The sequence below is a fragment of the Jiangella muralis genome (assembly GCF_001270745.1).
Classification (GTDB): Bacteria; Actinomycetota; Actinomycetes; order Jiangellales; family Jiangellaceae; genus Jiangella; species Jiangella muralis.
In genome coordinates, this window is the sequence record NZ_LFXL01000037.1 from 1 (window position 1) to 98,601 (window position 98,601).

Annotated in this window: 72 protein-coding genes and 2 pseudogenes; 34 read left to right on the plus strand and 40 right to left on the minus strand. The window is 72.6% G+C overall.

The genetic code is table 11. The features are described from left to right. Positions 1-624 precede the first annotated feature (624 nt). The 6 genes from ACW62_RS26550 to ACW62_RS26575 all read left to right on the plus strand — a co-directional run bounded on the left by ACW62_RS26550 (position 625) and on the right by ACW62_RS26575 (position 7,271). Positions 625-2,049: an LCP family glycopolymer transferase gene (locus ACW62_RS26550; RefSeq protein WP_157574998.1), complete on the plus strand. Its 1,425-nt coding sequence runs from the start codon at positions 625-627 to the stop codon at positions 2,047-2,049. Between the two features lie 82 nt (positions 2,050-2,131). Then, complete coding sequence (locus ACW62_RS26555; protein WP_053207201.1) at positions 2,132-3,217, plus strand: glycosyltransferase family 2 protein; 1,086 nt, start codon at positions 2,132-2,134, stop codon at positions 3,215-3,217. Then, the gene (locus tag ACW62_RS26560) at positions 3,214-4,380 is read left to right on the plus strand and encodes a glycosyltransferase (RefSeq protein ID WP_053207140.1); all 1,167 of its coding nucleotides are present in this window, start codon (positions 3,214-3,216) and stop codon (positions 4,378-4,380) included. The genes ACW62_RS26555 and ACW62_RS26560 overlap by 4 nt, the downstream gene beginning before the upstream one ends. Positions 4,381-4,507: 127 nt before the next feature. Beyond that, positions 4,508-5,371, plus strand: coding sequence for an ABC transporter permease (locus tag ACW62_RS26565; protein WP_053207141.1), 864 nt, complete (start codon positions 4,508-4,510; stop codon positions 5,369-5,371). Positions 5,372-5,381: 10 nt separating this feature from the next. Then, positions 5,382-6,167 (plus strand): ABC transporter ATP-binding protein, encoded by a 786-nt coding sequence (locus tag ACW62_RS26570; RefSeq protein ID WP_053207142.1) that lies wholly within the window; start codon positions 5,382-5,384, stop codon positions 6,165-6,167. A 3-nt stretch (positions 6,168-6,170) separates the two neighbouring features. Beyond that, positions 6,171-7,271 carry a glycosyltransferase gene (locus ACW62_RS26575; RefSeq protein WP_053207143.1) on the plus strand — a complete coding sequence of 367 codons (1,101 nt, stop codon included), beginning with the start codon at positions 6,171-6,173 and terminating at the stop codon, positions 7,269-7,271. Between the two features lie 404 nt (positions 7,272-7,675). On the opposite strand, the gene ACW62_RS35420 is transcribed toward ACW62_RS26575, so the two are convergent. After that, positions 7,676-8,176, minus strand: coding sequence for a hypothetical protein (locus ACW62_RS35420; protein ID WP_053207144.1), 501 nt, complete (start codon positions 8,174-8,176; stop codon positions 7,676-7,678). Beyond that, positions 8,173-9,543: a glycosyltransferase gene (locus ACW62_RS26585; protein ID WP_053207145.1), complete on the minus strand. Its 1,371-nt coding sequence runs from the start codon at positions 9,541-9,543 to the stop codon at positions 8,173-8,175. The genes ACW62_RS35420 and ACW62_RS26585 overlap by 4 nt, the downstream gene beginning before the upstream one ends. Positions 9,544-9,576: 33 nt before the next feature. Between ACW62_RS26585 and ACW62_RS26590 the strand changes: the two genes are divergently transcribed. From ACW62_RS26590 to ACW62_RS26615, 6 genes are all read left to right on the plus strand, one after another. Then, entirely contained in the window at positions 9,577-10,764 is a 1,188-nt protein-coding gene (locus ACW62_RS26590) for a glycosyltransferase family protein (protein ID WP_053207146.1), read from the plus strand. A gap of 116 nt (positions 10,765-10,880) precedes the next feature. After that, complete coding sequence (locus ACW62_RS26595; protein WP_157574999.1) at positions 10,881-13,724, plus strand: glycosyltransferase; 2,844 nt, start codon at positions 10,881-10,883, stop codon at positions 13,722-13,724. A gap of 11 nt (positions 13,725-13,735) precedes the next feature. Further along, the gene (locus ACW62_RS26600; RefSeq protein ID WP_053207202.1) at positions 13,736-14,335 is read left to right on the plus strand and encodes an acyltransferase; all 600 of its coding nucleotides are present in this window, start codon (positions 13,736-13,738) and stop codon (positions 14,333-14,335) included. Further along, entirely contained in the window at positions 14,332-15,423 is a 1,092-nt protein-coding gene (locus ACW62_RS26605) for a DegT/DnrJ/EryC1/StrS family aminotransferase (RefSeq protein ID WP_053207148.1), read from the plus strand. Before ACW62_RS26600 ends, ACW62_RS26605 begins: the two co-directional genes overlap by 4 nt. Further along, positions 15,423-16,415 (plus strand): Gfo/Idh/MocA family protein, encoded by a 993-nt coding sequence (locus ACW62_RS26610; RefSeq protein ID WP_053207149.1) that lies wholly within the window; start codon positions 15,423-15,425, stop codon positions 16,413-16,415. The genes ACW62_RS26605 and ACW62_RS26610 overlap by 1 nt, the downstream gene beginning before the upstream one ends. Before the next feature lie 36 nt (positions 16,416-16,451). Then, on the plus strand, positions 16,452-17,594 hold the full coding sequence (locus tag ACW62_RS26615; protein WP_205629627.1) for an acyltransferase family protein: 1,143 nt from the start codon (positions 16,452-16,454) through the stop codon (positions 17,592-17,594). On the opposite strand, the gene ACW62_RS26620 is transcribed toward ACW62_RS26615, so the two are convergent. Together ACW62_RS26620 and wecB are read right to left on the minus strand one after the other, a co-directional pair. Further along, entirely contained in the window at positions 17,518-19,692 is a 2,175-nt protein-coding gene (locus tag ACW62_RS26620) for an acyltransferase family protein (protein WP_053207151.1), read from the minus strand. The genes ACW62_RS26615 and ACW62_RS26620 overlap by 77 nt on opposite strands. After that, positions 19,689-20,759 carry a non-hydrolyzing UDP-N-acetylglucosamine 2-epimerase gene (gene wecB, locus ACW62_RS26625; RefSeq protein ID WP_053207152.1) on the minus strand — a complete coding sequence of 357 codons (1,071 nt, stop codon included), beginning with the start codon at positions 20,757-20,759 and terminating at the stop codon, positions 19,689-19,691. Before wecB ends, ACW62_RS26620 begins: the two co-directional genes overlap by 4 nt. 110 nt (positions 20,760-20,869) lie before the next feature. On the opposite strand from wecB, the gene ACW62_RS26630 reads away from it, so the two are divergent. The 4 genes from ACW62_RS26630 to ACW62_RS26645 all read left to right on the plus strand — a co-directional run bounded on the left by ACW62_RS26630 (position 20,870) and on the right by ACW62_RS26645 (position 29,265). Further along, positions 20,870-22,177: a nucleotide sugar dehydrogenase gene (locus ACW62_RS26630; protein WP_053207153.1), complete on the plus strand. Its 1,308-nt coding sequence runs from the start codon at positions 20,870-20,872 to the stop codon at positions 22,175-22,177. Between the two features lie 181 nt (positions 22,178-22,358). Beyond that, entirely contained in the window at positions 22,359-25,001 is a 2,643-nt protein-coding gene (locus tag ACW62_RS26635; protein ID WP_157575000.1) for a glycosyltransferase family 4 protein, read from the plus strand. Between the two features lie 115 nt (positions 25,002-25,116). Then, the gene (locus ACW62_RS26640) at positions 25,117-27,126 is read left to right on the plus strand and encodes an FG-GAP-like repeat-containing protein (protein ID WP_053207155.1); all 2,010 of its coding nucleotides are present in this window, start codon (positions 25,117-25,119) and stop codon (positions 27,124-27,126) included. A 15-nt stretch (positions 27,127-27,141) separates the two neighbouring features. Next, positions 27,142-29,265, plus strand: a complete 2,124-nt coding sequence (locus tag ACW62_RS26645; protein ID WP_053207156.1) for a SpoIID/LytB domain-containing protein — start codon at positions 27,142-27,144, stop codon at positions 29,263-29,265. Between the two features lie 2 nt (positions 29,266-29,267). Here the strand turns inward: ACW62_RS26645 and ACW62_RS26650 are convergent, their stop codons facing one another. Next, positions 29,268-29,663, minus strand: a complete 396-nt coding sequence (locus tag ACW62_RS26650) for a GtrA family protein (protein WP_053207157.1) — start codon at positions 29,661-29,663, stop codon at positions 29,268-29,270. Continuing rightward, positions 29,660-30,598 (minus strand): glycosyltransferase family 2 protein, encoded by a 939-nt coding sequence (locus ACW62_RS26655; protein ID WP_053207158.1) that lies wholly within the window; start codon positions 30,596-30,598, stop codon positions 29,660-29,662. Before ACW62_RS26655 ends, ACW62_RS26650 begins: the two co-directional genes overlap by 4 nt. Before the next feature lie 151 nt (positions 30,599-30,749). On the opposite strand from ACW62_RS26655, the gene ACW62_RS26660 reads away from it, so the two are divergent. Next, positions 30,750-33,293, plus strand: coding sequence for a YfhO family protein (locus ACW62_RS26660; protein WP_053207159.1), 2,544 nt, complete (start codon positions 30,750-30,752; stop codon positions 33,291-33,293). A 170-nt stretch (positions 33,294-33,463) separates the two neighbouring features. On the opposite strand, the gene ACW62_RS26665 is transcribed toward ACW62_RS26660, so the two are convergent. Together ACW62_RS26665 and ACW62_RS35985 are read right to left on the minus strand one after the other, a co-directional pair. Beyond that, positions 33,464-34,600, minus strand: a complete 1,137-nt coding sequence (locus ACW62_RS26665) for an epoxide hydrolase family protein (protein ID WP_053207160.1) — start codon at positions 34,598-34,600, stop codon at positions 33,464-33,466. 36 nt (positions 34,601-34,636) lie between these two features. Next, positions 34,637-34,897 (minus strand): hypothetical protein, encoded by a 261-nt coding sequence (locus ACW62_RS35985; RefSeq protein WP_240477430.1) that lies wholly within the window; start codon positions 34,895-34,897, stop codon positions 34,637-34,639. Between ACW62_RS35985 and ACW62_RS26670 the strand changes: the two genes are divergently transcribed. After that, positions 34,829-35,719, plus strand: a complete 891-nt coding sequence (locus tag ACW62_RS26670; protein ID WP_420843621.1) for a metallophosphoesterase family protein — start codon at positions 34,829-34,831, stop codon at positions 35,717-35,719. The two genes, ACW62_RS35985 and ACW62_RS26670, sit on opposite strands and share 69 nt — an antisense overlap. Before the next feature lie 6 nt (positions 35,720-35,725). Here the strand turns inward: ACW62_RS26670 and ACW62_RS26675 are convergent, their stop codons facing one another. Together ACW62_RS26675 and ACW62_RS26680 are read right to left on the minus strand one after the other, a co-directional pair. Beyond that, entirely contained in the window at positions 35,726-37,687 is a 1,962-nt protein-coding gene (locus ACW62_RS26675) for an acetoacetate--CoA ligase (RefSeq protein ID WP_053207162.1), read from the minus strand. Between the two features lie 44 nt (positions 37,688-37,731). Further along, positions 37,732-39,015, minus strand: coding sequence for a nucleotide sugar dehydrogenase (locus tag ACW62_RS26680; protein ID WP_276202977.1), 1,284 nt, complete (start codon positions 39,013-39,015; stop codon positions 37,732-37,734). A 246-nt stretch (positions 39,016-39,261) separates the two neighbouring features. Here ACW62_RS26680 and ACW62_RS26685 point away from each other — a divergent pair, with 246 nt between their 5' ends. Further along, positions 39,262-40,296, plus strand: coding sequence for an aminoglycoside phosphotransferase family protein (locus ACW62_RS26685; protein ID WP_053207164.1), 1,035 nt, complete (start codon positions 39,262-39,264; stop codon positions 40,294-40,296). A 341-nt stretch (positions 40,297-40,637) separates the two neighbouring features. Here the strand turns inward: ACW62_RS26685 and ACW62_RS26690 are convergent, their stop codons facing one another. Then, positions 40,638-42,779 (minus strand): FG-GAP-like repeat-containing protein, encoded by a 2,142-nt coding sequence (locus ACW62_RS26690; protein ID WP_157575001.1) that lies wholly within the window; start codon positions 42,777-42,779, stop codon positions 40,638-40,640. Positions 42,780-42,850: 71 nt separating this feature from the next. Then, positions 42,851-43,825, minus strand: a complete 975-nt coding sequence (gene rfbB / locus ACW62_RS26695; protein WP_053207166.1) for a dTDP-glucose 4,6-dehydratase — start codon at positions 43,823-43,825, stop codon at positions 42,851-42,853. A 48-nt stretch (positions 43,826-43,873) separates the two neighbouring features. On the opposite strand from rfbB, the gene rfbA reads away from it, so the two are divergent. From rfbA to ACW62_RS26715, 4 genes are read left to right on the plus strand one after another with little or no spacing between them, the layout of a single operon-like run. Beyond that, the gene (gene rfbA, locus ACW62_RS26700; RefSeq protein WP_053207167.1) at positions 43,874-44,746 is read left to right on the plus strand and encodes a glucose-1-phosphate thymidylyltransferase RfbA; all 873 of its coding nucleotides are present in this window, start codon (positions 43,874-43,876) and stop codon (positions 44,744-44,746) included. Further along, on the plus strand, positions 44,743-45,372 hold the full coding sequence (rfbC, locus tag ACW62_RS26705) for a dTDP-4-dehydrorhamnose 3,5-epimerase (RefSeq protein ID WP_053207168.1): 630 nt from the start codon (positions 44,743-44,745) through the stop codon (positions 45,370-45,372). Before rfbA ends, rfbC begins: the two co-directional genes overlap by 4 nt. A 34-nt stretch (positions 45,373-45,406) precedes the next feature. Next, positions 45,407-47,701 carry a CehA/McbA family metallohydrolase gene (locus ACW62_RS26710; RefSeq protein WP_053207169.1) on the plus strand — a complete coding sequence of 765 codons (2,295 nt, stop codon included), beginning with the start codon at positions 45,407-45,409 and terminating at the stop codon, positions 47,699-47,701. Continuing rightward, a complete protein-coding gene (locus ACW62_RS26715; protein ID WP_053207170.1) occupies positions 47,698-48,075 on the plus strand; it encodes a hypothetical protein in 378 nt (125 codons plus the stop codon). Before ACW62_RS26710 ends, ACW62_RS26715 begins: the two co-directional genes overlap by 4 nt. A gap of 205 nt (positions 48,076-48,280) precedes the next feature. Here ACW62_RS26715 and rfbD read toward each other — a convergent pair whose 3' ends face one another. After that, positions 48,281-49,129, minus strand: a complete 849-nt coding sequence (rfbD, locus tag ACW62_RS26720) for a dTDP-4-dehydrorhamnose reductase (protein ID WP_205629628.1) — start codon at positions 49,127-49,129, stop codon at positions 48,281-48,283. Between the two features lie 120 nt (positions 49,130-49,249). Here rfbD and ACW62_RS26725 point away from each other — a divergent pair, with 120 nt between their 5' ends. After that, a complete protein-coding gene (locus ACW62_RS26725) occupies positions 49,250-52,402 on the plus strand; it encodes a glycosyltransferase (protein WP_157575002.1) in 3,153 nt (1,050 codons plus the stop codon). 533 nt (positions 52,403-52,935) lie between these two features. Here ACW62_RS26725 and ACW62_RS26730 read toward each other — a convergent pair. Next, on the minus strand, positions 52,936-54,105 hold the full coding sequence (locus ACW62_RS26730; protein ID WP_053207172.1) for a hypothetical protein: 1,170 nt from the start codon (positions 54,103-54,105) through the stop codon (positions 52,936-52,938). A gap of 79 nt (positions 54,106-54,184) precedes the next feature. Here ACW62_RS26730 and ACW62_RS26735 point away from each other — a divergent pair, with 79 nt between their 5' ends. Next, positions 54,185-55,600: a glycosyltransferase family 2 protein gene (locus ACW62_RS26735; RefSeq protein WP_053207173.1), complete on the plus strand. Its 1,416-nt coding sequence runs from the start codon at positions 54,185-54,187 to the stop codon at positions 55,598-55,600. On the opposite strand, the gene ACW62_RS36405 is transcribed toward ACW62_RS26735, so the two are convergent. Continuing rightward, entirely contained in the window at positions 55,601-55,795 is a 195-nt protein-coding gene (locus ACW62_RS36405) for a hypothetical protein (protein ID WP_053207174.1), read from the minus strand. It abuts the gene before it with no gap. A 99-nt stretch (positions 55,796-55,894) separates the two neighbouring features. On the opposite strand from ACW62_RS36405, the gene ACW62_RS36410 reads away from it, so the two are divergent. Next, positions 55,895-56,044 carry a hypothetical protein gene (locus ACW62_RS36410; protein ID WP_338033157.1) on the plus strand — a complete coding sequence of 50 codons (150 nt, stop codon included), beginning with the start codon at positions 55,895-55,897 and terminating at the stop codon, positions 56,042-56,044. Here the strand turns inward: ACW62_RS36410 and ACW62_RS26750 are convergent. Further along, on the minus strand, positions 56,028-57,074 hold the full coding sequence (locus ACW62_RS26750) for a class I SAM-dependent methyltransferase (protein ID WP_053207176.1): 1,047 nt from the start codon (positions 57,072-57,074) through the stop codon (positions 56,028-56,030). The genes ACW62_RS36410 and ACW62_RS26750 overlap by 17 nt on opposite strands. 55 nt (positions 57,075-57,129) lie before the next feature. Continuing rightward, entirely contained in the window at positions 57,130-58,215 is a 1,086-nt protein-coding gene (locus ACW62_RS26755) for a glycosyltransferase (RefSeq protein ID WP_053207177.1), read from the minus strand. 267 nt (positions 58,216-58,482) lie between these two features. On the opposite strand from ACW62_RS26755, the gene ACW62_RS26760 reads away from it, so the two are divergent. Continuing rightward, entirely contained in the window at positions 58,483-58,911 is a 429-nt protein-coding gene (locus tag ACW62_RS26760; RefSeq protein WP_053207178.1) for a hypothetical protein, read from the plus strand. A 129-nt stretch (positions 58,912-59,040) separates the two neighbouring features. Here ACW62_RS26760 and ACW62_RS34380 read toward each other — a convergent pair whose 3' ends face one another. The 7 genes and pseudogenes from ACW62_RS34380 to ACW62_RS26780 form a co-directional block, all read right to left on the minus strand. Next, positions 59,041-59,412 (minus strand): hypothetical protein, encoded by a 372-nt coding sequence (locus ACW62_RS34380; protein ID WP_157575003.1) that lies wholly within the window; start codon positions 59,410-59,412, stop codon positions 59,041-59,043. Beyond that, entirely contained in the window at positions 59,409-60,143 is a 735-nt protein-coding gene (locus tag ACW62_RS36750; RefSeq protein ID WP_476733811.1) for a polymorphic toxin-type HINT domain-containing protein, read from the minus strand. The genes ACW62_RS34380 and ACW62_RS36750 overlap by 4 nt, the downstream gene beginning before the upstream one ends. Positions 60,144-60,620: 477 nt before the next feature. Continuing rightward, positions 60,621-61,841: pseudogene (locus tag ACW62_RS36755) on the minus strand (RHS repeat-associated core domain-containing protein); the annotation flags it as partial. Positions 61,842-62,114: 273 nt separating this feature from the next. Further along, positions 62,115-62,570, minus strand: a pseudogene (locus ACW62_RS36760) (RHS repeat domain-containing protein); the annotation flags it as partial. A 240-nt stretch (positions 62,571-62,810) separates the two neighbouring features. Further along, complete coding sequence (locus ACW62_RS26770; RefSeq protein ID WP_169792131.1) at positions 62,811-68,765, minus strand: LamG-like jellyroll fold domain-containing protein; 5,955 nt, start codon at positions 68,763-68,765, stop codon at positions 62,811-62,813. A 326-nt stretch (positions 68,766-69,091) separates the two neighbouring features. Next, the gene (locus ACW62_RS26775) at positions 69,092-69,811 is read right to left on the minus strand and encodes an MIP/aquaporin family protein (RefSeq protein ID WP_083460208.1); all 720 of its coding nucleotides are present in this window, start codon (positions 69,809-69,811) and stop codon (positions 69,092-69,094) included. An 80-nt stretch (positions 69,812-69,891) separates the two neighbouring features. Continuing rightward, a complete protein-coding gene (locus ACW62_RS26780; protein ID WP_169792132.1) occupies positions 69,892-71,973 on the minus strand; it encodes an acyltransferase family protein in 2,082 nt (693 codons plus the stop codon). 55 nt (positions 71,974-72,028) lie between these two features. Here ACW62_RS26780 and ACW62_RS26785 point away from each other — a divergent pair, with 55 nt between their 5' ends. Next, entirely contained in the window at positions 72,029-74,713 is a 2,685-nt protein-coding gene (locus ACW62_RS26785) for an asparagine synthetase B family protein (protein ID WP_157575005.1), read from the plus strand. Here the strand turns inward: ACW62_RS26785 and ACW62_RS26790 are convergent. Beyond that, positions 74,670-76,634 carry a glycosyltransferase family 2 protein gene (locus ACW62_RS26790; protein ID WP_157575006.1) on the minus strand — a complete coding sequence of 655 codons (1,965 nt, stop codon included), beginning with the start codon at positions 76,632-76,634 and terminating at the stop codon, positions 74,670-74,672. The two genes, ACW62_RS26785 and ACW62_RS26790, sit on opposite strands and share 44 nt — an antisense overlap. Before the next feature lie 98 nt (positions 76,635-76,732). Between ACW62_RS26790 and ACW62_RS26795 the strand changes: the two genes are divergently transcribed. After that, positions 76,733-78,151 (plus strand): glycosyltransferase family 2 protein, encoded by a 1,419-nt coding sequence (locus ACW62_RS26795; RefSeq protein WP_053207185.1) that lies wholly within the window; start codon positions 76,733-76,735, stop codon positions 78,149-78,151. On the opposite strand, the gene ACW62_RS26800 is transcribed toward ACW62_RS26795, so the two are convergent. Beyond that, positions 78,136-79,350 carry a class I SAM-dependent methyltransferase gene (locus tag ACW62_RS26800; RefSeq protein ID WP_157575007.1) on the minus strand — a complete coding sequence of 405 codons (1,215 nt, stop codon included), beginning with the start codon at positions 79,348-79,350 and terminating at the stop codon, positions 78,136-78,138. The genes ACW62_RS26795 and ACW62_RS26800 overlap by 16 nt on opposite strands. A 211-nt stretch (positions 79,351-79,561) precedes the next feature. Here ACW62_RS26800 and ACW62_RS26805 point away from each other — a divergent pair, with 211 nt between their 5' ends. Beyond that, complete coding sequence (locus ACW62_RS26805; protein WP_157575008.1) at positions 79,562-80,053, plus strand: hypothetical protein; 492 nt, start codon at positions 79,562-79,564, stop codon at positions 80,051-80,053. A gap of 6 nt (positions 80,054-80,059) precedes the next feature. On the opposite strand, the gene ACW62_RS26810 is transcribed toward ACW62_RS26805, so the two are convergent. Next, entirely contained in the window at positions 80,060-82,147 is a 2,088-nt protein-coding gene (locus tag ACW62_RS26810; RefSeq protein ID WP_053207188.1) for an acyltransferase family protein, read from the minus strand. A gap of 195 nt (positions 82,148-82,342) precedes the next feature. On the opposite strand from ACW62_RS26810, the gene ACW62_RS26815 reads away from it, so the two are divergent. Then, the gene (locus tag ACW62_RS26815) at positions 82,343-83,062 is read left to right on the plus strand and encodes an MIP/aquaporin family protein (protein WP_053207189.1); all 720 of its coding nucleotides are present in this window, start codon (positions 82,343-82,345) and stop codon (positions 83,060-83,062) included. A 13-nt stretch (positions 83,063-83,075) separates the two neighbouring features. Here the strand turns inward: ACW62_RS26815 and ACW62_RS26820 are convergent, their stop codons facing one another. Both ACW62_RS26820 and ACW62_RS35435 read right to left on the minus strand, forming a co-directional pair. Beyond that, positions 83,076-83,627 (minus strand): hypothetical protein, encoded by a 552-nt coding sequence (locus ACW62_RS26820; protein WP_053207190.1) that lies wholly within the window; start codon positions 83,625-83,627, stop codon positions 83,076-83,078. Positions 83,628-83,629: 2 nt separating this feature from the next. Beyond that, the gene (locus ACW62_RS35435) at positions 83,630-85,816 is read right to left on the minus strand and encodes a glycosyltransferase (RefSeq protein WP_205629630.1); all 2,187 of its coding nucleotides are present in this window, start codon (positions 85,814-85,816) and stop codon (positions 83,630-83,632) included. A gap of 142 nt (positions 85,817-85,958) precedes the next feature. Here ACW62_RS35435 and ACW62_RS26830 point away from each other — a divergent pair, with 142 nt between their 5' ends. Next, positions 85,959-86,567: a hypothetical protein gene (locus ACW62_RS26830; protein ID WP_053207191.1), complete on the plus strand. Its 609-nt coding sequence runs from the start codon at positions 85,959-85,961 to the stop codon at positions 86,565-86,567. On the opposite strand, the gene ACW62_RS26835 is transcribed toward ACW62_RS26830, so the two are convergent. The 4 genes from ACW62_RS26835 to ACW62_RS26850 are packed head-to-tail and all read right to left on the minus strand — an operon-like array spanning position 86,556 to position 90,812. After that, entirely contained in the window at positions 86,556-87,707 is a 1,152-nt protein-coding gene (locus ACW62_RS26835) for a serine hydrolase domain-containing protein (protein ID WP_053207192.1), read from the minus strand. The two genes, ACW62_RS26830 and ACW62_RS26835, sit on opposite strands and share 12 nt — an antisense overlap. Further along, on the minus strand, positions 87,704-88,513 hold the full coding sequence (locus ACW62_RS26840; protein ID WP_053207193.1) for a carbohydrate ABC transporter permease: 810 nt from the start codon (positions 88,511-88,513) through the stop codon (positions 87,704-87,706). The genes ACW62_RS26835 and ACW62_RS26840 overlap by 4 nt, the downstream gene beginning before the upstream one ends. Continuing rightward, complete coding sequence (locus tag ACW62_RS26845) at positions 88,510-89,439, minus strand: carbohydrate ABC transporter permease (RefSeq protein ID WP_083460214.1); 930 nt, start codon at positions 89,437-89,439, stop codon at positions 88,510-88,512. The genes ACW62_RS26840 and ACW62_RS26845 overlap by 4 nt, the downstream gene beginning before the upstream one ends. 5 nt (positions 89,440-89,444) lie before the next feature. Further along, positions 89,445-90,812: an ABC transporter substrate-binding protein gene (locus tag ACW62_RS26850; RefSeq protein WP_053207194.1), complete on the minus strand. Its 1,368-nt coding sequence runs from the start codon at positions 90,810-90,812 to the stop codon at positions 89,445-89,447. Between the two features lie 114 nt (positions 90,813-90,926). Between ACW62_RS26850 and ACW62_RS26855 the strand changes: the two genes are divergently transcribed. After that, the gene (locus ACW62_RS26855) at positions 90,927-91,925 is read left to right on the plus strand and encodes a LacI family DNA-binding transcriptional regulator (protein WP_169792133.1); all 999 of its coding nucleotides are present in this window, start codon (positions 90,927-90,929) and stop codon (positions 91,923-91,925) included. A gap of 70 nt (positions 91,926-91,995) precedes the next feature. Here the strand turns inward: ACW62_RS26855 and ACW62_RS26860 are convergent, their stop codons facing one another. The 4 genes from ACW62_RS26860 to ACW62_RS26875 form a co-directional block, all read right to left on the minus strand. Beyond that, complete coding sequence (locus ACW62_RS26860) at positions 91,996-92,397, minus strand: hypothetical protein (RefSeq protein ID WP_053207196.1); 402 nt, start codon at positions 92,395-92,397, stop codon at positions 91,996-91,998. Further along, positions 92,397-92,987, minus strand: coding sequence for a nucleotidyltransferase domain-containing protein (locus ACW62_RS26865; RefSeq protein ID WP_053207197.1), 591 nt, complete (start codon positions 92,985-92,987; stop codon positions 92,397-92,399). The genes ACW62_RS26860 and ACW62_RS26865 overlap by 1 nt, the downstream gene beginning before the upstream one ends. A 119-nt stretch (positions 92,988-93,106) precedes the next feature. Further along, the gene (locus tag ACW62_RS26870) at positions 93,107-93,841 is read right to left on the minus strand and encodes a TIGR03089 family protein (RefSeq protein WP_053207206.1); all 735 of its coding nucleotides are present in this window, start codon (positions 93,839-93,841) and stop codon (positions 93,107-93,109) included. After that, on the minus strand, positions 93,838-94,704 hold the full coding sequence (locus ACW62_RS26875; RefSeq protein WP_053207198.1) for a hypothetical protein: 867 nt from the start codon (positions 94,702-94,704) through the stop codon (positions 93,838-93,840). Before ACW62_RS26875 ends, ACW62_RS26870 begins: the two co-directional genes overlap by 4 nt. Before the next feature lie 71 nt (positions 94,705-94,775). Here ACW62_RS26875 and ACW62_RS26880 point away from each other — a divergent pair, with 71 nt between their 5' ends. Then, the gene (locus ACW62_RS26880; protein ID WP_053207199.1) at positions 94,776-95,678 is read left to right on the plus strand and encodes a DNA-3-methyladenine glycosylase family protein; all 903 of its coding nucleotides are present in this window, start codon (positions 94,776-94,778) and stop codon (positions 95,676-95,678) included. A 6-nt stretch (positions 95,679-95,684) separates the two neighbouring features. Here the strand turns inward: ACW62_RS26880 and ACW62_RS26885 are convergent, their stop codons facing one another. Genes ACW62_RS26885 through cofD form a run of 3 tightly spaced genes read right to left on the minus strand, consistent with a single transcriptional unit; the run spans position 95,685 to position 98,361 of the window. Next, the gene (locus ACW62_RS26885) at positions 95,685-96,173 is read right to left on the minus strand and encodes a GNAT family N-acetyltransferase (protein ID WP_053207207.1); all 489 of its coding nucleotides are present in this window, start codon (positions 96,171-96,173) and stop codon (positions 95,685-95,687) included. Between the two features lie 11 nt (positions 96,174-96,184). Beyond that, positions 96,185-97,405, minus strand: coding sequence for a coenzyme F420-0:L-glutamate ligase (locus ACW62_RS26890; RefSeq protein ID WP_053207200.1), 1,221 nt, complete (start codon positions 97,403-97,405; stop codon positions 96,185-96,187). Further along, positions 97,402-98,361: a 2-phospho-L-lactate transferase gene (gene cofD / locus ACW62_RS26895; RefSeq protein ID WP_053207208.1), complete on the minus strand. Its 960-nt coding sequence runs from the start codon at positions 98,359-98,361 to the stop codon at positions 97,402-97,404. The genes ACW62_RS26890 and cofD overlap by 4 nt, the downstream gene beginning before the upstream one ends. Positions 98,362-98,601 lie beyond the last annotated feature (240 nt).

The window sequence follows — 98,601 nt, forward strand, 5'->3', positions numbered from 1 at the left end:
CCGCCAGGACCTCACACCCCTGACCTGCCAACAATCAGCACCTTGACATAGAAGCGTCATGGTGGAGTGCGCTTTCCGGGCGTGCGTCGTGCCCGGACTCCCCCGTCCCCCTGATAGCTGCCGAGTTCTTGGCCGCGGGCGGGCGGGTCAAGCGGTCATCGACGCGCGAAGCGCCCAACAGTCCGCTTGAGACGCGCGTTCGCGGCAAGAGAATGGGCGGCAGGGGGGACGGCGACGTTGCGAACCGGCGCACGTGAGCATGCCCACGAGGGCGCCGACCGACGGGGATGCCGGCCCACCGGAGCCCAGGTGGGCCGCCTCGGCCGGGGCGTAGGTGGGGGTATTTGCGGCAAGTAGTCCGGTGCGCCCCGGTTGCAGCTACTTGTGTGACTCATGTGACAGAAGAGGCGCTTGGGCTCGGCGTGCCGCCCGTGAATTCGGTCCGGCCTGTGGTGATACTGGCCAAGCGGCGGGCACGGGGACTCGCCGGCACGTCCGGTTCGATGGGGGAAGTGCATGACCACAGCGGCACGTCCGCCGGATCCACGGCGGGTGCGGGCCCGTCGCGAAGCCATGGCCGCGCTCCGCGCCAAGCAGGCCGAGGCGGCACGGTTTCGCCGATCGGTGACATTGGTCGCCCTGTCCGTCGTCGCCCCCGGCAGCGCGCAGCTGATCGCCGGCCACAAGAAGACCGGCAAGATCGCGCTCGGCGTCTACGGCGGGCTGATCGGCATAGCGCTGCTGGTGCTCTGGCTGGTGCCGCTGCAGGACCTCGCCGGGCTGGCCGTCCGGCCGTGGCTGCTGACGGCGTTCAAGCTGCTGGCCTTCGGCATCGCGGCCGCGTGGATCGTGCTGCTGCTGGACGCGTGGCGGCTCGGCCACCCGCCGGGACTGAGCCAGAAGCACCGGCTGATCATGATCGGCGCGACGCTCGCGCTGGCCGCGATGGTGTCGACGCCGTTCTTCGTGGCCGCCCGGTACGCGACGGCCGCGCACGACGCCGTCGTCGAGATGTTCCCGTCCGGCCAGGTGGCGGCCGCGAGCGACGGCCGGCTCAACATCCTGTTGCTGGGCGTCGACGCCGGCGACGGGCGGGTCGGCGTGCGGCCGGACAGCATCAACCTGGTCTCCATCGACGTCCGCACCGGCGAGCCGGCGATGATCAGCCTGCCGCGCAACCTGGAGAACGCCCGGTTCCCCGACGGCTCGCCCGCCGACGCCGAGTTCCCGCGCGGCTTCTCCGGCGACGGCGAAGGCGACGAGTCCGACTACATGCTGAACGCGACCTGGACCTACGGCGAGGAGAACCCGGAGCTGTTCGACGGCCCGTCCGGCCCCGGCCCGACCGCCGTCAAGCAGGCCGTCGAGGGCACCCTCGGTGTGCCGGTGCACTACTACGTGGCCGTCGACCTGCAGGGCTTCCGCGACATCATCGACGCGATCGGCGGCGTCACCATCAGGGTGAACGAGGAGTTGCCGATCGGTGACAAGGGCAGGGTGCTCGAGCCCGGGCTGCAGGAACTGGACGGCTACCACGCGCTCTGGTACGCCCGGTCCCGCGAGGGCTCGTCCGACTACGCGCGCATGGCCCGGCAGCGCTGCGTCATCGGCGCGCTGGTCAACCAGGCCGACCCGCAGACGGTGCTGTCGAACTTCGTCGAGCTGGCCGACGCGTCGAAGTCGGTCATCACCACCGACATCCCGCGCCAGGACCTCGCCAACCTCGTCGACCTCGCGCTGAAGGCGAAGGACGAGGAGATCACCTCGCTGCAGTTCGTGCCGCCGCTGATCGTGCCGGCCGACCCGGACATCGGGCTCATCCACGACGAGGTCGACGCGCTGCTGTCCGGCGACGCGAAACCGGCGCCGTCGGAGACCGCGGCCGAGGAGCCGTCCGATCCGCCGTCCGAGGAGCCGAGTGAGGAGTCCCGTGACGAACCGGCCGACGAGCCGTCCGAGGAATCCGACCAGCCCTCCGACGCTCCCGACGAGGAGCAGGCGGACGAGACGGAGCCGGTCGAGATGTCGTCCGCCTGCTCCTACGAGTAGCCGGAGGTCAGGTCCGTCGGGTGCGCCGCGGAGTCGATCGCTGATCGAACCGGCGCCGGCACGGGGTAGTGTGCTCGCCGACATGAACGCCGCCGATCCCACCCCTTCCGGCCGGCCGGTCGCGCCCGACGAGGGCGTGTGGCCGGCCGTCTCGGTCATCATGCCCGTGCTCGACGAGGAGCGGCACCTGGCCGAGGCCGTCGCCGGCGTGCTCGCCCAGGAGTACCCGGGGGAGCTGGAGCTGCTGCTGGCGCTCGGCCCGTCCCGCGACCGCACCGACAAGATCGCCCGCGAGCTGGCCGCCGCCGACCCGCGGGTCCGGCTGGTCGCCAACCCGGCCGGACACACCCCCGCCGGGCTGAACGCGGCCCTCGGCGCCGCGCGGCACGGCGTCGTCGTGCGGGTCGACGGTCACGGCGTGCTGTCCGACCACTACATTCGCACCGCCGTCGCCGAACTGGAGCGCACCGGCGCGGCCAACGTCGGCGGCATCATGAACGCCGAGGGGCAGACCGACTTCGAGCGGGCCGTCGCCTGGGCGTACACGTCGCCGTTCGGGCTGGGCGGGGCGAAGTTCCACCTCGGCGGGCAGGCCGGCCCGGCTGACACCGTCTACCTGGGGGTGTTCCGGCGCGAGGTGCTCGACCGCCTCGGCGGCTTCGACGAGCACTTCGTCCGGGCCCAGGACTGGGAGTTGAACTACCGCATCCGGGCGGCCGGCGAGACCGTCTGGTTCACGCCCGACCTCGTCGTCAGCTACCGGCCGCGGCCGAACCTGCGCGCGCTGGCCCGGCAGTTCCTCAAGACCGGCCAGTGGCGGCGCGAGGTGGTCCGCCGCTACCCCGACACCGCGAACGTCCGCTACCTCGCCGCCCCCGCCGTCACGGTCGCGGTCACCGCGGGGACGGTGGCCGGGCTGGCCGGCCTCGTGGGGCCGTCGTGGCTGCTGATCGGCTGGCTGGCGCCGGCCGGCTACGCCGTCGGGGTCGCTGGCGCCGCCGCCGTGGCCGGTCGCGGGCTGCCGGCGAAGGCCCGCGCCTGGCTGCCGCCCGTCCTCGCGACGATGCACCTCACCTGGGGCGCCGGGTTCCTCCTGGGGTCCCGCGACGCCGCCCGGTCGCGGCGTGCCGACCGCGATGCCGCGGCCGCGGGAGGACCGGCGACGTGAACGTCCTGATGCTCGTGCAGTCACCGGTGGCCGGCGACTCGCGGGTGCTCCGGGAGGCCGCCACGCTGACGGCCGAGGGGCACGCCGTGCACATCGTCGGCCGCGACGTCCCCGACGGCTTCGACCCCGGCGACGGCGTCACCGTCGAGTCGGTGACCCGGTCGCGCGGCATGCGCCCACCCGGCACCCCGCGCGGCGCCGCCCTGGCGTCGTCGACCGGGCCCAAGGCCGTGGTGCGGCGGGCCGGACGGTGGCTGCTGCTGCCGGAGCACCGCGAGCGCACCGAGCGGCGCTGGCGCGACGACGCCGCCCGGCTGCTGGCCGGCCGGCCGGCCCACGACGTCGTGCACGCCCACGACTACAACACGCTGGCGCTCGGCGCCGACCTCGCCCGGCAGTGGTCCGCCCGGCTGGTCTACGACAGCCACGAGCTGTGGTTCGACCGCGGGCTGCCCGGCCGGCCCACGCCGCTGGCGCGGTGGCGCGGACGGCGCGCGGAGACCGGGCTGGCCCGGCAGGCGCGGGTGGTGCTGACCGTCAGCGAGGGCATCGCCACCCGGCTGCGCGGCCGCGGCCTGCCCGACGTCCGCGTCGTCCGCAACACCTTCCCGCTGGCCGACCACGAGCCGCCGGAGCTGCCGGACACCCCCGCCGGGTTCGCGTACGCCGGGCGCATCGGCCCCGGCCGTGACCTCGAGGCCGTCGTCGGCGCCGCCGCCCGGCTGCCGTCGCTGCGCACCGTCGTCGCCGGGCCGGCCGACCCCGGCTACCGCCTCGACACCACCGGCGTCGAGGTGCTGCCGCCGATGTCACTGCCCGCGGTCGACACCCTGTACCAGGAGGTGGGTGTGGCGGTGGTCACTCTCACCGACACCTGCCTGAACCACCGGCTGGCGCTGCCGAACAAGCTGTTCCACGCCGTCCGGGCCGGAGTTCCGGTGGTGGCGGCGAACCTGCCGGAACTCCATTCCTTCGTGCTCCGTTACGGTCTGGGCCGCCTCTACACCCCCGGCGACGCGTCGTCGCTGGCCACGGCCGTGGAGGCAGTCGCGTCGGACTACACTGGCTACGTCGAGGCGGTGCGCAAGGCACGGCAGGAACTGGCCTGGGAGCACGACTCCCGCGTCCTCGTCGACGCGTATGCAACCCTGGGGACGGCGTGAGATGGCCTACATCGTCACGTGTGGCCCACGGGTGCGATATTTCGTCTGTGTGTCGTCTACCCTTGACCCGATCCGGTGCGGATCCACTCGGTCCAGCGCCTGGCCGCGGTAGAAAGGCAAGCCTTCGATGAACGCCACTCGTACCGATGAGGATTTCACCTCGTCGGTGCACGTGTACGAACCGCACCGGGCGGGGTTGCCCCGGCTCGGGCCGTACATCCGTACCCTGTGGCACCGCAGGCAGTTCGCCGCGGAGATGTCGCGGTCGAACATCCGGGCCGCGAACACCAACACGTTCTTCGGCCAGATCTGGCTGGTGCTCAACCCGCTGCTGCTGGCCTGCGTGTACTACGTGCTGATCACCATCCTGCGCAGCGGTGACACCACCGACGCGGCGGAGCGGTTCGTGCACCTGTGTGCCGGACTGTTCGCGTTCTACTACTTCTCCGGCTGCCTGATGACCGGCGCGTCCAGCGTGGTGGGTGGCGGCAAATTGCTGCTGAACATGTCGTTCCCACGGCTGCTGCTGCCGCTGTCGGCGGTGCGCACGGCGTTCTTCCGGTTCCTCCCCACGCTCATCGTCTACTTCCCGATCCACATCGCGTTCGGGCAGCCGCTGACCTGGCAGATGCTGCTGGCGCCGGTGTTCCTGGTGCTGCTGACCATCTTCGGCGCGGGTGCGGCGATGATGTTCGCGACGCTGCAGGTGTACTTCCGCGACACCGCCAGCTTCTTGCCGTACTTCGTCCGCATGTGGCTGTACCTGTCGCCGGTGCTGTGGTTCGCTGAGGACGCCCCCGAGCGGTTCGAGTCGTTCATGATCTTCAACCCGCTGTACTCGCTGCTGGGTGGCTGGACCGACCTGCTCGTCCGCGGGCAGATCCCGGACCTGTCGTTGTGGATCTTCGGCGTCGCCTGGGCGGCTGCCGCGGCCATTGTGGGGAGCCTGTTCTTCATGTCGAGGGAGCGCGAGTTTGTCGTCCGTCTCTGAGGTTGGCGCCGTGACCACCACATCGGCCACGCCTGATGCCGTCGTCGTCGAGAACGTCTCGCTGACGTACCGCACCACGTTCGAACGCGTCCCGACGTTCAAGACGGCGATCGTCCGGTTCGGCCGCGGTGAGCGCGCCGTCAAGGAGGTCAACGCGGTCCAGGACGTGTCGTTCGCGGTGCCGCACGGCAACGCCATCGGCATCATCGGCGCCAACGGCGCCGGCAAGTCCACGCTGATGCGCATGGTCGCCGGCATCCTGCCGCCCACCAAGGGCCGCATCCAGGTCAACGGCCGGGTCAGCACGCTGCTGTCGCTCGGCGTCGGCTTCAACGCCGCGCTCACCGGCCGCGAGAACGTCGTCCTGGGCGGGCTGGCCGCGGGCCTGAGCCGCAAGGAGATCCAGGAGCGCTACGAAGAGATCGCCGACTTCGCCGAACTGGGCGAGTTCATCGACATGCCGATGCGCACCTACTCCTCCGGCATGTTCCAGCGGCTCGCGTTCTCCGTCGCCGTGCACATGGACCCCGACATCCTGCTCATCGACGAGGCGCTGTCTGCCGGCGACGCCAAGTTCAAGCAGAAGGCCGCGGCCAAGATGAAGGACCTGGTGACCAACGCGCGCACCATGTTCCTCGTCAGCCACGCCCTCAGCAGCGTCCGCGACCTCTGCAACGACGCCCTGTGGTTGCACAAGGGCAAGCTGATGATGCGCGGCACCCCCAACGAGGTCATCGAGGCCTACAACACCTTCCTCAAGGTCGGCGAGGACGCCTTCAGCCTCGAGGACCTCTGAGTCGTGGCCGCACCACGCGTCGACGTCGCCATCGTGTCCGCGGGGCACGACGTCGCCGACGCGCGGCTGCACAAGATCACCGCGGCGCTGCGGCGGGCCGGCCTGAGCGTCGAGCTGGCCGGGCTCGGTGACGCCGACGGCGGGCCGGCCGGCGTCCGCGTCCGCACCGAGCAGCGCGGCGGCATGGCCCGGCGCGCGGTGCGGGCGGCGATGCTGCCGTGGCGCACCCGCGCCCACGTGCTGATGACCGTCGACCCCGACGTCGTCCCGATGGCCCGCGCCGCCGCGTCGGTGCGCCGCTGCAAGGTCGTCGTCGACATCCACGAGGACTACGCCCGGCTGCTGTCCGACCGGTCCTGGGCGCGCGGCCTCATCGGCATCGGCGCGCGCATGATCGTGCACGCCAGCACCCGCCTGGCCGCCGGCGCCGACGTCACCGTCGTGGCCGACGACCACATCCCCCCGCACCAGGCCCGGCGCCGCCTCGTCGTCGAGAACCTGCCGGACCTCCAGCTGCTTTCGCCCGGCCCGCCGGACGACCGGCCGCGCGCGGTCTACATCGGCGACCTACGCGCCAGCCGCGGCCTGTTCGACATGGTCGACGCCGTCGCGGGTGCGCCCGCCTGGACGCTCGACCTCATCGGCCCGGTGGCCGCCGCCGACCGCGACCAGCTGGCCGCCCGCCTGGCCCGCTCCGACGTCGCCGGGCGGGTCACCCTGCACGGCCGGCAGCCACCGGAGCTGGCCTGGCAGATCGCCCGCGGCGCCTGGGCCGGCCTGGTGTTCCTGCGCGAGACGCCGGCGTTCCGCCAGGCGATGCCGACCAAGCTGTACGAGTACCTCGCCAGCGGCCTGCCCGTGCTGTCGACGCCGCTGCCGCGGCAGACCTCGGTCATCCGCGAGTCCGGCGGCGGCGTCCTGATCGCCGGCCCCGCCGAGGCCGCCGACGTCCTGCGCCGCTGGAGCGACCACCCCGAGGAACTGGACGACTACCGCGCGGCCGCGCAGGAGTGGACCGAGCGGAAGCTCAGCGAGCGCACGCCGTATGACCTGCTGGCCGAGACCGTCGCCGAGCTGCTCGGTCACCGTTCCGCCGTCGCCTGACGCTCGCCGTTCGCCGTTGCGCGGCAGTGGGGGGAGTGTGGCGACGGTCCGCCGGGGCGGGTCCTGGTCTGGGGTGACGTCGTGGTCTGTGGTCGCGCTTTATGGCGGGTTCGGGGCTGGTGGCGTGACTGGGGACCATGACGTGACGGCAGACCAGGAGGCCAACGCTGCAGTGTCCGGCGAACGGTGCATATCGGGCGCGGGCTGTGCCCGGTTCTTCCCCGTCCCCCTGATAGGTGCCCGTTCTTGGCCGCGGGACCGCGGGTCAAGCGGTCACCCGCGGCGCGAAGCGCCCCATGGGTCCGCTTGAGGCGCGGTCACGCGGCTGAGAAAATGGGCAGCAGGGGGACAGCCAACGTGGCGTACCCGGCGTACGGCCGGCCAGCGAACGAGAACGGCCGGGGTCAGCGGGCGGTGAGCTCGCGGCCGGCCGCGGCGGCGCCGTTGAGGACCCGTGGCGCGGACGGACGGCGGGCCAGTTGCCAGCCGGCCCGGATGGCCCGGCTGTCGAGCACCACGACGAGGTCGGCGGCGGTGGCGGCGGCCAGCGCCTCGGGCCGGGACCGCAGCCGGGACCAGTATCGGGCCGCCAGCCGGCCGGCCTTGTACTGGCGCACCAGTTTGCGCAGCCGCGAGACCGGCCGGGCCGGAGCGGGAGCGGGCGCCGCCACCGGAGCCGGAGCGGGAGAAGCAGGCGGGGCGGCGGCCGGCACCGGGACGGCGGGTGTGGCCGGGGCGGCCCGCCCGTTGAGCACGATGACGTGCGGCACGATGTCGGCGACGGGGTCGAGGGGTGGCTGCCAGGAGATCAGCGTCAGCTCGAGGTCGTCGCGGCCGAGGTCCTTGGCGACGGTGGCCAGTTGGGCGTGGCCGAGCTTCCCGGTGCCGAGCAGGGTGACCTTCACGACGCGGCCTCCACGGCGACGGGGGCTCCGCGCAGCGCCTCGATGCGCGGGTCGAGCTGGAGGTCGCGCCGGTAGCCGGCGCCGAACGCACGGGCCTGGGCCCGCTGCTCGGGAGTCGCCGAACGGGCGGCGTCGGCGGCCGCGGCCAGGGCGGCGGCGACGGTCTCGGGCCGCAGGTCGGCGACCGGGAACCAGAGCGGGTGGCCACGCAGCACCTCGGTGGCGGCGTTGCCGGGCTCGTGGACGGAGACGACGGGCAGGCCGGTGGCGAGGTACTCGAACACCTTGCCGCTGGTGACGTAGCGGCCGGCGCCGAGGATCAGCAGCAGCACGTCGAACTGCGCGTAGGTGGCGGCGATGTCGGCCTTCCCGACCGGACCGCGGTAGCTGACGCCGTCAGCGGCCGCGGAGTCGATGACGGCCAGCAGGTCGGGCCGCGGCTGGCCGTAGAAGCCGAGGTAGCCGTGGATGCGCGCCTCGGCCCCCGCCAGCGACGGCGACCCGGCGCGGCCGTGCTGCCAGCCGCGGACGAACTCGGCCAGCGGGACCTTCGGGGTGACGGTGCCGACGTAGCCGAACACGACGGGGCGGTCGCCGACCGGCGGACGCTCGCCCGTGGGCGCCGGTGCCAGCTCGGCGTCGAAGCCGTTGGCCACCGTGTGCATGCGATCGGCCTGCGCGGGGTAGAGCCGCCGGTGCCAGTCGCGGATCGGGTCGTTGACGAACCACACCTCGCGGGCGCCGGCCACCAGCCGCCGCTCCCAGCGGGCCGCCCGGCTGCGGGTGGAGTGCAGCCGCCCGCCGCTGAACACGTCCAGCAGCCAGGCGTCGCGGTAGTCCATGACGTACGGGACGCCGTGCCGCCGGTGCAGCCGCCAGGCGGCGGTGAACGCGACGTGCGGGTTGGCGGTGGCGAGGACGAGGTCGACGGGGTCGGCGGCGTGGATGCGCTCGGCTGCGGCTTCGATGACCCGGCGCCACGGGCCGTACCCGACCTCGGGGAACGGGACGGTGTCGCGGCGGGCCCGCCACCTGGCCCAGGCGCGCGGGAACCGGGCCCGGAACCGCGACCAGCGGCGCAGGTCGGGCTCGTGGACGGGCCACGCGAACGGCACCCGGACCACCTCGACGGCGGGGTCGATGCGCGCCTCGAGGGTGGGGTCGGTGCCGGTGAACCGGACGAAGGTGTCGCGCTCGACCGTCAGCACCGTGACGCGCCAGCCCAGCCGGGCGAACCGGTTGGCGGTGGCGAGGCCGCGGTAGACGCCGCCGCCCCGGCAGGGGGGAAAGCCCCAGGCCACGTAGAGCAGGTGCGGCCGGCGGTCGTGGGACGCGCCGGAGCGCCCCGAGCTGGCGTGCGTCATCATGTCACGGACAGGCTACGACACCCGGAGGGCTCCATGGCACTGCGCACGGCGGCGAAACGCTGGCTGCCCGGCGCCGTCGTCGACGCGCTCGCGGGGGCTCGGCGGCGGGTCTCCTGGCTGCGCCGCCCGCTGCCGCCGCAAGAGCCGTTCCCGCAGGTCCGCCCGGCCGCCGCGCGGCTGCTGGTGGGCCCGACGAACTCCGCCGGCCAGGGCTGGGCGTGGGCCCGCGCCGCCGAGGCGGCCGGCGACGACGTCGCGGCGGCCTGCTTCGCCATCCGGCGCAACAGCTACGGGTTCGCCGACGACTACGGCGTCCCGGTGCCGGTCTATGCGCACCCGGCGTGGCAGCGGGCGCACGAGCAGTACGTCCTCGGCACCTTCACGCACGCCGTCATCGAGTCCATGCGCCCGCTGTTCGGGGCCCGGCACGCCCGCGACGCCAGCGGCGACGTCGCCGTGCTGACGCGGGCCGGCCTGCGGGTCGCGCTGGCCTTCCACGGGTCCGACGTCCGGCTGCCCAGCCGGCACGCCGAGCGCGAGCCGAGGTCGCCGTTCCGCATCCGCGACGACCTCACCGCGCGGCTGGAGGAGCAGGCCCGCCGGCTGGCGGCCTTCGCGACGGAGTTCGCGGCCGGCGGCGGGCCGGTGTACGTGTCCACCCCGGACCTCCTCGACGACCTGCCGGACGCCGCCTGGCTGCCGGTCGTCGTCGACCCCGATCGCTGGCAGGCGCCGCCGTCGCCGGGCCGCCGCCGTCCCGTGGTGGTGCACGCGCCGTCCAACTCGCGGCTCAAGGGCACCGAGATCATCGAGGCGGCGATGGACGCGCTCAGCGCGACCGGCGCCGTGGAGTACCGCCGGCTCGAGGGCGTCCCGAACGACCGCATGCCGGCGGCGCTGGCCGAGGCCGACATCGTCGTCGACCAGCTGACCATGGGCCTGTACGGGGTCGGCGCGTGCGAGGCGATGGCGGCCGGGCGCACCGTCGTCTCGTACGTCGGGACGGCGGTCCGCGAGCGGGTCCGCGAGCGCACCGGCCTCGACGTCCCGATCGTCGAAGCAACCCCTGACGACCTCGCGGACGTCGTCGCCGCGCTGGCCGCCGACCCGAGTGCCACGGGGGAGCACGCGGCCCGCGGTCCCGGCTTCGTCCGCGCGGTGCACGACGGCACGGTGTCCGGAACCGTCCTCGACGATTGGCTTCGGCAGACGACCCGATGATCTGATAGGAACCGGCGAAGCGTCTCTGCGAGACTGGGTATATTCGCCGATCGGCCGGCAACAGCCCCGGGAGCTCTCGGGGCCAATATCTCGTGAAGGGCGTGGAGGGCAACACGGTGGCTCGGGGAACAGACAAGCGCCGAGACGACCGGCCGGAGCTCGAGGACGACGCACCCGCCACCCGCGACGGGCTCCCGCCGCGGCTCGACGCGCCCGTCCGGCTGCTCGTAGGGCCGGCCAACTTCGCGGGTCAGGGCACCCGCTGGGCGCGGGCGCTGGAAGAACGCGTGCCCACCATGAAGGCGACGTCGTACGCCTTCCTCAAGGGCGTCCTCGACTATCCGGTCGACTACGGCATCCCGGCGGGCACCTACCGGCGCAGCCGCCGCTGGCAGCAGAAGTTCCTCACCCACGTGCTGCAGAACTACACCCACGTGCTGGTCGAGGCGTCGCGGCCGATCTTCGGCACCTGGCACGGGCAGGACGCCTCCTTCGACATCCCGCCGATGCTGGCGAAGGGGCTGAAGGTCGGGCTCATCGCGCACGGCTCCGACGTCCGCATCCCCAGCCGGCACGTCGAGACCGAGCCGTGGTCGCCGTTCCCCGACCTCGAGGACGAGACGGTCGAGCTGCTGGAGCGCAACTCCACCCGCGCGGTCGAGCTGTTCACGTCGTACCCCGGCGCGGTCTACGTCTCCACCCCCGACCTCCTCGACTACGTCCCCAACGCGGTCTGGTGCCCGGTGGTCGTCGACGTCGCCACCTGGCGCAGCGACGCGCCCGTGCTCGAGCACGAGAAGCCGGTCGTGGCGCACGCGCCGAGCAAGTCGGCCATGAAGGGCTCGGAGCTGATCGACCCGATCATGGAGAGCCTGGCCGAGCGCGGCCTCATCACCTACCGCCGGGTCGAGGGCGTCGACCCCGCCGACATGCCGGCGGTCTACCGCGACGCCGACATCGTCCTCGACCAGTTCCGGGTCGGCAGCTACGGCGTCGCCGCGTGCGAGGCGATGGCCGCCGGCCGGGTGGTCGTCGGTCACATCGCCCAGCACGTCCGCGACCGCGTCCTCGCCGACACCGGCCTCGAGCTGCCGATCGTCGAGGCCACGCCCGACACCATCGAGCAGGTCGTCCTCGACCTCATCTCGCACCCGGACCGCGCCCGCGAGGTGGCCGGCAACGGCCCGGCCTTCGTCGAAGAGGTGCACGACGGCCGCCGCTCGGCCGAGTCGCTGGCGTCGTTCGTCGAGCGGCCCGGCACGGTGCCGGGCGAGTGGAAGCCGTCCTGGATCCGGCCCAAGGTCGTCATGATGGCCGGCAACGACATCATCCCCGACGCGCGCGTGCTCAAGTACGCGCAGACGGTGGCCAACTGGGACCTCGACGTCACCTGCATCGGCATCCCGGGACGACGGCTCAAGGGCGCCCGCGAGCTGGGCCGGGTGCACGTCCTGTGCCCGCCCATCCAGTCGAAGGTGCTGGTCACGGGGTGGCGCAAGCGGCTGGCGAACCTCCGGCCGTGGTTCACCACCGAGGCCGAGTACACCCTGGCCTACGGCCGCTGGCAGTACGCCAGCCGGGAGCTGCGCGGCGACCGCGGCCGCGACCGCCGCGACTCCGAGCGGGCCGACGGCGTCGAGGCGGCGCCCGCGGGCCGGCGCTCCACCCGCGACCGCCTGCTGCGCGCGGCCCGCTGGCGCTCGCTGCGGCTGCACCGGGCCGTCCTCGACGCTCGCGCCTACCCCGTCCGGCGGGCCAAGCGGAAGAGCCGGCCCACCGACCTCGGCATCGGCAAGCGGCGCGAGCGGCTGCTGCGGCTCTACCGGTACCTGCCGTCGGGACGCTGGCGCCGGGTGATGCCCGAGGTGGTCGACCAGGAGCTGACCCTCGGCCCGCTGCTGGACCGCATCCAGCCCGAGGTCATCCACGTGCACGACGTGTTCATGCTCGGCATCGCCGCCCGCGCGGCGCACCGGGCGGCGCTCGACGACCGCACCATCAAGATCATCTACGACGCGCACGAGTACATCCCCGGCGTGCCGGTGGTGGCGCCGCGCCGGGTCGCGGCCTACAGCGACCTCGAGCGCGAGTTCATCCACGACGCCGACCGCGTCATCACGGTGTCCGAGCCGCTGGCCGGCTGGCTGCAGCGCGACCACAAGATGGCCCGCCGGCCCGACGTCGTCCTCAACGCGCCGGTCGAGCCGCCCGAGGATGCGCAGGTCAAGGGGCTGCGCCAGCACCTGAAGCTGCCCGACGACGTCCCGCTGCTGGTGTACGGCGGCGGCGTCAACCGCGCTCGCGGCGTCGGCACGGCGGTCGAGGCGCTGCCGCAGCTGCCCGGCGTCCACCTCGCCGTCGTGGCCCGCGCCAACCCCGTCACCGCCGAGCTGCAGGCGCGCGCCGTCGAGCTGGGCGTGGGCGACCGCGTGCACCTGGCGCCGTTCGTCGACGCCGAGGTGGTGCCGCTGTACCTGCGCTCGGCCACCATCGGGCTGAGCCCGCTGCTGCACGCGCCCAACCACGACATCGCCGTCACGAACAAGTTCTGCGAGTACATCGCCGCGGGGCTGCCGATCATCACCAGCGACACCCCCGCGCAGGCCGACCTCGTCCGCGAGCTCGACCTCGGCGCGGTGCACACCGCCGGCGACGTCGACGACTTCGTGCGGGCGGTGCGGACGGTGCTCGCCGACCGCGACCGCATCGCCAAGCGCATCGCCGACGACCCCCAGCTGCGGCACCGCTTCTCGTGGGCCGCACAGGCCGAGGTCATCCGGGCGGTGTACGCCGAGGTCATGGAGAAGCTGCCCGACGCCGCGTGGGAGCCGGGCGCGACCGTCGTCAACCGGCTGATCCCCGACCCGCCGGAGCCGCCCGAGACCAAGTGGCGCGCCTTCAAGGAGGCGGCCCGCGTCGCCGAGCGGGACCACCAGGAGCAGGAGAAGAAGCAGCGGTGAACGTGCGCATCATGCCCTCGGCCGACGTCGACGACAACGCCGAGATCGGCGCCGGGTCGTCGGTCTGGCACCTGGCCCAGGTCCGGGAGAAGGCCGTGCTCGGCCGCGACTGCGTCATCGGCCGCGGCGCCTACATCGGCACCGGCGTCCGCGCCGGCGACAACTGCAAGGTGCAGAACTACGCCCTGGTCTACGAGCCGGCCGTGCTCGAGGACGGCGTGTTCGTCGGCCCCGCGGCGGTGCTCACCAACGACACCTTCCCGCGCGCCGTCAACCCCGACGGCAGCGCCAAGAGCGCGGCCGACTGGGACGCCGTCGGCGTCACGCTGCGCAAGGGGTGTTCCGTGGGGGCCCGGGCGGTATGCGTGGCTCCGGTCACCGTGGGACGATGGGCTACCGTAGCCGCCGGAGCCGTCGTCACCCGCGACGTCCCTGATTTCGCGCTGGTGGTGGGCGTGCCGGCGCGGCGGGTCGCGTGGGTGGGGCGTGCCGGCGTCCCGCTCGAGGACACCGGCGAGGGCACCTGGCGGTGTCCGCGCACCGGCGAGCTGTACATCGAAGAGCACGGGTACCTGCGGGAAGCCGGTCAGAGCACGGAGGACAACGCATGAGCACGAGCCCGATCCCCGCCGCGAAGCCGATCATCGGCGACGAGGAGCGGGAGGCGGTCGACCGCGTGCTGCGCAGCGGCATGATGGCGCAGGGGCCGGAGGTCGCGGCCTTCGAGCAGGAGTTCTCGGCCGAACTGGTCGCCGGGCGCGCCTGTGTGGCGGTCAACTCCGGCACCTCCGGCCTGCACCTCGGCCTGCTGGCCGCGGGCGTCGGACCCGGCGACGAAGTCATCGTCCCGTCCTTCACGTTCGCCGCCACCGCCAACTCCGTCGCGCTCACCGGCGCCACCCCGGTGTTCGCCGACATCGAGCCGCGGTACTTCTGCCTCGACCCCGCCGCCGTCGAGGCCGCCGTCACCGAGCGCACCGTCGGCATCATGCCGGTGCACCTGTACGGCCACCCCGCCGACCTCACGGCGCTGGGCGACATCGCCGAGCGGCACGGCCTGAAGATCTTCGAGGACGCCGCCCAGGCGCATGCCGCCACCTGGAAGGGCGCGCCGGTCGGCTCGTTCGGCACCTTCGCCATGTTCAGCCTGTACCCGACCAAGAACATGACGTCGGGCGAGGGCGGCATGGTCAGCACCGGCGACGCCGACCTCGAGCGCCGGCTGCGGCTGCTGCGCAACCAGGGCATGCTCAAGCAGTACGAGAACGAGCTGGTCGGCCTCAACAACCGCATGACCGACGTCCACGCCGCCATCGGCCGGGTCCAGCTGACGAAGCTGGCCGGCTGGACGAAGCAGCGGCAGGAGAACGCCGCCTTCCTCGACGCCCACCTCGACGGCGTCGTGGTGCCGCCGGTGTCCGAGCACGCCACGCACGTCTACCACCAGTACACGATCCGGGTGTCCGGCGACCGCGACGGCTTCGCGGCGGCGCTGCGCTCCGAGTACGGCGTCGGCTGCGGCGTGTACTACCCGATCCCGAACCATCGCCTGCCGTCGTTCGGCCGCGACGCCGACCTCCCCGAGACCGAGCGCGCGGCGGCCGAGGTCATCTCGCTGCCGGTGCATCCGTCGCTGAGCTCCGAGGACCTCGACCGCATCGTGACGGCTGTGAACACGCTGGCGAAGGCGGGTGCCTGATGACCAACCTGCGAGCCGGGCTGATCGGCCTGGGCATGATGGGCCGGCACCACGCGCGGGTGCTGCGTTCCCTCGACGGCGTCGACCTCGTCGGCGTGGCCGACCCGGCCGGCGACCCGCACAAGGTGGCCGGCACACTGACCGTCCAGCCTGACATCGAGGCGCTGATCGAGACCGGCCTCGACTACTGCGTGGTCGCCACGCCGACCGCGTACCACGAGGAGATCGGCCTGGCGCTGGCGTCGGCCGGCGTGCACGCGCTGATCGAGAAGCCGCTGTCCAAGGACAGCGAGGGGTCGGCCAAGCTGGCCGCCGCGTTCCAGGCGGCCGGGCTGGTCGGCGCCGTCGGGCACATCGAGCGGTACAACCCGGCGCTGCAGAGCCTGCGGTCACGGCTGCTCGACGGCGATCTCGGCGACATCTACCAGATCATCACCCGCCGGCAGGGCCCGTTCCCGGCCCGCATCGCCGACGTCGGCGTCGTCAAGGACCTCGCCACCCACGACATCGACCTCACCGCCTGGGTGGTGGGCTCGCCGTTCGTGTCCGTCGCGGCCCGCACGGTGCACAAGAGCGGCCGCGACCACGAGGACCTCGTCGCCGTCACCGGCCAGCTCGCCGACGGCACCGTCACCAGCCACCTGGTCAACTGGCTGTCGCCGATGAAGGAACGGGTCACCATCGTCACCGGCGACCGCGGCGCCTACATCGCCGACACCCTGCACGCCGACCTCACCTTCCACGCCAACGGCTCCATCCCGACGGCCTGGGATGATCTCGCCCAGTTCCGCGGCGTGTCCGAGGGTGACGTGGTACGTTACGCCATCGCCAAGCCCGAGCCGCTGCGCACTGAGCACGAGGCGTTCCGCGACGCCATCCTGGGCAAGGAGACCGACATCGTCACCATGCAGCAGGGCCTGGCGACCGTCGAGGTGGCCGAGGCCGTTCTCGACTCCGCCCGCGACGGCACCACGGTGCGGTTGCCACAGTAAGGCTGGCCCAGGGGGGTCCCGGTGGTGCACGGCACGGTGCATGCCAGCTCGGAGGGACGCCCGGCGACGGGCGCCGACCGCTTGGCCTGGGTCGACATCGCCAAGTCCGCCGCCATCGTGCTGGTGGTCTTCTACCACGTGGGCCGGGTCGGCCTGGGTGTCGCGCCCGGCACCGTCGGCCCGGCCACCCGTCCGTGGCTCGACCTCAACATGGTGCTGGTGCCGGTGCGGATGCCGGTGTTCTTCCTGGTGTCCGGGCTGCTGGCGGCGTCGGCGCTGTCCCGCCCATGGCCGCGGGTGCTGCGCGGCAAGGTGCTGGACCTGCTCTGGCCGTACGTGTTGTGGACGGTCGTGTTCGGGTTCGTGTGGGTGCACGCCTCGTTCCCCGACGACCCCGGCACGTGGTTCTGGTACAACCTGCGCATGCTGCCCTTCGGCGGCCTGGCCTACTGGTACCTGAGCCTGCTGATCGTGTTCCTCCTGGTGGCCAAGGCGCTGCGGCGGTACCCGGTGCCGGTCCTGGTGGGCACACTGGTGCTGCTGGCCGCGGCGCCGGCCATCGGCACGGTGGTCGACGCCAACGGCGACCAGTCGGGGACGGTCAACGTCATGCGGCTGGCGACGTTCGCCGTCTGGTTCTTCGCCGGCGCCTACCTGCCGGCGCTGGTGCGCGGCATCGCGACGGCCGGCGGACCGGCCGGCCTGGTGGCGGCCGTGGCCGGCTACGCGCTGCTGGCCTACCTGTTCTACTACGACCACGCGCCGGGCGGCGTCGAGTTCTTCCTGGCCCCGGTGGGCGTGCTGGCGTCGGTCTGGGCCGCCGTGGCGCTGGCGCGGTTCGGCCGGATCCGCCGGCTGGCCGGCTACCTGTCGCGGCGGACGCTGGCCATCTACGTGCTGCACCCGATCCTGATCCACGCGACGGTGTGGGCGGCACGCGGCGCGGGCGCCGACCCGCTGGGCGACCTCGACAACGTCGTGGTCGACTTCCTGTTCGTGCCCGCGTTCGCGGTGCTGGTGACGGCGGTGGCGGTCGGCTTCTACGATCTCGCCGGACGCGCCGGGCTGGGCTGGCTGTTCCGCTGGCCGGGGCGCCGGGCCGTCAGTCCTCCGGCGTCATCGCCTGGTTCAGCCGTTCCCCCAGCACCGGAGCCAGCGCCGCGGCGTACTCCCGCGTGAGGTGGCTGTAGTCGCGGTAGACGATGATGTCGCCGACCACCGGGTAGCAGTACTCGTCGTCGCAGAAGCGGTCGGTGAGGTCGACGACGTGGACCTTGGGGTCGTCGAGGCGCTGGGCCTCGACGACGGCGGCGTCGTCGGGGAGGCCGGCGGCGGACGTGGCGCAGTCGATGACGTCGCCCGGGTGCGCCGACAGGCAGGTCGGGACGTACTCGCCCTGCGTCGGCGGCACGTCACGGAGCACGACGACGTCCTTGCCGGAGTCGGTCCACTCCTGCCAGATCGGCGCGAAGCCGTCGTGGGCGGGGTCGTCGAACTCGGTGCCGCGGGCGTCGGTGAAGTCGTAGGCGGTGGTGTACGACGACGTCAGCACCATGGAGATGGTGTCGTCGGCGGCGATGTCGTCGCGGACCTCGCGCACCCACCGGTCGCAGCTGTCGGCGGCCTCGCCGGTCTGCTCGGAGTCGAGCTCGCGACGCGCGGCCGTCACCGGGCAGGAGCTCTTCAGGTACGTGACGATGGTCCAGTCGCTGGACTCGCCGATCAGCTCGATGGCCGGTAGCCAGTGGGTGGCGTGGGAGTCGCCGACCACCGCGATGACGCGCTTGGGGTCGGGCCCGGTGTAGCCCTTCTCGCAGCGGATGACGTCGGGCTCGGTGATGGCCTGCTGGCACTCCTGATAGTCCGAGCGCCGGTTCTGCTCGACGGCTATCTCGGGCGGCGGGATGAGCGGGCCGGACCCGATCGGGTCGCAGTCGCTCCCGGGTGCGAGCGCGGCCGGTCCGACGCACGGCTCGGCGACGGCGTCGGCGGACAGGACGGCCTCCGCGCGCTCCTCCGCCTCGGCCTCGCGGCGGTCGAGGTCGTTGGTGACGGCGACGGTGCCGGCCACGACCACGGCCATGCCGGCGACGGCGAACGCGAACGAGCGCCACGGCGCCGCGGCGAGGAACGTCCGCGTGCGCAGCGGGTCCTCGACGTACACCTTGCTGAGCCAGGCCAGCACCAGCGTGGCGGCGAAGATGCCCAGCTTGTCGCCCCAGCGCAGCTCGGTGCCGGTGACGTGCGGCAGCACCACGATCAGCGGCCAGTGCCACAGGTACACCGAGTAGGAGATGTCGCCGACGAACGTGACCGGGCGGCGGGTCAGCCACCAGTGCGGCGCGAACCGCCGCTTCGTCGGGCCGGCGGCCATGACGGCGACCGTGCCGAGCACCGGCAGCAGCGCCACCCAGCCGGGGAACAGCGTGGCGCCGTCGTACGCCACGCCCGCGACGACGATGGCGGCCAGCCCGGCGGCGGCGATCAGCGCGCGGACGATGCCGCGGCGGGCCGGGCGCACGGCGAGCAGCGCCAGCAGTGCGCCCGCGGCGAACTCCCAGATGCGGGTGGGCGTGACGAAGTACGCGGCGGCAGGGTCGGCGTTGGTGGCGATGATCGACCAGGTCAGCGACGCCGCGCCGAGCACCGCGATGCCGCCGGCCAGCAGCCGCCGGGTCGACCACCGGATCCAGGCGCGCCGCCCCAGCACGACGATGGCCAGCACCAGCACCGGCCACAGGACGTAGAACTGCTCCTCGACCGACAGCGACCAGTAGTGCTGCGCCAGCGTGGGCGCGTTGTCCTGGGCCATGTAGTCGACGGCATCGTCGGCCAGCGCCCAGTTCTCGACGTAGAGCGCGCTGGCGGCCAGCTGGCGCGCTGTGTTGGCCCACTCGGTGGCCGGCAGCAGCGTCACCGTCGCGACCGCGCTCAACGCCAGGACCAGCAGCGACGCCGGCAGCAGGCGGCGGATGCGGCGGGCCCAGAACCGGCGCAGCGACAGCGTGCCGGTGCGCTGGGTCTCGCGGTGGATGTGGTCGGTGATCAGGTAGCCGGAGATCACGAAGAACACGTCGACCCCGACGAACCCGCCGCTGAGCTCCGTCGGCCAGAGGTGGAAGAACACCACCAGCAGCACGGCGACCGCGCGCAGCCCCTGGATCTCCGGCCGGTGCCGGGCCGCCGGGGCGCCCGTCGCCGTGGCCGCCCGCGGCTGCTTGCCCGGCGCGGCGGGCTCGGGCGCCTGTTCCGGGCGGACCTGGGCGTCGGTGCTCATGCCGCGCCGCCGCGCAGCAGTGCCTCGACCACCTGCCCGGCGGCGTGGCCGTCGCCGTACGGGGTGCCCTGCGGCGCCGATGGGACCGTCCGGGTGACGGCGTCGGCGAGGTCGGCCGGCTCGGGCACCAGCACGTTCCAGCCGTCCTGCAGGGTCTCGAGCCATTCGGTCTCGGTGCGCAGCGTGCTGCACGGGCGGCCCAGCAGGTAGGCCTCCTTCTGCAGGCCGCCGGAGTCGGTGACGACGCCCGCGGAGTGCAGCACGGCGGCGACCATGCCGGGGTACGGCAGCGGCGGCGCGGTGTGCAGGGCGCTGCCCGGCCGGTCCAGCTCGATGCCGAACTCGCGGCAGCGGGCCACCAGCCGCGGGTGCGCCAGCAGCAGCACCGGCACCGGCAGCCCGGCCAGCGCCTCGACCACGGCCGTCAGCCGCTTGGGGTCGTCGGTGTTCTCGGCGCGGTGGACGGTGGCCGCGACGTAGCCGCCCGGCTCGAGGCCGGACGGCAGCTCCGGCGGGGTGTCGCGGACGGCGTCGCGGACCCGGAAGCAGACGTCCGTCATGACGTCACCGACCCGGACGGTGCGCTCGGCGAGCCCCTCGCGGGCGAGATTCGCCACCGCGACGTCGGTGGGCGCGAGCAGGAGGTCGGCCGCATGGTCGGTCAGTACCCGATTGTGCTCTTCCGGCATCGCCCGGTTGAACGAGCGGAGACCGGCCTCGAGATGCGCGACCGGCAGGTGGAGCTTGACCGCGGCCAGCGTTGCGGCCAAGGTGGAGTTCGTGTCGCCGTAGACGAGCACCCAGTCCGGGCGGCGGTCGGCGAGCACGCCGTCCAACGCCGCCAGCATGGCGCCGGTCTGCGTGCCGTGGCTGCCCGAGCCGATGCCCAGGTGCACGTCGGGGGCCGGGATGCGCAGGTCGGCGAAGAACACGTCGGACATGTTCGCGTCGTAGTGCTGCCCAGTGTGCACGATGACGTGCTCGTGTCCGCCCGCCGTCAAGGCCTCGGCCACGGGAGCGAGCTTGACGAATTGCGGGCGGGCTCCGACGATGCTGAGCACCTGCATGGAAGTCCGTCCTCGAAACCTGTGCACGACCCAGACACGGGGCAAGGCCGCGCGCCAACCCCGGTAGCCTATACGCCGGACCGCATCCGCCATCACGACCGAGGTCATACGTGAGAATCACCGTCGTCGCCCTGGGCAAGATAGGGCTGCCGTTAGCCGTCCAGTTCGCCGCCAAGGGTCACGAGGTCATCGGCGTCGACGTCAACAGGACCGTCGTCGACCTCGTCAACAAGGGTGAAGAGCCGTTCCCCGGCGAGGATCAGCTGGCCGAGAAGCTGGCCGAGGTGGTGAGCGCCGGCCGGCTGAGGGCCACCACCGACTACGCCGACGCCGTCCCCGGCAGCGACGCCGTCGTCCTCGTGGTGCCGTTGTTCGTCGACGACACCACCGGCGAGCCCGACTTCGGGTGGATGGACTCCGCCACCCAGTCGCTGGCCGAGAACCTGACGCCGGACACGCTCGTCTCCTACGAGACCACGCTGCCGGTCGGGACCACCCGCAACCGGTGGCGGCCACTGATCGAGAAGGTGTCCGGGCTCACCGAGGGCACCGACTTCCACCTGGTGTTCTCGCCCGAGCGGGTGCTCACCGGGCGGGTCTTCGCCGACCTCCGCAAGTACCCGAAGCTGATCGGTGGGCTGACCCCGGCCGGCGCCGAGCAGGCGCGCGCGTTCTACGAGGCCGTCCTCGACTTCGACGACCGCCCCGATCTTCCGCGCGGCAACGGCGTCTGGGACCTCGGCAGCGCCGAGGCGGCCGAGATGGCGAAGCTCGCCGAGACCACCTACCGCGACGTCAACATCGGCCTGGCCAACCAGTTCGGCCGGTTCGCCGCTGCCAACGGCATCGACGTCTTCCAGGTCATCGAGGCGTCCAACTCGCAGCCGTACAGTCACATCCACCGGCCCGGCATCGCGGTCGGCGGCCACTGCATTCCCGTCTACCCGCGGCTGTACCTGTGGACCGACCCCGACGCCACCGTCGTCCGCGCCGCGCGTGAGGCCAACGTCGGCATGCCCGAGTACACCGTCGGCCTGGTCGAGGCCGCTGCCGGTGGCTCGCTGGACGGCCTGCGGGTCGTCGTGCTGGGCGCGGCGTACCGCGGCCGGGTGAAGGAGACGGCGTTCTCCGGCGTCTTCCCGACGGTGGCGGCGCTGCGCTCGCGGGGGGCCGAGGTGCTCGTGCACGACCCCATGTACACCGACGACGAACTGCGCGGGCTCGGCTTCGCGCCGTACCACCTGGGCGAGCCGGCCGACGCCGTCGTCGTCCAGGCCGACCACCCCGAGTACGCCGAGGTCGGCGCCGCTGACGTCCCGGGCGCCAAGATCCTGGTCGACGGCCGCGACGTCACCGACGCCGCCCGCTGGGACGGCGTCACCCGCATCGTCGTGGGCCGGGCGTCGTCACCGGCATGATCATCGTCCCGGCGCCGGCTGGACGGGCCCGTGTGCGGCCGTCCGGCCGGCGCTCGGCGGGGCGGGGCCCGTTCGGCGGGGTTTCGGTCTGTTCGCCTGCGTGGGGTCCGGGTCCGTTTCGTCGGCGCGCGCTCTGTCAGTGCCCGCCCGTAGGGTGGGTCCCACCCGGTAGGGGCGGGTCATGACTACCCCAGAATCGAGCACGTCGGCACCGCGCACGTCGGGGTCCGTCGGCGGCGACGGGCAGCCGGCCCGGGCGCACGTCGTCATGCTGGTGGCCAACGACGTCGTCACCGACAGCCGGGTCAAGAAGGAGGCGCAGGCCGTCGCCGACGCCGGGTACCGGGTCACGGTGCTGGGCGTTGCGGCCGACGGCCGGCGGTCGCTGGAGCTGCTCGGCGACGTGCTGGTGGTCCGGGTGCCGGTGGCGTTCCAGTTGCGCGATGAGCGCGACCGCAAGCGCCGCTCGCACCGCGACTGGCGCCCGCCGTACATCGGCTACCCGGCGAAGTCGGCCCAGTCGGCGCGCAAGCAGGTGCTCAAGGCGCGGCGCGTCGAGCTGACCGGCCGGTCCGGCGGCGGGCGCGGCGGGCGCGGTGGCGTCGGCGCGCGGCTGGCCGCGCTCCGGCTGACCGCCGCCGAGCGGGCCGCCTGGCTGCGCGCCGGCGTCGGCAACCGGGCCGACAAGCTGTTCCGGTTCGGCTGGCGGGCGTGGGACGGCGTCGCCGCGCGCACGCCGTGGCCGGCCCGCTGGCGGCTGGTGCACCCGCAGGCCTACGACTACGAACTGGCCTTCGGGCCGCTGCTCGACCAGCTCGCGCCCGACGCCGTCCACGCCCACGACATGCACGTCATCGGGGTCGGGGTGCGCGCGGCGGAGCGGGCCCGCGCCGCCGGCCGCCGGGTCGCCGTCGTCTACGACGCGCACGAGTACGTCCCCGGGCTGTCCCGTTACGGCCCCCGCACGCCGCGGTTCATCGCCGCCTGGGCGCACCACGAGCGCGAGTACATCGGCCGCGCCGACCGCGTCGTCACCGTCAGCCCGGCCATCGCCCGCACGCTGCGGCAGCGGTACCGCCTGGACCGCGAGCCCACCGTCGTCATCAACTCGCCGAGCATGACCGAGCTGACCGGCGACGACGTCCCCGGCCTGCGCGCCCGCATCGGTCTCGCGGCGGACGTGCCGCTGCTGGTCTACAGCGGCGGCGTCACCAAGGCGCGCGGCGTCGAGACCGCCGTCGAGGCGCTGCCGTCGCTGCCCGGCGTCCACCTGGCGGTCGTGTCCGTCCCGCACATCGAGATCGCGCCGGTGCATCAGCTGCGCGCGCTGGCCGGACGCCTCGGCGTCGCCGACCGCGTCCACTTCCTCGACCCCGTGCGGCCGCACGAGGTGGTCGCGTTCCTGTCGTCGGCCGACGTCGGGCTGATCCCGATCCTGCGCTACCCCAGCCACGAGATGGCGCTGCCGAACAAGGTGTTCGAGTACGCGTTCGCCGGGCTGCCGGTGGTCACCAGCGACATGCCGAGCCTGACGGAGTTCATGCGGCAGTCCGGTATCGGCGAGGTGTACCGCGTCGGCGACGCCGCCGACCTCGCGGCCAAGGTGCACGCCGTCCTCGCCGACCCGGCGCCGTACCGCGCCCGGCTGGAGCGGCCGGAGTTCCGCCAGGAGGTGTCCTGGGAGGGGCAGGCGCAGCACCTGCGCGAGCTGTACACCGACCTGATCGGAACGGCGCCGACGGCGTCCGCGCCGGCCACCGCGTCGGCGCCGGTCGCGGGGGACCGCGTGCCGCACCTGCTGATCGGGCCGTCCAACAGCGCCGGCCAGGGCTGGCGCTGGGCGCGCGCCGTCGAGCGGTACGCGCCGCCGGCGACGGCCGAGAACCTCATGACCGAGTCCGGCTCGTTCGCGTTCCGCGCCGACCACGTCGTGGCGGCCGAGCGGTTCCAGCACGACGCCGCCTGGGTGGTCGAGTTCGCCGACCACGTCCTGCGCACCGCCACCCACGTGCTGTTCGAGGCGGCCCGCCCGGTGCTCGGCCAGGCCCGTGGCCAGCTCTTCGTCGAGGACCTGCCGACGCTGCGCGCGGCCGGCATCGCGGCCGGGGTGATCCTGCACGGGTCCGAGATCCGCGATCCGCGCCGGCACCGCGAGCTGTTCCGCCACTCGCCGTTCGCCGACCCCGACGACCCGTTGACGCAACGGCTGCAGCAGGCCACCCGGGTCGTGCTCGGGCACCTGCGCGACTTCGACGGCCCGCGCTTCGTCACCACGCCCGACCTCGTCGACTTCCTCGACGGCGCCCAGTGGCTGCCGGTCGTGGTCGACGTCGACGACCTCGCCACCGATCGCCCGGTGCTGGAGCGGCCGGTACCGGTGGTGCTGCACGCACCGTCGCGCGGCGCGCTCAAGGGCTCGGCCGCCGCCGACCCCGTCCTGCGCGACCTGCACGACCGCGGCCTGATCGAGTACCGGCGCATCGAGGGCGTCGCGCACGCCGAGCTGATGGCCCAGCTGCGCACCGCCGACGTCGTCGTCGACCAGCTGGCGCTCGGGTCGTACGGCGTGCTGGCCTGCGAGGCGATGGCGGCCGGACGGGTCACCGTCGGGCACGTCGCCGAGCACGTCCGGGCCGCGATCCCGGCCGAGCTGCCCATCGTCGAGGCCACGCCGGACGACCTCGGCGCCGTCGTCGAGCGGCTGGTCGCCGAGCGCGAGGCCGCGGGCAAGACGGCCACGGCCGGGCCCGACTACGTCCGCCGGTTCCATGACGGACGGGCATCGGCGCGGGTCCTGGCGCCGTTCCTGGGCGTGGCGGACTGATCGGAATCGTCCGAACGATTCACCCCAATCGGTTGCGTGACACGTGTGACTGGTGCGACTGTTGATGCGTCAGTAGTCATCTGAAGCATCACAGCTGGTCTGCGGGGGACGAGTCGTGAAGGTCATCAACGCGGGTCTGGCGGGCGCGCTCGTCGCGTTCGCGATGGCGCCGGCCGTGCCCTCGTGGGGCGCGACGCCGGTGCCGCCGACGTCGTCGCCGGGCGTTGCGACGCCGGATGCCGCGCTGGATGCCGCGCCGGAGAGCGCCGGGACGCCATCCGCGTCCGGCACCCCGGCGGCGCCGACGGCCGCGGGCGCGCCGGTGGCCGACGACCTGCAGACGATCGGCCTCCCGGTCGCCGCCGGCGGGTTCGGGCGGCTGCCCAGCCTGCCGCCGGCGCCCGGCGGCACGCCGCGCGAGTTCAGCGACCTCACCGCGCGGATTCCGCTCGTCTACTCCGAGGAGTACACCGTCCGGCCGTTCCGGCTGGCCGCCGTCACCTGGACCGGCGCCGCGCCGGTGCGGGCGTGGGCGCGGGTGCGCTCCGACGGCGAGTGGTCGCAGTGGTACGAGCTGCCCGGCGGCGACGACCACCAGCCCGACCCCGGCACCGCCGAGGCGGCGTCCGCCCGCAACGGGACCGACCCGCTGCTGGTGCCGGCGTCCGACGGCATCCAGGTGCGCGTCGACGGCGCGCAGTCCGGCGCCCGGCGCCCGTCCGACCTGCGGCTGGACCTCGTCGAACCGGGGACCGCGCCGGCCGCGCGGGTCGAGGCGCCGGAGCTGGCCGTCAACGGCGGCCCGACGATCTACAGCCGGGCGCAGTGGGGCGCAGACGAGTCGATGCGGGCCGATCCGCCCAGCTACGGCGAGGCGCGCGGCGCGTTCGTGCACCACACCGTCAGCGCCAACTCCTACAGCTCGGCCGATGTGCCGGCGCTGATCAGGTCGATCTACGTCTACCACGTGCGGTCCCGCGGCTGGAACGACATCGGCTACAACTTCGTCATCGACCGCTTCGGCCGCATCTGGGAGGGCCGCTACGGCGGCGTCGACCGCGCGGTCATCGGCGCGCACACCCAGGGCTACAACGACGACGCGTTCGCCGCGTCCGCGCTGGGCAGCTACGAGAACACCGCGCCGTCCAGCGTCATGCTCGGCGCGTACGCGCGGCTGTTCGGGTGGAAGTTCCGCATCCACGGCATCCGCCCGCTGCGCCAGGTCAACTACGACGGCGAGGCGTGGCCGGCCATCGCCGGGCACCGCGACGCCGCCGCCACGGCCTGCCCCGGCGACGCCCTGTACGCGCGGCTGAGCACCATCCGGTCCGGCACGCTGCGGCAGATGGGCATCGGCGGCGACTCCACCAGCGGCCGGGACGTCAACGGCGGCGGCCGGTCCGACATCATGGCCCGGCAGCGCTCGAACGGCTCGTTCTGGCTCTGGCCGGGCGGCACCATCGCCGGGTTCGGCAACCGCCTCTCGTTCGGCACGGGCTGGTCGTCGATGATCTCCGTCGCTCTGCCCGGCGACTGGGACGGCGACGGCCACGACGACGTCATCGCCCGCAGCGCGTCCGGCGGGCTGTGGCTCTACTCCGGCCGGTCCGGCCAGGGGTTCTCGGCGCAGCGGCGCATCGGCACCGGCTGGGCCGGCTTCACCTACGTCGTCGCGCCGGGCGACTGGGACGGCGACGGCCGGGTCGACCTCATCGCGCGCCGCCGCGACGGCGTGCTGATGCTGTACCCGGGCAACGGCCGCGGCGGCTTCAGCACGGCGCGGGCCATCGGCACCGGCTGGGGCTCGTTCACGGCCATCGTCGGGGCCGGCGACTGGAACAGCGACGGCGCCGTCGACCTCATCGCCCGGCTGCCCAACGGCGCCCTGCTGCTCTACCCGGGCACCGGCAAGGGCGGCTTCGGCAAGGCCCGCACCATCGGCACCGGCTGGGCCGGGTTCACCGGCATCGCCGCGGCGGGCGACGTCAACGACGACTACGTGCTCGACCTCGTCGTGTGGACGGCCGGCGGCTCCATGCTCCTCTACCCCGGCAGCGGTACGGGTGGCTTCCTGCCGAGCCGGAGCATCGGCTCCGGCTGGAACGCCTTCGACCTGCGCAGCTGAGCGACGGGCACACGGGTGGGTGGCGTCGCGCTGGCGCTGACGGCGCTGCTGATCGCTTCGGGGACGACCCCGGCGGACCCGGCGCCGGCCCCGTCGACCCGGGTGCCGGCCGACCTGCTGGCGGAGTGGGCGGCCGAGGCCGCCCCCGAACCGCCCGCCGCGGTGCCGGACGACCTGCCGGACGGCCTCACCGGCGAGCTGGACCTCCCCGTCGACCCCGCCGTCGAGACCGTGCGCTGGCCGTCGTCGGGCGAGCTGGTGCTGGAGGGCCGCGGCTACGGGCACGGCCGCGGGATGTCGCAGTGGGGCGCGTACGGGGCGGCGGCGAGCGGCCTCGGCTACGGGCGGATCCTCGCGCACTACTACCGCGGCACCTCGCTGGAACTGCGCGACGACATCCGGCTGCGGGTCCGCATCACGGCCGACGACGACGGCGAGACCCGGGTGGCCCCGGCCCGCGGGTTGACGGCGACCGCCGGTGACGCGGCGCTGACGCTGCCGTCGTCGCTGGCCGGGAGCCGCGTGACGGCCTGGCGGGTGGTCCGCGACGGCGGCCGGCTGGTGCTGCAGGGGTACGCGGGCAGCTGGCGGACGACGGCGATCGGCGGGGCCACCGCGCACGCCGCGCCGATCGCGTTCACCACGCCGGCCGGCGCCGTCCGCCTCGTCCTCGGCTCCACCCACCGCGAGTACCGCGGCGCCGTCGAGGCGGTCGCCACCGGCTCCGGCGTCGGCACCCGCGTGGCCACGTCGCTGGAGTCGTACCTGCGCAGCGTCGTGCCGGCGGAGATGCCGGCCAGCTGGCCCGCCGCGGCGCTGCAGGCGCAGGCCGTCGCGGCCCGCACGTACGCCCGCTGGCAGCGGGCCGAGGAACCCGGCTCCTGGTACGACACCTGCGACAGCACCCGCTGCCAGGTGTTCAACGGCGCCGCCGACTACACCGCGGGCGGCGACCTCATCCGCCGCTACGACCACCCGGCCAGCGACGCCGCCGTCGGCGCGACCGCCGAGCGGATCCTGCTGTACGACGGCGAGCCCGCGTTCACCCAGTTCACGTCCGCGAACGGCGGGTGGACGATGCGCGGGTCGCGGCCGTACCTGCGCGCGTTCGCCGACGAGTACGACGGGGTGGTGTCCGGCTCGCCGCACCGCTGGCGCACGACCCTGACCGCGCGCGCCGTCGCGGCCGCCTTCCCGCGCGTCGGCCGCCCGGTCACCCTGCGGGTCGACGCCCGGAACGGCCACGGCGCGTGGGGCGGGCGGACCACGTCGGTGGTCGTGACGGGCACGGAGGGGTCGGTCGAGGTGGGCGGCGAGGCGTTCCGGTCGGCGCTCGGGCTGCGCAGCGACTGGTGGCGGGTCAGCGGCGTCGCGGGGGCGGGGCACGACCTCACCGGCGACCGCCGCGCCGACCTCGTCGCGCGGCGTTCGTCCGACGGGTCGCTGTGGCTGTATCCGGGCAACGGCGCGGGCGGTTTCGGCCCGACCCGGTCGCTAGGCGCCGGCTGGCACGGCATGTCGTCGATCCTGGTCACGCCCGACTGGGACGGCGACGGGCGGGCCGATCTGGTGGCGCGGTCGCGGTCCGGCGACCTGTGGCTGTACTCGGGCGACGGTGCGGGCGGGGCCTCCGGACGGCCGATCGGGCAGGGGTGGGCGGGCATGAACGGGCTCGCGACGCCCGGCGACTGGGACGGCGACGCGCGGACGGACCTGCTGGCGCGGCGGTCACGGTCCGGCGACCTGTGGCTGTACGCGGGAGCGGGCCGGGCCGGCTTCGGGGTGGCGCGGCCGATCGGCACCGGGTGGAGCGCCTGGAACCTGATCACCGGCAGCCCGGACTTCGACGGCGACGGCCACGCCGACCTCGTGGCGCGGCGTCGCGGCGACGGCACCCTCTGGCTCTTCCCCGGCGACGGGCGCGGCGGGTTCGGCACCGCGAGCCGGGTGGGGCACGGCTGGGCCGGCATGAACGCCCTCGTCGCCCCCGGCGACTGGGACGGCGACGGGCGGGCCGACCTCATCGCCCGCAGCGCCGCCGACGGCGCCCTCTGGTTCTACGCCGGCAACGGCCGCGGCGACATCGCCGCCGTCCGGCGCATCGGCACCGGCTGGACCGTGGTCGACGCGCTCGGCTGAGCCTAGGGTGAGTCTCCCAAGCCGATCACCGTGGCCTTCCGGCCGACCAGCAGCCGCCGCGCCACGACGAAGGTGACGGGTATCGCGATGGCCGCCGCGACGAGCGGAGCCGCCCGTTCGTCCATTCCGGCGTACTCGATCAGCACGACGACGCCGGTCGTCGTCACGACGAAATTGGCCACGGTGGACAGCGGGAAGAGGAGGAACCGCCGCAGCGTCGGCCTGACTCTGTAGGTGTAGAGCGTATTGAGGAAGAACGATCCGATGGTGGACAGCACGAAGGCGACGACGTGCCCTGGCAGATACCCGATCCACTCACGCAGCAGGAGATAGCACGCGTAATAGGTCGCCGTATTGATACCGCCGACGACGACGAATCTCAGCGCCTGACCGATCATCGCGGTAGACGCGGTGGGTCGATGTTCGATTCCTTGACGATGAAGTGGGGCCGGCGCTTGGTCTCCAGGAAGATCCGGCCGACGTATTCCCCGACGACGCCGAGCAGGATCATCTGGGCTCCGCCCAGGCCGATGATCGCCGCGATCGACGTCACGTACCCCGGGGTGTCCACCCCGACGGTGAGCGCGTTGACGATCTGCCAGACGAGGTAGCCGACCGATGCGATCACCAGCAGGAGGCCGGCATGGATCGCTGAGCGCAGGGGCTTGCTGTTGAACGAGAGGATGCCGTCGAGGCCGTAGTTCACCAGGCTCACGAGCGACCACGACGACCTGCCGTGTTCGCGTAGTCCGCTCTGGAACGGTACGACGGCCGCCGGGAACCCGATCCAGGCGAACAGACCCTTCGAGAACCGGTTGTGCTCGGTCATGCTGAGCAGGGCGTCGAGTGCGCGCCGGCTGAGCAGCCTGAAGTCGCCTTCGCCGTCGACCAGGCGGACGTCGACGACGGAGTTGACCGCCCGGAAGTAGAGGCGGCTGAGACTGCGCCGAAGCGGCGAGTCGTTGGTACGGTCCCGCCGCGCCACCACCTGGTCGGCGCCGGCCAGGTGCTCGTCGAGCAGCCTGGGGACCAGTTCGGGCGGGTGCTGCAGGTCGGCGTCCATGATCACGACGGCGTCGCCACCAGCCGCTCGCAGGCCGGCCAGCATGGCCGCCTCCTTGCCGAAGTTCCGGCTCAACGCGATGTACTTCACGCGGGTGTCGGATTCCGCGAGCTTGCGGAGGACCGTGGGTGTGTCGTCGGTGCTGCCGTCGTCGACGAAGACGAATTCCATGTCGGTCTGAACGGTCTCCGACATGGCGACCAGCCGCGCGTAGAGAATCGGCAGCCCGTCGGCCTCGCCGTAACACGGCACGACGATCGAGGTGATCACCCGAATTCCCCTTACCGTGGATTGTATAGCACCACAGCATTGTCAACATGTATTGAATGCCGTGATACGGTTTGCGCTATTCTGAGTTCGGAGCCGATGGATTGGTGCAAGCACTGTGTATACGCACGAAGCGCCTGCGAGGTTGCATCGCGTGCTGCTGTCCGCCGTCGCGGCCGCGGTGCTGGCCGCTGCCGCCTTCGTGGCGAGCGGGGCGATCCGCGGGACGTTCCCGTTCGGCGACGTGTCGCGCAACACCAACGACCTCGGCCAGCAGCTGATCCCCGTCCACGGGCGGCTGCGCGACGTGCTGACCGGCGACGCGGCCGGCGACCTCGTCTTCAACTGGTCCAGCGGGTTCGGCGTCCCGTTCCTCGGCGACTACCTGTCCTACCTCGGCAGCACGCTGTCCTGGCTGGTGCTGCTGTTCCCGCGCGACGGCATGGACCTCGCGCTGTTCGTCATCGCGGTCGTCGCGCTGGCGCTGGCGGCGGCCGCCATGACGGCCTACCTGCGGTTGCTGCGCCCGCGCGGGCCGGCCTGGCTCTCCGTCGTCGCAGGGGCCTCCTACGCGCTGTGCGGGTGGGCGATCGACGACGGCGCGTACCTGACCGTCTGGCTGTACGGGCTGGTGGCGTTCCCGGTGCTGTGCCTGCTGTGCGAGTGGATCCTGCGGCGGCGATCGTCGTGGCTGCCGGTCTGCGTGACGCCGTTCGTGGTGGCGCTGCTGTGGACGTCGCAGTTCTACACCGTCTACATGGCCACCATCGGCGCGGCGATCGTCGTGCTGGTGCGGGTGCTGTCGTGGGAGTCGTCCGTGTCGTGGCGGACGCGGCTGGCGGGGCTGCTGCGCTGCGCGGTTGCCGTCGTCGCGGGCATGGGCCTCGCGGCGCCGCTGCTGGTGCCGATGTTCTGGGCGGCGCGGTACGCACGGCCCAGCCCGGAGACCGAGTTCCACGCCATGGACTGGCGCGACTTCCTGTCGCGACTGCTGGCCGGCACCGAGGGGGTCGGATCCAGTCCCGGCCTCGCGGTCGGGACGGTGCTGCTGCTGCTGGCCGTGAGCCTGCCGTTCAACCGCGCGGTGCCGTGGCGCGAGCGGCTCGTGTGGACGGGAGCGGTGGGGCTGACGGTGCTGAGCATGCAGGTCGCGCTGACGCACGCCGTGTGGCATGGATTCGACACCCCCAACGGCAGCCCGTTCCGGCAGGCGTTCGTGGTGGCGGGGCTGTTGGTGATCGCCGGCTGGATCTCCGGTTCGGCCGGGCTGCGCGGCGTCGCGCCGGTGCTGGCGCCGCTGGTGCTGGTCGGCGGGCTCTACCTCGCCGTGCGGTCCGGCCCGTTCGTCACGCCGACCACTCGGGTCGTCGTCCCGGTGGTCGCGGCCGTCGCGCTGGTCGCCTGGCTGGCCTGGCGGTTCACGGAGCGCGGGCGGCCCTGGGTCGCCGCGGTGGCCGCGGGAGTCGTCGGCGCCGCCGTCATCGTCGAGGCGACGGCGGGGGCGGTGGCGATCGACGAGGCGCGGACGCGGATCCTGAGCACACACCCGGTCTGGGGCGACGAGAACGACCAGGTCAGGGCGTTGGTCCAGGGTGCCGACCGGTGGCCGGAGGCGCGCGTGTCGCCGGGCGCGTACGTCACGCAGAACGACCCCATGCTGCTGGGCGGGCAGGGGTCGCAGTACTACTCGAGCACCATTCCCGACGACGTCTCCGTGGCGCTGGCCGGGCTGGGCTTCGGGTACAGCGCGTACGTGCGGGCCAACGTCGACCCCGCGAACCCGGTCGTCGACGCCGTGTTCGCCGTCGGCGCCCGGGTGGTCACTGACGACGCCGGGACGCTCCGGCTAGCGGAGAACCCCGACGTGGCGCCGCTGGTCACCGTCCGCCCGGCCGAGCCCTGGACGTCGCCCGACCCGGCGCCGTTCGGGCACCAGGAGACCGCGCTCGGCGCCGACGTCTACACCGTCCCGCGGGTCGAGCTGGTCCCGGACCCGGCGCTGACGGTGATCGGGCGGCGCCGCGACTCGCTGCTGTCCCCCGCGGTTGTGGGGGAGCCGGCCGAGCTGCGGGTGACGGCGTCGTGCCCGGCAGGCACCGAGGTGTACATGGCGGCGCCGGCCTTCGTGGGCGACGTGCTCGCCGCCGACACCGGCTGGCGTGCGGTGCTGGGGCAGGGCACCCGCGCCCCGGGCGTGTACAACGGCGCGCCACTGCTGCGGGTCGGCACGGCGGGGGCCGACGGCGCCGTCGAAGTGAAGCTCCGGGTCTACGGCCCGGCGCGGCTGCCGGCCAGCCCGCTCGGCTGCCTCGACCGTACGGCGCTGTCTGACGCGGTGGCCGGGTTGCGAGCCGGCGCGCCCACGTCCATCGACGTGACCGGCCACGGCGTCGCGGCCACGCTGCCCCCGTCCTCGACGCCGTCGACCGTTGTCCTCGGCGTGATCCGGTCGCCCGGCTGGCGCTGCTCGGCCGGCGACGGACCGGCGACGACCCCGACCACGGCCGGTGGGCTGATCGCCCTGCCGGTCCCGGCCGGGGTGACCGACGTGTCCTGCGAGTACCGGCCGCGCGGCCTGCGCATGGGCCTCGCCGTCGGCGCTGCCGCACTGGCGGTCGTCGCGGCGCTGGGCGTGGTCGGTCTCGTGCAGCGCCGCCGACGGGACGCGTGGGTGGTAGAGCAGGAGAAGTCCTCGTGAGGTGCGCGATCGTTGGCGGCGTCGCCGTCCAGACGGCCGAGCGTCTCCCGGGTGCTGCAGGCACCGTGTGGCAACACTGTCGCCACCACCGTTGGCTCCATGATCATCCAAGGTCCGGGGTGTTATGACGCCACCAATGCTGGATGAAACGCGAGAAGCAGCCGCGGCCGTCAGCGGACCAGCCGGAAGAACGTCCTGATCTCGTCGACGACGATGTCCGGCTGTTCGAGGGCGGCGAAGTGGCCGCCGCGGGCGGGCTCGCTCCAGTGCTTGATGTTGGTGAACCAGCGCTCCGCCCATCGCCGCGACGGTCGCTGCCGCTCCTTCGGGAACACCGTGCACCCGGTCGGGACGTCGACGGAGACGCCGGTGCTGCCGGAGATCCACTCGTCGACCTGGCGGATGCTCTCCCAGTACAGCCGCGCGGCGGACGCACCGGTGGCGGGCAGCCAGTAGAGCATGACGGCGTCGAGCAGTTCGTCGCGGCTGACGACGGTGTCGAGCGAGCCGTCGTGGTCGGCCCAGAACCAGTACTTCTCCGCGATCCACGCGCACAGCGCCGCCGGCGAGTCGACCAGCCCGTAGCCGACGGTCTGCGGCCGGGTCGACTGCTGGCGGGAGTAGCCGGAGCCCCACTCGTCCGCCTCGCGCAGGTCGTCCAGCGCCGACCGCTCGGCGGCGGTGAGGTCGTCGAACGTGGCGGGGTCGGGCGGCGCGAGCGGCGGCATCAGGTGGATGCCGGCGACGCGGTCCGGGTGCGCGACGCCGAGCAGCGTCGACACCGTCGTGCCCCAGTCGCTGCCCTGGGCGCCATAGCGGTCGTAGCCGAGGCGGTCCATCAGCGTGGCCCAAGCGGCGGCGATGCGCTCGATGCCCCAGCCGGTGCGGGCCGGCCGGTCGCTGAACCCGTAGCCGGGCAGCGACGGGACGACGACGTGGAAGGCGTCGGCTGGGTCGGGTGGATCGGTGAGCGGGCCGATCAGCTTGCCGAACTCGAGGATCGAGCCGGGCCAGCCGTGCGTCAGCACCAGCGGGAACGCGTCGTCATGCGGTGAGCGGACGTGCAGGAAGTGGATGCCGAGCCCGTCGACCACCGTCCGGAACTGTGGCAGGGCGTTCAGCCGGCCCTCCGCCCGCCGCCAGTCGTACCCCGTCGCCCAGTAGTCGCAGAGGTCGCGCAGCCAGTCCAGCGGAACACCCTGCGACCAGTCGTCGACGGTGGCCGGCTCCGGCCAGCGGGTGGCGCGCAGCCGGGCCCGGAGGTCGTCCAGCTGGGATTCGGGGACGTCGATGCGGAACCTTTCCACGCCGGCCAGCCTATTCGGGTGGGCTTCATCCGCTCCTCACCGCCGCGATGGCTGCTCGTGCCCGGCGGCCGTTAGCGTCCCCGGCACCGCCGCACTCGCGCTCGGCGGCGCCGTGCGCTCGCCGGTGCGACCACCGCGGGCGCGGCGGACGAGGACCGGCCGCTGCGGTTCACAGGCGACGGCGCGTTCAAGATCGTCCAGTTCAACGACACCCAGGACGACGAGCGGATCGAGCGGCGCACCATCGAGTTGATGGAGAAGGTCCTCGACAGCGAGCAGCCCGACCTCGTCGTCCACAACGGCGACAACATCACCGGCGGCTGCGCGAACGCCACCGAGATGAGGCAGGCGATGAACAACGTCGTCCAGCCGATGGAGCAGCGGCAGATCCCGTGGGTGGTCACCTACGGCAACCACGACGAGGACTCCACGCCGGACACCGGGATGGACGAGGAGGACATGCTCGCCTTCTACCGGTCCTACGGCCACAACCTGAATCAGCCCAGCCCGCGCGGCGTCACCGGCTCCGGCACCATGAACCTGCTGATCCGCGGCGCCCGCGGCCAGCGTCCCGTCTTCAACCTGTTCCTGCTCGACAGCGGCCGCTACGCCCCGTCGACGATCGCGGGGCAGGACTTCGCCGGCTACCCGACGTGGGATTGGCTGCGGATGAACCAGGTGCACTGGTACACCGAGACGTCCGAGCTGGTCGAGAAGCGGGCCGGGCAGAAGGTGCCGGCGCTGATGTTCATCCACATCCCGCTGTGGGAGTACCGCTTCATGTGGTTCGCCAGCGTCGACAGCCGCACCGCCGCCGACCACGAGCGCGCCGTCGCCAAGCACGGCATCATCGGCGAGCGCAACGAGGACGAGTGCCCCGGCCCGTTCAACTGCGGCATGTTCTCCGCCATCCTCGATCGCGGCGACGTGCGCGGCGTCTTCTGCGGCCACGACCACGTCAACACCTACGTCGGCGACTACTACGGCGTCCTGCTCGGCGCCGGCGACGTCGACATCGAGACCCACTTGGTGTTCGCCGGCGACCTCGGCATCGACCTGACCGCGAACGACCAGAGCATCGACCCGCTGCCACTGCCCGACGGCCGGCGCCGCAAGTAGACGGTGTCAGCGGGTCGCGGCCAGCGCGACGAACGGGTCGAGGGCCGCAGGGTTGCGCAGCGCCTCGCGGCTCACGGCCGCCTCCGCCGCCACCCCGGCGAGGATCCGCTTCACCGGCACCTCGCACTTCTTGCCGGTCAGCGTCCGCGGCACGTCGTCGACGACGACGAAGCGGTCGGGGACGTGCCGGGGCGACAGCTCCGCACGCAGCGACGACCGCAGCTCCGGCTCGACCTCGCCGAGCGTGACCCCGGGCGCCAGCACCAGGAAGCAGATCAGCTCACCGTCCGGCGACGCGGCACCGGACGTGTCGATGACCAGCGAGTCGACGACGGCCGGATGGCCCTCGACGACCCGGTAGAACTCCGCCGTCCCCATGCGGACGCCGCCGCGGTTGAGGGTGGAGTCGCTGCGGCCGTGGATGATGGCGGACCCGTGTGGCGTGATCGTCACCCAGTCGCCGTGCCGCCACACCCCCGGGTAGTCCTCGAAGTAGGCCGCCCGCAGCCGCGAGCCGTCGTCGTCGCCCCAGAAGGAGACCGGCATGGACGGCAGCGGCGCCGTCAGCACCAGCTCGCCGACCTCGCCGATGACGGGGTGCCCGGCTTCGTTGAACGCGGCCAGCGCGGCACCGAGCGCGGGCCGGGACAGCTCGCCCAGCCACACCGGCACGTCCGGGGCCGGACCGACGAACGCCGTGCAGGCGTCGGTGCCGCCGGAGAGGCTGGCGATCTGCACGGACGGGCCCAGGTTGCGGCTGAGCCAGCGGAAACCGTCGGTCGACAGTGGCGCACCGGTGCTGCCGACCGCCCGCAACGCCGGGAACGCCGACGGGTCCAGCGTCAGGCCGTCCTTCAGGCAGGCCTGCACGAACGGCGCCGACGTCCCGAGGACGGCGACCCGCTCCTCGGTGGCGAGATCCCACAGCGATCGCAGCGACGGATACCCGGGACTGCCGTCGTACAGCACCACCGTCGACCCGACCAGCAGCCCGCCGATGAGGAAGTTCCACATCATCCAGCCGGTCGTGGTGAACCAGAAGAACCGTTCGCCGGGCTTCAGATCCAGTTGCAGGCCGGCCGCCTTGACGTGCTCGAGCACGATGCCGCCGTGGCCCTGGACGATCCCCTTCGGCAGGCCGGTCGTGCCGGACGAGTACAGCACCCAGAGCGGGTGGTCGAACGGCACCGGCGTGAACTCGAGCGCCGCGCCGTCGTGCTCGGCCAGCAGGTCGTCCCAGCTCAGCGCATCGGGCACGGACGTCCCCACGAACGGAAACGCGACCACGGCGCGTAGGCCGGGCAGCTGCGCCCGCAGCGCCGCCACCGTCGGCCGGACGTCGACCGTCTTCCCGTTGTAGACGTAGCCGTCGCAGGTCACGAGCACCGTCGGCGAGATCTGCGCGAACCGGTCGGCCGCCGCCCGCACGCCGAAGTCGGGGGAGCAGGACGACCAGACGGCGCCCAGGCTGGCCGTCGCCAGGAACGCGACCAGTGTCTGCGGCGCGTTGGGGACCAGCGCGGCCACGCGGTCGCCGCGGCCGACGCCGAGGGCGGCCAGCGCCGCACGCATGGCCGCGACCTGCCGGCGCAGCTCGCCATGGGTCAGCTCGGCGCGCAGCCCGTCCTCGCGCCGGAACACGACCGCGCCGTCGTCGTCGCCCTTGCCCTCGCCGGGGCGCAGCGCCTGCTCGGCGTAGTTGAGCGTCGCGCCGGGAAACCAGCGGGTCCCCGGCATCGCGACGTCGGGCAGCACGTCCTCGGGCGGCGTGCGGAACTCGACCTCGAAGAAGCGGGCGACGGCGCCCCAGAACTCGCCCGGCTCACCGACCGACCAGCGCCACAGCTCGTCGTAATCGGCGGCGTCGACCAGACCTTCGTCGCGCAGCCGGCGGCGGAACGCGGCGATGCGGCTGTGGGCCACGGCCTCGGGATCGGGCCGCCACACGACTTCGGCGTCGTCGGTCATGCGGCACAACCTAACGCGGGCCGGGCCGGCCCGCGTTAGCCGGGTCACATGTGTTCGACGGCGTCGCCGAGCGGGGTGATGCCGCGGGTGTCGAAGACTCGCTTCGCCGTCTTGGCGATGAGTGTGCCGTCGTAGTCGCTGTGCGGCTGGAGGACGACGGTGAGGTCGGACGAGGCCAGCGCGGCGTCGAGGTCGGTGACCGACTCGAGGACGGCGCCGTCGACCTTCCAGGTGGGGACCTTGGGGTCGTGGAAGATCACGTTGGCGCCGAGCGACGCCAGCCGCTTGGCCAGCGGGACGGCGGGCGACTCGCGCTGGTCGGCGATGTCGGGCTTGTACGTGACGCCGAGCAGCAGGATCGTCGACCCGTTGACGGCCTTGCCGTCGGTGTTGAGGATGTTCTGAATGCGCTGGACGACGTACGCCGGCATGGTGGCGTTGATCTCCTGCGCCAGCTCGACGAACCGGAACGGGTAGCCGAGGCGCTGGCGCACGTTGTGGCTCAGGTAGTTCGGGTCGATCGGGATGCAGTGCCCGCCGACGCCGGGACCCGGGTAGAACGCCTGGAAGCCGAACGGCTTGGTCTTCGCCAGCCGGATGACGTCCCAGAGGTCGATGCCGAGTTCGTGGCAGAACCGCGCCATCTCGTTGACCAGCGCGATGTTGACGTGCCGGTAGGTGTTCTCGAGCAGCTTCGCGGTCTCGGCCTCGCGGGTGCCCTTGGCCTCGACGACGGTGTCGACGAAGCGGCGGTAGAACGTGGCCGCCCGCTCGGTGCAGGCGGCGGTCTGGCCGCCGACGACCTTGGGGGTGTTGCGCATGCCGTACTTCGGGTTGCCCGGGTCGATGCGCTCGGGCGAGAACGCGAGGTGGAAGTCGCGGCCGGCGACGAGGCCGGAGGCCTCCTCCAGCATCGGCCGGACCACCTCGTCGGTGGTGCCCGGGTAGGTGGTCGATTCGAGCACCACCAGCATGCCGGCGGTCAGGTGCCGCCCGACGGTGCCGACCGCGGCCTTGACGGCGCCGAGGTCGGGCCCGCCGTCGTCGGACAGCGGCGTCGGCACGCAGATGACGATGGTGTCGGCCGCATCGAGGTCGGCCTCGTTCGCCGACGCCTGGAAGCCGGCCGCCTTCATCTCGGCGATGTCGGCGTCGGACAGGTCGTCGACGTGCGACCGACCTTCGTTCAGACCTTCGACGACGTGGGTGCTGACGTCGAAACCCATGACTCGCAGGCCCGAGCGGCTGGCTTCCTGCGCCAGCGGCAAACCCACGTATCCCAGTCCAACCACTGCGACATCTGTCGACACTGCTTCGTTCCCGTCCATGTGGCGCTCGTGACCGTGCGACTTTACAGCAGGTCTGAGCATGCGATGTTTCCTGCGGCCCGCGAGAGCCGTCCAGAAGATGAGAACACTCTCATCGAGTTCCCATCGAAACCGGTCTGAACTGCGCTGTTGCGCTGGTAGACATAGTCGGTGCCTGCCGCCTCCGATGCCGTCCGTTCGCTCGAATGGGCCGCTGTCATCGAGCGTACGACGGGCAGCCTGCCGTCCGCACGTGGCGTTGCCCGGTTGCGTCGGCGGCATTTCTTCCACGACAACCGCATCGCCTTCTCCGAGCGGCTGGACGCGGCGGCGGAGTTCCCGTCCAGCGGCGTCTTCGTCGACCAGCGGACGGGGGCATCGGTGCTGGTCGCGGACGGCCGGCCGCGGGTGCGCTCGGCGGCCGCCGCGGACGTCGTGGTCGCCGGGGCGATGCGCACGGCGGAGCAGCTGCGGTTCCGCGCGTTCTACCTCACCGAGGCGGCCCGCACCCTCGTCGTGCAGCAGCGGCTCACGTCCGGGACGCCGACGCCGCTGGTGGCGGGCAGCGCGCACCAGCGGGTGCTGGCCGGCCGGACGCCGTTCGCCGTCCCGCAGGTGCTGGAGAGCGGGTTGTCCGGACGCGGGCCGGCCGGCGGCGCCGTCGCGGACTGGCTGGTCGAGGAGGCGGTCGACGGCGCGGCGGTGCGGCCCGAGGACGCCGCCGACACCGTCGTGGAACTGCTCGCGCTGCTGGCCGAGACGTGGCGGCGGCTGGGCGTGATGCACGAGCCGCTCGGCGACGAGCAACGGTCCCGCGCCCTGGCCGCGTTCACCGGCCTGGCCGAGGACCCGCCCCCGGGCAGCTGGCCCGATGCCCTCGACCGCCCGACGACGCTCAAACGGGCCCGCGCCCTCCTCGACGACGCGCGGCCGCTCACCGTGGGGCTCAGCCACGGCGACCCGGGCCTGGGCAACGTGCTGCGGATGACCGACGGCCGGCTCGCGCTGGTCGACTGGGAGGACGCCGGGCACCGGCCGCTCGCGCACGACGTCCTCAAGGTGCTGATGTCCGCGCCCGAGCCGCGTGCCCTGGCAGCGACGCTGGACGCGCCCACCTCGCTGCGGCCCGCCCTGACCACCGCCGGCGCCGTCCCGTGGCGGCTGCAGGTGGCGCTGGCCCTGCTGCTGTTCCTGAGCGGCTGGCGCAACCGCTACTTCCGCGCCGTCAAGCGGGGCAGCGTCAAGGCCGCCGACCGGCGTATGCACACGATGCTGCGGCTGCTGGACGATCTACTGCCCTGAGCGGCCGCCGGTCGCCGCTGTGCTCGCCGCGTTGGCCGCTTGGCGGCAGTGGGCCGTCCCCCTGCTGCCCATTTTCTCAGCCGCGGCACCGCGCCTCAAGCGGAGCCCAGTGGCGCTTCGCGCGGCGAAGCACCGCTTGACCCGCGGCACCGCGGCCAAGAACGGGCAGCTATCAGGGGGACGGGGGAAGTGCGGGCAGAGCCCGCCCGGTGCGCCGTGCGCCGTTTGCCTGACTGCCGTCCCCACCGACCCTGGCCGTGCGCGGCCACCGATGGTTGGCGGATTACTGGCCCCCTGGGCCCACCAAACTGCCAACCACGAGCGGCCAGTGAGCGGCCGTCTCAGCGGGCCGGGGGCAGTTTGGCCCGCGGCGCGCAGGCGGCGGTGAAGGCCGAGCCGGTGCTGAGGTGGTAACGCCACTGCGACTCGCCGTTGCCGCAGCGGCCGCGGTAGCCGAGGTCGGCGTCGCCGTCGCCGTCGATGTCGCCGACGGAGATGCCGAAGTGGGCGGTGCTGCCGTCGGGCTCGGCCCAGAAGGCGTCGCCCCAGCTGCGCACCTTGAAGCCGTTGTCGCCGCTGACGTGCATGCGCCAGCACGGTTCCGGGCGGGAGCCGCAGGCGCCGCGGTAGAGGACGTCGTCGCGGCCGTCGCCGGAGAAGTCGGCGACCAGGAGGCCGTACACGTCGGACTCGGTGGTCCAGGCGGCGGCGTCGCCCCAGGAGGAGACCTGGAACGACTCGCCGTCGCTGCCGAGCATCCGCCAGCACGGCTCGCCATCGGGGCCGCAGCCGCCGCGGTAGAGCAGGTCGTCGCGGGCGTCGCCGTCGAAGTCGCCGACCTGGATACCGAACTGGGTGGTCTCGGCGGTGACGGAGCCGAGCCGGGCCCACGGCCGGGGCGGCGCGAACCCGTCGTCGCCGGCCAGGGCGACGCGCCAGCAACTGCCCTGGTCGCGGCAGGTGCCGGCCCAGGCGAGGTCGTCGCGGCCGTCGCCGTCGAAGTCGCCGACCTGGACGCCGAGCCGGGCGGCCAGCTGGGCGCCGCCGACGTGCGCGGGCCACTCCTGGATCTCGACGCCGTTGCCGGCGCTCAGGTGCGCCCGCCAGTACGGGTCCGCGTCGTCGTCGCGGACCAGCTGGACGAAATCTTCCCGGTCGTCGCCGTCGAAGTCGCCGCGCAGCACCCCGGCGAACGGTTCCTCCCACTCCGGCGCCGCACCGCAGTCGCTGGTCCGGACGTCGCCCAGGTGCGAGATCAGCGCGGCCTGGCTGTTCCCCTGGACGCAGAACTCGGCGGCGCGGTCGGTGGAGACGGAGATCAGCCCGCCGTCGACGAACGCGTTGCCGCCGATGAACACGTCGCTCTCCGGTGCGCCCTGCTGGCCGAGGATCTCCGCGTCGCGCCAGTACGTGACGCCGCAGTAGTGCCGGCAGCCGGTCGCGCCGCGCATGTCGATGGTGTTGTCGCGCAGCGACACCCGGCGGAACACCTCGGGCATGTTCGAGCTGGCGTAGACGTAGCTGAGGATGCCCGACGAACGCAGCCGGTTGCCGACGACGAAGGTGTCGGTCTGGTTGCGCAGCTTCATCGAGCCGCCGGCGGGCGACGCGTCCCAGCCGTCGGCGCGGTTGCCGACGATCGACAGCCGCCGGCTGCCCCACGCGTACAGGCCGTGATCCTGGCAGAACTGGCAGCCGGCCGGCGCGCCGATGCCGGGCGTGCGCCGCCACACGTTGCCGTCGACGATGACCTCGTCGTTGCCCTGGGCGATGGCGAGGTCGTGGCCCCAGAAGTTGATCGCGGTGCGGAACCAGCCGTCCGGCACGGACGGGTCGAGGTCGGCGGTGGTGCCGAACCAGGAGTCCTTGACGACGGTCAGCCGAGTGCTGTCGGAGACCACGCCGCGGCCGGGGTGCGCGCTGTCGCGGAGGAACTCGCAGCCCTCGACCGTGACGCCGACGGTGTGCCGCAGCAGCACGTACGCGACGCCCCACTCGCTGCCCACCGGCCCGTTGCGGAACGTGCAGTCGCGCAGCGTGACGTCGGTGACGGAGGTGTGGTCGTCGGAGCCCTTCAGCTCGATGCGGACGTTGTCGAACTCCAGCCCGCTGATGGTGACGTCGCTCAGCTCGTCGTGGGCGAGCGTGACGCCGTCCTCGCCGGAGCCGCGCAGCACCACGCGGGCGCCGTCGGCGGCGGTGTAGTCGCGCCCGGACCGGAACCGGACGGGCCGCTCCAGCTGGTAGACCCCGGCGGGGAAGACGACGGTCTGGCCCGGGTCGGCGGCGTCGATGGCGGCCTGGACGGCGTCCGCGGCGCCCCGGGCGGAGGCGAAGAACACGCCGACGTCGACGGTCTTCGACGGGGGCTGGCGGACGTCGCGTGGCGCGGACGGGTCACCGCCGAGCCAGCCGGGCGCCCAGCCGGTGAGGAGGGTCGCCGCCAGCACCGTCGCCACAAGGATGCCGACCGCACGCCGCAAGCCTCGCTACCTCCCGATCGACCGCAGGTCGTCTTCGAGTATGCCCCGGACGGCCGCGGACGAATCCCCGATCAGCGGTTCTTCAGCGGTTCCCACCACGACCGCTGGTCGCGGTACCAGCCGACCGTCCCGGCCAGCCCGGCGGCGAAGTCCTGCCGCGGCACGTAGCCCAGCTCGGCGCGGATCTTGCCGTGGTCGACGGAGTAGCGCCGGTCGTGGGCGAGGCGGTCCTCGACGTGGTCGACGCGGTCCCAGCCGACCCCGCAGGCCTCCAGCAGCAGGCCGGTGAGCTCCTTGTTCGTCAGCTCGCGGCCGCCGCCGATGTTGTAGATCTCGCCGGACCGGCCGCCCGAGCGGACCAGCTCGATGGCCTGGCAGTGGTCGTCGACGTGCAGCCAGTCGCGCACGTTGAGGCCGTCGCCGTACAGCGGCACGTTCAGCCCGTCGAGCAGGTTGGTCACGAACAGCGGGATGACCTTCTCGGGGTACTGGTACGGACCGTAGTTGTTCGAGCAGCGGGTCACCGACACTGGAACGCCGTGGGTGCGGTGGTAGGCGAGCGCGACGAGGTCGCTGCTGGCCTTGCTGGCGCTGTACGGCGAGTTCGGCGCGAGCAGGTGGTCCTCGGTCCACGAGCCGGACTCGATGGACCCGTACACCTCGTCGGTGGACACGTGCACGAACCGGTCGACGCCGTGCCGCCGGGCCGCGTCGAGCAGCGTCTGGGTGCCGACGACGTTGGTCTGGACGAACGCGGCGGCGCCCTGGATGGAGCGGTCGACGTGGCTCTCGGCGGCGAAGTGGACGACCTGGTCGGCCGCGGCGACGAGCTCGTCGACCAGCCCGGTGTCGAGGATGTCGCCCTTGACGAAGGAGAACCGCGGGTGGTCGGCGACAGGCTCGAGGTTGGCCGGGTTGCCGGCGTAGGTGAGCTTGTCGAGCACGACGACGTCGGCGCCGTCGAGGCCGGGATAAGCGCCGGACAGTGCCTGGCGGACGTAGTGCGAGCCGATGAAGCCGGCCCCGCCCGTGATCAACAGCCGCATCTCGTCCCCTCCTGGAGCGGTCCCTGTCGCGGGCTATCGTAGGCGCTCATGCGAGGAATCATCCTGGCGGGCGGCTCGGGAACCCGGCTGCATCCGCTCACCATGGCGGTCAGCAAGCAGATGCTCCCGGTCTTCGACAAACCGATGATCTACTACCCGCTGACCACCCTCATGCTGGCCGGCATCCGCGACATCCTCGTCATCACCACGCCACACGACGCGCGGCAGTTCCAGTCGCTGCTCGGCGACGGCTCCGACCTGGGCATCTCCATCACCTACGCCCAGCAGCCGAGCCCCGACGGGCTGGCCCAGGCGTTCGTCATCGGGGCCGATTTCGTCGGCTCGGAGCACGTGGCGCTGGTCCTCGGCGACAACATCTTCTACGGTGCCGGCCTCGGCACCCAACTGCGCAAGTACACCGAGATCGACGGAGGGCTCGTTTTCGCCCACCACGTCGCCGACCCCACCGCGTACGGCGTCGTCGAGTTCGACGGCGACGGCCGGGCCATCAGCCTGGAGGAGAAGCCGGCGCGGCCGCGCAGCAACTTCGCCGTCCCCGGCCTGTACTTCTACGACAGCGACGTCGTCGAGATCGCCCGCGGCCTGGCCCCGTCGGCGCGTGGCGAGCTGGAGATCACCGACGTCAACCGCAGCTATCTCGACCGCGGCGCCCTGCACGTCGAGGTGCTGCCGCGCGGCACCGCCTGGCTCGACACCGGCACGTTCGACAACCTCATGGCCGCCGGCGAGTACGTCCGCGTCATCGAGGCGCGGCAGGGCCACAAGATCGGCTGCCCCGAGGAGGTGGCCTGGCGCCTGGGCTTCATCGACGACGACCAGCTGCGGGTCCGCGGCGAGGCGCTGGCGAAGTCCGGCTACGGCGACTACCTCGTCGGGCTGCTCGACGGAGCGCCGGTGTGAGCGGGCCGAAGATCGAGCCGCTGTCCGTGCCCGGCTCGTGGGTCGTCACGCCGCCGCAGTTCGGCGACGACCGCGGCGTGTTCCTCGAGTCGTTCCGTGGCGACCTGCTGGCGCCGCACGTCGGCCACCGCCCCGACATCGTCCAGACCAACCTGTCCGTCTCGGCCGCCGGGGTGCTGCGCGGCCTGCACTTCGCCGACGTCCCGCCCAGCCAGGCCAAGTACGTCACGTGCGTCAGCGGCGCCGTCCTCGACGTCGTGGTCGACCTCCGGGCCGGGTCGCCGACGTTCGGGGCCTGGGACTCCGTGCTGCTCGACGACGCCGACCGGCGGGCCGTGTACGTGGCGGAGGGGCTGGGGCACGCGTTCCTGTCGCTGGCCGACGGCTCGGCCGTCATGTACCTGTGCTCGACGCCGTACGCGCCCGGCCGCGAGCACGGCGTCGACCCGCTCGACCCCGAGCTGGGCATCGACTGGCCGACGACGGACCGCGCGGGCCGGCCGATCACCCCGATCCTGTCCGAGAAGGACCGCGCCGCGCCGTCGCTGGCCGCGGCACTGGAGTCCGGGCTGCTGCCGGACTACGCGGCAACAAAGGAGTTCTACGCGGCGCTCGCGGCACAGTAACGTCGGCCGGACACCCCGCCGACGTTGGAGGACCGTGTCCGAGCCCGCTGCCCAGCCCCTGCTCGCCTCCGCGACCCGCGCCGTGCACCAGCTGCGCGACCTCGGCGACCCGCTGCCCGCTGACGTGACCGCCCGGCTGGCCGAGCTGACGGCCGGCCCCGCCGCCGAGATCGAGGCGCTGCTCCGTCCGTACGTGCTGGTCGAGGTGGGCGTCGACGAGCACGCCGGCACGGTCACCCGGCCCGGCGCCGCGCCGCCGCGGCTGGTCCAGCACGGCTGGACCAGCTTCCTGGTGCGGGTCGCGAACCCGCACCGCATCGAGGGCCGGCTGAACGGCACGACGTCCGGTGTGTACGGCGTCATCGACCACCGCAGCCACTCCGCCCGCATCGCGCTGCCCGACACCGTCGACAGCGTGCCGCGCATCAAGGACGCCTGGCTGCAGACGCGGCTGGCGACGTCCGGCGAGTTGTCCGGGCTGGAGGCCGAGTACCACGTCATCAGCGCGTACAGCCGCGACGGCGGCCGCCGCTCCGCCGAGCTGGCGTTCACGCTGGCGGTCGAGGACCGGCCGCCGAGCCTGACCCGCCCGCCGGGGAACCGGGCCGCGATCGAGATGATGATGACCGCGACGGAGTACGGCGCGACCATCGAGTTCGAGAGCCGGCCGGCGCGGGAGATCCGCCTCGACGTCCGCGAGCCCGACGGCGCCAGCAGCATGGCCGCCGTCACCGTGCGCGACGCCCACGGCCGGTCGTACCCGTCGACGGCGATGCGGCTGGCGCCGGACATGTTCTTCCACGAGCACGTGTACCGCGCCACCGGCGAGGTCGTCGTCCTGCCGGACGGCGAGTACGAGATCTCGGTGCGGCGCGGGCCGGAGTACCGCCCGGTCACCCGGGACGTCCGCGTCGAGCCCGGCACGGACGCCGTCGAGCTGCGGCTGGACCGCTGGGTCGACCCCGCCGCGCACGGCTACTACTCCGGCGACCCGCACATCCACGCCGGCGGCTGCTCGCACTACAACGTGCCCAGCGAGGGCGTCACGCCGGAGACGATGATCCGGCACGTCCGCGGCGAGGGCCTGTGGCTGGGCAGCGTCCTGACCTGGGGGCCTTGCTACTACCACCAGAAGCAGTTCTTCAGCGGCGAGTCGATCAGCCCGCCGGCGCTGCTGGAGAACGAGGCGATGCAGCAGGCGCAGGGCATGACGTGGTCGCCGCGGCCCACCGACCGCGACGACGAGAGCGCGCTGCGCTACGACGTCGAGGTGTCGGGCTTCCCGTCCAGCCATTCCGGGCACGTCATCCTGCTCGGCCTCACCGACCAGGACTATCCGGGCACGCAGCTGATCGAGGACTGGCCGTCGTGGAACCTGCCGATCATGCGGTGGGGGCGGGCACAGGGCGCGCTGACGGGGTACGCGCACTGCGGGCTCGGGCTGGCCGCCGGCACCGACGAGCTGCCGAACCACGTCGTTCCCGGATTCCAGTCGATCGGGTCCAACGAGATCGTCGTCGACGTCCCGCTCGGCGCCGCCGACTTCCAGGCCGGCGCCGAGCTGGCGCCCGCGGCCGAGCTGAACATCTGGTACCACCTGCTCAACGTCGGCTACAGCACGCTCATGCTGGGCGAGACCGACTATCCGTGCATCTACGACGACGGCCCGGGCGTCGGGCGCACCTACGTCCGGCTGCCGTCGCCGCCGCGAGGGCCGCGGGCGCTGGAGGCGTGGCTGGACGGTCTTCGGGACGGCGCCTCGTACTTCGGCGACGGCCGCAGCCACGTCTTCGACTTCGCCGTCGACGGCGACACCGCGCGGGATCAGCGGGTGGCCGAGCCGGGCCCGGTCCGTGTGACGGCGACCGTCGCGGCCTGGCTGCCGGAGACCCCGCCACTGCCGCCGGAGCCGGGACGCCCCGCGTACAGCGCGCCGGTCGGCTGGCACCTGGAGCGGGCCCGCATCGGCGGCGGCCGCGAGGTGCTGCTCGAGCTGGTGGTGAACGGTTACGCGGTGGCGTCGCAGCGGGTGCTCGCCGACGGGGCCGAGCGGGAGGTCGCGTTCGACGTGACGCTGGAGCGCTCGTCGTGGGTGGCGCTGCGCATCCTGCCCAGCGTGCACACCCAGCCGATCTTCGTCGAGGCCGGCGGCCGCCCGATCCGCGCCTCGAAGCGCAGCGCCCAGTGGCTGCACGACTCCGTCGACGCCCTGTGGACGGCCAAGTCCGGGTTCATCCGCGCGGGCGAACGGGACGGGGCGCGGGCGGCGTACGACCAGGCGCAGGCCATCTACCAGGGCCGTCGCGACGAATCCGAGGTGGACGGATGAACGGCTGCTGCGGCCCGGTCGACACCACGGCGCCGATCGCCGTCACCATCAACCCGGAGGCGCGGGTGAACGTCGCCCGCACCGCGACGCGCCTCGGCGTGCTGGCGCCGGGCGACTGGCACCCCGTCGACGTCACCATCGTCAACGACGGCTACGTCACCGGCCCGCTGACCATCGAGAGCGCCCCGGTGCCCGGCGTCGAGCTGGACCTCCCGGTGCACGTGCTCACCGGCGAGCCGCGTCAGGACGGCGGCTTCCGGGTCCGCTTCGACGCGCCCGCCACCGTCGACGTCACGCTGACGTTCCGCGCGCTGGCGGCGCTCGGCGGCCTGGCGCAGCACAGCACGATCAGCCTGCTGCTGCGCTCGTCCTAGCTGGCGCCCCCGTTCCATGATCATCAACCTCTCGCGTCGTGATAGCAGCTCAAAAGGTTGATGATCATGGGCGGGTCCTTGCGATCCGTGCTCCCTTCGGCCGATCACCCCTGCGTCACCCGATCGTCGCTGTCGTCAGATCGGACTTTGCCCCGCTCTAGCGAGGAAAACGCCCACCCGACAACGCCAAAGGGACCGCGCCGGGCTAGCCGAGGGGGAGGACGGCGGGGGCGGCGTCCGCCAGCGCCTCGTCCCACGGGCGCAGCGGCGGCAGCCCGGCCCGGGCCCAGCCGTCGTGGCCGAGGACGGAGTAGGCGGGCCGCGGCGCTGGGCGCGGGAACCGGTCCGTTGTGGTCGGGCGCACGCGCCCGGGGTCGAGGCCCAACTGCGCGAAGACCGCCCTGGCCAGCCCGAACCACGTCGTCTCGCCGCCGTTCGTCGCGTGGTAGACGCCGGCCGGCGCGCCGGCGCGGGCCAGCTCGACCAGCCGCGTCGCCACGTCCATCGACCACGTCGGCTGGCCACGCTGGTCGTCGACGACGTCGAGGGTGTCGCGATCGGCGGCGAGCCGGGCCATCGTCTTGACGAAGTTGCCGCCGTGCTCGCCGTACAGCCACGCCGTGCGCACGACGTACCCGGCGCCGGGCAGCGCCGACAGCACCGCCCGCTCACCGGCCAGCTTGCTCCGTCCGTACGCCGACCGGGGCGCGGTGGGCGCGTCCTCGGGGTACGGCGACGTGGCGGCGCCGTCGAACACGTAGTCGGTGGAGACGTGCACCAGCCGGGCGCCGTGCCGGGCGCAGGCCGCGGCCAGGTGCGCCGGACCTGCGCCGTTGACCGCCGTGGCCGCCGCCTCGGCCGTCTCGGCGCCGTCGACGTCGGTCCAGGCCGCGGTGTTGACCACGACGTCGTGACCGCGGACGGCGTCGTCGGCCGCGCCGGCGTCGGTGATGTCGAGCTGCGCCCGGCCCAGCGCCGTGACCTCGGCGCCGTCCAGCACCGTCGCGACGTCGCGGCCCAGCATGCCCGCCGCGCCCGTGACCAACCACCGCACTTGGGCACCTCCCAGCCTCGTCGAACGTCTAAGATACCGAGCGTCCGAACGCGTCCGATGCACTTGGGTCCGAATGGCCTGGGGCACCAGGGTCATGATCGTTCCCAAGGAGTTCTGCGCATGAAACTGCCGGTCGGCAGGGTCCGTCGATTGGTCAAGAAGGTACTGCCGCAGGCGTACCTCGACGACGTCGCGCGGCGCCGCCGCATCGCCTCCGCTATCCGCGCCAGTGGGCTGTTCGACGCCGACTGGTACCGCGAGCAGCTCACCGAGGCCATTCCGTCCGGGGTCGACCCGATCGACCACTACGTCACGGCCGGCTCGGCCACCGACATCTCGCCGAACCCGTGTTTCGTCAGCGAGTGGTACCGCGACCACCCCAAGAGCCCGAAGAAGCTCGACGTCGCGCCGTTCGTCCACTACATCAACCGCGGCATCGCCCGCGGGCTGTCGCCGCACCCGCTGTTCGATCCCGAGTTCTACACCGAACGGCACCCCGACGCCGCCGCCCACCGCGGCGGCCCGCTCGGCCACTACCTCGAGACCGGGTGGAAGACCGGTGCCCAGCCCAGCGCCGCCTTCGACGTCGAGGTCTACACCTCGAACTTCGGCGACGTGCAGGGCCCGCCGCTGGCCGACTTCGCCCGCCGCACCCGCCGGCTCATGCGCGACACCCACGGCTGGGAGCACCTGCCGCGCACCGCCGACAGCTTCGACCACGAGGCCTCCGAGGCGTTCAAGCGCCGCGTGGTCACCGAGTACGCCGGGCGTGCCGAGGAGCCGCCGCTCGTCACCGTCGTCATCCCGACGAAGGACCGGCGCGCGGGCGTGCTCACCGCCATCGAGTCCGTCGCCGCGCAGACCTACCGCCACTGGCAGCTGATCGTCGTCGACGACGGCAGCACCGACGGCACCGCCGAGGCGATCGAGCCGCTGCTGGCCGACGAGCGCATCGAGCTGGTCCGGCGCGACCGCGCCGGCGGCGTCTCCGTGGCCCGCAACGCCGGCCTGGCGCAGGCCCGCGGCGAGTACGTCGCGTACCTCGACAGCGACAACGTGTGGACGCCCGACTTCCTCGAGGTCATGGTCGCGTTCGTGCGCACCCGGTCGCTGCGGTTCGGCTACGCCGTCTCCGAGCTGGTCGAGGAGAAGAAGAACGGCCGCGTCGGCTACCGGTCGCTGCCGTACAACCGCGCCGCGCTGGTCGAGCGCAACTTCATCGACTGCATCGTCGTCCTGCACGAGCGGTCGCTGCTCGACGAGGTCGGCGCGTTCGACGAGAACCTGCGCCGCAACGTCGACTGGGACCTGTTCATCCGGATGTCCGCGGTCACCGACTTCGAGCTCGCGCCGTTCGTCGCCACCCGCTACGACGCATGGGAGCAGCGCAGCGACCGCATCACCATCAACGAGCTGTTCGGCTACCGCTTCGTCATCCGGGCCAAACACCTGGTCGACTGGGACGCCGTCGACGCCGGGCTGGCCGCGCGCCGTCCGGGGTCGGTGTCCGTCGTCATCCACGCCGGCGACGACGCGCAGGCCGTCACCGCCACCGTCGAGCGGCTGCTCGACGGCGCCGGCGACGACCTCGAGGTGGTCGTCGTCGACGCGAAGTCGTCCGATGCCGAAGCCATGCGGCTGCAGTTCCTGCCGATCCGGTTCCCGAACGTGCGGGTGCTGCGGCAGACCCAGCGGCTGTCGACGGAGCTGTCGCGGACCATCGGCGCTGCCGAGTCCACCGGCGAGACCGTCGTCTTCCTCACCCCGTCGACCTGGGCCGAGGCGGGCTGGCTGGAGCCGCTGACCGCCGCGCTCGCCGACGGCGCCGCGGCCGCCCAGCCGCTGGTGCTGCTGCGCGACGGCACGGTGTGGTCGGCCGGCGTCGCGTTCGCCCGCGGCGCGCACCCGCACAACCTCTACCGGCGCTTCCCCGGCGACGCGCCCGAGGTGGTCACGCCGTCGACGCCGGCCGGGCTGACGCCGGTCGCGCTCGCCGTCCGGGCCGCCGACTTCGCCGCCGTCCGCGGCTTCGACCCGCTGTTCGTCAACGACATCGACAACCCCGACCTCAGCCTGCGGCTGGCCCGCGAGACCGGCCGTCCGCTGCGCCACGTCCCGTCCAGCATGGTCGCACTGGCCGAAACGCCGGAGCGGCGCACCACGGCGTCGGCGACGACCACCGCGACCGACAACCAGGAGCTGTTCACCGGCCGCTGGAAGGAGACCGTCGCACAGGACGACGTCGCCGTCTGGGGTGACAGTGGCTACGCCATCGTCGGGTACGACGGCGAGGCGCCCACCCACTGGGGGTTCGACCCGATCGTCGTGCACGACCGCCCGGAGCGGCCGCTACGCTGGGCGATCAAGATCGGCGCACCCGACGTCACCCGGCGCACCAACTGGGGCGACTGGCACTACGCCATCGGCCTCAAGGAGGCGCTGGAGCGGCTCGGCCACGAGGCCGTCATCGACGCCAAGCGGGCCTGGTACCGGCCGACCGGCCGCTTCGACGACGTCGCGCTGGTGCTGCGCGGGGTCAGCGTCTACACGGTGAACCCGCAGCAGACCAACCTGTCGTGGGTGATCAGCCACCCGGAGCGGGTCACCCGGCGCGAGCTGGCCTCCTACGACGCCGTCTTCGCCGCGTCCACCGGCCTCGCCCGGCGGATGTCCACCGACCTCGGCGCGCCCGTGCGGCCGCTGCTGCAGGCCACCGACCAGTACCGCTTCCACCCCGTCCCCACCGACCCCCGCCGCCGCCACGACGTCCTGTTCGTCGGCAACGCGCGCGGCATGCGAGCCTCGGTGGGCACCGCGCTGGAAGCCGGCATCGTCCCGTCCGTCTACGGCGTGCGCTGGCGCGGCCTGCTGCCCGAGGGCGCCTGGCTGGGCGAGTACATCCCCAACGAAGACCTCCCCGCCGTCTACGCCGGCGCCGGCGCCGTGCTCAACGACCACTGGGACGACATGAAGGCCGAGGGCCTGATCTCCAACCGGCTGTTCGACCTCGCCGCCTGCGGGGCGCGGGTGGTGACCGACGACGTTCCCGGTCTGCACGACGTCTTCGGCGACGTCGTCCTCACCTACTCGACGCCGCAGGAACTGGCCGCCGCGGTGAACCTGCACCTCGCGGAGACACCTGAGCGGGCGGCCGCGCGGGAGAAGCTGTCCGAGCTGGTGCGGCGGGAGCACTCCTTCGACGCCCGCGCCGAGGAACTGGTCGAGACGGTGCGCAAGCTGCAGGCCGAGCGGGAGTTGGCCGGGCCGGCCTGACAGTTCACCGGGGTCCGCACGTGGGCCGTCCCCCTGGCGCCCGTTCTTGGCAGCTATCAGGGGGACGGGGGGAAGTGCGGGCAGAGCCCACGCTGTTCGCCGTTCGCCTGGCTGCCGTCCCCACCGACCCCTGACCGTGCGCGGCCACCGATGGTTGGCGGATTACTGGCGCCCTGGGCCCACCAAACTGCCAACCACGAGCGGCCGGCGGCATTTCTCCCTGGCCAGCTCTGTATGGCGGCACGAGGATTCACGTACTCGGACCCCATCGTCGTTCCTGTCGGTGCGCCGTTGGGTGTCCTCGACTCCCGGGGCCGTCTTCGATGGCGAGAGTCGTGTTCCGGGTGCCGTTTGGACGATTCTGGCCATCGAAGACGGCCCAGATCGTCGACGTCACACGTCTCGTGCACCCGGCGCGGGTGAAGTGAGGCGTGCCCAGACCGCCCCCTTCCCCCTGATAGGTGCCCGTTCTTGGCTGAGAGAATGGGCGCCAGGTGGACGGCCAACGTGCGCCGCCGGCGAACCTGGCGAACTCAGGCGGTCCGGGCGAAGTACGACGCGTAGCCGGCGTCGACCCTGCCGGTGCCGCCGACCTGCCGCCCGCCCGCCCGCAGCGCCGCGTCCGTCCCGGCGGCGTCACGAACCGCCCGCCGTACGCCGAGGTCGTGGACGGCGTACCCGTCGTCGCCCACCTCGACCGTCGCCAGCGGGTCGTCCAGCTCCGCCAGGCCCAGCGCCAGCGCATCGGCCGGCGAGCCGAGCACCGTCGCCGCCGTCAGCACGGACGCCGGCCGCTCGGACGGCGAGCCGGGCGCGCGCACCGTGGTGTCGAGCACCGGCAGGAACGTGCGCCGCACCCGGACCCCGCTGACCGGCCGCTGGCCGTAGCCGCGCCCCAGCACGAGGTCCTCGACGTGCTCAGGGGCGTAGCTCAGCCCGGGCGCCGGCAGCGTGACGAGGTCGGTCTCGCAGCCTTCCACCGCCCGCCGCCGCGCCTCGGCACCGTCCGCGATCACCACCGTCAGCGCCGGCCACGTCTGGCGGCGCAGGTCGCGCAGCAGCGCCGGTGCGCCGGGCGGCACGACGGCCGTCACCGACGGCCGCGACGAGGCGACGCCCGCGGCGGCCGTCGCGGCGCGCAGGGCGGCTCGCCGGGCCGCGACCGACCAGCTCTCGCGGTGGCCCGCGTCGGCCAGTGTCGACGGCGTCAGCGTGGCCACCAGGTCGCCCAGCACCGGGCCGAGCAGCCGGCGGACCACCACGGGGAGGTCGGGCGCGTACACAGGGACGCCGCCGACCAGCAGCTGACGCAGGAATCCGGCCAGCTCGACCGGTCCGGTCGCCGCGCCGAACGGCACCTGGACGCCCGCGTACGGGCGCAGCAGTTCGAGCGCGGCGGCGCCGAGGACCGCGGGCCGGCCGAGGTCGGCCAGCCGGGTGCGCCCGGCGTACAGCCGCAGCCCGCCGGACGACGTGGTGCGCAGCGTCGCCAGCGGCCGGGGCGGCGCGCCCGGGCCGTCGTCGTCGAACGGGTCGAATCCGGTGGGGGAGACCAGCATGGTGTTGACGGCCGGCAGCGGCGCCGCGACGACGGCGTCGGCCGCCGCCCGGAGCGCGGCCGGGTCGAGTGTGGCCAGGACGGTCCAGTTCGGGGCAAACGGCTCGACGATCGGTGCTGGTGGGAGGTCGGTTTTGGTCGGCATCACACGGCCCGGTAGGTTCTCAGCGTGGCGCCGCCCGGAGGGCGGCGCACCCACACTACCCGGCTCCAGCGGAGGAACGATGTCGCCCACGGCCCGGACACCGGTCGCCGTCCCCCGGCAGGAATGGACCACCGTCCAGGCACCCGATCTCGGCACCTGGACGCCGTCCCTGACGGTGACGGTGGTGCTGCCGGCGAAGGACTGCCAGGACGAGCTCGACCTCACCCTCGCCGCCCTCTCGGCCCAGACCTACCCGGCCGGGCTGATGGACGTCGTCGTCGTCGACGACGCCTCGGCGGAGCCGTTGCGGCTGCCCGCCGTCCATCCCGAGCGGGCCTGCGTGCTGCGGCTGCCGCCCGGCGACGGGCACGGGTCCGGGCGGGCGCGGCACGCCGGCGCCGAGGCGGCCACCGGCGACATCGTGCTGTTCCTCGACGCCGACATCGTCGCCACCCGCACCCACGTCGAGGCGCACGCCCGCTGGCACCACGTCCTCGCCGACGCCGTTGTGCTCGGGCACAAGATGTTCGTCGAGTTCGACGACATCACCGCCGCCGACGTCCTCGCCGCCACCCGCGACGACACGTTCGACCAGTTGCTCGATGGCCGCAAGCAGAAGAAGCACACCTGGCACGAGGACTTCATCCGCGAGGCCGCCCGGCTCACCGCGTACGCCGACGACACCTTCATCGCCGTCGTCGGCGCCAGCGTGTCGGCGCCGCGTGCGCTGTACGCCGAGAGCGGCGGCTTCTCGACCTTCGGGCTGCGGGGCATCGTCGACACCGAGTTCGGCTACCGCATCTTCACCGCCGGCGCCGTGCTCGTCCCGGAGCCCAGCGCCCGCAGCTACCACCAGGGCGCCCGCAACTTCGCCACCCGTGGCGACGAGATCAAGCGCGAGCGGTCCGGCCTCGCGGCCAACCACCTGCCCATCCCGCTGTTCCGCCCCTCCGACGTCGGGCGCATGTGGCAGGTGCCGGTTGTGCACGCCGTCGTCGACGCCACCAGCGGGACGCCCGAACAGGTCCAGGTCACCGTCGACTCCATCCTGGCCTCGGCCTACACCGACCTCGTCGTCACGGTGTCGCCGAACAAGGAGCTGCCGCGCTGGGTCGAGGACTACTTCGCCGCCGACGCCCGGGTCCGGTTCGCGCCGGAGCCCGTCCGCACCGGCTTCCCGGCGCCGTTCTCGCTGGTCGTGCCCGCTGGGGTGGCCATCGGCCGGTCGGCGGTGGGTTCGCTGCTGGCGCTGTCGTCGTCCGAGCAGGCCGGGATGGTCCGCGCCACCGTGTCCGACGAGCCCGGCCCGCCGGTCGAGCTGTGGGCCACCCGGGCGCTGCACCGCGCGCGCCGGCACGCCGGCGCCGACGGCCTCGACGAGACCGCGCGGCAGCTGTTCGGGGTGCACTGGGTCAGCGGCGCCGAGATCGGCGTCCGCCCCGCCGTCGTCGGCGTGACGAAGCAGGGCATGCTGCACGAGGGCTCGGCCGGCTGATCACGCCCGCCGCAGCGCGCCGGTGAGCAGGTAGCGCCCGGCGATCAGGAACGTCGGCACACCGCTGACGCCGACACGGCGGCCCAGCTCCGCGTCCAGCCCTGCCTCGGCGCCGAGCCGGACCACCCCGGCCCGGTCGGAGATGATCACGCCCTCGCCGGCGTCCGGCTGCAGCCCGAAGGCGCGCAGTCGCACCTGGACGTCGGCGGCGCGCTCGAAGCCGGCCAGCGCGAGGTCGAACGGCTGCGTGAGCTCACCCGCGACGGCTTGGTGGTGCGCACGGTCGAGCCGGCGGTGCCACGGGTCAGCTACGAGCTCAGTTCGCTCGGGCGCGAGTTGACCGGCCCGCTGCAGGCGCTGCTGGACTGGATCGGGTTGCGCGCTCACGACGTCGTCGCGGCCCAGGAGACCTACGACGCCGCGGTTGTCAGCGCGACGCGGTGAAGAACCGGGTGCGGCCGACGGTGTCGTCGTCGGCGAGGTGGACGCCGTCGACGGGCTCGGCCAGCCAGTCGGCGGCGACGTCGGCCTCGTCCGGGCGCTGCGCGTCGTCGAGGGCCACCACGGCGCCGTCGTCAAGCGCCGTCGCCAGCAGCGGGAACGCCGGGTAGCGCGACCGCGGCCCGACGCTTCCGGGCGGGCCGTCGACGAACAGCAGGTCGATGCCGCGCAGGTCGTTCCACTGCGGCGCCGCGTACCAGTCGTGCTTCTCACCGCCGACGGTGACCGGCTCGAGCGGCGCCTCCCGCACCTCCGCCACGTCGTTCAGACCGTGCCGGGTCAGCGCCTCGCGGGTGAGCGCGGCGTAGCGCTCGTGGTGCTCCAGCGCGACGACGCGGCCCTTCCCGGCCCGCCGGCAGGCCAGCGCCAGCCAGACCGTCGAGCTGCCGCTGCCGCACTCGACGATCAGCGCGTCGGACGGCAGCCGGCGCACCAGCGACGCCAGCCGGAGCACCGTGCGCGGCGCCGCCGCGAAGCCGCCGAACGCCGGGACCTCGTCGTCGGCGCCGAGCATGGCGTACAGGTTGGCCAGCGCGGACAGCTCGGCCAGCTGCCGCTCGGTCAGGGTGGCGTGGACGTCGGTCCGCAGCTCGTCGTACAGCGCGACCAGCTCGTCGTGGCGCACCGCGGCGTCGAGGCGCTGCGCCCCGATGATGGCGGCCAGCGGCCCGCCGCTGGGGTCGGCCTGCCGCTCCTCGACCGCCTGGACGGACGCCGCGACGGTCTCGACCGCGCTGGTGAGCGCCTTGAGCTGCCGCTCCGTCTTACGGGCGCGCTGTTCCGCCTCGCGGGCGCTGGCCCCGACCGCGACCAGCCCGACCAACGTCAGGCCCACCAGCAGGGTGAGCGCCGCCACGGCGAGGCTGCCGCCCGTCGCGGCCACGATGATCGCCACCACGACGGCGGCGAGGGCACCGGCCATGCCCAGCAGGGGCCAGCGGGAGCCGAGTAGAGCGCGTACCGCCCGTTGCATCGAATCTCCGTCGTAGGTCTGGTCGGGAAGGGGAAAACTGTACCGGCGCCGAGGATCAGTGTGCGGTGGCGTGTGCCAGCTTCTCCAAGGAGTGAACGAACAGATCGGCGTCGGCGTCCCAGCTGTAGTGCGCGATGACGGCGGCGCGCCCGGCCTCGGCCATGCGGGCCCGCTCCGCCGGGTCGGCCCGCAGCGCCCGGACCGCCGCCTCCGCCGCGTCGACGTCGCCGAACGGGACGATCGTGCCGCACCGATGCCGCATGATCAGCTCCGCCGACGCCGGGTTCGGCGTGCTGATGACCGGCAGGCCGTGCGCCATGTACTCGACGATCTTCGTGGGCCGGGAGTGCGCGTAGTTGGGCTGCTCGTGCAGCAGGCTGAGCCCCGCGAGCGCGCCCGGCAAGATCGTCAGCGCCTCGTCGTTGGGGACGAAGCCGTGCCAGGTGACCGCGCCCTCGGCCTGCGCGGCCTCGATGGCGGCCTGACAGTCGGCGTCGGCCGGGCCGACCAGGTGCACCTGCAACTCCGGTGCCAGCCGCCGGCCCAGCTCCACCAGGTCGAGGCCGCCGCGCGCCGCCGTCAGCCGGCCCAGGTAGATCACCCGGTCGTCGACCGGCGCGCTGACGTCGTCGGGGATCGCCACGCTGTTCCGGACGACGGTGTGCTGCTTGCGGAAGCGGCCGGCGTAGGACTCCTCGGCCAGCAGCAGCGGCATGCGGCGCTCGGCGTGCCGCTCGATGGCCCGGATCAGCGCCGCCCCCGCCGGGCGGCCGGCCCTCGGCAGCCACGCCTTCATCCGCAGCGCCGCGGCGGTGTCCTCGTGCACGTCCCACACCAGGCCGGGGATGTTCAGGCCGATGCTGGCCAGCACCAGCTCGGGGTCGTGCATCAGGACGATGTCGAACTCGCGGCCGCGCCGCTTCAGCAGCCGCCGCGCCGTCCGCATCGCCGTCAGCCGATGCCGTCCGTGCGACCGCGGGATGTCGATGACGCTCAGGTCACTCGGGATCGGCCGGCCGGTGTCGCTGAACGGAGCCGCCAACGTCACTTCATGCCCGGCCTCCCGCAACGCGACGATCTGCCGATGCCTGATGCGTGCGTCTTCCGGGTCGTGGACGACGGTCAGGACGAGGACGCGCATGGCGCTAGCTAGCCCGCCCGCTGACCGTGAGTCGTACTCGCACCTTGGTCCCCGACTTCCCATCGACACAGCCACACCCTGGAGACGCCCATGCCCACCCGCGCGGTTGCACGGTGAACGTCCCGGATCTCTGCGCCCCCACCTGGCCGTCCGGCCGCACTGAGGCGGCGCATCACCCGGTGGATCCTACAGCAGGACCGGAGTCCGTCCCAGGCCGGTTGTATTGTGCTGATTCATTCGTGGCGTCGAGTGCTTGGAGGGCGGGCCATGAGGGTCCTCGCGGTCCTGGTCAGCGCGGTTCTGGCGGCGTTCACAGCCGTGGCGCCGCCCGCAGCGGCCGATGCGGCACCGTTCACGCTCTACGTCGCGCCGAACGGCTCTGGCAGCAACGACGGCTTGACGCCGTCCACCCCAGTCGCGACCCTCGAGCAGGCGGAGTACCGCCTCACCCAGCACGCCCCGGCCACTGACGTCGAGATCCGCATCGCTCCTGGCACCTACATTGCCGGGCGCACGACGTGGCGCACCTACATTCCCGGGCACACCATCTCGTTCCTGCCGATCGACTACACGTACGACAACAGCCTGCCGCCGGGGCAGGCGCTCCAGAGCGACGGGACCGGTGGCTACCGGTTCTGGACGGAGTTGCCCGCCGGTCACCCGGACGGCGCCATGACATTGCACTTGCGCGTTTGAAGTTGCCCTGTGTCGACGTGGGTCGGACCTCGTCACAGCCATTTCGCGCGATAGTTGGTGGGCCACGACCAATTGATTCTAGGTATGTCGCTGCTCAACTGGACAACAGCTTATGGTCAACAGTTGGTGTCATTGGGCTTCGGTCCAGTCCACATCAAGAAACACGTCGCTGATTATTGCCTTGCCGACCACTGTCGGGCCCTCCATGACGAGCATCACAGCCCCTGGCTGCAAATATTGTTTGACTAGGTTCCGGGCAAGGAAGTCGAGCTTGCACTCCCATTCTCCGGCAGGCGACTCTGCGATGCGCTGGAGGAGCAGGCTGAACTTCTCCGCTGTCGCGGGCCAGCCGGGATCTAACTCGGTCTCGCCCCCAATTGGAAAGGCGCAGTTTGCTGCATATACAGGAGCCGACGGAGGGCCGGATTTGCGCCCTCCTTCATGAGGGGAGCGCCAGGTGACCCTTGCAGTGGCCGCTGGTGTCTCGATCTTCTCGATCATCGCCAGAGCCGGATTCCATCCATGTGTTGATTGATCAGATTCAGTTGGTCGCCGTTGGCGTACCAGCCCGGCCCGATGCCATCCAGCTTCCGACCTTCGTAGTGAAGCGTATCTGCTACCGAGCTAGGTATGCGCGTCTCAACGGTGACGCCTCGTCCCTGGTTCAGGCTAGCTCCCCACTGGTCAGCGTGCTCGCCACGGGTTGCGAACCATTTGCCCTCCATCATGCCTGGCCCCGGACTGAACTGGCCCGTGCCAGCAATTGAGTCGAATTCTGCCTCGTCGACGTTGCGGAACATCCGAACGGAATCATCGCAGGTGTTGTGGACGAGGACGTCGTCCTCACCGACATGGTACGTATGGATGTCGGTGATGGTGAGGTTGTAGGCGAGCCCGTCATAGGCGGACGCCCCGTCGATGCCGCCAACGGTCAAGAGGCGGCCGTCGGCTGTGAGGACAGAGTCATCGGTGTCGATCGCGGCGGCGTCCTGGAACTCCTGCTCGCTGGCGTTCCAGAACGGGTGGTCCTCGGTCGTCGTGATGGTCGTGCCGTCGACCTCGAGGTTGACGAGAGTGTCCTCGTGGACCCAGACGTGGGTGACGGACTTGGCGGCCTGTTCGCCGGTCTCGGGATCGGTGGCGACGACCTCGTCGCCTACTTCGACGTCTTGGATTGCTTTTCGGGTGCCATCACCCATAAGTACCAAGGTGGTGCCCGCAAACGACTTCATGCCACATGCCCTAGCGGCTGTCGCAAGTTCGTCCGCGACATTATCCGCGGCGCGGACGCCGTCAATTACATGGTTCGTCGTCCGGATCGCGGTGCGTGCGACAGCAGCGCCTGGAATGAAGTTGGAACCCGCCCACAGGCATGCAACCGCATCGCCCTGAAAGCAATTGACGAAGTCGTCGGCGCCGATCAACCACCCGATCGGCCCCAGTGAGTCGAGGAAGCCTCCGGTCGGCCTGTGTCTGGCCTGCGCGATTGCTTGTTCAAGCGGCACGAACGAGGTGGCAGGAGTGCTCGGTCCGCTATAGGTGTGCGTGACCGGCGCGATTCCGTAGCCGCTGGCGGCCGGACCATAGTTCGTGTGTCCGCTTTGCAGGCCCTGTCCAGATGGTTGTTTGCCGACGGGGTTCGCGGTAGATGGCGGCTGTTTGGCGACTACGCCGCCGTAGGTGGCCGCGCGCGTGCCCGGCTGGTTGGACGGGAAGAGGCCGGTCGGATCGCTGCCGGTGACCGGGCTGTTGTTCGCGTACGCGTACCCGTTCATCTGCTGTGGGTTCTGATGATCGATGATCGGGTCCACGGACAGGAACCGGCCGATCGTCGGGTCGTAGGCGCGGGCGCCCATCTGGATCAGCCCGGTGGCATCGTCCTCGATGCCGGTGTGGAAGCCGCGGTCCGTCGGGAAGGTGCCAACAGAACCCGTGGAGCCGCGGTAGTTGCCGAACGGATCGCGGTCCATGTTCTTGACCGAGCTGCTGTCGGCGTCGATGGCGGTGTCTGCGCTGCCGTTGTGGTCGGCGTACAGGTCTTGCAGGCCACCGGAAGGACTCCGGACGGAGATGGTCTGGCCGCCGAAGGAGTAGTACCGCCGCGCCGACACCGCGTTGGTGGCGCGGTCCAGTTCGAGGTCGTGCCCGGGCAGGTAGATCGTCACCTTGTCGGGGTTACGGCGAACGAGTCGGTCGCCGTCGGCCGTGTAGACGAAGGAGGAGGCGCCGGCGGAGGTGGTGGCGGTCTTGACGCGGCCTTCGACGTCCCAGGTGTAGGACTTGCCGCCGGCCGTCAGCGTGTTGCCGGTGGCGTCGTAGGTGTAGGAGGTCGTGGTGGAGCCGGCTGTGGACGACGTGAGCGTGTGCGGCTGCGGCGAGCCCGCGGCCGGGTAGGCGTACGTCGTCGTGGCCAGGTTCTCGGTGCCGGCCGACGACAGGCGGGTGCGGACGAGCGAGGTCCGATTGCCGGTCAGGTCGTAGGTGTAGTCATGGTGATAGTTGTCCGTCCCTCCGCTGGTCGGCGGCAGGTCCGGCGTGTCGCAACCGGTGTCGGTTGCCGTGAATGCCTTGGTCAGCCGGCGCAGGTAGTCGTACCGGAAGCACTGGACGTCGGCCGTGCCACCCGAGGGGAGGTCCGCGATCCGGGTGACGTTGCCGGCCGGGTCGTAGGCGTAGCGCAGGTCGGAGTAGACGGACTGGTCCTCGCGGTCGATCCGGGACCGCAGGAGTCGCCGGGTGCCGGCCTCGTACTGGTTCGTCTGCCACGACGCTGTCCCGTACTGGCCCTGGCCGCGGCGCAGCATCTCACCGTAGGGCGACCAGATCGTGTCGACGGCGTACGTGTTGTAGCCGTACATCCAGTCCTCGACGCCGGTCGCCTCGTACCGGTGCTGCAATGTCTCCGCCGGTAGGCCGCCGATGGCCGGCATCGTCGTGGTCGCGACGGAGCCGTCCGGGTTGTAGCTGTTGGAGAAGGAGTACTGTCCGGCCAGCGCGCCCTCCGTCGCCGAGATGCTCACGCGGCTGCCCAGCGGCCGGTAGGCGTCGTCGTAGCCGGTGATCGCCGTCGTGTAGGTCGACGTGCCCTCCCGCCGGAACGACAGCGTCGGCTGGCCCAGTTCCAGCGTGTCGTACCGCCACTCGGCGATCGCGGTACTGGTGACCGAACCTTGGTGGGTGGACGTTTTCCGCCCCAGCGCGTCGTAGGTGTAGGCGAGCGTGCGATTCTCGGCGTCCGTGGTCGATGTCAGCTGGCCCGCGACGTCGTAGGTCAGCTGCGCCGTCCCGGTGTCGGGGTCGGTCTTCTCGACCTGCCGGCCGCGCAGGTCGTACTCGTACGACCAGACGTTGCCGGCGGCATCGGTGACGGTCGCCAGCTGGCCGGCCGGTGTGTACGTGTACCGCGTCTGGTCGTTGGCGCCCGCGGGTGAGCTGCCGTGATACTGCAGCAGGCGCTGTGCGCGGCCGCGCGCGTCGTGGAAGACGGCGGTCGGCGTGTCGCCGGTCGGCGGATCGACCCGGGTGTGGTCGCCACGGTAGTCAGTCGTCGTCCGCCACTTCTCCGTGTTGCTCTCGTAGAAGGCCGAGACGATCTCGCGCCCGGCGCCGTCGTAGGTCATCCGGGTACTCGCGGGCACGACGCCGGTCGGCAGGAACATCCTCGCCGAAGCCGCCTGCGAGTTGTAGTACGGACCGTTGACCTCGACGGCGAGCCCGCGCGAGTCGTACGCGGTGTCGACGACCAGGCGGCCGGGCTCGGCCTCGCTCGCCGACGGGGTCTGCGTCTGCAGGATGCGCCCGAAGCCGTCGAACAGCTCGTAGCCGATCGCCTGGGCACCCGTCGGCAGCAGGGTCTTGGTCGCAACGGTGCTGGCGGCGTCGTTGTCGACGGTGTAGACCTACTCGGTCGTCGGGGTCTGGCTGGTCGTGCGGTCGGTGCCCCACACCTTGAGTAGCCGGCCGAGTGCGTCGTAACGCAGCGTGGTCGTGCGGTTGTTGGGGTCGACCACGGTGACCGGGTTGCCGTGGTGGGTGGTCATCGTCGTCGACGACACGTGTCCGGCCGGGTTGGTGGTGGTGATCTTCTGCGTCAGCCCGGTGGAGACGTTGGTGTAGGCCATCGTCGTCGTGCGGTTCAGTGCGTCGACCGACGAGGTCGGCCGCCCGTAGCCGTCGTAGGTGGACGCGCCCGCCGCGACATACACCGGCCCGGACGCCCACGAGTCCAGCTCCTCGGTCAGCGTCACGTTGCCCCGGCTGGGCGCCGCGCCCACCGCGCCGCCGTCATAGCCGAACCGCTGGTCGGTCACCACCTGGCTCGGCCGGGTCGGCGTGACGTCGCACTCGACGGACACCGTCTCGACCCGCGACGGCCGGTCGACGATGTGCGCGGTGGTGTTGCGCGCGTACGTCGTACGGGCACACAGGTCGTCCGTGGTGGTCGACGTGTCGCCGCGGTCGTCGGTCTGGGTGCGCATTCCGTAGGAGTCGTAGGTGTGGACGACGTCGGTCGTGCGCCAGCCCGCGTTGGGCAGCTTGGCGGTGAACGTCCGTGTCCGCCGCAGGTCGACGATGTGGGCGGTGTCGGTGCCGTCGGACGCGGTGGCGGCCGAGATCCACGGGTCGTTGATGGCCTTCGAGACGATCTGGTCACCGTCATAGGTGATCGTCTCGCGGACGAACCCGGCCAACCGCTCGTGGTCCGCGATGGCGGCGCCCTCGGAGTCGACGACGTCGACGTTGCGGGTGCCGCTGGGCAGGTGGTCGCCGTCCATGCCGCGCATGTAGAGCGTCGACGTCCTGATCGGCTCACGGTTCAGTTCGCCGGCGCCGACGGTGGTGACGACGGTCCCGTAGCCGCGCCAGTCGCCCCAGGTGCGCTGGTCCTCCGGGACCAGTTCGCTGTCCTGGTACGCCCACGCCGGCTCGCCCTCGTAGGTGTAGTGCGTCTCCTGGGCGAGACCGCTCCGGAACAGATCGTCGGCCACGACGGAGCTGACCAGGTACTTGTGGAACCAGTGCCGTTCCGGGTCGGCCGCGCCCTCGGGCGTGTAGAAGACCGGGAAACAGTTCATCGTGTTCGACTGGGGTGCGCTCGGCACGGTCGACGGTGTGCACTCCGTGTCGGTGTAGTTGACCGCGATCCGGCCGCCCGTCTCGTTCCGGATCGTGCGCACCCGCCACTTGTTCAGGGGCGGTGCGTTGTCGATGCCGTCGACGCGGTTGGGCAGGCTCTCGCCGTGGAACACCACGCCGGGCAGCTCGACGCTGCCGTCGGCCAGCCCGGTGTGCGTGATCCGGCCGAGCCAGAGAGCGCGGGCCGACCCGTCGCCGGTGCTGGGGTACTGGTGCCCCAGTGTCCACTGGTCTGCCTCGGCGTAGCTGCCGCCAGACAGCACCTGAGTGGTGATGGTGGTCAGCCGCTTGCGGCTGAAGAAGGTCGGCGAGACCCGGGTGGTGCAGGTCGAGGTGGACGTGCAGATCTGGTCGAACGGCACGTCCGGCCAAGCGTGCGCCGTCGACGCCGTCGGATTCCCGGTGCAGTCGATCGACGACGACGGGTTGCAGCGTTCGGTGACGCCGAAGACCACCTTCGCCGGCGCCGTCGTCGTGTGCGAGGTGCCCACCCGCTCGCCGTACTCGATCATCGAGAGGTAGCCGCCGCGGGTGTAGGCCACCGAGACGTCGTCCAGGTTCTGGCCGTACCGGTTGCTCTCCTTGACGTAGGAGTAGGTGATGGTGTTGCCGTCGGTGTCCACGACGTAGTCGAGGTTCCAGCGCCAGGCCTGCTGGCAGAACGAGTCCGCGAACGCGGTCGCCCGGCACGGCTCGCCGGCGTGGTTGCCGGCGACCGGCACGGTGAACGCCGAGTTGGTCGGCGCCGTGTCGGCGGCATCCCGTTTGTGAAGGCCGAAGTAATACTGCGTGCCGTCGGTCGTGGTGACCCGCCAGTGCTCGCCGTCGTTGTCGCCGTTCGCCGCGCCGGTCAGGTGCTCGATGCGCGATCCGTCGTCGTTGAGCGGGCGCCAGGTCTGCCCGTCCGCGTCGAGGATCATCTCGGTCGCCGTACCGTTGAGCGACAGGAACACCGAACTGCTCTTCCAGCACAGGTCACCGGTCTTGCGGGTGTTGTTGGCGCCCGAGCCCATGTCGTCGGCGCATGCGGCGAAGCGCCGCTCGATGTACCCGGGGTCCAGGGTGTGCCCCTCACCGATCCACGAGGTCTGGTTGTTCGTGGAGCTCACCCGGCCGTCGACCGAGGCCGAGGAGTAGTCGATGGACAACGTCGGGTTCAGTCCACCGGCCGTCGGCGGGACCCGCAGTGGGTAGGCCCAGGTGAAGGCGCCCGACGAGCCGCCACCGGACCAGCTCGACGACGGTGCCAGCGACGTCGCCTTGTAGTCGCCCTGTGGGCCGGACGGCGCGGCCGCGACGGCGAACCAGCCACCGCCGTCGGTGGCGACGTCGGCGGCGACGGTCTTCGCCGTGACGTCATTGTCCGACGCCAGCGGCGTCAGCTCACAGATCGTGATCGGGTCGGCCGCGGGGTCGCACGGCGTGATCTGGTAGAGCACCAGCCGCGATCCGTAGGCGGCACCGTAGGTCGTGAACTGGGAGTAGTTCACCGCGATCTGGACGTCGCCGGTGAGCGTGGTGCCGGCGGCCGCGGGGGCGACCTGGAGCATCATGCCAGGCAGCTCCGCCGCCTCGACCACGGTCTGGTCCACCTTGCGCACCTGCAGGTCGGTGCCCGGTGCCACGGCGCCGGGAGCCTGCGAGGCCGCAACGGTCACGGGCAGCCCGGTCGCTGCGGTCGGCTCGGTCGCCAGCCGGACGGTGGCCTGCGTGGCGGCCGGCCACGTGGCGGCGGCCGGGGCCGCGAACACCGGCTCGCTCGGTGGGTTGACGACGACCGGCGGGCCGGTGCCGGCGATGGAGGCGGTCCGCTGGAAGTCCGGTGCCGCGACGTCCTCCGGGAGATCGGGGACGGACTGTGAGTCGTTCATGACCCGCTGGACGCTCTGCGCGTCGAGTGGCGCGGGGTAGATGCGGACGTCGTCGATGCTGCCCCGCCAACCCTCGACGCCGGAGCCGCCGACCTGGCCTCCACCGATCCGCATCGGACCGGAGAACGGGTGCGTTTGGGCGACGTTCGTGGCCTGAGCGGCCTGATCGCCGTTGACGAACAGCGTGAACGTCTTGGCGGTCGCGTCGTAGACGGCCGCGAGATGGGTCCAGGTGTTCGTGGCGACGGCCGGAGAGCTCGCCGACACGATGGTGAGCGGTGGCGACGACGCCGCGTCGGAGCGAGCGGCGATCGCGGCCCACCTACCGCCGGAGTAGCCGAGCCGGAATCCCGAGACGTACTGTCCGTCCTGGCTCACCGCGGTTCGGTTCGAAGCGGTGTCCGTGAGCCGGACCCATGCGGTCGCGGTGTAGCCGACGAGATCGTCCTGGAGCACCGGGGCGTCTGTGACGCCGACGCCCGCGGTCGCGGTGAAGTCGAGCGAGCTGCTGGCCGGGTTGGCAGCGCCACGCCAGTCCGCGCCCCAGTCCGGTGTCGCCCGAGTCAGCGTGTGGCCGCTGCCGGTCTGGTCGGCCACGGTCGCGCCGCTGCCCTCGTTCATCAGCCAGACGGCGATCGGGTCGCTGCCGCCGACCATGAACACATAGGTGGCGTGGCCGCTGACGTTGCCGGCGCGGTCGACGCTCTGGACGTAGAGGGTGTTGACGCCGAACTGCGTTGGTGCGAGGTTGACGCTCGCGGGGCCGCCCAGGGTGGCGTTGTCCACCGCCTTGTTCAGCGCATCGCTGTTGAGCGAGTAGTTGTAGCGGTCGACGTCGGACACCCCGTTGGCGCCGAACGTGAACGTCCCGGACTGGCCGACGCCGCCGGCCCACTGCTCTTCCGGATACTGCGACGAGGTGATGGTCGGCGGCTGGCTCGGCGGGACGGTGTCGACCGTCAGCTCGCAGCTCTGGCTCCAGCCGCTCCAGGCGCTGTCGTCGGTCGCCTTCACTCGCCACTGATAGGTCCCGTCACTCAGCGCGGGGAGCTGGATGCTCATCCGGCCCTGCGCCCGTAGCGACGTGGAGAGCGCCCACCACGCGCTCGTCGTGGGCGCGGTGCGGCGGTACTCCAGCCACATGCGGACGTTCTGCGGATCGGGATCGGTCACGGTCGCCCAGGCGATCGGGGTGTTGTCGGGGACGAAGGGCCGCGCGGAGCCTGCGACGCAGTCGGTCTCGGGCGAGCTGGTCTCCAGGCTGGTGGGCACCCGGGGGTAGGTATTGAACTCCACGGTGAGGACGGGGTACATGGTGCGCGCGGGGTCCGTGACGTTCTCGAACCGGCGCCAGCCGTCCCGATCGCCCTCGTCGGCCGAGCGCAACCCCAGGGTGAACGCGGCCCAGCCCTCAGCAGCGGCCGTCGTGGCGATGGAGGTCGCGTTCCACTCGGTACGGACCGGGTTGCTGCAGACGTCCTCGTGGCCGTGCGCGCGAGTCGCCGTCGCGACGTGCGTCCGCATCGGCGGGCCCGGCCAGCCGGTCTCCGGCCGGATGCCGTCGGTGAACCACAGTTGAACGCCCGGACCGTACGACGCGAGGTCGCAGTCCCAGTTCGGCGAGTGGACCTGCCGATGGGCGAAGGTCGCGGAGATGATCTGCTTGCCGGCCAGGCCGCGATAGTCGACGGCGTAGAAGACCCGCGACACCTTGTTCTGCGAAGTCCAGCCGTCGTAGCCGACGCGGGCTTCCTCGGTCGCGCTGTTGTAGAACGTGTAGCCGTTGGACCACACCATGTGCCAGTACTGGTGGTAGCGGGATGCCGACGGGTCGATGACCACCGGGAACACCGTCTCGGGGTCGGTGAGCAGGTTCTGGTCCGGCGTGATCGTCAGCGTGTCGCCCTGGACCTCGATCGGCATGACGGCGGAGGCCTCGCCCTCGCCGCGGCCCACCACGTCGGCCGACGGCGGCTCGGGGGCCGGCACCGCTTCGACGGAACCGTCCGTCGTCCGCGTCAGCCGCCCCGTCATCGACGCCGGCTCCGGGGCGGACTCCCACATCCGCGGCACGGGCACCGTGAAGGCCGGTTTGCCGTCAGCACGGTTGATCATCAGCCCGCCGGTGTCGTCCGGCGTGGGCTGCAGGCCAGCGCTGGTCTGCAGCGGGAAGCCGATCTCGGCCAGCGCCGGGTTGGCCGCCGCCTCCGGCGTCTTCACGACGAGGTACTGGCTGAAACCGCTCACGCCGGCATCGACCACCAGGTCCACACCAGGGAGCACCTCGGAATAGGTGGCCGTGGCGCCGCCGAGCACCGGCTCGGGCAGCGCCCCCGGCCAGCCCAGCGACATCCACTCACCGCCCTCGGCGATCCGGACCAGCGGGGCGTCCGCGCCGCCGCCGGAGAGCACGACATCGGTCGGCGTCGCGGTGGTGGCGACGGTGCCGTCGGGCCGCGCGACCAGTGTCGGGTCGACGCCCTGCCAGTCGCCGGCGCTGTCGCGGACCCGGACCGGGACCGGCGACAACTCGGCCGTCTGCGTCCCGTCCGGGTTGACGAAGTAGGTGTTCCGGTCGGTGCGGGCCTCTTCGACCTCGACCCGCTCACCGGACTCGGCGGCCTCCGCCAGGGCGACCTCCGTCGCAGCGCCGATCCGCAGCCCGAGGTTCGGCCTGGCCTTCGGCCCCGGATCGGCCGGTTCGGCCTCTGGTCCGAGCACCGGTTCCGGCGGCGCGGTGGCTTCCACCGCGGCGGCCGGGTCCGGCCCCGGAAAGCCGCCGACGACCAGTGCGCTCAGCGCCGCGACAACGGCTGCATTGACACCAAGGACCCGAGCAGACAGCAAAGAACGCCCCACCCTGCACACCCCGCCCCATACATAACGACGATCCGCCCAAAACGCCGGTAATGGACGCAAATCCTGGCGGTCAGGAGCGCTCAGCGTCAAGACCTGTACGTAGGCAACAGGCAAATTTTGGGAACTTATGACTCAGTGCGGGGCCAAGGCGGCAACCGATGACGCTCGCCGTCGGCGGTGGAGGTGAGCGACGACTGGCCGCTCGTGTTCGTGCCGCCGGCACAACGTCCCGCGGGGGTTTCGCGTCGAAGCTGGCGCGCCGGGTCTTCTGGCTCGGCCTTCGTTGCCAGCCGATCGCGTCAGCGCCGAAGGCCTCAGGGGAGCAGTGACGAGCCGGGAGGAGGCGGCAGATGTCCGGATTCGGCACCTCGCCGCCCAGCGACGGCGTCGCCAGGTGCGATGACGAACTGATAGAGCGCCCACGCCAGGACCGCGCCGGCCAGCGGACCGCCCAGCCAGGTCGCCACCGCGTCCCATTCGCCGCCGATGACAGCCGGCCCGAAACCGCGAGCGGGGTTCAGCGCGCCGCCGGTCAACGGCGCGATGGCGAAGAACCCGGCCGCGACCGTCAGCCCGATCGCCATGGGATAGACAGAGGCTGGAGCCCGCCGGTCGACCACCGAACCGAGGTAGGCCAGGACGAGGATGAACGTGGCGACGGCCTCGGCCGTGATCGCGCCGCCGACACCGATGTTGTCGGCGACGGCGGGGGTGCCCGCCTGGACCACCTCGCGGTCGGAGACCAGCATCACGAGCAGCGCTCCTGCCGCAGCGCCCAGGAACTGGGCGATCCAGTAGGCCACTGCCGCGAGTATGTCGATCTTCTTCCCGAGCAGCAGCGCCAGGGTGACGGCCGGGTTGAAGTGCCCGCCGGAGACGTGTCCGAGGGACGAGACCAGTGCCGCCGTTCCCAGGCCGTAGGCGAGCGCCGCCGGTATGAGACCGGGGCCGATCATGATGACGGTGACGGTCAGTACGACCAGCACGAAGGTGCCGAACGCCTCAGCGACCACATTGCGTGTCAGGCTGTCCATACCTCGACCCCTCCCTCGTGGTACGGCGACGGGCCGAAGGCCGGGTCGCAGCGTCTCGCATCGTACCTAGGCCGCCGGCCTCATCGCATGGCCGCCAGCAAGGCATCGTCCAATCTGGGTGTGAGCGAGGCGACATAGGTGGCGGTCAGATGCGAGCCGCGCCGATAGAGCAGCACGTTTCCGATCACGGCGGGGCAGGTGTCGCCAGGGCAGATGTAGTCGTTCACGTCGACCGAGCTCACACCGTCGGCGTTCTCCAGCGCGGCCAGCTGAGCGGGCGCCCCGCCGCGCGCCGCACCCTCGTCGCGAGGGAACGCGCAGTCGCTCAGCTCGTCGCCGTGCTCGGCCACGCACTCCATGACGTCCGCCTCCGGGTTCGGATTGTCCACCAGGACGATGACCTGCCGGCCTGCCTCCTCCAGGCCTGCCCAGACCCGGCCGAGGTCCTCGACCATCGCATCGGTCTGCGCACCCCGCGACCCGTCGGGGCCGAGATAGGCCTGGGACGCCACCTGGGACGTGACGACGTAGTCGATCGACTCGCGGTCGCGCAGGCGCTCGTAGCGGGCCTCGTTGTACTCGGAGCAGTCCCGGTTCGCCTCGCCCTCGAACTCGATGTCGACGGTGGCGAGAGGGCAGGCGCTCTTGAGATAAGTGATGATGCGCCAGCCGTGCTCGTCGGCGATGCGCTGGAACGCCGTCAGCCACTGGTGCATCTTGGAGTCGCCCACCAGGGCCACCGTGACCTCGGCGTCGCCAGGCCCGTAACTGCAACCCTCGAGGTCGGTGCCCTCGATGTCGCTGATGCACAGCTCCCCGTCCAGGGCGGCGACGTCGTCGGGCGCGTCGAGAACGTCGGGGGACAGGAACTCGACGGAGTCCACCGGCCTGCCGTCAGGGTCATCGGCGGGGTCCTCGTCGAGCACCGCGGCGCCGGGTGCGTCGCCCGCGGTATGGACCGGCGCCTTGGGGACGGCCGTCGCGACGACCAGCGCGGCGGCTACGCCGATGGCCGTGCACCCGACGCCGAGAACCGCCGCCCAGCCGGGCAGGCGGACGAAGACCTTCGCCTCATGGATGGGCGCTTCCACGATGCGGTGGGTCAGCCAGGCAGGCACGACGGAGAAGCCGACCACGGTGACGGCGATGGCCACGGGCAGGTCGCCGCCGTCGTCGCCCCACATGACCGCCGCGCCGATCAACAGCGGCCAGTGCCAGAGGTAGAGCGAGTAGGAGAGCGTGCCGATGTCACGCATGACCGAGGTGTCGAGCACCAGGTCGCTGACCGTCCGCCGGCCGATCGTGCCGGCAGCGATGACCGCCGCCGTGCCCAGGGTCGGCAGCAGTGCGGCGACACCGGGGAACGGCGTTGCCTCGTCGAACGTGACGACAGCGAGGACGATGGCCGCCAACCCGGCGACGCCGAGTACGTGCGCCCACCCGGACGGAATCCGGGGGATGCGGTGGGCCAGGATCGCCAGAGCGCCGCCGATGGCCAGTTCCCACAGCCGCGTCGTCGAGACGAAGTAGGCCGGGCCGGGGCTGGTCTGGGTGAGAACGATCGACCAGATCAGTGAGGGGACGCCGATGGCCGCGATACCGGTCAGCATGGCCTTGGTGAGCGGCAGCCGGTATCGGCGCTGCAGCCACAGCACCAGCAGGATGATCAGTGGCCAGACGATGTAGAACTGCTCCTCGACCGCGAGCGACCAGAAGTGCTGGACGGGGCTCGGCGCGTCGTCGGTCGCCAGGTAGTTCACGGACTGGTCCGCGAGCCGCCAGTTCACGACGTAGAGGGCGCTGGTCGCGATGTCCCAGGCCACCGACGACCACCGGGTCACCGGCAGCACGAGCAGCGTCATGACCCCGACGGCTGCCAGCACGACGGCCGTGGCCGGGAGCAACCGCCGGATCCGCCGCGCCCAGAACCGGCCGAGCTGGAGTCGGCCGGTCCGTCCGATCTCGCGGTCGATCAGCCCGGTGATGAGGAAGCCGGAGATCACGAAGAACACGTCGACGCCGACGAACCCGCCGGACATGAACGGCAGACCCGCGTGGAAGCCGAGGACGGACAGCACCGCGACCGCGCGCAGCCCTTGGATGTCGCCCCGGAAGCGCTGTCCTCCACCGGTGGGGCCGGACGCCGGACGTCGCGCGGGCACGCGGACCGTGGGCGGAGGCGGCACCGGGGGCACAGCGGTGGCGGACGGCTGTCGCATGTGTCTGATCGGGATCCCGGGTCGGCTGCGGCTACGTCTGCGGTCGCGCAGACCGCGTCAGTGTAAACGAGGCGGTCGCGCCGACCGGCGAGGTCAGCGAGTCATTGCTACCATTCTGGGCGCTCTGGCCAGGATTTCTGGAGAGCTGGGAATGCCGGTTTTGCGGCGGGTTTCGCCGTCGCCCAGCCGGCATTCGTCCCGCGTCGTCACCGTGGACGGCGCGACCGGGGGGAGCACGATGCCGACCGCTGTTGTTCGGTACCACAGACCGATCGACCCGCTCGCGATGCTTGATCAGGGCGACGCGTCGCCGTTGCTGTACGCTCGCGGCTTCCTGATCACCCGGACGAGCGTTCCCGTTCCAGTTCCGCACTGGAGACAGCTGCGGCTGGGAACCTGGTCGCTTTCCTATGATCCGCGCAACGTCCTGGTCACGGCTGCGGCCGGGGAGATCTGGGTGGCCGTCCTCGGCCGTGCGCTGGATCTCACCGACCTGGGCGCCGACCCGGAGGCGACTGCGCGGTCGCTGCTGGCGGCGCGCCTGGCCGGCCGGCCGCGGCTGCAGGATGCCGTCGACGATCTCGTCGGCCGCTTCGTCGTGATCGACGGCGACGGCGCCGAGACCTACCTGCAGACCGACGCCGCCGGCATGCGCAGCACGTTCGTCGCGGAGTCGCCGCTGCCCCTGGTCGTTGCCGGTCATGCCGCTCTCGCGGCCGAGGTCACCGGCGCCGAGCGTGGTCCGTTCGGCTCGGGCGGCTGGCTCGCCGACCACCGGGCTTACTGCTTGCCCGGCCGGGCGACGCCCTATGCCGGTGTCGTACATCTGACGCCGAACACCGAACTCCACCTCGAGAAGCGGACCGTGCGGCGGGTGTTTCCCCGGGGCGAGCCGGTCCCGGTCACGGTGGACGACGCGGTCGGCGAGCTGCGCGAGTTGCTCCAGCACCAGCTGACGGAGTTGGCGCACCGTGGCCCGTTGATGACGTCGTTGACGGCGGGACTGGACAGCCGCACGACGCTGGCGCTGACCCGGCCGGTCCATGAGTCGGTGCGCTACTTCACCTACAGCCTGCGATACGGCGAGCACCTCGACAACACGGGCCACGCTCTGGACCTGACGACCGCGCGCGACCTCGCCGCGGGGCTGGGCCTCGACCACCAGGTCGTCACGGTGGGACAGGCGATCGGCGACGGCGATCTGAAGCGGGTGCTCGAGCGCAACTCGACGAGAGCGCACAACCGGTCTCTGGCCGCCGCCTACGTGACCGAGCTCCCCGCGGACCGGCTGCACGTCCGGTCCAACCTGTTCGAGATCGGCCGTGCGTTCTATCGGGCGCAGAAGCCCGACCGTCCGGACCTCACCCCCGAGGTGATGGCGGCGATCCTCTGCCGCCGGCAGCCCGACGACCCAGCCGTCGTGGCGGAGTTCGCCGCCTTCCGCGACGTCACCGGATTGACCGAGTTCGCCGGCTACGACCCCTACGATCTCTTCTACTGGGAGCATCGGTCCGGTGTGTGGCTCTCCGCGGTCTATCTCGAGAGCGACATCGCCCACGACACCTTCACGATCCTCAACTCCCGGCGGATCTACCGAACCCTGCTCGGCGTCCCCGCGGCCGCCCGCGTCCGTGGCGACGTCTACCACGGTCTCATCCGCGCCGCGTGGCCAGAGGTCCTCGAGTGGCCCCTCAACGGGCGCACGCGGCGTCCCGGCCAGTCGGCCGTGCCGGCCGTTCCTGCCCGGCCGGACGTGGCGGTGGCCCCGGCTGGTCCGGCCGTCGAGGCCGGCCCGTTCGACCGGCGTCACCGGCTGCCGATCCACGAGCACGCCGATCTCGCGGAGCTCGCCGTTCCGGCCGGAACGAGCCGGCATCGCTTCGCGCTCGCAGCCAACGACGAACGTGGCGACCGGCCCGACGGCACCGCGGCGCCCCTCGAGCTGGACGCCATGCTGGACGCGCGCGACAGCGAGAACCTCGTGGTCGTGTTCCACGGCGCCACCGACCGGAGCAAGTACGAGTACCCGCGGTTCGAATGGCAGTCGACGCTCGCCGAGCTCGACGCGTCCGTCCTCTACCTCGCCGACCCCATCCTGACCCTCGACGCGGAGATCACCCTCGGCTGGTATGCCGGTACCGCAGCGGTCGACGTCAGCCGCTACTGCGCCGAGCTGACGCGGCAGGTCGCGACGCGGTTGGCGGCCCGGCGCGTGATCATGACCGGGACGTCGGGCGGCGGCTTCGCAGCGCTCGCCGCCTCCCTGCGCGTTCCCGGGTCCGTCGCGGTTCCGTTCGCGCCGCAGACCAGCGTCACGCGCTACTACCAGAAGCACGTGGCGAAGTACCTGGCCCTGGCCTTCCCCGGCCACGACCCCCGCACGGTGGCGGCGACGTTCGCCGACCGGCTCGACCTGACCGAGCACTACGCCAAAGCGACGGACAACTACGTGTACTACGTGCAGAACCTGCGCGACCCGTTCCACATCCGCGATCACCTGATCCCGTGGGCCGCGGCGGCCGGTGTCACGGAGGCGGGCGGGCGGTCGGCGGACGGGTCTCGGGTCGTCGTGCTCGAGGACCTGCGCGAGGGGCACGGTCCGCCTCCGCGCCCCCAGTTCCTCGAGCACGTGCGGAAGGCTACGGAGTTCCTGACACAGCAGCTGGTCGGTCGAACCAGCTGACCGGCAGCGTCGCCGGGGTCGTCGGCGCGGAGCCGATGACCCCGGGTGGTGGTGCGAACCCGGGCCACTGCTGGACGTCGCCGCGTAGGAAGTACTCCACGCCGGGGTCCCAGGTGTGGCCCTGCGCCGCGCGGAAGACCACGATCCCGAGGCCGTGCGTGCGGTAGATGGACCCGCCCGACTGGGTGACCGCGTGCGCCAGCGCGGTGTCGACAGCACGGTGCAGCGGCCGCCATCCGCCGACGCCGCGCAGCGTGTGCACGGGCATCAGCAGGGTCGCGCCCGGCACGCGGTTCGTGTACCGGTGACCGCTGGTCCGATGCCGCCGAACCGTGAGGTCGAGTGCCTCGAGGTAGAGGAACTCGGCACCGGAACCGACGAGGTCGGCGCGGGAATACTCGGCGGCATGGACGAGATCGGTGAGGTGGTGCTCGCTGTACCAGTCGTCGTCGTCCATCTTGGCGATCAGCTCGCCGGAGGCGAGGTCGCAGAGATCGTTCAGCATGTCGCCGAAGGTGCGGCTGGCGGGCACCTCGGTGATCACCAGTGGCCGGTCGTAGGCCGTCTCCAGATCGCGGACGCTCGGGTGCGAGCGCTCGAGGCCGTGCAGGCCGAGTACGAGTTCGACCTCTGGCCAGGTCTGCCGACGCACCTGTTCTGCGATGCGCGCCAGCAGCTCCGGACGCCTCGTCGGCAGGATCACCGACACCGTGGCGGTCGGACGGGACCAGCGCCCGAGCTGCCGCGCGACCGCGCCCCAGCGCTGCCGCGTCCCGTGCCGGGCGAACGCCAGCCGGCGGATCGACATGGCGTAGGCCTCACGGCGCACCGGATCGGCGAGCACCCGTGGGGTCACTGCCGCGATCTCGTCCGCGAGCGGCTCGCCGAGCAGCCGGCGGACGGTGTCACCCAGGCCCGTGGTCACGACGGGCAGGGCGGCCGCGGCCGCCTGGGCCAGGAAGGCGGCGTGCTGGACGGGCCCCTGGTGCGCATGAGGATCGTCGTGCACGGCCCGGTAGGTCCGGAGCTGGTCGACGACCCGCTCGCTCAGGCCGGACCAGTCGTCGAACTGCGCGCTGCTCCACTCGCCTGGACCGCCGAAGGCGAGGTGGTTCACCTCACAGCCGCCCAGCCGCCGCAAACGGACCTCGTCGGTCCCCGCGTCTGGTCGGAACCCGACCGGACGCAGGGTGTCGGTGTCGACCGGCGGCAACAGACCGGGCTGCTGGGCATGCGCGACGAACGCCTCCAGGGTGTCCCGCGGGGCGTCGACCAGGTCACGCCAGGACGGCCGCCGCGCCGGTTCGCCGACGGCGAGCACGGCAGGTGTGCCGGCGGCGGCCGCGTCGCCACCGGTGGCGAGGACGACGTCCACGGAGAACGCGCCGTCGGGCAGGGCCGGCGATCCGGCGGCGAACCGCACGGCCGACGGATCGCCGCAGACCCACGGCAGCGCCGCGGCGGCGTCGTGCTCGATGCCGACCCGAAGACCGGTGGCCGGACGCTGGAAGGCCGATGATCCGCCTTCGAGCATCGCGGCCAGGGGGTCGGCGAGTGGCAGCACGCCGCGGAATCGGACGGCGAAGCGGGTGTGGGGAACCGGCTCCTCGACGATGTCCTGCTGGGCCGTGACGACGGCGCGAATGCCGACCGATCCGTGCGGGAGCCGGACCAGCCCACGCTTGGGCAGCCCGCCGACGACGAGTTCGAACACCTTGCTCTCGTAGGGCAGCACGACGAGTTGCGGCAGCATGGCGCGCAGGACGGACACGGAGTCGGCCACGAGCAGGATTCGGCTCCATGGCGCGTCACAGCGCTTGATCTCTCCGGCAAACAACTCGGAGAAGCCGATCACGGTGTCGCAATCGCGTCCGGAGGCGTGATTTATGAGCGCGTCATCGCTCGTGATGAGCAGTCCCAATGTAGCCAAGCTCGTGTCCGCCCTTTCGGAGTCGTGGCGACGATACCCGAGGCTTGTCGCTAGAGTCTGGCATCGTTCTCGAGTCCAAGGAGTCTCACATGGTCATGACCGCTCGTCGCGCCGCCGCGGTGCGCAACGACTGGCGCAGCCTGACGCCGCGGCCCGTCGGCGAGCCAGCCGTCGACGGTGTGTCGGTCACAGTGGTCATTCCGGCGCATGACTGCCAGCCCGAGCTGGAGCTCGCGCTCGCGGCGCTCGATGAGCAGAGCCATCCGAACGACCTCCTGGACATCGTGGTGGTGGACGACCGCTCCCAGCCGCCGCTGGTCCTGCCCGGCGACCTGCGTGTGCCCGCGCGCGTCATCCGGGTCGAAGGCGGTGGTCACGGCTCCGGGAACGCCCGTGACGTGGGCGCACGTGTTGCGACCGGCGACGTGCTGCTCTTCCTCGACGCCGACATCATCGCCGATCGCCACCATGTCGAGGCGCACGCACGCTGGCACGAGCTGATCGACGACGCCGTCGTCCTCGGGTTCCGCGACTTCGTCGACGTCGAAGGCGTCACGCCCGCTCAGGTCCGGGAAGCCGTAGCCGGCGACGGGGTGACGCGCGCCGTGGCGGGCCGGGCCATGGAGCCGCATTCCTGGATCGAGCAGCTGCTGGCCAAGACCGACGACCTCGTCCAGGACCGCGAGGACCTCTGGCGGGCCGTCGTCGGCGCCAGCGTTTCGACCCGGCGGTCGTTCTACGACGAGATGGGCGGCTTCCCGCACTTCCCGCGCCGTGGCATCGTCGACACCGAGTTCGGTTATCGCTGCTTCACCGCTGGGGGTGTGGTCATACCCGAGCGCGCGGCTTACAGCCTGCACCAGGGGCAGCGGTCGTTCGCCAGCCGAGGCGACGAGATCGCCCGGCTGCGTGCGCCGCTGATCGCCAACCACATCGCGCATCCGCGGTATCGCCCGTCGGTTCGGGGCAGGCAATGGGCTGTTCCCTATCTCCATGTGATCGTTCCCGCGGGGTCGGCGGACTTCGTGACCGCCCAACGGACCGTTGATGATCTTCTGGCCAATGACTACGACGACTTGACCATCAGTGTCGTGGGTGTGGCCGACCACCCGGAATGGGACCTGCTGGTCGACTACTGGGAGCGCGACGGCCGGGTGAAGCTGATGCACGAGGCGCCGCGGACCGGGTTTCCGAGCCCTGCGACGATGCTGGTCCCGGTCGGCGCCAGGTTCGCCTCGGACGCCGTCGGCCGCATGGTCACCAAGCTGCGTGCCTGGACCCACGGACTGCTCAGCGTGAGCGTCACCGGCATGGACACGCCCGTCGAGCTCTGGGCCACCCGCGCACTGAGCCGGAGCCTGCGCGCGGCCGATGCGGGCTCGCTCCGCGACACCGCGCGAAGCCTGTTCGGTGAGGCGTGGTCGGCCGGATCAGATCACGGGGTGGGTGTCGACGCCGGAGCCTCGGACGTGGAGCGGAACGGAAGGCGTCGTCAGCCGGGCCGGTAGGTCAGCAGCGCCGACCGGTCGGTCTCGGAGCCCTCACGGACCAGCCCGGGCGTCTCGGCCAGCCAGGCGTCAGCGGCCTCCTGTTCCTCGGGCCGGTCGACGTCGTCGAGCACGATGCGCGCGCCCGGCGCGAGCCGGGTGCCGAGCAGCGGCAGCGCTGGGTAGCGTGCCCGCGGCCCGCTGGCGCGCGGCGGGCCGTCGACCAGCAGCAGCTCGATGTCCTTCAGATCCTGGACTGCGGTGGGGTCGTACCAGGTGAACGTCTCGCCGTTCACCTCGACCTCGCTCAGCGGCGCGTGCCGGACCTCCGCCACGCCGCTGAGCCCGTGCTCCTCCAGCGTCCGCCGGGTCTGCTCGGCGTAACGTTCGTCGTGCTCGAGTGACACGAGTCGCCCGCCGCCCAGCGACTCCAGCGCGTAGGCCAGCCAGACCGTCGACGCCCCGCTACCGCACTCCACCACCATGGCGGGACGAGTCTGGTCGACCAGCCGCACCAGACGGAACAGCGTCGTGGGCTCCATGGCCCAGCCGCCCGTCGGAGGCAGTGGCGCCCGGGCATCGATGCGCTTGTCCAGCTGCATCAGTGCCTGGATCTGGCGGACCGGCTCGTAGCCCAGCTTGTCGACGCGCTCGCGCAGGCTGATGAGCCGGCGCTTCTCGCCCTGGGCCAGCTCCTCCTGCCCAGCCAGCAGATCACGGCGGGCGCCGTCGACCCGCTTCTTGGTGCTGGCCACATCCTCCCGGATGCCGCTCACGCCGTCGCCGAGCGAGGTGAGCGTGCTCCCGATGCCCCCGACGTGACCGACGAGCTCGACGTGGCGTTCTGCGGCGGCCAGGCGCTCCTGGGCGATGCCCGTGAGGACGCGGTCGCCCGCGGTCTGGAGCCGGCCCACCGTCGACCGGACCTCGCCCGTGACGGCGTCGAGGGTGCGGCGGCCGGATGCCTCGACGTCCGCGGGGAGACCACGCAGACGGTCGATCTTGCGCGCCGTGGCCAGGTCACGCTGGGCCATCTGCTTCAGTCGCTTCGCCATCTCGCCCTGGCGGCGGCGGATGTCGAGGAGAACGACGACCAGGACAGCCAGGAGCAGGCCGAGCGCGGCAATGGCGAGATCCGCCTGCCCGACGACGCCGAGGACGGCGGTCGCGAGGCCGAGGGCAGCGGCGACAAGACCCGCCACGAGCTGCCGAGTAGTCATACCCAACACGACTTCGTCCAACCTTCCTTCGTCAGCGTGGGCGTGAGACTACCCTTTCCGGCAGCAGCACAGGCAACGACTCCGCGTGGGCACAACGGCAGGATGGTTCGTCGGTCTGCCAGGTAGTCGTCACGGGGAGACTGAAATGCGTGCGTTCGTGTTGTGTACGGGGCGTTGTGGCTCCGTGACCTTCGTCCGGTCGTGCCGGTACATGGACAACCACACGGCCGGCCACGAGTCGCTGGCCCACGCCGTGGGCGACGAGCGGTTCGCCTATCCCGAGCACCATGTCGAGGCGGACAACCGGCTGTCCTGGTTCCTCGGCGAGCTGAGGTCGCGGTTCTCCGACGACGCCCTCTTCGTTCACCTCCGCCGCGACCCCGGCGAGGTCGCCGAGAGCTTCGTGCGGCGCTGGGACAACGGGCACCGCGCGAACATCGTCAAGGCGTTCTCCGAGGCGGTGGTCCCGCATCGCACCGAGCTGCCCGTGGAGAACCGGCCGGCCCTGGCCCGCTTCTACGTCGATACCGTCCGGGCCAATATCGAGGCATTCCTGACGACGGTCCCGTACACGATGACGATCGACCTCGAGAGCGTCAAGGACCAGCTTCCGGAGTTCTGGTATCGCCTCGATGCCGAGGGCGACCTCGACGCCGCGGTGGCCGAGTTCGATCAGCGGCACAACGCCAGCGTCCCGGCCTGACCCGGCTCAGGGCAGATAGGGCCCGATCGCCTCGGCCACTCGCGGTGCCAGCGTCCGCGCATAGGTCGCCGACAGGTGGTGGGGGTCGCGCCAGACGATCACGTTGCCGATCACGGCGGGGCACGGGTCGCTGGGGCAGATCGCCGCGTTGAGGTCGACGAGGTCCAGCTCCAGGTGCCGTGCCGCGTCCTCCTGCTCGTCGCCGGAGCGCTCGAGCGCGTCCGGCTGTGGCGCCGCGCAGGCGCTGAGGTGGTCGGGGTTGGCGGACACGCAGTCGGGCACGTCGCGATCGAGCCACGGGGTGTTCCGGATGACTGCCAGCGGCACGTCGGCGTCGATGACGCTCTGCCAGCTGGTGGACAGCGCTGCCGCGAAGGCGGCATCGTTCTCGGCATCGCTCAGCTCGGCCCCGTCCTGGAGCACTCGATAGGAGTTGCTGCCCGTCGTGACGACGATGTCCGGCCGATCCGGTCCGGTGAGGTGCTCGACCAGCGCCTCGTTCCACTCCGTGCAGGAGGTGTACGGCAGGTCGTCGGCCGTCGCGACGTCCGCGGTGAAGAACCCGCAGGACGACTTGGTATAGGTCTCGACGCGCCAGCCCTGCTGGTCGCCGGCGGCGTCCAGCGCGGGCTGCCATTGCGCAGCGTGGGAGTCTCCGACCAGCGCGACCACGCGGTCGGAGTCGACGTCACCGTACGCACAGGACAGCAGGTCGGCGTTCTCCTGATCCTGATGGCAGCCGTCCTCGTAGACGTCGGCGTTGTCGTCCCGGACCTCCAGCGGCCCGGGAGTCAGCGCCTCGACCTCGTCGGCGGCACGGCCGTCCGGGTCGTTCGCCGGGTCGTCGCCGAGCACGGCCGCGCCGGGCGCGTCGGCGGCGACGTCGTACTCGGGGACGGCTCGCGCGGTGAGGAACGCGGCGGCCAGCGCCACCGCGGTGGCCACGGCGCCGACGGCGAAGGCCCGGCCGGGGTGGACCGCGAGGGACCGCGCGTGGTGGATCGGCCGCTCGACCAGCCGGTGGGTGAGCCAGGCCGGGATCACCGAGCCGGCGACCACGAGCGTTCCGACGGCCGGCGACGGCTCGCCCCAGGCCGCCGCCGCGGCGACCAGCAACGGCCAGTGCCACAGGTAGAGCGAGTACGAGAGTCCGCCGACGAACCGCATCGGCGCGGCGCCGAGCAGCCGGCCGCCCGTCGTGGCCGTCGAGGCGATGCCCGCAGCGATGACCGCGGCGGCGCCGAGGGTCGGCAGCAGCGCCGCCGAACCCGGGAACGGTGTGGACGAGTCGAACGTCAGGGCGGCGACGGCGATGGCTGCGAGGCCGGCCCAGCACAGGACCGCGGCGATGCGGCGCGGCAGCACGGCCAGCCGAGTCGCCGCCAGCGCCAGCAGCGCGCCGATGGCCAGCTCCCAGATGCGTGTCGTGGAGACGAGGTACGCCACGCCCGGGCTGGTGCCGGTGAGGTGGATGGACCAGACCAAGGAGGGCACTGCGATCAGAGCCAGCCCGCAGGCCAGGACGCGGCGCACCGACCCCTGCAGGCCTCGGGACCGGGCCCACCACACCAGCGCGATGATCAGCAGTGGCCAGACGACGTAGAACTGCTCCTCGACCGCCAAGGACCAGAAGTGCTGCACCGGGCTCGGAGAGGCCTCGGCGGTGAGGTAGTCGACGGACTGCTCGGCCAGTCGCCAGTTGATCAGGTAGGCGGCGCTCGCCACGATGTCGCCGGCCACAGACGACCAGCGCACCGGCGGAAGGAACAGGATCGTCAGGATCGCGGTCGCCGCGAGCACGACCGCTGTCGCGGGGAGCAGCCGGCGGATCCGGCGGGCGTAGAAGCGGCCCAGCCGCAGCCGCCCGGTCGATTCGACCTCGCTCAGGATCAGCCCGGTGATGAGGAACCCGGAGATGACGAAGAACACGTCCACGCCGACGAACCCGCCGCTGACCAGCGGGAGGCCCGCGTGGTAGGCGAGCACGAGCAGCACCGCGACGGCGCGCAGACCCTCGATGTCCGGGCGGAACCCGCCGCGGACGTCGCCGCTGGCCGAGGACGTTCGGGCCGGGGCCGACACGGCGGTTGCCATCTCGTCAGGTCTCCTTGTGGTGCGCGTGTCTGTCGCAGGTGCGGCCATCGATCATGCCATCTGGATCGGAGCGGGGCATGGTGCTCGCGGATCCCGGGCGCGGGGCCGTGGACGTCAGCGATCCGCGATAGGGTCCCGATGGTGGCGGGCCCTTTGGTCAGGGTGGGAGCAAGGACGATTCGGAGGGGCACGTAGATGGCAGAGAGCTGGCTTCGGAACGCGATCGCCGAGGCGGTGGGCACCCTGTCCGTGGTCTTCGTGACCGTGGCGACGCTGGGTATCGCCGGTCAGGCGACGCCGACGGTGCTGGCTTATGGCTTCGTCGTCATGGGCATGGTGGCGGCGCTCGGCCACGTCTCGGGCGGCCACTTCAACCCCGCCATCACGCTGGCCATGCTGCTGGCGAAGAAGATCGACGCGCTGGGAGCGGGCATCTACTGGGCGGCGCAGCTCGTGGGCGCCGCGCTGGGTGCGCTGCTCGTCGCGGCGGTCTCCGACACCGACACGGTGGCGGTCGCGACACCGGCGGTGAACGAGGAACTCGTCACCATGGGCGGTGCCATCGCCCTCGAGGCCATCGCGACGATGTTCCTGGTCCTGGTCGTGTTCGGCACCGTTGTCGACGAGCGTTCGCCGCTGTCGATCTACCCGTTCGCGATCGGCGGCGCGGTCATCGCCGGCAGCGCCGCGCTGCTCGCCGTCACCGGCGGAGCGTTGAACCCCGCCCGCGGTTTCGGCCCGGCCGTGGTCAGCGGCGAATGGGACGACATCGCCTCGTGGCTGGTCGGCCCGCTGTTGGGGGCCGTGCTGGCCTGGGCGCTGTACCACTTCGTCATCGCCGAGCCGCAGCGCACCACCAGGCGCGCCCGTTACCCCGATCCGGTGCCGCCGCCAGGGCCGTCGCTGCTGCCCTGAGCCCGTAGCCGGGTCAGCGCCGCGGGGCGAGCGAGGCCAGCAGCAGGCGCTCGGTCCGGCCCAGTCCGTCCGGGCCGACGACGACCGAGGCGGTGCTGCGGTAGGTCGCGAAGACGGTGCCGAGCGTCGTGCGGACGTAGTCGTCCCAGGACTGGCCCTCGTACGGCCAGCCGGCGGCCGGCAGCAGCAGCTCCGCCGGGTAGCCGTAGGCGCGGGCCGCGGCCAGCTCGGGCACGTCCATGACGATCACCGGGCGGAAGCCGGCGCTCAGCACCTGCAGTTCGGCGAGTTCGTCGACGACCTCGCGGACGCGCTCCGGCGGCAGGCCGAGCAGCAGCACCACGACCACCGGCAGCCGCTCCGTGCCGACGCCGGCCAGCAGCCGTCCGGCGGTGACGTCGAGCGGCGTGTGCTGTTTGGCGTCGACGGCGAACAGCCGGTGCACGACGGCGCGGGCGGTGGCGGAGTCGCGCAGGCGGGGGACGACGGTGCGGCGGGCGTAGCGGTAGCCGGGGATGCGGCGCATGTGGCGCATGACGCGGCGCGGCTTGCGGCGGTCGGCCATGGTCAGTCCTGCCCTTCGACGACGAGGCCGGTGAGGATGCGGGCGGCCTCGGCGGCGCCGTTGCCGGCGTCGGCGTCGGCGACGTGCTTCACCATCGGCTCGCCCCGCTCCAGCAGGTCGGACAGCAGCGGCGTCGCCTGGTCGACGGTGACGACCTCCAGCGTGTGCGCCCAGCCCTGCGCGGCGGCGTAGCGCGACCGTGCCTCCTGGTCGTCCAGCGCGGTGGACCGGTTCGGCACGAACAGCGTGGGGACGCCGAAGCGCAGCAGCTCGTGGAAGCTGTTGTAGCCGGTGGCGCTGACGGCGAGGTCGAACGCGCGGTACCGGCGCGACAGCGGGAAGTCGCGCACCACGTGGACGTCGTCGAGGCGGCCCTGGCCGGACGCGATCTCCGGCTGCGTCACGCACACCTCGACGCCGAGGTCGCGCAGCGCGGCCACGACGGCGCCGAGGTCGCCGCTGGTGTCGTTGATGTTGCCGGCGCCGAGCGAGACCAGCGCGAGCGGCGCCGACGGGTCCAGCCCGAGGAACGCGCGGGCCTCGGCACGGGTGTCGAGGTCGTCGCGGTCGAGCAGCGTGACGGGGCCGACGCGGGCCGCCTGGGCCTGCGCCGTGACGCCCTGGTCGGCCGGGCCGGCGAACTCGCCCGGCTCGATGACGAGGTCGAACCAGCTCGACTTCGCCAGCTGGTCGCGGTTCATGCCGGCCCGCCACATGCCGCGTCGCGACCACACCCAGCGGATGCCCGGGTAGGCGCGGCGAACCAGGCCGAGACCCTCGTACGGCCAGGTGCCGTCGAAGACGACGACGGACGGGTGGATGCGCTCGATGGTGGCCGACAGCCGCGCGGCGAAGTACGCGTGCCACCGGGCCGGCTCGAGGCCGGTCGCGGACGCCGACGGCACGTATTCATACGGGTGCCCGAACCGCCCCACGACCGGCGCGGCCTGCGACAGCGAGAAGAAGTGCGGCTCCAGCGCAGGGGCGCACCGTTCGGCGTACGCGAGCAGCCGGGTCAGGTGGCCCATGCCGGCGCCGTTGCTGCTGACGAACAGCGCCCGCGGCACGGTGCCCGCCGCCTCGGTGGCGACCGGCGGCGGTGGGGACGGCGCCGGCGTCGTGCTGGGCGGCCCGATCAGCGCCTCCAGCCGGGCGACGTGTGCCTCGTGGCCGTACCGCTCCCGCGCCGTCCGCTGGGCCAGCTCGACCTGCGCGTCGTAGGCGGCGCGGTCGGCGTGCAGGGACTCGACGACGCGGCGGACGTCGTGCGGCTCGGCGTAGACGGCGGCGGCGCCGAAGACCGGCTCGAAGTGCGGCGGCAGGACGGCCGGGACGCCGGTGGCCAGCGCCTCGAGGATGGTCCGGCCGAACGCCTCGACCCAGCGCGGGTTGTGGAAGTAGACGAAGAAGTCGAGGGAGGCGAGGAAGTCGCGCGGCGGCATGGCGCCGAACTCGAACACCTCCCAGCTCTCCGGGAGGTCGCCGAGCAGGTGCTCGACCGGCCCGGCGCCGCCGAGCACGCGCACCGTCCAGGACCCGTCGACGGGGTAGACGGCGCGCAGGGTGGCGGCGTCGGCCGGCCACTTCTGCGGCGACGACCGGCTGTGCCGCCCGACGACGGGGCGCGCGCCGGCCGCGTGGCCGGACCGCTGGACGGCCCAGGCGTCGACGTCGATGATGTTGACCCAGTCGGCCTCGGCCAGCGTGTGCGCCGGGACCCGCCCGGCGATGGCCTGGCGCACCAGCGGGCCGATCGGCGCCCAGAGCGGCTCGCGGCCGAACCGGTGCTTCGCGATCTCGTGCACGGCCTCGGGCCGGTAGTGCTCGTGGCCGTCGATGTCGTACGGGGCGGCGTTGGCGACGATGACGACGTGGTCGGCCTCGACCGGCGGCAACTGCTCCGCGGCGTGCTGCAGGACCGCCGGGTGGCGCACCACGACGATCTTCGCCCGCACCGGCGCCCGGCCGACCAGCAGCCGTGCCCGGCCGGCCTCCACCGCCCGCCGGATCAGCGGGTTCACCGGCGACACCTTGGCCACCAGCGGCCCGTTCAGGCTGATCAGCCCGGTGGAGTAGCCGGCCCTGGCCTGCGCCGTGATCTCCTCGGCGATGCTGTGCGAGGTGCCGCCGGGGAAGCGGAGGTCAGAGACGTCGAGGACGTCGACAGTGCGGGTGCCGGGAGCGGGCATGGTTCCAGATCGTGCCACACCGGCGGGCCGTCGCCGATTCCGGCCGAAGATCACGGGCAACCGGCCGGACGCGCCGGGCGTCTACGGGTCAGACACGGCCGTGTTGTCCCGATTCATCCAGCCCGACTCTTCTGGAGATCCCATGATGGAACCCGAGAACCCGGCCACGGCCGACGAGACGTCCAGCCGCCGGCGCCTGCTGCGCGGGGCCGGCGTGCTGGCCGGCGGCGCCGTCGCGGCCGTGGCCGGAGTCGCCGCCGCCTCGTCCGCGCAGGCCGCCCCCGGCGACCCCGTCCGTCTCGGCCGGCTGAACGGCTCCGGCACGGCCGCCACGACGGTCCGCGGCAGCGGCGCGGGTGTTCTGGCGGTGCAGAACCGCGGCGCCGGCGATGGCGTCGTGGCCACCGCGGACGACTCGATGAAGGCCGCCGTCCGGGCCACGAACCGCAACACCGGCAACTCCATGGGCATCGGCGGCGCCGTCGTGGCCACCGGCGAGGAGTGCGCCGCGGTCGTCGCCATCGCGCACGCGGGGCACGACTACGCGATCTACGCGTACGGCTACGCCGACCAGACGGAACAGGAGCGCGGCAACGCCATCCACGCCGTCGGCACGGTGTACCTGACCGGGCCGGTGTACATCGAGGGCGACCTCATCGTGAACGGCACCATCTACTGCGACAACGTCAAGCCGCTGAGCGACCGGCAGCGGGCCGAACTGCACGCGCGGACGCGGCCGTCAGCGGACTGACGTCATGTCGCCGACGACCGTGCGGAGGGCACCGACGAGGCGTTCCGCACGGTCGTCGGCGTGGTTGCGCAGGCGGTTGGTGAGGTAGGCGAACCCGACCCGGGCGACGGGGTCGGCGAAGGCCAGCTGCCCGCCGGCGCCGTCGTGGCCGAAGGAGGACTCGGCCAGCATCGGCGCGATCGGGGAGCGCAGCATGAACCCGGTGGCCCAGCGGGCGTGCGGCGGCGGGAGGTCCAGCACCCCCGGCCCCTCGGCCAGCGCCCGGGTCGCGTCGCGGACGGTTTCCGGGCGCAGCAGCGCGGGCTCGCCGTCGGTCTCGGTGACGGTGCGCGACCACGTGCGGGCCAGCGCCCGGGCGGTCGCGACGACGCCGACGGCGGGCAGCCCGGCGGCCAGGACGGCCGGATCGTTGAGCCCGGCGCCGTCGCCGACCAGCTCGGGGTCGAACGCGTGGCCCAGCGTGATCGCGCGGGTGACGGTGCGCTGCCGCCACGGCGTCTCCGGCGCGTCCGGCGGGAACGTCAGCCGCGACCGGTTCCGGTCCCAGCCGGCCGCCGCGACCCGTCCCGCGTCGGCGGCCGGCACGCCGAACAGCAGGTCCGGGCCGCCGGCCAGCCGGTCGAGATGGACGGCCAGCGGCTCGCCGGTGGCGCGGCGCAGCACCTCCGCGACCAGCCAGCCGTACGTCATGGCGTGGTAGGCGTGCCCGGCGCCGGGCGGCCACAGCGGCCGCTGCCGCTCCAGCGCGGCGACGACGGGCGTCCCGGCCAGCGCGTCGGCGAGCGTGAGGTCGGCGTCCAGCGCGGGCAGCCCGGCCGTGTGCGACAGCACCATGCGCGTCGTCACCGCCTCCTTGCCGTGCGCGGCGAAGGCCGGCCAGTACGCCGCGACCGGCGCGTCGAGGTCCAGCGCGCCGTCCTGGGCGGCCCGGACGGCGCACGCGGCCAGCAGGCCCTTCGTGCATGAGAACGTGACGGCGAGAGTGTCCGCCGTCCACCCGGCGCCGCCCCACACGTCGACCACCGGCCGCCCGTCGACGTAGACGGCGACGGCGGCACCGGCGGCCGGGTCCTCGGCCAGCAGGTCCGCCAGCACCTCGGCCACCGGCGCGTATGCCGGTTCCCACACGCCGTCGATCATCGACCCGCTCCCTGGAGGATGGCGGCGACGAAGCCGCGCTGGAACACGAGGAACACCGCGATCGTCGGGACCACGATGAGCAGCGACCCGGCGCACAGCAGCACGATGTCGGTGCCGTACTGGCCCTGGTAGGCGCCGAGCGCGCCGGCCATCGTCCGCCGCGTCGGGTCGTCGACCAGCGTGACCGCGAGCAGGAACTGGTTCCACGTCCACAGGAACAGCAGGATCGCCAGTGCCGACCACGCCGGCGCCGCCAGCGGCAGCATGACGTGCCGGAACGCCTGCCGCGAGCTGGCGCCGTCCACCTTCGCGGAGTCCAGCAGTTCGGCCGGCAGCCCCAGGAAGTGCGCGCGCATCCAGAAGATGCTGAACGGCATGAACAGCGCGGTCAGCGGCAGGATGATCGCCCATCGGCTGTTCAGCAGGCCGAGGTCGCCGATCTGCAGGTACAGCGGCGCGATCAGCGCCTCGTACGGCAGCGCCAGCCCGGCCAGGAACGCCGCGAACACGAGCCGGGAGCCGCGGAACGGCACCAGCGCCAGCCCGTACCCGGCCAGCGTCGCCAGCAGCAGTGCCGCCGGCACGACCACCAGCACGATCAGCGAGCTGGACTTGAGCAGCTCGCCCATCAGCGCGGCGTTCCACGCGTCGGCGAAGTTGCCCCACTGCGGGTCGGCCGGCAGGCTCAGCCCGGCCGGGCGCGAGCCGCGTGGCTGCAACGCCGTCAGGGCCATGCTGACCAGCGGCAGGACGGTGCCGACGGCGGCCAGCGCGAGCAGCAGGCCGGCCGGGCTGCGTCGCCTCACCGCTCCCGTCCCAGCCGCTGCAGCGGCGCGATGACCGCCAGCACCAGCAGCACCAGCACCACCGCGAGCGCCGACGCCAGCCCGACCGCCTGCTCGGTGAAGACCAGCCGGAAGATCAGCACGCCGGGCACCATCGTCGAGTAGCCCGGCCCGCCGGCGGTGGCGACGTAGACGATGTCGAAGCTGGCCAGCGCCGCGATGGTGAGGATGGTCGCGGCGACGACGATCTCGCGGCGCAGCGACGGCAGCGTGATGGCGGTGAACCGGCGGATCCGCCCGGCGCCGTCCAGCGCCGCCGCCTCGTGCAGCGCCGGGTCGATCCGCAGCAGCCCGGCGGTGAACAGCAGCGTGCACAGGCCCGTCGCCACCCAGGCGCCGATCAGCCCCACCGCCGGCAGCGCCGTGTGGAAGTCGGCCAGCCAGGGCCGGGCCAGCGCGTCCAGCCCGATCAGGCGTAGCAGCTGGTTCACCACGCCGTCGGAGGAGTACATCCACGACCACGCGATGGCGGCGCCGGCCAGCGGCACCACCTGCGGCAGGAACAGCAGCGCGCGGGCGGCGGCGCGGCCCGCGCCGGAGCGCAGGTCGGCGACGACGGCGGCCAGCGCCAGGCCGAGCGCGATCGGCAGCAGCGTGAAGAACGCGATCAGCACCAGCGCGTGGCCGAGCGAGTCCAGCAGCCGCTCGTCTGTCACCACCGACCGGTAGTTGTCCAGGCCGACCCAGGTGGCCGGCCCGAACCCGTCCCAGTCGTAGAACGAGTAGCGCACCGTCTGGCTCAGCGGATATAGGACGAACCCGCCGTACAGCAGCAGCGCGGGCAGCACCCACCACCAGCCGGACGCGGCCCGGGGCGCCCGCACCGCCCGCCGCGGCCGGGCCGGCGTCCTCGCGGCCGCATCGGCGGGTCCGCGCTCCCGCACCATGGTGTTCACCCGCCGACCTGGCTCTCGTAGTCGGCCTGCAGCGTAGCGGCGAAGTCCTCGGGCGTGACGCGGCCCGCGAGCAGCAGCTGCAGCTGCGGCGTCAGCGTCGCGGAGAAGAACGACGCGGTCGCGTTGCCCATGAACGGGACGATCCCGTCGTCCGCGCCGAGCTCGGTGAACGCCGTCGCCGCGTCGGCGACGACCGCGACGTCGGACTCCGGCGCGGGCGCGTCGGAGGGCCCGCCCGGCGCCAGCCCCTTGTTCGTGACGATCAGCTGGCGGCCCTCGTCGGTGAAGGTGAAGTCGAGGAACGCGGCCGCGGCGTCGGCGTCGGAGGCCGCGGCCGGGATGACGAAGTTCGCGGGGTCGGACATCGCCGCGCGCGGGTGGTCGTCGGCGGCCGGGAACAGGAAGAACCCGACGTCGTCGCCGAGCTGCTGGCCCAGCGTCGCGGCCTGCCAGTTGCCGCTGACGAAGTAGACGCCCTCGCCCGCGGCGAACTGCGCGGCCGCCGTGCTGGCGTCGACCGCCGACACGTCCGCCGCGAGGTAGCCGGCCGCCGCCCAGTCCTGCAGCGTCCGCGCCGCCTCGACCGCCTCCGGGGTGTCGATGCTGGCCCCCGGCGCGTTGAACACCCACTCCGTGACCGGTTTCGCGGTGCCCTGCGCGAGCAGCAGCGACTGGTACGGGAAGAACACCAGGCCGTCCTTGCCGGACGTGACCAGCGGCGTCGCGCCGGTCGTCGCCGCGGCGGCGAGGTCCTGCTCGAACTCCGCGAGCGTGGCCGGCGGGCCGTCGATGCCGGCCTGCTCGGCCAGCGTCTTGTTGTAGTAGACGCCGGTCAGCGTGAACCCGATGCCCATCCCGTACAGCGAGCCGGTGCCGCGGGTGCCGTCGTCGTCGACCCGCCACTGGTTCAGCTGCGACGCCGGGAAGTCGGTCCAGCCGTAGGCCTCGGCGTAGTCGTCGAGGTTGCGGACCAGCCCGTCCTCGACGGTGTTGCCCGGCGTCGGCAGGCTGATCAGGTCGGGCGGGTCGTCGCCGGTCATCAGCCGCGCGGCGTTCTGCTGCAGCGCGTCGAACTGCTCGCCGGTGATCTCGAACGTGACGTTCGGGTGCAGCGCGGTGAACGCGTCGGTGATCGGGCGCAGGCTGTCGACCTGCGTGGTGTCGATGGTGATGTCGACGACGACCGGGTCGTCGCCGAGATCGGTGCCGGCGCCCTCCGTGCTCGCGTCCGCGGGGGTGTCGGTGCCCGGCGAGCCGCAGGCGGCCGCCGTCAGGGCGATCGTGAGGGCGGCCGCGGCGGTGGCGGCCGCGGTGCGCGCTGGTCCGCGACGGTGCGCGGTGCGTGGGGTGTGGCGTGTCGTCATGGCGCTCTCCTCGACATCGGTGCCGGTGGTCGACGACCCGGGCCCTACCGTCGTCCGGTTCGAGAAGTTTGTCAAGCACTTCGATAAAGCACTTCGATGGCTTAGGCTGTGGGCGTGAAGGACGTGACCATCTATGACGTCGCCGAGCGGGCGCAGGTCAGCATCTCGACGGTGTCCCTCGCGCTGAACCACCCGGCCCGGCTGAAACGGTCGACGCTGGACCGCGTCCTCCAGGTCGCCGACGACCTCGGCTTCGTCCCCAAGGAGCGGGCCGTCGTCCGGGCCCGGAAGGGCGTGCACCGCATCGCGGCGGTGGCGCCGTTCACGTCCTACGCGAGCTTCTCCCGGCGGCTGGCCGGCGTCTTCGACGAGCTCGGCGACCGCGGCGAGCAGCTGATCGTCAGCGACTGCGCGGACATCGCGGTGTCGGCGTCGCCGGTGCTGGCCAGCATTCCCGTCCGCGGCCACGTCGACGGGCTGCTCAACCTCGGGGTGCCGCTGGACGAGAAGATCGGCGAACGGCTGCGGCAGCGGCTGCCCACGGTGCTGCTCGACACCCGGTACCCGGGGCTGCCCGACATCTCCGTCGACGACCACCTCGGGGGACGGCTGGTCGGCGAGTACCTGGCCGGGCTCGGGCACCGGAAGGTCGCCTTCCTCAACGAGGTCGAGACGTACCCGTTCGAGTCGCCGCCGGTGCTGCGGCTGGCCGGGCTGCGGTCGGTACTCGGCTCGGACGCGGTCGTCGAGATCACCGTGCCGAGGGGGACGTCGGCCGGCGCCGAGGCGGTGGCACAGCTGCTCGCGGACGGTGCGTCGCCCGTCACCGCGGTCGTGGGGTGCCGCGACCTGGTGGCGCTCGGCGCGCTGGCCGAGCTGCGGGCGCGCGGCCTGTCCGTGCCCGGCGACGTCTCGGTGGTGGGCTTCGACGACGACCCGGTCGCGGAGGCGCTCGGACTGACCACGGTGCGGCACCCGTTCGAGGAGTCCGGCCGGCTGGCGCTACGTACGCTGCGGCGCATGCTGGCCGCTCCCGGCGAGCCGATCGCCAGCCGGCGCCTCCCGCTCACCCTCGTCCCCCGCGCGACGACCGGTCCCGCCCTTGTCGCTTGATGGAACGACGAGGTTCGGCAGGCGCTGGAGATCGATCGCCAGCTCGTCGCGCACCTTCCGGGCCGATTCGTCAGCCGCCCAGGCGCACGATCGCGGTCGCGAGCTCGACCAGTGTCCGTGCTCGGCGAACGAGCGGTTCGGCCTTGGTTGCTGTCACCACGTTCGTCCCATACTCGACGTCGCCCTTCGACGCGATCAACTCGCGTAGCGCCCGCTCGGCCGCGGCTGCGTCCGGTCGCTTCGCCAGCGCCTGCCGCAACTCCTTGGCAGCCGCCGCGTGATCCTTGCTCTTGCCTGTCGCTCCGGTCAGCACCGTGACGATGGCGTCCTTCGCGCTGATGCCGGCGTGGATCGCGTCGCCGGCTGCCGGCGTGTAGCGCTCGGCGACGAGGTTGGCCTCGGCGGACTCGAGGTACTCGACCGACTTCCTGAGGAAGCTCTTGGCGTGGTTGCGCTGTTCGGCCGTTGCCATCAGGCACCCCTGTGGTTGATCCGCGGCATCGCGCCGATCAGGGCGAAGCCGTCACGGAGGATGTCGCTGACCACCGGCTCGCCGGCGGCGGCAAGCCGGTCGAACTCTGCCCTGGTGAACACGAGCACGTCGCAGTCGTTGCCGAGCCGCATGCGAACGCCGTCCTCGAGCTCGACCCGCTTGTCCCAACCTGGTGGAGCGATCACCGCCAGATCGACGTCACTGTCGGCTGTCGCCTCACCGCGTCCGATCGACCCGAACAGGATCACCACTGACACCTCTGAACCCGTGACGGCTGCGACGGCCTCCCGCAGAGCCGCGATCGGGTCGAGGAGCCCACGCAACGGAGCCACCGCTACGTGCTCCTCGTTGACCGTGTGCACGCCGGCGCGACCGATCGTCTGGGTCTCGACCACACCGAGCTCGGCCAGCACTTTCAGGGCCTCCTGGACGGTCCAGAGGCTGTAGTCGTCGCTGACGAGGCGGTGGATCTGCCGCCCGGTCAGAGGTGAGCCAGTACGCAGCAGCGTCGCCAACACCGCACCGCGAGCGCCGGGGATGATCCCGCCGAACGGCTCGTTGAAGAACATGCCCGCAAAATACCAGTCATATGATTGGTTGGCCAGTCACATGACTGGCAGACCTGCCATACCGTAGTTGCGGCCCACGTCGCCCCGTGCGGCACCGCGGTGGGTCGCCGCTCCGCTGCTCAGCCGGCGGTGACCGTCACCCGCTCGGCGTCGACGCGGGCGGGGCGGCCGGCCGGGTCCTCGTGCCGCACCAGCACCGCCGACCCGCCGACCACCAGCGGCACCAATAGCGCGTCGACCAGGGCGGTGCCGAGATCGTCGGTCGCCACCAGGAGCCGGCCGCCCGGACCGGCGCCCAGCTGCTCGGCCCGCTGCCGGGCGTGGTCGGCCAGCCCGCCGAGTGTGTGGACGGCCCCGCCGCGGTCGAGCGCCGGCTCGGTGTCGTCGGGCGGGAAGACCGGCGCGAAGTGGTCGGGATAGCCGGGCACCTCGACGGCGTAGTCGGCGACGCCGGGCGGCAGCGGCTCGGTGAACCGCCCGCCGAGTGGCCGCAGCGCCAGCCCGACCACCTCCGGCGCGCTGCCCGCCGCCGTGGCTACGTCGTCCGGGCCGGCCACCGCCACCTGCACGTCGCCGTCACCGGAGCCGAGCACCACGCACACGCCGGCCGACCAGCAGGCGGCCGCCCACGCCAGTGCCTGCCAGTGCGCCGGCAGCCGCAGCGCGACCCGTTCGCCGGTCTCGGCGCCGAGCCCGCCGGTGAGGAACCCGGCGGTCTTCGCGACCCAGTTGTCGAACGTGATGGTGGACAGCTCGACGCGTTCGCCGGTGGCGTCGTCGTAGAACGTGAGGAACGGCCGCGCGCCGTCGTGCCGGACGGCGGTGCGCAGCAGCTCTGCCGGGGTCTCACTCATGCGCCCCACCCTACGGTCACGACGGCGTCGTACTCAGACACCGGGGCGGAGCCGAAACCCCAGGCCAGCTGCCTAGCCAGCGAGCCGCCGGACCAGCCGGACCGCTCGCCCGACCGGCCACCACACGTGGTCACGAGGCCGGTGATCCGCGGGTCGCCGAGCTCGGTGGCCGCGAACGCGTACAGCCGCCCGATGCGCGGCACGATCAGCCCGTAGTCCACCAGCCGGCCGAACCAGTTCTCGTCCTGCAGCACCTCGTCGATCACCAGGCCGTCCAGCGGGTACCACTCGGGCAGGATGTTGCGCAGCGAGAGGAACCAGCCGGTGCCGCGGCGACGGGGATCGCCCAGTACCGCGGCGGCGGGCCACAGTCGTCCGAGCGCGGTCCGGGGCGCGGCGACGAGACCGTGGGCGAAGAACACCCGCACCAGGGCGACGTCCATGAAGAACCGCTCGACCTCGTGCTCGCCCGCCGTCAGGCCGCGGTGCTCGAAGTACCCGGCCACGATGCTGCTGTTGTGGGCGCGATACCACTGGCGCGGCGACGGCCGGGCGAGGAAGCGCATCCACTGGGCGACGGCCGGGCGGCAGCCGTCGTCCGGCCGGCCCGCATCGAGCAGCGCCGCCGCCACCCACCCGTCGCGCAACAGACCCTCGTTGACGGCGCGCCACCACGGGCTGCCCGAGGTCTCCAGCACGCCCCGCCGCGCCTGCCAGCGCATGAACGCGAGCTGGGCCCGTCCGTACGCCCGGATGCCCGGCCGCCGCGCGTAGAACTCCGCGGCCAGCGCGAGCCGCGCGTCGACGTCGTCGCGTACGGCGGCGACCAGCCGCTCGCCGGATGTCTCCTCGGGCTCCCCCACGGGGGGAGTATTCAGCCCGGCCGCGGCGACGACAAACGCCTGTCGGTGCCGCGTGCTTCACTGAGAGCGTGATGGAGCGGACGTGGCGGCCGCGGCGTCCGGTCGACGTCGTCGCGACGCTCGCCGCCCACCAGCGCGGCCCGGGCGATCCCGCCTTCCAGCTCGACGCCCGCGGGCGGGTCTGGCGCACCTGCCGGCCGGGCGGCGACGCCGCGACGGTGTGCGTGACGGCCGGGCGCGGCGAGGTCACGGCCACGGCGTGGGGCCCGGGCGCCGCGGCCGCGCTCGACGCCGTCCCGCAGTGGCTCGGCGACGCCGACGATCCCGGCGACTTCCGGCCGCGGCACCCCGTCCTGGCCGACGCGTTCCGCCGCTTCCCGGGCACGGTCGTCGGACGCACGGGGCTGGCCATCGAGGCGCTGGTGCCGGCCGTCCTGGAGCAGAAGGTCACCAGCACCGAGGCGTACCGCGGCTGGCTGCGGCTGCTGCGCCGGTTCGGCGAGCCGGCCCCCGGTCCCGCGCCCGACCGCATGCGCGTCGTCCCGCCGTCCGACGTCTGGGCCCGCATCCCCTCGTGGGAGTACCACCGCGCCGGGGTCGGGCCGCAGCGCTCACGCACCATCGTCACCGCCGGGCGGCACGTCGCGCGGCTGGAGGAGATCTCCGGCCTCGCGACGGACGACGCCGACCGGCGGCTGCGCGCCGTCCCGGGCATCGGCGTCTGGACGTCGGCCGAGGTCCGCCAGCGCGTCCTCGGCGACGCCGACGCCGTCTCCGTCGGCGACTACGGGCTCCCGCACGTCGTCGCCTACGCGCTGACGGGGGAGCGGCGCGGGACCGACGAGCTGATGCTCGAGCTGCTCGAGCCGTACCGCGGGCACCGTCACCGCGCCTGCCTGTTGCTCATGCGGGCCGGGCCGCTGCCGCCGCGACGCGGCCCGCGCGCCCCCGTGCGCGACTTCCGTTCGATGTGACGGCCGTCAGCGCAGGTCGCGGACCAGGTAGAGGAGCTCACCCCGGCCGTCGGTCTCGGAGTGGTCGCGGCGGAACCCCAGCTTCGCCAGCACCCGCAACGACGGCGCGTTCCACGTCCGGACCGTCGACCACAGACGGCGGCGGCCGGTGGCGGTGGCCGCCGCGAGCACGGCCCGCGCCGCCTCGGTGGCGTAGCCCTGACCGTGGTAGCGGCGCAGCAGCTCGTAGGCGATCTCGGGCTCGCCGAGGGTGGCCCGTCCGATCAGCAGGCCGCAGTAGCCGAGCGGCGCGCCGTCGGACCGCCGGCGGACGGTGAGGAACCCGATGCCGTTCGCCGCCGCCGAGGCCTGCAGTTCGATGAGCCGGCCCTTGGCCTCGTCGAGGGTGCGTGTCGTCCCGCCCTCGCGTTCGCCCATGAGCTCGAGGTGCCAGGGCGCGTCGGCCGGTCCGAGCGGCCCGAGCGAGAGCCGCTTCGTCTCCAGCTCGAAGGCCATCGGCCGCCAGATCACCGAATGACCGTCACGGTGTCGACGTCGACGGGCGGGTGATCGGCGGACGGTTCGGCGGCGTGGCCGATCGCGACCGCGCCGATGGGCGTCCAGCCGGGCGGGAGGTCCAGCGCCGACGTCGCCGCCGAGAGGGCGGGGTCGGGGAACAGCCAGGCGGACGCGAGACCCTCGGCGCCGAGCGCGATCAGCAGGTTCTCGACCGCCGCGCCCAGGCCGAGCAGCGCGTCGGACCCGTCGACCAGGCACGGGACGACGACGTACGGGGCGGCGCCCAGCAGTCCGGCGCCGTCCAGCCGTGACGCCAGCCGGCGGCGGGCCGCGTCGGATTCCAGCAAGACGAACCGCCACGGTGGGGTGTCGATCGGCCACGGCGCGGAGAACGCGGCGGCGACGGCCTGCCTGACCACAGCCGGATCGACCGGCGCCGGCGTGAACGACGACGCCGTCCGCCGGCCCGTGACGGCGGCCCGCATCGCTTCGGGGGTGCCGAGCCGGAAGCGGTCCTCGGCGCTCGGCCGGATCAGCGCCGCGATGCCGTGGTCGTCCTCGCCGGGCTCCAGCAGCAGGTGCGGCAGTCCGCGCACGACGGCGACGGGGACACCGGACAGTTTGGCGCGCACCAGTTCCGACGCCGCCGCCAGTTCGTCGGCCAGCGCGACGACCGTGACGCCGAGGTCGTTGCCGTACGCGTCGACGCTGCCGCGCAGGTCGTCGACGGCGCGGATGCCGGCCGAGCCGACCGCGAAGTCGGCGACGCCGTTGCGCCACACCCGGCCCGCGGTGTCCGTCACGACCACGCCGACGCGGACGCCGTAGCGCTTCGCCAGGCCGTCGCGGAGGGCGCGGGCGGAGCCGTCCGGGTCGACCGGCAGCAGCACGATCGTGCCCTGCTCGACGTTCGACGCGTCGATGCCGGCGGCGGCCATGACGAAGCCGTGCCGGGTCTCGACGATGCGGGTGCGCCCGCGCGGCGTCGTCCACTCCGAGATCGTCCGCACCGCCTCGGCGTCGATGGCGTCGTCGCGGTCGAGGCCGGTCGCGACGCGGCCCTCGGACTTGCTGACGATCTTGCTCGTGACGACGACGATGTCGCCGTCACGCAGGGTGTCGCCGGGCGGGGCCTGCTCGAGCGCCGTCGCCAGGATCTCGACGAGGTCGTCGCCGGGGCGGACCTCCGGGATGCCGGGCAGTCCGAACGCCTCGTAGCGGGCGCTCACCGGGTCCGCACCTCCTCGGCGAGGTCGAGTGCCGCGCGGGCCATGGTGGCGGTCGTGTCGGGGTCGGTCATCCAGAGCGGGACGGCGACGCAGCGGACGCCGGCCGCCTCGACCTGTTGCGTGGCCGCCTCGTCGACGGTGTCGACCAGCCAGCCGTCCAGCAGGTCGGCGAACAACCCGGCGACCCCGGCCGCCGTCGTCGGCACGCCGATGGCCGTGAGCGTCGCATCGGCCATCCCTCTTACCGGTGAACCCCCGATGATCGGTGAGAGGCCGATCTTCGGGGCCTTCGCCGTGCGGACGGCGTCGCGGATGCCGGGGACGGCGAGGATCGGGCCGATGCTGACGACCGGGTTGGACGGCGGCAGCAGGATCACGTCGGCGCCGGCGATGGCGTCGAGGACGCCGGGGGCCGGCTTGGCGTGGTCGGCGCCCACGAGGACGATGCGGCGGGCGGGGATCTCGGCGTGCAGGCGGACCCACCATTCCTGGAAGTGGATCGCCTTCTCGCCGTCGTCTTCGGTCCCGACCACGACGTGAGTCTCGACCCGGTCGTCGGTCATCGGGAGGAGGCGGACGCCGGGCCGCCAGCGGTCGCAGAGCGCCTCGGTGACGGCCGACAGCGGGTAGCCGGCCGCGAGCATGCGGGTGCGGACGAGGTGGGTGGCGAGGTCGCGGTCGCCGAGCGTGAACCACTGCGCCTCGGCCCCGTACGCGGCCAGCTCCTCCGCGACGGCGAACGTCTCGGCCGCGCGGCCCCACCCCTGAGACTCCTCGATGCCGCCGCCGAGCGTGTACATGACGGTGTCGAGGTCGGGGCTGACGTGCAGCCCGTGCAGCGTGATGTCGTCGGCGGTGTTCCCGACGACGGTGACCTCGGCGTCGGGGACGGCTCGCAGCAGCCCCCGCAGGAACCTGGAGCCCCCGATGCCGCCGGCCAGCGCGGTGATCCTCAGCACAGCCACGACCGTACCCGCTGCCAGGTGGGCGGCCCGCCCCGCGCCCGGTCAGCGAGACGCCGCCCCCGTTCCATGATCATCAACCTTTTGCGCTGACATGGCAGCCCAAAAGGTTGATGATCATGGACGGAGCCGGGGCGACGAGATCGCGGCGCCTGCCCCGCTTCCATGATCATCTCTCTGTCAAGATCCGGTGTGCCGGGTCCTGCTCGACGGGGCGGGTGCCGGTGTGAGTAC

What these genes read in the sequence shown, in the direction of transcription:
- ACW62_RS26555 (WP_053207201.1), top strand. Translation starts at nt 2,132, where the DNA reads ATGAACGCCGCCGATCCCACCCCTTCCGGCCGGCCGGTCGCGCCCGAC.
- ACW62_RS26565 (WP_053207141.1), top strand. Translation starts at nt 4,508, where the DNA reads ATGAACGCCACTCGTACCGATGAGGATTTCACCTCGTCGGTGCACGTG.
- ACW62_RS26585 (WP_053207145.1), bottom strand. Translation starts at nt 9,543, where the DNA reads ATGATGACGCACGCCAGCTCGGGGCGCTCCGGCGCGTCCCACGACCGC.
- ACW62_RS26590 (WP_053207146.1), top strand. Translation starts at nt 9,577, where the DNA reads ATGGCACTGCGCACGGCGGCGAAACGCTGGCTGCCCGGCGCCGTCGTC.
- ACW62_RS26600 (WP_053207202.1), top strand. Translation starts at nt 13,736, where the DNA reads ATGCCCTCGGCCGACGTCGACGACAACGCCGAGATCGGCGCCGGGTCG.
- ACW62_RS26605 (WP_053207148.1), top strand. Translation starts at nt 14,332, where the DNA reads ATGAGCACGAGCCCGATCCCCGCCGCGAAGCCGATCATCGGCGACGAG.
- ACW62_RS26610 (WP_053207149.1), top strand. Translation starts at nt 15,423, where the DNA reads ATGACCAACCTGCGAGCCGGGCTGATCGGCCTGGGCATGATGGGCCGG.
- ACW62_RS26620 (WP_053207151.1), bottom strand. Translation starts at nt 19,692, where the DNA reads ATGAGCACCGACGCCCAGGTCCGCCCGGAACAGGCGCCCGAGCCCGCC.
- wecB (WP_053207152.1), bottom strand. Translation starts at nt 20,759, where the DNA reads ATGCAGGTGCTCAGCATCGTCGGAGCCCGCCCGCAATTCGTCAAGCTC.
- ACW62_RS26635 (WP_157575000.1), top strand. Translation starts at nt 22,359, where the DNA reads ATGACTACCCCAGAATCGAGCACGTCGGCACCGCGCACGTCGGGGTCC.
- ACW62_RS26650 (WP_053207157.1), bottom strand. Translation starts at nt 29,663, where the DNA reads ATGATCGGTCAGGCGCTGAGATTCGTCGTCGTCGGCGGTATCAATACG.
- ACW62_RS26675 (WP_053207162.1), bottom strand. Translation starts at nt 37,687, where the DNA reads ATGACCGACGACGCCGAAGTCGTGTGGCGGCCCGATCCCGAGGCCGTG.
- ACW62_RS26680 (WP_276202977.1), bottom strand. Translation starts at nt 39,015, where the DNA reads ATGGACGGGAACGAAGCAGTGTCGACAGATGTCGCAGTGGTTGGACTG.
- rfbB (WP_053207166.1), bottom strand. Translation starts at nt 43,825, where the DNA reads ATGCGGCTGTTGATCACGGGCGGGGCCGGCTTCATCGGCTCGCACTAC.
- rfbA (WP_053207167.1), top strand. Translation starts at nt 43,874, where the DNA reads ATGCGAGGAATCATCCTGGCGGGCGGCTCGGGAACCCGGCTGCATCCG.
- ACW62_RS26715 (WP_053207170.1), top strand. Translation starts at nt 47,698, where the DNA reads ATGAACGGCTGCTGCGGCCCGGTCGACACCACGGCGCCGATCGCCGTC.
- ACW62_RS26725 (WP_157575002.1), top strand. Translation starts at nt 49,250, where the DNA reads ATGAAACTGCCGGTCGGCAGGGTCCGTCGATTGGTCAAGAAGGTACTG.
- ACW62_RS26730 (WP_053207172.1), bottom strand. Translation starts at nt 54,105, where the DNA reads ATGCCGACCAAAACCGACCTCCCACCAGCACCGATCGTCGAGCCGTTT.
- ACW62_RS26735 (WP_053207173.1), top strand. Translation starts at nt 54,185, where the DNA reads ATGTCGCCCACGGCCCGGACACCGGTCGCCGTCCCCCGGCAGGAATGG.
- ACW62_RS26750 (WP_053207176.1), bottom strand. Translation starts at nt 57,074, where the DNA reads ATGCAACGGGCGGTACGCGCTCTACTCGGCTCCCGCTGGCCCCTGCTG.
- ACW62_RS26755 (WP_053207177.1), bottom strand. Translation starts at nt 58,215, where the DNA reads ATGCGCGTCCTCGTCCTGACCGTCGTCCACGACCCGGAAGACGCACGC.
- ACW62_RS26760 (WP_053207178.1), top strand. Translation starts at nt 58,483, where the DNA reads ATGAGGGTCCTCGCGGTCCTGGTCAGCGCGGTTCTGGCGGCGTTCACA.
- ACW62_RS34380 (WP_157575003.1), bottom strand. Translation starts at nt 59,412, where the DNA reads ATGATCGAGAAGATCGAGACACCAGCGGCCACTGCAAGGGTCACCTGG.
- ACW62_RS36750 (WP_476733811.1), bottom strand. Translation starts at nt 60,143, where the DNA reads ATGAAGTCGTTTGCGGGCACCACCTTGGTACTTATGGGTGATGGCACC.
- ACW62_RS26775 (WP_083460208.1), bottom strand. Translation starts at nt 69,811, where the DNA reads ATGGACAGCCTGACACGCAATGTGGTCGCTGAGGCGTTCGGCACCTTC.
- ACW62_RS26785 (WP_157575005.1), top strand. Translation starts at nt 72,029, where the DNA reads ATGTGTCTGATCGGGATCCCGGGTCGGCTGCGGCTACGTCTGCGGTCG.
- ACW62_RS26795 (WP_053207185.1), top strand. Translation starts at nt 76,733, where the DNA reads ATGGTCATGACCGCTCGTCGCGCCGCCGCGGTGCGCAACGACTGGCGC.
- ACW62_RS26800 (WP_157575007.1), bottom strand. Translation starts at nt 79,350, where the DNA reads ATGACTACTCGGCAGCTCGTGGCGGGTCTTGTCGCCGCTGCCCTCGGC.
- ACW62_RS26805 (WP_157575008.1), top strand. Translation starts at nt 79,562, where the DNA reads ATGGACAACCACACGGCCGGCCACGAGTCGCTGGCCCACGCCGTGGGC.
- ACW62_RS26810 (WP_053207188.1), bottom strand. Translation starts at nt 82,147, where the DNA reads ATGGCAACCGCCGTGTCGGCCCCGGCCCGAACGTCCTCGGCCAGCGGC.
- ACW62_RS26815 (WP_053207189.1), top strand. Translation starts at nt 82,343, where the DNA reads ATGGCAGAGAGCTGGCTTCGGAACGCGATCGCCGAGGCGGTGGGCACC.
- ACW62_RS26820 (WP_053207190.1), bottom strand. Translation starts at nt 83,627, where the DNA reads ATGGCCGACCGCCGCAAGCCGCGCCGCGTCATGCGCCACATGCGCCGC.
- ACW62_RS35435 (WP_205629630.1), bottom strand. Translation starts at nt 85,816, where the DNA reads ATGCCCGCTCCCGGCACCCGCACTGTCGACGTCCTCGACGTCTCTGAC.
- ACW62_RS26830 (WP_053207191.1), top strand. Translation starts at nt 85,959, where the DNA reads ATGATGGAACCCGAGAACCCGGCCACGGCCGACGAGACGTCCAGCCGC.
- ACW62_RS26835 (WP_053207192.1), bottom strand. Translation starts at nt 87,707, where the DNA reads ATGATCGACGGCGTGTGGGAACCGGCATACGCGCCGGTGGCCGAGGTG.
- ACW62_RS26845 (WP_083460214.1), bottom strand. Translation starts at nt 89,439, where the DNA reads ATGGTGCGGGAGCGCGGACCCGCCGATGCGGCCGCGAGGACGCCGGCC.
- ACW62_RS26850 (WP_053207194.1), bottom strand. Translation starts at nt 90,812, where the DNA reads ATGACGACACGCCACACCCCACGCACCGCGCACCGTCGCGGACCAGCG.
- ACW62_RS26860 (WP_053207196.1), bottom strand. Translation starts at nt 92,397, where the DNA reads ATGGCAACGGCCGAACAGCGCAACCACGCCAAGAGCTTCCTCAGGAAG.
- ACW62_RS26865 (WP_053207197.1), bottom strand. Translation starts at nt 92,987, where the DNA reads ATGTTCTTCAACGAGCCGTTCGGCGGGATCATCCCCGGCGCTCGCGGT.
- ACW62_RS26870 (WP_053207206.1), bottom strand. Translation starts at nt 93,841, where the DNA reads ATGAGTGAGACCCCGGCAGAGCTGCTGCGCACCGCCGTCCGGCACGAC.
- ACW62_RS26880 (WP_053207199.1), top strand. Translation starts at nt 94,776, where the DNA reads ATGGAGCGGACGTGGCGGCCGCGGCGTCCGGTCGACGTCGTCGCGACG.
- ACW62_RS26885 (WP_053207207.1), bottom strand. Translation starts at nt 96,173, where the DNA reads ATGGCCTTCGAGCTGGAGACGAAGCGGCTCTCGCTCGGGCCGCTCGGA.